Here is a 115343-nt window from a genome sequence, read left to right as displayed (position 1 = left end):
TGGACTTCGCCGAGCGGCCGAGTCCGTACGCGCCGCGCAGGGACTGCGTGAACAGGGAGCGCCTGGCGTAGGTACGGCCGAGCCGGGGTCCGTCGTAGTTGCGGTAGCCGATGTTGTGGATCTGAGTCGTGTCAGTGCTCATCGCTGACGCCTCCCTTCTGCAGTGCGTATGTCGGATCGGTGGCCGCCGTGGTGGTGGCCGGCTGTGTCTCGGCCGGTGCCGTCTCGGCGGGCGACGCCTCGGCCTGGCGGAACACCTCGGCGATGTGGTGACGCCGCTGTTCCATCCGGACGAGTCCGAGGCCGAGCCCGGCGACGGTGTCGCGGACGATGTCGTTCGTCTCCGTGCCGACGGCCTCGATCAGCAGGATGTGGCCGGCGCCGGGGAGCCCTTCCTCGGTGCTCGCGAGGAGCGTGACGCCGGCGGCCGTGAGGGATTCGCGCAGCGTCGCCGTGCCGTCCGGGTGGGTGTCCGTGTCGGTGACCTCGACGGCGATGGTCGTGGTCATTTGTGTGAAGTCGCTGGTGGAGCTGGAGCGCAGCAGCGTGCCGCCGTCGATGACGACGACGTGGTCACAGGTGCGTTCGAGTTCGCCCAGGAGGTGCGAGGTGACCAGGACGGAGATGCCGAAGTCGGAGTAGACGCGGCGGATGAGGCCGAGCATCTCGTCGCGGCCGACGGGGTCGAGCCCGTTGGTCGGCTCGTCGAGCAGGACCAGCTGCGGGTCGTGGACCAGCGCCTGGGCGAGCTTGACGCGCTGCTTCATGCCGGTGGAGTAGCCGCCGATGGGGCGGTAGCGCTCCTCGTAAAGACCGACGTGGCGCAGCGTGTCCGCCGTGCGTTCGCGGGCCGCCGACGGCGGTAGTCCGGACATGCGTGCCATATGGACGACGAACTCGGTGGCCGAGACGTCCGGCGGCAGACAGTCGTGCTCGGGCATGTACCCGACGCGCTCGCGGATGGCGGCGCCCTTGGTGGCGACGTCGAGGCCGAGCACCTCGGCCCGGCCTTCCGTGGCGGGGGACAGACCCAGCAGGATCTTGATCATGGTGGACTTGCCGGCTCCGTTGGCACCCACCAGACCGGTCACGCCGGGTCCGATGTCCAGGGATAGCCGGTCAAGCGCGGTTACCCGTGGAAACTTTTTGCTCAAGCCTTCTGTCAGGATCACAGTCACGGTTCGACCGTAGTGGCGCGGGCCACACCGGTCGTCAGACCTGACGGCTGTATCGGCGTCCCCCTGGAGATGTACGAACCCGTAAGGGCTACGTAAAGAGGTCGAGGGTCCAGGTCGGGGTGCCGTGGGTTATCCACAGGCCAGGGCCTGGTCTTGACGTAGCCGCCGGGCATTGTCACATTCATCAGTGGCAGGTTCACGTGGCCGGGTGGCAGGTTCACGGTTCACGCGGCTGCCGGCTTCTCGGGGTTGGGAGACGACCGCATGGGCGAGTTCAGTGAGCGCCGGGAGCGCCGGGTGCGCACCGGCGGTGTCGAGTTGAGTGTCGCCGAGCTGGGTGATCCGGCGGATCCGACGGTGCTGCTGGTGCACGGCTATCCGGACAGCAAGGAGGTCTGGTCGCAGGTCGCCGCCCGGCTCGCCGACCGGTTCCATGTCGTCCTGTACGACGTGCGGGGCCACGGCGGCTCGACGGCGCCCGAGCCGCTGCGCGGCGGCTTCACGCTGGAGAAGCTGACGGACGACTTCCTGGCGGTGGCCGAAGCGGTGAGCCCGGACCGGCCGGTGCATCTGGTCGGCCACGACTGGGGTTCGGTGCAGGCGTGGGAGTTCGTCACGGTCGCGCGGACGGAAGGCAGGATCGCCTCGTTCACGTCGCTTTCGGGGCCCTCCCTCGACCACCTGGGGCTCTGGATCAAGAAGCGGGCCGCGCGGCCGACACCGCGCGCGGTCGGGCAGTTGGTCGGTCAGGGCGCCAAGTCCTGGTACATCTACCTGCTGCACACGCCCCGGCTGCCCGAGCTGGCCTGGCGCGGACCGCTGGGCAGACGGTGGCCCGCGATCCTCCGCAAGGTGGAGAACGTGCCGGACGGCCCCGGCGCCCCCTATCCGACGGCGTCGCTGCCCGAGGACGCGGCGCACGGCGCGTGGCTCTACCGGGACAATGTGCGCGCCCGGTTGCGCAGGCCCCGTACGAACGCGTACGCGCACGCGCCGGTCCAGCTGATCGTGCCGACGGAGGACGCCTTCCTGTCGGAGCGGCTCTACGACGACCTCGCCGAGTGGGCGCCGCGGCTCACGCGTCGTACGGTCCCGGTCAAGCACTGGGTGCCGCGTACCCGCCCCGATCAACTCGCCATCTGGATAGCCGACTTCGCCGACCGCTACGCGGAGGACGGCGCAGGGAGCGGACCGGGCGGCGCCGCCGCGGCTGTCACGCCGGCGAGCGGGCGGTACGCGGAGCGGTTCGGCGGGCAGCTCGTCCTGGTCACGGGCGCGGCCAGCGGGATCGGCCGGGCCACGGCGCTGGGGTTCGCCGAGTCCGGTGCCCGGGTGATCGCGGTCGACGTGAACGGCGAGGGCGCGGCCAGGACGGCGGAGCTGGCGCGGCTGATCGGCTCCCCCGAAGCATGGAGCGAACAGGCCGACGTCGGTGACGAGCAGGCGATGGAGAAGCTGGCGGCCAAGGTCGCCGCCGACTACGGAATCGTCGATGTCCTCGTCAACAACGCGGGGATCGGTCTCTCCGGCTCGTTCCTCGACACCACGGCCGACGACTGGCGGAAGGTCCTGGACGTCAATCTGTGGGGGGTCATCCACGGCTGCCGGCTCTTCGGCAGGCAGATGGCCGAGCGCGGGCAGGGCGGCCATATCGTCAACACCGCCTCGGCCGCCGCGTATCAGCCGTCACGTGCGCTGCCCGCGTACAGCACGTCGAAGGCGGCGGTGCTGATGCTCAGCGAATGCCTGCGGGCCGAACTGGCCGGGCGGGGCGTCGGGGTGTCCGCCGTCTGTCCGGGCTTCGTCAACACGAACATCACGGCCACGGCCCGCTTCACCGGTGTCTCGGAGCAGGAGCAGGAGCGGCGCAGGAAGAAGACGTCCCGGCTCTACGGGCTGCGCAACTACCCGCCGGAGAAGGTCGCCGACGCCGTACTGCGCGCTGTCGTGCACAACCAGGCGGTGGTCCCCGTGACACCGGAGGCCCGGGTCGCCCGGCTGCTGTCGCGGATCTCGCCCGGCGCACTGCGGGCGATAGCCAGGGTGGAGCCCCCGCTGTGAGCGAGGGAGCCGCCGAGAGCAAGGATGTCGCCGAGGGCGGGGACGCCGCAGCGACCGGAGAGGAACGCCGTCCGATCGTGCCGCGCCGGGTCTCGTTCGACTGGCATGCGACACCGCTGCACTGGATACCGGACGAGCCCACCGCCACGCATGTCATCAACGTGCTGCATCTGCTGCTGCCGGCGGGCGAACGCTGGTTCGTCAAGGTGTTCAAGGAAGCCCTGCCGCTGGTCACCGATCCCGAACTGGCCAAGGACGTCAAGGGATTCATGGGCCAGGAGGCCACCCACAGCGTGCAGCACGCGTATGTGCTGGACCATCTGGCGGAGCAGCGGCTGGACACGGCGGAGTTCACCCGCCGTGTCGACTTCATCTTCGAGCGCCTGCTCGGCGACCGGCCGCCGTGGCGGATCCCGCTGCCCGCCGGCAGGTGGCTGCTCTACCGGCTGGCGTTCGTCGCGGCGATCGAGCAGTTCACCGCCGTCCTGGGCGACTGGGTGCTGCGCGCCGAAGCGCTGGACAGCGCGGCGGCGGACCCGGTCATGCTCGACCTGCTGCGCTGGCACGGCGCCGAGGAGGTCGAACACCGCGCGGTGGCCTTCGACATGTACCAGCACTGCGGGGGCGGCGAGCCGCTGCGCTACGTCCGCAGGGTGGGGACGATGTGTGTCACGGCGCCCGTGCTGCTGTGGATGTGGGTCTGGGGGACCCGCTACCTGATCCGGCACGACCCGCGGCTCGCCGGCTCGCTGCGCTACTCACGCCGGGCCCACAACGCGGCTGTGGCCAAGGGTCTGTTGCCGGCCTGGGGCGAGCTGGGAGCAGCCCTGCCCCGCTACTTCCGCCGCTCGTACCACCCCTCCCAGGAGGCTTCGCTGAGCAGGGCCGTCGGCTATCTCGCGGCCTCGCCCGCCGCGCGTGCGGCCCGGGAGGGGGAGCGGTGAGCGGCGCCGAGTACCGGATCGAGGCGTTGGCCCAGGCGAGCGGTGCCACCGTCCGGACGATCCGCGCGTACCAGGACCGCGGCCTGCTGCCGACGCCCGAGCGGCGCGGCCGGGCCAATGTGTACGGCGAGACCCATCTGGCCAGGCTCCGGCAGATCGCCGACCTGCTGGAGCGCGGCTACAGTCTGGCGTCCATCAAGGAGTTGCTGGAGGCGTGGGACGCGGGACGCGGCCTCGGCGGGGTGCTCGGCCTGGTCGCCGAGGTGCACGGACCGTGGACCGACGAGGAGGCCGCCCGGATCTCCCGTACGGAGCTGGACGAGCGGTTCGGCGCGATGCGCGACGACGCGGCGGTCGAAGAGGCGCTGGAGCTGGGCGTGCTGGAACGTGTCCCGGGCCGTGACGACACCTTCGTGGTGCCGAGCCCCCAGGAGCTGACCGTGGCAGTGGAGTTGTACGCGGCGGGCGTCCCACTGGCCGCGATCTCCGGCCATCTGCGGGAACTTCGCGGCCAGGTCGAACATATCGCCGCCCGATTCCTGGAGTTCACCGGCGAGCATGTCTTCGCCCGCTACCTCGGCCACCGCCCGCCGACGGACGCGGAAGCGGCCGAGGCCGCAGCGCTGGTACGCCGGCTCCGCCCGCTCGCCCAGCAGTCGGTCGACGCCGAACTGGCCCGCGCGATGCGCCTGTTCGCCACCCGCCAGCTGGAACAGCACCTGTCGGCCGGGCTCCCCCTGCCGACGGACGTCGAGGAACGCTCGGTGGCGGTGCCCGCCGGGACAATCCGGGCCGTCGAGGCACTGGTTGGCCTGGAGAACGTGGCGGCGTTCGTCGCTGCGGCCACGGAACGGGAAGTCCAGGCCAGGGCGTTGGACGCGCTGACCTCAACAGACCGACAAACAAGACATATCGATCAAGTGGACTAAATCATAAGGCTGTTATCCACAGCAGCGTCACATAGCCTGTGGATAAACCAAGTTGGCTGTGGATCAAACTTGTGGATCATGAACACTTGAAATCGGCTGGCGAAGCACCAGGTTCACCGGCACGCTGAACTGATGACAGGAAAACCCGACGAACAGCGCACCGTGAAGGTGTCGAAGTACCTCTCGAAACACCTGCGCCACCGGCCCGAACGGATCGGCCTCACCCTCGACGCCCACGGCTGGGTGGCGGTCGACGACCTGATCCGCGCGACGGCCGCACACAACTTCCCGATCACCCGCGCCGAACTCGACCATGTGGTCGCCGTCAACGACAAACAGCGCTTCACCATCGAGGGCGAGCGGATTCGCGCCAGCCAGGGCCACTCGGTGACCGTCGACCTGGACCTCCCCCCGGTCGAACCACCGCCGTACCTCTACCACGGCACGGCCCCGCACGCCCTGGCCGCGATCCGCGCCGAAGGCCTGCGCCGGATGAACCGCCACCACGTCCACCTCTCCGCCGACCGCGAGACAGCAACCCGCGTAGGCGCCCGCCGAGGCCGCCCCGTCGTCCTGTCGGTGGACGCGGGCACGATGCACACCGACGGCCACACCTTCCACGTGAGCGCGAACGGCGTCTGGCTCACCGACGCCGTACCGCAGCGCTACCTGCGCTTCCCGACGGCCTGACCCTCAACCGGCCGGGTGCGTACGGCCTGGTCGGTGCGGGGGGAGGCGGGACGTAGGGTCGGATCATGAGTCTGCGTCTGAGCACCGTGATCCTCCCCGTCGACCGCTGGCACGAGGGAGGCCGGGCGAAGTGGCAGCGCGCCGAGGAACTCGGTTTCCACACGGCGTACACCTACGACCACCTCTCCTGGCGCACCTTCCGTGACGGCCCGTGGTTCGGGGCCCTGCCCACGCTCACCGCCGCCGCCACAGCGACCGACCACCTCCGGCTGGGCACTCTCGTCACGTCACCGAACTTCCGTCACCCCGTGACGCTCGCCAAGGAGCTGATGTCGCTCGACGACATCGCGGGCGGCCGGATCACCCTCGGCATCGGCGCGGGCGGCAACGGCTTCGACGCGACGGCGCTGGGGCAGGAGCCGTGGACGCCGCGCGAACGGGCCGACCGCTTCGGCGAGTTCGTGCCGCTGCTCGACCGGCTGCTCACCGAGGGCGCGGTGACGCAGGAGGGGGACTTCTACTCGGCGGTCGAGGCGCGGAACATCCCCGGCTGTGTGCAGCGGCCCCGGCTCCCCTTCGCCGTCGCGGCGACCGGCCCGCGCGGGCTCAAGCTGGCCGCGCGGTACGGGCAGGGGTGGGTCACCACGGGCGACCCGAAGCTCTTCGAGGAGGGCACGCCCGAGCAGTCCCGGGCCGCGCTGCGCGACCAGATCGACCGGCTCGGCTCCGCGTGCGCGGAGATCGGACGTGACCCCGCCGAGCTGGACAAGATTCTGCTCCACGGCTTCACCCCGGACCGCAACCGACCGCTGGAGTCGGTCGACGCCTTCGTGGACTTCGCCGGGCACCACCGCGATCTCGGGATCACCGAGATCGCGGTCCACTGGCCGATCCCCGACTCCGACTTCGCCGCGGACCAAGCCGTCTTCGAGGCGATCGCCAACGAGGCCGTCGCGCAGCTCGGCTGACCCGGGCTCCGTGGTGCCCCGGGGCGGGGGCACCACGGGGCACCACGCAGTCGGGTGTCAGGCCAGGTGGCGCAGGGTGTCTTCCAGTTGCGAGACCGTTCGGCGGGCCCGGGTGTCGTCCTGAGTGCGGAGTTCGGCGGCCAGGGTGGTGAGGCGCGTGGTGGCTTCGTCGGCCCGGCCCATGGCGTGTTCGGACCAGGCGGCGCCCGTCAGGCATCTCGCTCGCTCTTCCAGGGCGTCGAGGCCCAGCGTCGCGTAGGCGTCGGCGGCCTGTTCCCAGAGGCGTATCGCCTCCAGCCGTACGGCCTTCTCGTCCACCGCGTCCGGGGCCGGTTCCGGCTTGTCCTGCTCGTCGTCGTCATCGTCGTCGTCGTCATCGTCGTCGTCGAAGTCGTCGTACTCGTCGTCGGGGATCCGGGACATGGTCAGGTTGGCGAGTTGGTGCCAGGTCTGGCCGCGTTCGTAGCGCGACTGGTCGTCGTCCGCGCCGTCCAGTACGGCCAGGGCCTGGTGCATCAGGTCGCGTGCGGCGTCGAAGTCCTCCTCGTTCCGGTATCCGGCCAGCCAGGCGAGTGAGCGCAGGATCCGTACCTCGGCCACGGGGTTGTCGCCCGACTCGCGCCACAGCTGCAGGGCTCTGCGGTACGCCGACCGCGCCTCGTCCGGCAGGCCCGCCCTCGACAGTGACTCGGCCGCGAGCTGGGCGAAGTGGGCCTGCGGGGCCGGGTCGTCCCAGCCCTTGGCGGTGTCAGCGGCGAGGAGGTACTGCTCCGCCGCACCGCGTGCGTCCCGCAGCTGTCCCAGCAGGTCGCCCAGCGTCTCGCGGGCGTGGACCCCGCGGTACTCGCCGTGGCCCAGCAGGTCCGGCAGCGCGGACTGGAGGACTTCCGCCGCCTCGGCCGTACGTTCAGCCGCCGCGTACGCCTTGGCCAGCACCAGCCGGGCCTGGGCCCCGCCGGCGGCGCCGAGGCCCGCCTGGTCGAACCAGTGCGCCGCGTCCAGCGCGTGATCGGCCGCCTCCGCCTGTCGGCCGCCCCGGCGCACCAGGATGTCGGCGAGCGTGAGCCGGACGATCGCCTGCTCCTCCGGGTCGGTCAGCTCCGTGCTCTGCTCGACGGCAGCGCGGGCTGCGGCCTCGGCCTCCTCCACGCCGCCGCGGGCGAACAGCAGCCCCGCGCGCCGGGCGAGCGGCTGCGCCGCCTCCCAGGGCTGGCCCGCCGCGATGTTCCGCTCGGCCGCCGAGCCGAACAGCGACTCCGCGCGCTCCTCGTCCCCGCTCCGCAGCGCGAACTCGGCCAGCATCAATTCGGCCTCGGCGACGAGGTGTCCCAGCCCCTCGGCCGACTCCCTGGCCGCGACGAACGCGGTCAGCTCCCGCTCCAGTCGGCCGTCCACGCCGTCGTGGTCATGGTCCGCTTCCCCGGCCCGGAGGAATGCCTCTATACGGATGCCGTTGATCTCGGCCGCCGCCACCCGGCGTGCCCGGCTCGGGTCGGTGTCGGCCAGGGCCTCGGCCGAGCCGAGCGCCGTCGCCAGCAGCTCCCGTATCTCGGCGGCCTCGGCGCCGGACTGCGCCGCGGCCGTGGCGAGCCGCAGCTCGGCGAGGGCGGCGCGGCCGTCCTGCCCGATCGCCCGGTGTGCGGCCAGGCTCTCGGCGAACAGCTCGCGGGCGTCCTGCGCCCCGGCGCGGGCGGCGCGCAGCGCGCGGTGTTCCAGCAGATCGGCGGCGAGCATCGGATCGGGAGTCTGGCCCGCTGCTTCCAGCCGGGCGGCGACCCGCTCCCACTGGGCGTCCGCACCGGGATGGCCCTGCTCCCGCAAGGACCGGGCCCGTGAGGCGAGTTCGGCGATGTCGTCCGTATCGGTATCCGCCCCTGTCGCGGTGTCGCGGCCCCGGCCGGCGTCGGCGGCGGTACGGGCGGGTGCGGCCAGCACCGGGCTGCGCACCCCCAGCGGCAGGAAGTCGACCAGCGGCTGCCGGGCCAGGCGCTCGGTGAGCCTGCTCGACATATGCGCCGTGCCGTTACGGGCGTCGAACCGGTCGACGATCGCCGTGGCGTCCGCGTACAGCTGGTCGTACAGCTCGCTCACCGTACGGGCGGTGCCCCGGTAGGGCACGGCCGGCCGGTCGCCGTGGCCGAGGTCGGTGAGGCGGCGCAGCAGGACGAGGATTCCGCCGTTGAACTCCAGCTGCGATTCAAGGTCGGTGAGCGGGCCGAGGTGCGCGGTGTGCTCGGAAAGGATCTCCAGACCCCGGGACTCGTTGCCGGTCAGCGCGCAGAACTCGATGTGCTCACCGATCTCACGCAGCAGCGATTCGTTGCCCCGGGCCATCCGGTAGCCGCGCAGATGGTGGGAGCGGGCGTCCGCGGGCCGGCCGAGGCGCATCAGCGGCAACAGCGAGTGGGCCAGCACCCGGTGGGGCTCCTCCAGGCAGGTGTCGTTGCCGGACAGCACCGGCTGCCAGACCTCGATCGCCTTGGCGTCCTCGCCCTTGCGGGACCAGTAGCCGCCCTGGGTGTTGATCTCGCAGGCCAGACAGTCGCTCATCCGGTCACGCTCGGTGTCGGCCCAGCCCGCGATGGCGCGGTCGGCCCGCGCCGCGTCGCCGACCGTGTCGGCCAGGTAGAACTCCGCCTTGCGCACGGCGCGCGCGCTGAATCCGGCGACCCGGTAGCGGCGCTCCATGTCGGCGAGCCAGCGCTCGACCACGTCGAGCGGGATGTCGGGGGACGACACGACGTTGCTGGTCACCCACTTGAAGTGCCAGAACAGCCGGTGCGTCTCGTAGCCGTCGAAGGCCGCCGCGTCAGTGTCGTACTCCTGGAGGAGCCGCGCGAAGGGCACCAGCATCTTCGTACGCTCCGAGCTGTACTCGTACGCGTCGATGAGGGAGCTGAGGGACCTGCGCAGCAGCGCGCGGTCACCGGTCCGCTCGGCTGCGGCGGACAGTTCCTCCGCGCGGGCGTTGCGTGCGGCGCCGTTGGGCGCGTTGTCGTTCTCGAAGAGGCCCCGCTGGATCTCGGCGGGCGTCAGCGTCGTCACTTCTGGTCATCCTCCGGGTCGGCCTGCTGCGCTGCGGAGTGGGTCGCCCATTCCAGGAGTCCGAGGAACGCGCGGTTGAGCAGGGTCGTGTCGGCGGGGCGCAGCGGCCGCTGGGACATCAGCAGCGCCTGGCCGTACAGCGACTCGACGGCCGTGCCGGTCAGCTCGGCGTCGGGGAGCGCCGATATCCGGCGGATCAGCGGGTTGTTGTGGTTGAGGACGAGCCGGGCGCGCGGCGCCGAGCCGCGCAGCGAGCCGAGGATGTCGCTCCACAGCGAGTCGGCGCCGTCCTGCGCGGTCGCCCTGTCCCGTTCGTGCCTGGCCTGCCGGTCGTCGAGGAAGAGCGCGGGTACGGAGACGGGCTGGAAGGCGCGCAGCGCGACATCGCAGCCGAGCGCGTCGAGGCGGGTCCGCGCGGTGGCGAGGAAGCCCGCCAGGGCCAGTTCGGCGCCGGTGTCCACCGGGTCGAGCCGGTCGGTCACAGCACCGGCGTCCAGCTCCGTGACCTTGATACCGGGCCGGACGGCCGGCAGCAGGGCCAGCAGATCGGCGTCGTACGTGTACCCGGCGTTGATCACGCCCAGGCCGTGCGCTGCGGCTATCGGCGCGATCTGCCGGAACTCCTCGACGGTGCGGGTGAAGTGGATGTCGTCGTGGGCGGCTGCGAACTCTTCGAGGCTGACCTGTCCGTCACTGGTCTCGAACGGCAGCCAGGGCAGCATCAGGTCGAGCAGCTCCGCGTCGTGCCGGGCGAGGGACTTCACCCCGAGGTGATGCACGCTCAGGAAGGCGGCGAGCCGCTCGGGTTCGCCCGCGGCGAGTTCGGTGAGCCAGTCGCGCACGCGGGCGCCGAGCGCGTCGCGTACGGCGGCGAGCGTCTCGTCGTCGTACAGATTCTCGCGGGATGCGGTGGGGCGCAGGGTGTCCGTGTCGAGGACGGCGCGCACGAAGAACGCCCAGTCGGGGAGGAGGTTGTCCGCGTGGTCGGTGAGCAGCATGCCCTTGAGGTAGACGCGGTGCCCGGCGCGGTGCGCGGGGCTGGTCGGCTCGGGCAGGACGTACGCGACGCCGCGCACCCCGGCCACCGGCAGGTCCAGGTCGATGGTGTCGAGCGGTGTGAAGCCGAAGACCCGGGCGCAGTGCCCGGCGAGCGCGACGCGGCGCGCGCCGGGGGTGGGGTGTTCGCGGTCCCAGACGGCGGGCCGGTCGGTGAGGGTGCGCTCGATGCCGTCACCTGCGCTGAACGTGATGTCGTACGGCAGGAGGGAGCCGAAGTCGCGGGCGAGCTCCTCGACGCGTCCGGGCTCGGTCCACTCCTCGGCGCCGGGCCTCGGTTCGAGGAAGACCGTGGTGCCGGGCTCCGGCCTGGCCTCGTCGGGCAGGGTCCGCACGGTGTACGAGCCGTCGTCGGTGGCCAGCCACTCCACGGGCGGGGCTTCGGGGGTGCGGGCGGAGCGCGTGACGACCCGGATCTGCCGGGCGACGACGAAGCAGGCGAGCAGGCCGATGCCGAACTGGCCGAGGAATTCCCTGCGCGCGTTCTCCAGGCCCTGCGCGTCGCCGCGCTTGGAACTGCGGCCGATCGTGGCGAGCAGGGTGTGCACCTCGTCGGCCGTCAGACCGATGCCGGTGTCCTCGATGGACACCTGGCCGCCGGCCGTCGACAGCCGGATTCGGATGACGGCCACCGGGTCGTGGGCACGGCGGGCCGTGACCGCGTCGACCGCGTTCTGCAGGAGTTCGCGGACGTAGACACGCGGGCTGGAGTAGAGATGGTGGGAGAGCAGATCCACGAGCCCGCGCAGATCGACCTGGAAGGTGTTGACGGCGGGATCAGTGGTCCCGGCCCTGGTGGAAGACGTCATGGGGCAGCACCTCGCGTGCTCGCATACGGAATTGACGACCGCGAGGTTCCCCCCTCACCGATCGTGAAGTGAGACACAGCGTAAGGCCCGGGACTGACATTCCGGCCGGAAATTTTTCGGGCGCGACGACGGTGCGACCAGGGTGCGACGGCGACGGGACAGCAACGGGACGACCGCGCGAAAGCGGCCGGGCCGCGCGCGTCCCCCACGCCCCCACGGCGCGTGCTCTCAGATGTGCGCCCCTGCGCACGCCCGTGCGGCTCCGTACGTGAGAATGGGGATGTGACCTCCGCTGACGACTCCCCGCTCCCCGCCCGCCCCCGGCTGATCGCCACGGATCTGGACGGCACCCTGCTGCGCGACGACAAGACCGTCTCCGCCCGTACGGTCGACGCCCTGGCCGCCGCCGAGAAGGCCGGCATCGCGGTCTTCTTCGTCACCGGCCGGCCCGCCCGCTGGATGGACGTCGTCAGCGCGCATGTGCACGGCCACGGCCTCGCGATCTGCGCGAACGGCGCCGTCGTCGCCGACCTGCACGCGGGCGGCGAACCGGTCGAGGTCCGGCCGCTGCCGCGCCCGACCGCGCTCGACGTCGTACGGATCCTGCGCGACGCCGCTCCCGGCACGTCCTTCGCCGTGGAACTGACGACCGGCATCCACTACGAGCCCGAGTACCCGCCCTTCCACCAGGACCCCGGCGCCACTGTCGCCGCCGCCGAGAAGCTGCTGCACGAGGAGGAGAAAGGTTCCTGCGCGCCCGTCGTCAAGCTGCTCGCCTACCACCCCACGCTCACTCCCGACGGCTTCCTCACGCTGGCCCGTACAGCCGCGAGCGACCGCGCCTCCTTCACCCGCTCCAGCCCCAGCGCGCTGCTGGAGATCAGCGATCTCGGGGTGAGCAAGGCGAGCACCCTCGCCCTCTGCTGCGCCGAGCGCGGTATCTCGTCGGACGAGGTCGTCGCCTTCGGCGACATGCCCAACGACCTGGAGATGCTGACCTGGGCCGGTACGTCGTTCGCGATGGGCAACGCGCATCCCGACGTCCTGGCCGCCGCTTCCGGCCGTACCGCCACCAACAACGAAGACGGTGTCGCGGTCGTCATCGAGCGGATCCTCGCCCGCCTCTGACGGCCGGGCGGGCAACCGACCGGGCGCCCGGTCAGCCCGCCGCTCTCACAACTCGGCCGCCACCTGCAACGGTGCCTCCCAGACCACCGTCGTACCGGCCCCTTCGGCGCCGATGCCCGGCGCGCCCGCGCTCGATCCGCCCAGCGCCTCGGCCCTGCGCGCCAGATTGCGCAGCCCGCTGCGCCGGCCGCCCTCCGGGATGCCCACCCCGTCGTCGGCGACCGAAAGCCGGACCGCGGGCGCGCCGTCGGGCAGCCGCGCCGTCGCGTCGACCGTCACCTCGATCCGGCTGGCGTGCGCGTGCCTGAAGGCGTTGGACAGCGCCTCGCGCAGTGCCGCGATCAGGTTCTTCCCCGACAGCTCACCGACAGTGGCGTCGACCGGGCCGACGAAACGGTGGACGGGGGTGAAGCCCAGCGGCACCGCCGCCATCTTGATCTCCCGCAGGACCCGGGTACGCAGCCCGGCCGGCGCCTCGGCCGGCCCCTGCTGCAAGGCGAAGATGGCCGTCCGGATCTCCTGGATGGTCACGTCCAGCTCGTCCACCGCCTTGCCGATCCCCTGGTGGACGGCGGGTGTGACCGTGCCGCGCTGGGCGCTCTCCAGCATCATGCCGGTGGCGAACAGCCGCTGGATGACGAGATCGTGCAGATCACGGGCGATCCGGTCGCGGTCCTCCAGGACGGCCAGCCGCTCCCGGTCGCGCTGCGCCTCGGCCATCATCAGCGCGACGGCGGCCTGCGAGGCGAACTGCGTCGCGAGGATGCGTTCGGTCTCGCTGAACCGGCGCGCCTCCCGCCCCCGGGGAGTGATGAGCGAGCCGAGCACCCGGCCGCCGCTCTGCAGCGGCAGGATCATCATCGGCCCGAACGGCTCGGAGTACTTGGTGACCATCCGCGGATCGGCGGCGGCGTCGTCGAGGAACAAGGACTCGCCGTTCATCATGGCCGCGACGACGAAGCTCTCCGGCGGGACGATGTCGCCCAGCTCGGCGGGGGTCGGCAGGTCGGTGCTGATGGCGGCGATCTGCAGACCGCCCTCGGCGGTCGGCAGCAGGACGACACCAGCGGCCGCGTCGGCGAGCCTGCGGGCCTGTTCGGCGACCACGGACAGCGCGTCGGTCGCCTCACCGCCGGAGAGCAGCGCCGTGGTAACGGCGACCGACCCGTCGATCCACCGCTCGCGCTGCCGGGCCGCCTCGTACAGCCGGGCGTTGCCGATGGCGATGCCCGCCTCGGTGGCGAGGACGCGCAGCATGTGCAGATCGTGCTCGTTGAACTCCTCGCCGTCGTGCTTCTCGGCGAGACAGAGATTGCCGAAGATCCGGCCCTGGACGCGGACGGGGACGCCGAGGAAGGTGCGCATCGGCGGATGCCCCGGCGGGAAGCCGGCGAAGCGGGCGTCGGCCGTCAGATCGGCGAGCCTGACCGGTGACGGATCGCGGATCAGCGCCCCGAGCAGCCCGCGGTGCCCGTCGGGGCGCCGGCCGATCACCTCGGCCACGTCGTCGTCCACGCCGTACGTCACGAACTCTTCGAGCCCGTCGCCCGTCTCGTCCACGACACCGATCGCCGCGTAGCGGGCGTCGCCCAGCTCGGCCGCCGTCTCACAGATCCGGTCGAGGGTGGACCGCAGTTCCAGCCCCATACCGATGGAGCGCATGGCCTCCAGCAGCCGCGGCACCCGCGCGGTCACCTCGGTCGACAGGCCCTGGAGGTCCCGGGCCGCGTTGGCTGCGGCGTCGGCCGGGTCCAGGTCCGGGTTCCGGTCCGGATCCGGGACTGCCGATTCGGACTGATTCATACAGTCGAGACTAGTAAGTGTTATTTGCTGGGGAAAGTCGGATGTCGACCGGATCCCCCGCCAGGTCTCCCACCGTGCCTCCCACCAGGTCTCCCGCACGCTCGCGCGCCAGCAGCCGTCGCAGCGGTCCTTCGACGAGGGCCAGCTCCTCGTAGGGACCACGCTGTACGGTCCTGCCCCCGTCGAGGACGATCACCTCGTCGACGCTGTCGAGACCGCGCAGCCGGTGGGTGATGAGCAGCGTCGTCCGGCCCTCGGTCGCCGCCAGCAGATCGGCGGTCAGCGCGTCGGCCGTCGCCAGGTCCAGATGCTCGGCGGGCTCGTCCAGCAGCAGTACGGGAAAGTCGGCGAGCAGCGCGCGGGCCAGCGCCAGGCGCTGGCGCTGGCCTCCGGAGAGCCGCGCGCCGTGCTCGCCCACGAGGGTGTCCAGGCCGTACGGCAGGGCGTCGACCCACTCCAGCAGCCGGGCCCGGCGCAGCGCGTCGCGCAGGTCGTCCTCGGTCGCCGTCGTACGGGCGAGCCTGAGGTTCTCGCGCACTGAGCTGTCGAAGAGATGCGCGTCCTGGGCGCACAGGCCGACGAAGCGGCGCACCGCGTCACCGTCGAGCGTGGCGGCGTCCGTACCGCCGAGCCGGTAGCCGCCCTCCCCTGCGTCGAGGAACCGGAGCAGCACCTGGGCGAGGGTGGTCTTACCCGAGCCCGAAGGGCCGACGACGGCCACCCGCTTGCCGGGGGTCAGGGTCAGGTCGAAGCCGCTGAGCGCGTCGCGCTCCTGACCCGCGTACCGCGCCGCCAGCCCGCGTACCTCCAGCGGGAACGGTGTGGCGGGCGCAGCGGCCGGGTGCTCCGGCTCCTGTACGGGGACGGGCGCGTCCAGCACCTCGTACACCCGCTCGGCGCTGCGCCGGGCCCGTCGGCGGTACTGGACGGCCAGCGGCAGTCCGGTGACGGCCTCGAACGCGGCCAGCGGGGTGAGGACGACAACGGCGAGCTGGACGCCGGCCAGGCGCCCTTCGCGTACCGCCTGCACCCCGACGACCGCGGCGGCGACGACGGTCAGTCCGCAGGCCAGCGCGGAGAGCCCGCCGCCGAGCGCTGCGGCGCTCGCGCCCCGCCGGGTGATCGCCGTCAGCGTGGCGTCGCTCTCCCGGGCCCCGCGCAGTCGGCGCTTGAGCGCGCCGGCGACGGTCAGTTCGGCGGTCCCCCTCAGCAGATCGGCGACATCGGTCGCCAGCGCGCCGCGTGCCGGGGCGAGTCGCCGCTCGGCGCCACGGGCACAGGCGCCGCTCAGCAGCGGTACGCCGACGCTCGCGACGAGCAGCCCCACGGCCAGGACGGCGCCCGCCTCGGGCAGCAGCCAGCCGGTGAAGCCGACGGTCGCGGCCGACACGACCACGGCCGTCCCCGCGGGCAGCAGCCAGCGCAGCCAGTAGTCCTGGAGGGCGTCCACATCGGCGACCAGCCGGGACAGCAGATCACCGCGCCTCGTCGCGCGCAGCCCCGCCGGAGCGATGCGCTCCAGCCGCCGGTAGACGGAGACCCGGAGGTCGGCGAGCATCCTGAGCACCGCGTCGTGCGACACGACGCGCTCCGCGTAGCGGAAGACCGCGCGCCCCATGCCGAAGGCGCGGGTCGCCGTCACCGCCACCATCAGATACAGGACGGGTGGTTCCTGCGAGGCGCGGGATATGAGCCATCCGGAGACGGCCATGAGGCCGACGGCGGAGCCGAGCGCCAGGCTGCCCAGCAGCAGCGCCAGGGCGAACCGGCCGCGCAGCGCTCCGGCCGCCGCCCGAACCCGGGCCAGAGGCGCAAGCGCCCCGCGCGACGCGGCATCGGAATCAGGAGCAGAAGGAGAAGGAGGAGCAGAAACGGAAACCGAGCCGGGAGCCGTGCCTGTGTCGGTGTCGGTGCCTGAAGCCTCGGACCGCGCCGAAGCCTGCGAAGCCGCCACCGACGCCGGGCGCGATGGTACGTCCACGGGCGGCGCCGCCAGCGTCACCACCCGGTCGGCGACCGCCAGCAGCGCCGGCCGGTGGACGACCAGCAGCACCGTCCGGCCGGCCGCCAGCCGCCGTACCGCGTCGACGACACCCGCCTCCGTCTCGCCGTCGAGCGCCGCCGTCGGCTCGTCGAGCAGCAGCAGCGGCCGGTCGGCGAGGAAGGCCCTGGCCAGGGCGAGCCGCTGGCGCTGGCCCGCCGAGAGCCCCGCACCGTCCTCACCGAGCACGGTGTCCACACCCTGGGGGAGCGCGGCCACGAACTCCTCGGCCCCGGCGTCACGCAGCGCGCGGGCCACCGCCGCTTCGTCCGCCTCGGGCCTGGCCAGCCGTACGTTCTCGGCGATCGTCCCCGCGAAGAGATACGGGCGCTGCGGCACCCACGCGATCCGCTCCCGCCACCGTTCCTGGTCCAGGGACGCCAGGTCGCGGCCGCCCACCCGGATCCGGCCGCTGTCAGGGGCGGTGAACCCGAGCACCACGTCGAGCAGCGTGGACTTGCCGACGCCGCTGGGGCCGACCAGGGCGACCGTCTCCCCCGGTTCGACCGTCAGCGTCGCCGCGTCCAACGAAGGCGCGCCGCGCCCTTCATGGCGGACCGTCACACCGTCCAGTTCCAGCCGTACCGCACCGGGTATCTCGCCCGTACCGCCGCGCCGCGGCTCGGTCTCCAGGACGGCGAAGATCTCCTCCGCCGCAGCCAGGCCCTCGGCCGCCGCGTGGTACTGCGCGCCCACCTGCCGGATCGGCAGATATGCCTCCGGCGCGAGGATCAGCACCAGCAGGCCCGTGTACAGATCGAGGTTCCCGTGGACGAGCCGCAGTCCTATGTCGACCGCGACCAGGGCCACGGACAGGGTCGACAGCAGCTCCAGCGCGAACGACGACAGGAAGGCGATCCGCAGGGTGCGCAGGGTCGCCTGCCGGTAGTCCGAGGTGATCCGGCGGACCGCCTCCGCCTGTGCCTTGGCCCGGCCGAAGACCTTCAGGGTGGGCAGCCCGGCGACCACGTCGAGGAAGTGGCCCGACAGCCGGGACAGCAGCCGCCACTGACGGTCCATCCTCGACTGGGTGGCCCGTCCGATCAGCACCATGAACAGCGGGATCAGCGGGAGCGTCACGACGATGATCGCGGCGGACAGCCAGTCCTCGGTGACGATGCGCGCGAGGACGGCGACGGGCACGACCACCGCGAGCCCCAGTTGCGGCAGATAGCGGGAGAAGTAGTCGTCCAGCGCGTCCACCCCGCGGGTCGCCAGCGCGACCAGCGAGCCGGTGCGCTGACCGCTCAGCCAGCCGGGGCCCAGCTCGGCCGCCCGCGCCAGCAGCCGCCCGCGCAGTTCGGACTTGACCGCCGCGCTCGCCCGGTGGGCGGCCAGTTCGGTGAGCCAGCCGATCAGCGCCCGTCCGACGGCGACAGCGCCGAGCAGCAGCAGGGGAGTGCGGAGTCCCGAGCCGTCGAGGCCGTGCTGGAACGCGCCGATCACCACTTCGGCGATCAGCATCGCCTGGGCGACGATCAGTCCGGCGCCCGCCAGCCCGAGGGCCACCACGGCGGCCAGGAAGAACCGGGTCGCCCGTGCGTAGCGCAGCAGTCGGGGGTCGATTGGTTTCACGTGAAACACCGCCCTCTCAGTGCGCGTCGGCGATGTGCTGGGTGCCGATCCGCTTGCGGAAGACCCAGTACGTCCAGCCCTGGTAGAGCATGACCAGCGGCGCGGAGATGCCGGCGCACCACGTCATGATCTTCAAGGTGTAGGGCGTGGAGGAGGCGTTGGTGACCGTCAGATTCCACTGCTCGTTCAGCGACGAGGGCATGACGTTCGGGAAGAGTGTCAGGAAGAACATCGCGATCACCGCCGCGATCGTCACCCCGGACAGGGCGAACGAGCGTCCTTCCCGTCCGGCGCCGATGGCCACGACTGCTCCGGCGAGCGCGACCACGGCGACGATCATCGCGATCAGGCTCTTGCCGTCGCCGCTGGCCGCCTGGGTCCAGCTCAGGAAGCCGACGGCGAGGGCCGCCGTGACGGCTCCCAGCACCAGGGCCAGCTTCCTGGCCCGTACCCGGATGTCCCCCACGGTCTTGAGCGCGGCGAACACCGCGCCGTGGAAGGTGAACAGCGCCAGCGTGACCAGGCCGCCGGTCAGGGCGTACGGGTTGAGCAGATCGCCGAGACCGCCGACGTACTCCATGTGCGCGTCGATCTTCACGCCGTGCACGATGTTGCCGAACGCGACACCCCACAGCACGGCGGGCAGCAGGGAGGTCCAGAAGATGGCGTGCTCCCAGTTGCGCTGCCAGCGCTCCTCCGGGCGCTTGGCCCGGTACTCGAAGGCGACACCGCGCACGATCAGACAGACCAGGATGAGCAGCAGCGGCAGGTAGAAGCCGGAGAAGAGGGTGGCGTACCAGTCGGGGAACGCGGCGAAGGTGGCGCCGCCCGCGCTCAGCAGCCACACCTCGTTGCCGTCCCAGACGGGTCCGATGGTGTTGATGAGGACCCGCCGCTCGTCGCGACCGCGCGCGAGCAGTTTGGTCAGCACCCCGATGCCGAAGTCGAACCCTTCGAGGAAGAAGTAGCCGGTCCACAGGACCGCGATCAGCACGAACCAGACGTCGTGGAGTTCCATGATCGGTCAGCTCCTCTCAAGCCTCAGTACGAGAAGGCCATCGGCCGGTCGGCGTCGGTGTGGTCGCCGCCGATCCGGGTGGGCGGGTTGAGGTCGGCCTCGCTGAGTTCGGGCGGTCCTGCCTTGATGTACTTCACGAGCAGCTTGACCTCGACGACGGCGAGGACGGCGTAGAGCAGGGTGAAGACGATCAGCGAGGTGAGCACTTCGCCCTGGGAGACGCTGGGGGAGACCGCGTCGGCGGTGCGCAGGACGCCGTACACGACCCAGGGCTGGCGGCCGGTCTCGGTGAAGATCCAGCCGAACGAGGTGGAGATCAGCGGGAAGCCGATCGTGCCGAGTGCGGTGATCCAGTACCAGCCGCTGAGCCGTGGACCGAGCGCCTTGTTCCGGAAGAGCACCAGATTCGGCACCTCGTCCTCGCCCGTCCGCAACCGGGCCGGCAGCAGGAACTTCCGCCGGGTCAGCCAGAGTCCCGCGGCCCCGACGGCGAACGACGTCATGCCGAAGCCGATCATCAGCCGGAAGCTCCAGTACTGGACCGGGATGTTGGGCCGGTAGTCGCCGGGGCCGAACTTCTGCTGCTCGGCCTTGTTCACGTCGTTGATGCCGGGCACGTACGAGGTGAAGTTGTCGTTGGCGAGGAAGGACAGCAGCCCCGGGATCTCGAACTCGACGGTGTTGTGGCCCTTCTCCACGTCGCCGTAGGCGAACAGGGAGAACGGCGCGGGCTTCTGGCCGTCCCACAGGGCCTCGGCCGCCGCCATCTTCATCGGCTGCTGCTTGAACATGACCTTGCCGAGGGCGTCGCCGCTGAGGGCGGTGAGCGCGCCCGCGATCACCAGCGTGACCAGCCCCACCCGCAGCGAGGTGCGCATCACCTGGATGTGCTTCTTGCGGCCGAGGTGGAAGGCGGCCGTACCGGCCATGAAGGCGCCGCCCACCAGGAAGGCCACCGTGATGATGTGGGCGAACTGGGTGAGCGCGGTTTCCTGGGTCAGTACGGCCCAGAAGTCGGTGAGTTCGGCGCGGCCGGCTTTTTCGTTGATCCGGTAGCCGACGGGGTGCTGCATCCAGGAGTTGGCCGCGAGGATGAAATACGCGGACAGGATCGTGCCGATCGACACCATCCAGATACAGGCGAGATGGATCTTCTTCGGCAGCTTGTCCCAGCCGAAGATCCACAGCCCGACGAAGGTCGATTCGAAGAAGAACGCGATGAGCGCTTCGAAGGCGAGCGGGGCGCCGAAGATGTCGCCGACGAACCGCGAATAGTCGGACCAGTTCATGCCGAACTGGAACTCCTGCACGATGCCGGTGACCACGCCCATCGCGATATTGATCAGGAAGAGCTTGCCCCAGAATTTCGTGGCCGTGAGGTACTTGGGGTTCTCCGTACGCACCCAGGCGGTCTGCAGCCCGGCGGTCAGGGCGCCGAGCGAGATCGTCAGGGGGACGAAGAGGAAATGGTAGACGGTGGTGATGCCGAACTGCCAGCGCGCCAGGGTCTCCGGTGCCAGAGCGAGGTCCACGTCGTCTCTCCTTACATCGCCGTGGTCGTCAGCGGCGGGTTGTCCCCTTCGTCCCGGAGGTAACGGCGGAAACCAGAGGAAACCTTGTGAATGCGTTCACATTCACAAGCATTATGTCGCACAGGCATCCGGATATTCACGGGGGGTCCCGTGACCCCGGTCACTCCTCGCGGAGCCACCGGATCACGGGGTCATCACACCGGCCACCAGGCCGTCACCAGCCGCCAGGACCGGTGGCTACAACAGGTGGCTACAGCTCCTTGCGGAAGGCCTCGGCCGCCTGCAGGAACAGGTCGTTGGCCGCGACCTCGCCGATGGTGACGCGTACGCCCTCGCCGCCGAACGGCCGGACCACCACACCGGCCCGCTCGCACGCCGCCGCGAACTCCTGGGTGCGCTCGCCGAGCCGCAGCCAGACGAAGTTGGCCTGCGTCTCGGGCACCGTCCAGCCCTGCTCCAGCAGCCCCCGGTGGACCCGGTCACGCTCGACCACCAGCGCGTCGACCCGCTCCAGCAGCGCGTCCTCGGCCCGCAGCGAGGCCACCGCGGCGTCCTGGGCGATCTGGCTCACCCCGAAGGGCACCGCCGTCTTGCGCAGCGCCGCCGCCACCGGCTCGTGGGCGATGGCGAAACCGACCCGCAGCCCCGCGAGCCCGTACGCCTTGGAGAAGGTCCGCAGGACAGCCACATTCGGTCGTTCGCGGTAGAGCTCGACACCGTCCGGGATCTCGGGGTCCCGGTTGAACTCGCGGTACGCCTCGTCCAGGACGACCAGCACATCGCTCGGCACCCGGTCCAGGAACCGCTCCAGCTCCGCCCTGCGGACCACCGTGCCGGTCGGATTGTTCGGGTTGCAGACCAGGATCATCCGGGTCCGGTCCGTGATCGCCCCGGCCATCGCGTCCAGGTCGTGCACATCCCCCGCCGTCAGCGGCACCTGTACCGACCGGGCGCCCGAGATCTGCACGATGATCGGATAGGCCTCGAAGGACCGCCAGGCGTAGACGACCTCGTCACCGGGGCCCGAGGTGGCCTGAATCAGCTGCTGGGCCACACCGACGGATCCGGTGCCGGTCGCCAGATGCGCGACGGGCACATCGAAACGGTCGGCCAGCTCGTTCATCAGACCGGTACAGGCCATGTCCGGGTAGCGGTTGAAGACCCCGGCGGCCGCCGTCACCCGCTCCATCACGCCCGGCAGCGGCAGGTAGGGGTTCTCGTTGGAGGAGAGCTTGTACGTGACGGGCCCGCCGACCGCCGCCGGCCTGCCCGGGACATAGCTCGGGATGCCGTCCAGTTCGGCGCGCAGTTTGGGGCTCGTCTCACTCACCGCAGGTCCTCCTCGGCCGTTCGCGGATCCGTACCGCGTTCAATACTCCTCACCATATGAGGATTCAGGGCCCCTGCGAATGGCGGGCCCGGCATTGGCCCGGATCGGGGCCACGGGCCCGCCCCCGGTGGGGGCGCACTCCCCGGCAGGCGCGCGCCCGTGGCTCGCGCCGTGGCGCGCGTCCCCCGTAGAGGTGAGTTGAGACCTCTTCGAAACATGGCCCCTTCGACAGGTCTACACCGCCCGATACATGGAAGACCATCGCAGAATCGCATAAGTCCCTTGCAATCCATACCCGTTGGCCATTGTTGATCATGCAGAAACGTGCCTGTCAATAGGTGCATATGCGACCGGCCTTACCACCCGCCAGCGCCCTACTATCGGCTCGCCATGACAGCAGCAGGGAAACACCAGGTGAGCCGGACGGACACAACGCGCCGGGGAAGCCGGCAAGGTCGGGCGGGCATCCGGGACGTAGCCGCCGCAGCCGGTGTCTCCATCACGACTGTCTCGGACGCGCTCAACGGCAAAGGCCGCTTACCCGACGCCACCCGGCGTCATGTCCGCGAGGTCGCGGAACGGCTCGGTTACCGGCCGTCCGCCGCCGCCAGAACCCTCCGTACCGGCAAGTCGGGCCTGATCGGCCTGACCGTGACCACGTACGGGGATGAACCTTTCACCTTCACCGAGTTCGCCTACTTCGCCGAGATGGCCAGAGCCGCCACATCGGCCGCGCTGGCCCGCGGCTACGCCCTCGTCATCCTGCCCGCCACCTCACGCCATGACGTCTGGTCCAACGTCGCGCTCGACGGCACCGTCGTCATCGACCCGTCCGACCACGACCCGGTCGTCGCCGAACTCGTCCGTCAGGGCCTGCCCGTCGTCTCCGACGGCCGCCCGGCCGGCACCCTCCCCGTCACCGCCTGGGTCGACAACGACCACGAGGCGGCCGTCCTCGATCTGCTCGACCATCTCGCCGACGCCGGCGCCCGCCGCATCGGACTGCTCACCGGCACCACGACGGACACGTACACCCGGCTCTCCACCACCGCCTACCTGCACTGGTGCGAGCGGGTCGGCCAGGACCCGGTCTACGAGTCGTACCCCGCACACGACCCCTGCGCGGGCGCCGTCGCCGCCGACCGGCTGCTGGCCCGTCCGGACCGCCCGGACGCCGTCTACGGCCTCTTCGACCCCAACGGCACCGATCTGCTCGCCGCGGCCCGCCGCTACGGCCTACGGGTGCCCGAGGACCTGCTGCTGGTCTGCTGCAGCGAATCCACCGTGTACGCGTCGACCGAGCCGCCGATCACGACGCTCTCGCTGAAGCCGCGCCGCATCGGCACCGCCGTGATCCAGCTCCTCATCGACGCGATCGAGGGGATCGACACCGAAGGCCCCGTCGAGCAGGTGATACCGACCGAACTCATCGTGCGGACCTCCTCGCAGCGCCGCCCGCCCCGCACCACCGTCAGCGCGCCACGCTCGCCCACCTCCCCGAAGAGGGACTGACCGAAGGTCTGTTCCTTTCGCAATTGGGGCGATCAGCGCGAAAACAGCCTGTGAACCGGGAGACCGATCGGATTCACCACCCCTGGTGCGTCACACAGGAGGAGCTGCATTCCTATGATGGGCGCACGACACCACGGACTTTCCCCGGCGACGGGTGGGCAGACCCCCACCCGACCGGGCAGGCCCGACAGGTGTACGGCGGCGCGACGGTGGTGGAGGGGTCGATGACACAGGGGGCCGGTCAGGAACCCGTGGTGCGGACGGCGACGTTGCGCGACTTCCGCGTACCGCCGTACGCGCAGGTTCCCGTGCAGTCGGGGCAGTCCGGTCAGCTCGCCGCGCCGGGCCCCGTGGCCCTCGGTCCGAGCGGGCACCCCGGCAACGCGGTGCCCGACGACGAACCGCCGGAGGGCTACACCCCGACCGAGCGCGACCTGCCGGTGATCGGCCACGAACCCACCGTCCAGGTGCGGGTCGAGGCCGACGACGCCCCGTCCCCCGACGGCCTCGGGCCGCTCTACGTCGTCGGCGACGTGCACGGCTACATCGACGAGCTGCTCGCCGCGCTCACCGAGCAGGGCCTCATCGACGCCGAAGGCCACTGGGCGGCCGGCACGGCCCGCCTCTGGTTCCTCGGCGACTTCACCGACCGCGGCCCCGACGGCATCGGCGTCATCGACCTCGTCATGCGGCTGTCCGCCGAGGCCGCGGCGGCCGGCGGCTACTGCAAGGCCCTGATGGGCAATCACGAGCTGCTGATCCTCGGCGCCCGGCGGTTCGCCGACACCCCCGTCAACTCGGGCGCGGGAACCGCCACCTTCCAGGCGGCCTGGCTGCTCAACGGCGGCCAGAAGAGCGACATGGAGCGCCTCCAGGACGTCCATCTGCAGTGGATGTCCCGGCTCGACGCGGTCGTCGAGGAGGACGGGCATCTGCTGATGCACTCCGACACGACCGCCTACCTCGACTACGGCTCGTCCATCGACGACGTCAACGACACCGTCCACCAGATCCTCACTCGCAACGACGCCGACGAATGCTGGGACCTGTTCCGCAAGCTCACCAAACGCTTCGCGTTCCGTGACGACGGCGGCCCGCAGGCCGTCCAGGAACTGCTCGACCAGTACGGCGGACACCGCATCGTGCACGGTCACAGCCCCATTCCGTATTTGCTCGGCGAAGTGGGCACGGAAGACGCGTCGGACGACAAGGACGACTCGGGACCCGTGGTGGAAGGGCCGCATGTATATGCCGACGGACTTGCCATCGCCATGGACGGCGGCGTGACCATGGCCGGAAAGCTACTGGTCGTCCAACTTCCGTTGCATAACTGAATCAACCCCGGGCAGGTCATTTCCGGAAAGCCACTGTCAACGGGTACCCGTACAGCTCTACCATCGGTTATCCGTAGCAGGCTCTCCTCCGTTTCCGCCGATCGTCCGCAGTGAGCGGACAAAGCGGCCCTACGGAGCATCGGGGGATGCACATGAAAAGCGCTCCGCACCTGCTGAGCGAGGATCGCGCGGATTTCGAGCGGCTCCTCGACGAAGCACTGCGCAACGCGCACGACCGTCCGGAACTCGCCGCTGTCGGGCAGCGGCTCAACGCCGAACAGCTGCGCACCATGGCTCTCAACGCCACGGCACTGATCACCGGTTCCGCCTCGGCGGAATACGAACACTTCGCGGCTCTCCGCGAGGAATTCCGTACGCCTGCCACGACGGCGCCCGTCGGCGGTTCCCTGCTGGCCCCGGCCATCGGGGACGCGGCCGAGACGGGCGCGGGACTCGCCGCCGTCGTCACGGTCCTGGTCCCGCTGCTCGCCGGGATATCCGCGGCGATCTTCCTGCTGGTCGGCTATGTGCTCAAGGCCCTCAGCCCACCGCCCGCCTTCGCCGACACCCTGCTCACCGCCGGCTGGTTCTTCGGAGCCGTCACCGCTGCGGGGATCCTGGCCGCCGCGATAGCGCTGCTCATGACGGCGCTGCGCAACGGCTCGACCCAGCTGTCCGCCGGTGAGCCGGGCTCGGGGCCCGAGCTGCCCGAGGAGGTGGCGGAGGCGAGAGAGGTGTGGCGCGAGGCGGTGCTGGAGCGCGGCATCCTGCCGTATCTGCGGGCCGCCCTCGCCGCGCCCGCGGTCGAGCCCACCCCGGCGCCGCCGCGACCGGCCAGTCATCTGCCGAAGATGGGGTACAGCCGCCCGGACTTCTCCAGCCCGGACGAGGGCGGATCGAGCGCCGCCCGGCCCACGTACAGCAGTCCTGACTTCTCCAGCCCCGACTTCGGCGGGCCCGAGCACCGCCCGGAGTAGGCCCCGGGCGGCGCTCAGCCGCAGGTTGAGGGCTTTGCGCTGTCAGTCCTGCGCGGTCAGTCCGCCAGCGGCAGATACACGCGGTTGCCGGCCGCGGCGAACTCCTTCGACTTCTCCAGCATCCCCGCCTCGATCTCCTCGTCCGAAGCCGAGGCGGCCAGATCAGGGGCGAACTGCTCGGCGATGCTGTGACTGATCTTCATCGAGCAGAACTTGGGCCCGCACATCGAGCAGAAATGCGCGGTCTTCGCCGGTTCCGCCGGCAGCGTCTCGTCGTGGAACTCCCTGGCCGTGTCCGGGTCGAGAGCCAGATTGAACTGGTCCTCCCAGCGGAATTCGAAACGGGCGTCGGACAGCGCGTCGTCCCAGTCCTGCGCCCCGGGATGGCCCTTGGCGAGGTCCGCCGCATGCGCGGCGATCTTGTAGGTGATGACACCGGTCTTGACGTCGTCCCGGTCCGGCAGGCCCAGATGCTCCTTGGGCGTGACGTAGCAGAGCATCGCCGTCCCCCACCAGGCGATCATCGCGGCGCCGATCCCGGAGGTGATGTGGTCGTACGCGGGGGCCACATCGGTGGTCAGCGGGCCGAGCGTGTAGAACGGCGCCTCCTCGCAGATCTCCTGCTGGAGGTCGATGTTCTCCTTGATCTTGTGCATCGGGACATGCCCGGGGCCCTCGATCATGGTCTGTACGTTGTGCCGCTTGGCGATCGTGTTCAGCTCCCCCAGCGTGCGCAGTTCGGCGAACTGCGCCTCGTCGTTGGCATCGGCGATGGAGCCCGGCCGCAGCCCGTCGCCGAGGGAGTACGTGACGTCGTACGAGGCGAGGATGGCGCACAGCTCCTCGAAGTTCTCGTACAGGAAAGACTCCTGATGGTGCGCCAGGCACCAGGCGGCCATGATGGAGCCGCCGCGCGAGACGATGCCGGTCTTGCGACGGGCCGTCAGCGGGACGTACCGCAGCAGCACACCGGCGTGCACGGTCATGTAGTCGACGCCCTGCTCGGCCTGTTCGATCACGGTGTCCCGGTAGATCTCCCAGGTCAGCTCCTCCGCCTTGCCGTCGACCTTTTCGAGCGCCTGGTAGAGCGGCACGGTGCCGATCGGCACGGGGGAGTTGCGCAGCACCCACTCGCGGGTGGTGTGGATGTTGCGCCCCGTGGAGAGGTCCATGACCGTGTCGGCGCCCCACTTGGTGGCCCAGGTCATCTTGTCCACCTCCTCCTCGATGGAGGAGGTGACGGCGGAGTTGCCGATGTTGGCGTTGACCTTCACCAGGAACCGCTTGCCGATGATCATCGGCTCGATCTCCGGGTGGTTGACGTTGGCGGGCAGTACGGCACGGCCGGCCGCGATCTCCTCGCGTACGACCTCGGGCGCGACGTTCTCCCGGATCGCGACGTACTCCATCTCCGGGGTGATGTCGCCGCGTCGCGCATACGCGAGCTGGGTGACGGCCTGCCCGTCCCGGCCCCTGCGCGGCTGGCGGGGACGGCCGGGGAAGACGGCGTCGAGGTTGCGCAGCCCGCCGCGCGGGGTGGTGTGCTTGAGCCCGTCGTCCTCGGGGCGTACCGGGCGGCCCGCGTACTCCGCCGTGTCGCCTCGGCTGATGATCCAGTTCTCCCGCAGCGCCGCCAGACCGCGACGGACATCGGTTTCGACTGCGGGATCGGTGTACGGCCCTGACGTGTCGTACAGCGTCACGTCGTTGCCGTTGGTGAGGTGGACCCTGCGGACCGGCACCTGGAGGTCGGGGCGCGAGCCCTGGAGATACCCCTTGTGCCAGCCGATGGACCTTGCGGCCTCGCTCGATTCACTCGAAGTGCCGGATCCGCCAGCGGAATCCGAGCCGTCCGAAGAGCCGGAGGCAGACGTGTGTGCGTCCTGAACGGTCATGAGACCTACTCCCTACGCCGGCATTACCCGGTAACAGGTTCGGCGGTCGGCGCAGCGTGGTGATCCGGGGATACGTCCCAGGGACCACACGGTCAGCGCCCTCTCAGCCCGGTGCTCCGAGCTCCCGCGTGTGCAAAGGCGTCACCACGCTAACCCCGGCACGGGCGTGCTGAACAGAGGGCCCCTCGCGTTCTTGCGATGATCGGGCGCGTGACCTCACCTCAGCAGACCCACGAGCCGGTCGGCCACTCGCACAGCCATGGGCCCGCGGCGCCTGTTTCCCGTCATCTCCGCAAGGTCATCGCGGCGGTACTGATCCCGTTCGCCGCCGCGGTGGTGGTCGGCCTCGCCGTGCTGTGGCCGGGCGGGGCTCCGGCGCACGAGCGGTCCGGTGTCGGCTTCGACCGGCAGACCGAGCAGGGCCGGGTGACACAGATCCATCCGGTCGACTGCAAGGACGTGAACGGCTCCCAGGTCCCCACGACGGACCCGACCGCGCCGGCGAGCGGTGCGCCGTCGACCGGCGAGTGCAAGAAGGCGACGGTCGAGGTCACCTCGGGCAAGGACAAGGGGCGGACCTTCGTGGAGGTCGTCCAGCCGGACGCACCGCGGCAGTTTCACGTGAAACAAGAGGTGGTGCTGGCGTACGCACCGGACGCTCCCCGCGATCTGCAGTATTCGGTGACGGATGTGAACCGCACGTTCCCGCTGGCGCTGCTGGCCGGGATCTTCGCGCTGGCGGTGGTCCTGGTCGGACGGCTGCGGGGGCTGATGGCGCTGGTGGCGCTGGCCGCCTCGTTCGCCGTGCTGACGCTGTTCATCCTGCCCGCGATCCTCCAGGGCTCGAACCCGCTGGTCGTGGCGGTGGTCGGGGCGAGCGCGATCATGCTGATCGCCCTCTACATCTGTCATGGACTGACGGCCCGTACGTCCGTGGCCGTGCTCGGCACGCTGATCTCACTGCTGCTGATCGGACTGCTCGGCTCGGTCTTCATCGACTGGTCGAGCCTGACGGGCAACACCGACGAGAACACCGGTCTGATCCACGGTCTCTATCCCGGGATCGACATGAGCGGTCTGCTGCTGGCAGGCGTGATCATCGGCTCGCTCGGTGTCCTGGACGATGTGACGGTGACGCAGACGTCGGCAGTGTGGGAGCTGCACCAGGCGGATCCGTCGATGGGGCCGCGCGCGCTGTACCGGGCGGCCATCCGGATCGGCAGGGACCACATCGCGTCCGTCGTCAACACGCTCGTGCTGGCGTACGCGGGTGCGGCGCTGCCGCTGCTGCTGCTCTTCTCCATCGCGCAGTCGGGCGTGGGGACCGTCGCCAACAGCGAGTTGGTGGCGGAGGAGATCGTCCGGACGCTGGTGGGCTCGATCGGTCTGGTCGCCTCCGTGCCGGTCACCACGGCGCTGGCGGCGCTGGTCGTCTCGGCGGACCGTACGGAGTCCGTGGACGCAGCGCCCGGATCCGTACCCGGGTCGACGCCTCCCGGGCAGCGGACGGCGCCTCCAGGGCCCCTGCCGGCTCCCTCGGGACACGGCGGCAGGGGACGGCGGCGCAAGAAGTAGCCGGGGCGGCAGCCAGCCGTCAGCGGTCGGCGGTCAGCCCGCGTTCTCCTCGGCCAGGATGCGGCCCAGCGCCTCTTCGAGGCACCCTTCGAAGTCCCCGAGGGCCCGCTCCTGACCGAGCGGGACGAGTCTGTCCGTACGGTCGAGGAAAGCGACCAGCGGCGGCGCGCTCACCCGGAACAGCGCGTGGTCCTCGGCGACCTGGAGCCGGATATGGACGTCGGACAGCTCCTCCGGGGTGGTCGGCGCGATCCGTACGTCGCCGTCCCCGCTGGGGATGTTGATGCCGTCGAGCAGCAGCTCGCGGCCAAAGGTCCAGGTGACGGGTTCGTCACCGGGGAGATGGAAGGTCATCCGTACCGCGTAGGGATCCCCCATCTCGTAATGGAGCTCCACCGGGATGCGGAACGACAGCTCCTCGGAGACGAGGAAGCTCATCAGAACCTCGGCCTGGACCGACTCGCGCATCATGCACCACTCCGGAGTAGATACGGCTGGGAATGATCCCCTTGACCCTCTTGACGCAATCGTGCTCCACGCGCTAGCAGATCACAAGGAGTAATTTTTCAGATACTGATAGAGAAGATTCCCGAGGTCAGCAGCGCGCCGATCTCTCTGCGTAACCGATCGACCGCCGGAAGCAGTTTTTCCTGCTGGCGCAGCGGTACAGATACAGCCACCGTCGCCGCGGTGGATCCGGCCGTGATCGGCACGGCGCCGCAGACCGTGCCGAGCGCGTACTCCTGCCGCTCCACGACGGGCTCCATCCGCTCCAGCGAACCCAGCCGCTCCAGCAGGGCGGCGCGGTCCGGCACGGAGTAGGGGGTGACCGGCGTGACGGGGTGGCGGTCGAGATGATCGAGGCAGGCCGGCTCGTCGAGCTGGCTCAGCAGACACTGTCCGATCGCGTGCGCGTGGCCGGTCTCCCGGAAGTCGGCCCATTCCTCGACCGCGGGGGCGGTGACGCTGTCGGCGACGGATACGAGGTCGATCTCACCCTCGTGGTAGACGGCGAAATACACCGGGGCGCCGATCACGTCGCGCCAGTGGCAGAGCGAGTCGATGATCTTGCTGCGACGATTCTGCACCGCTTCGGCGTGTGTCAGCCGCTGAACGGCGTCCCCGAGTACGAAGACGCCGTTCTCCCTGCGCAGATAGCCCTCGAAGGTGAGGGTGCGCAGCAGGTGGTAGGCGGTGGGCAGCGGAAGTCCGGTCTCGCGGGCCAGCTGCTTGGCGGGGGCTCCGTCCGGATGGGAGCCCACCGACTCCAGCAGACGCAGCGCGCGCTGCACCGACCCGATCAGGGTGGGAGCTGCGGTGGATTGGGCTGTGGCCAAAGGTCATCCCCAGGCGTACTGACTGATGAGAGCCCGCCCGCGGGGCGCGGCAGAGGATTGTCACTCTAGGGGCAGCCCATCCCCAGGAGTGGTTTCCTCCGCGCCATTCCCTCGCGCGGGCTAACGCCTACCAGTCGTCGCGCGAGGACGTGGACGAGGACATGAACTTGCGTACGACGTAGACGAGTCCGCCCACCAGCGCGACCACGATCAGCAGCTTGAACAGGAGCGCGATCACAAACCCGACAATGCTCGCGATCAGGCCACCGAACACGACGAGGACGATCACGGGGACCGCGATCCACTTCACCCACCAGGGCATTCCCGCGAAAATCTCCCGTACCGCCATCGTCCCTACCTCACTTGTCTCGCCGGTTCACGTGTCTCGAACATCTGCCTGACCTCTTCGATGCTAGAGCGGGGGAGGCGCGAACGGGCGTCCCGCGTCCCCGGCTCTCCCCTGATCCAACCCTGAGCCGGGAGTGAGGGTCCAGGTCAGCTCTCCGGCGGAGAGAAGACGACCATGACCCGCAGGTCCTCGGTGATGTGGTGGAACTTGTGCGCCGTCCCGGCCGGCACGTACACGACGCTGCCCCGGCCGACCACCGTCGTCTCCATCCCCACCGTGATCGACGCCCGGCCGCTCACGACCAGATACACCTCGTCCTGCCGGTGCGGCTGCTGCGGATCGCTCGTCCCCGCGTCGAGGGCGTACAGCCCCGCGGACATGTTGCGTTCCCGCAGAAACTGCAGATACGCGCCGTCGTTGGCGGCACGTTCCGCCTCCAGCTCATCAAGTCGGAATGCCTTCATGCCACGATCACACCATGAAGAATTTCGTAGTCAAGACGATCGCCAACGCGCTGGCCCTGGCGGTGGCGATCTGGCTGGTCGGCGACATCACGCTGAGCGGGGACAACACCGGCAAAAGGGTCCTGGCCCTGGTGCTGGTCGCCCTGGTCTTCGGACTGGTGAACTTCGTCGTCAAGCCGGTGGTGAAGCTGCTCACCCTGCCGCTGTTCATCCTGACGCTCGGCTTGATAACCCTCGTCGTCAACGCCTTGATGCTGCTGCTGACCTCTTGGCTCGCGGACCTGCTGAACCTGAGTTTCCACGTCGACGGCTTCTGGGCCGCCGTGCTCGGCGGCCTGATCATCTCGATCGTGTCGTGGGCACTGAACGTCGTCCTGCCCGACGACAACGACTGACCGCCCTCCGCGCCGCCCAGTGACGCGCGGCCGCCAGTGACAAACAGTTGAGGACACACCATGAGCATCGGGGACATCCGAGACATCGGTGACGGCACCCGCTCGGTACGGGCAGGACTGCCCGAGCCCGTCGCCTACGAACCGACCCTGCCGGGCCCGGTCTTCGCCGCCCATTTCCATCTGCCCGGTGAGCCGACGGGCCCGTACACCTACGGACGTTACGACAACCCCACCTGGACCCATCTGGAACAGGCGATCGGCGAGCTGGAAGCACCCGGGCGCCCCGCGCACACCATCACCTTCGCCTCGGGGATGGCCGCCGTCGCCGCGACCGCCTTCTCCCAGCTGCGCTCCGGTGACGCCGTCGTCTTTCCCGACGACGGGTACCAGGCGCTGCCCCTGCTGCACGAACGCCTCCGGGCGACCGGCGTGGAGGTACGGACAGCGCCCACGGGCGGCGACGCCCAGCTGCGGGTCCTCGACGGCGCCCGGCTCCTGTGGATCGAATCCCCCTCCAACCCCGGGCTCGACGTCTGCGACATCCGGCGCCTGGTGGCGGCCGCCCATGAGGCGGGCGCGCTGGTCGCCGTGGACAACACCCTCGCCACCCCGCTCGGCCAGCGCCCGCTCGAACTCGGCGCCGACTTCTCGGTGGCCAGCGACACCAAGGGCATGACCGGCCACGGCGACATCCTGCTCGGCCATGTGACCTGCACCGACCTCGAACTCGCCACCGCCGTACGCGACTGGCGCAAGACCGTCGGCGCCATTCCCGGCCCCATGGAGGCCTGGCTGGCGCACCGCTCGCTCGCCACCCTCCAGCTGCGCGTCGAGCGCCAGTGCGGCACCGCGCTCGTCCTGGCCGAGGCCCTGGCCGAACGCCCCGAGGTGACCGGGCTGCGCTACCCCGGACTGCCCGACGACCCCTCCCACCGCATCGCGTCCCAGCAGATGCGGCGCTTCGGCTCCGTGGTCTCGTTCGTACTGCCCGACGAGGAACGAGCCGAGCGCTTCCTGAACAGGCTCCGGCTGGTCGACAACGCCACCAGCTTCGGCGGCGTGCGCTCCACGGCCGAACGGCGCGGCAGGTGGGGCGGGGACGCCGTGCCGGACGGCTTCATCCGCTTCTCCGTCGGCGCCGAGGACCCGGAAGACCTCATCGCCGACGTACTGCGCTCACTGGACCAGCTGGACAAGCCCCAGGACTGACCCGGTACGCGTGCGCGCCGGTACGGAGCCTGCCGCACATGCCGGACGGTCCGAGCCTCCCCCCTCATGGCTCGGACCGTCCGGGGATCCCGCGCAGCGGCGCAGGGACCACCTGACCAAGGCTAGTTGACTCTGCGTCAGTGTCCAATCACCGTAGCGACAGGTGCCTATCGACATATTTATAGTGCTGGGCATGGACCTGGCACTGCTGCGCACCTTTCTCACCGTGCACCGGGCCGGCTCCTTCACCCGCGCCGCCGCGCTGCTCGGCCTCTCCCAACCGGCCGTGACCGGCCAGATCCGGACCCTCGAACGGCAACTGGGCCGCCCGCTCTTCCTGCGGCAGGCCCGTGGGGTGACGCCCACCACCATCGGCGACGAACTCGCCCACCGGGCGGCGCCCCATCTCGACGCCCTCATCGAGATCGCCGGATCAGGGCTCACCGGGGAGTCCGGCACCACCGGCACCCTGCATCTCGCGGGGCCGCCGGAGTTCACCTCGCTGCGCGCCCTGCCCGCGCTCACCCCGCTCACCACGCAGGGGCTCGCCCTGCGTGCCTCGTTCTTCGACAATGCCGAGCAGACGCTGGAGAGCCTCGCCGCCGGACATCATGATCTGGCCATCGCCACGGCCCGCCCGCACCGCGGACCGCTCACGGCGACTCCGCTCTGCGACGAGGAGCATGTGCTGATCGCCGCCCCGCGCTGGGCGGCCCGGCTCGGCCACAGCGTGCTGCGCGACGGCCATCTCGTCCTGGAACAGCTCCCGGTCGTCGAAGTGCACGAGTCGCTACCGCTCGTCTCCCGCTACTGGGCGGCGGTCTTCGACTCCAAGCCGGCCGCAGCGGGCGCCGTGATCGTCCCCGATCTGCGCGCCGTCCTGGAGTGCGCAGCCGCCGGGGCCGGACTCGCCGTCCTGCCCCGCTATCTGTGCCAAGGCGCCCTGGAACGCGGCGAAGTGGTCGCGCTCCTCGACCCGCCCGTACCGCCGCTGCGCACGTATTTCCTCGTCGCCCGCACCGGCACCCTCGCCCTGCCTCCGGTGGCGCAGGCCTACGAATGGCTGCTGCGCGCGGCGGTGGACTGGTGACGGCACGCCGTCAGGGAGTTTCAGAACCCGGATCTCGGGCCAATCTCTTCCCATGACCGAACGGCCCGTGGTCAAGCGCACCGCACGCGCCCTCCTGCTCGACGGCGACGACCTGATCCTGATCAAACGCACCAAGCCCGGCGTCACGCCGTACTGGATCACCCCAGGTGGCGGCGTCGAGGACTCGGACGCCACTGTCGTCGACGCGCTCCACCGCGAGGTCGACGAGGAACTGGGCGCCAAGATCACCGACGTGGTGCCCTGCTTCGTGGACACCGTGGAGCACATCGCGGCGGCGGGCGTCACCGGCGTCAAGGTGCAGCATTTCTTCGTCTGCCGGCTGGAGTCGATGGACCCCTCGCTGCGGCACGGCCCGGAAATCGACGAGCCGTGCGGCGAGTACGAGATCGTCCGCGTCCCGTTCAGCCGGGTCGGCATCGCCGGCGTCCACCTCGTACCGCTGTCGCTGCGTCACTATCTGGACGGCAACATCGAGGGCGTACGCGCCATGCACGCCCCCGACCTCGGCTGACGCGGCCCGCGCTACGCGCCTGCGGAGCGCACCAGCGCGTAGGCCTCGCGCAGATCACCGCCGGTGTAGGTGTGCGTGGCCAGCCCCGCCAGATGGTGATCCGCGTTCACCGCCACCGCCGTGTCCACCACACGGAAGACCTCGGCGTCCGACATGGAGTCCCCGAAAGCCACACAGTCGGCCAGCCCTACGCCGAACTCGGTGCACAGCCGTCCCGCGATCTCCACCTTGGCCGACGGGTTGAGGATGCCGGCCCGGTCGATCGGCTCGGTGAACGGCAGTCCTGGCCAGCGCGAGCCGTGCGCGGCGTGCGCGCCCCAGTCCAGCAGCCGCTCCACGAAGAAGCCGGGACCGAGCGAGATCACCGCGCAGTAGTCCCCCTGGGCCCGGATCTCCGCCCACACCTCACGGATCCCGGCCAGCCACGGCGCCCCCGCGAACGCGGCGTCCACCTGCTGCGTGGTCAGCTCCGACCACAGCTCCCTGGCCCGTACGGCGAACTCGTCGGGCGCCAGCCCCAGCTGGAGGAACTGGCGTTCCAGCTCGTCGATCTCCGCGCTGACCCCCAACTGCCGCGAGATCTCCACAGCGGCGGCCGAGCCCCGGATCAGCGTGCCATCGACGTCGAACAGATGCAGTCTTCGTTGGCTCCCCATGACTGCCGAGATTAGTACGCGCTGTTCGGCACGGTGTTTCACGTGAAACAGCACGTCGACGCGCGGCGGATCCTGGCCACTTCCGGTAAAGCGGTGGACGAACGATCACTGACTCCGTCAGCCTGAACCCCATGTCGACACCGCTTTCCGCGCTCCCGATCCGGCCGCTGACCATGGGCGATCTCCTGTCATGTGCCGATCTCGCCGAGAACCGGGGGTGGCCGCGCGAGGAACGCAAATGGGGGCTCCTGCTCGCTGCGGGGACGGGATACGGCATCGACGATCCCGATGGCAAGGGCCTCGCAGCCTGCTGCGTGCTGACGTCCTACGGACCGGATCTCGCCGCGATCGGCCTGCTGCTCGTCGCCGAACAGCACGCGCGTCAGGGGCTGGCACAGCGGCTGATGGCGCACGTACGGGAAGCGGCCGACGGGACCCCGCTCTCCCTGTACGCCACCAGTCTCGGTCTGCCGCTCTACGAGAAGCTTGGCTTCACCACTGTCGGCCGCACGGAGACGCTGCGGGGCCAGTGGCAGTCCCCTGAGGCGACCGGACAGGTCCAGCCCGTACGGACCCGCCGGGCCACCGGCGCCGACCTGCCGGCGCTCGTCCGGCTGGACACCGAGGTGTTCGGCGCCGACCGGACCCATCTCGTCACCCGGCTGCCCGCCTTCGCCGACCAGCTCCAGGTGGCGTTCGACGGCCCCAGGATCACCGGATACGCGGCCCGCTGGCCCACCTCGGCCACGGATGTCATCGGCCCGCTGATCGCCCCGGACACCGAAACAGCGAAGGCGCTCGTCGCCGCGCTCGCCGACGGTACGGGCCGCTCGCTCCGTCTGGACGTCGACGCCCGTCACCAGGAACTGCTGGGCTGGCTCAACGAGCGTGGCCTGGAGAGCGTCAAAGGCTGTACCGCCATGACCTACGGTGTCGCGGACCTGCCGGGCGACCGGAGCCGGCTGTTCGTGGTCCTGAACCTGGCCACGGGATAAGCGCGGCGATCCACCCCACCCGATCCGCCTCACCGAAGCCGACGGCGCTCGTCTTAGGCTGAGGATCATGAGCGATCTCGACATACGACCCGCGACCCCCGGCGACATCCCGGCCATCGTCGCCATGCTCGCCGACGACCCGCTCGGCGCACAGCGGGAGTCCCCCGACGACCTGACCCCGTACGCCGCGGCCTACGAGCGCCTCGCCGCCGACCCGAACCAGCATCTGGTCGTCGCCGAACGCCAGGGCAAGGTCATCGGCACCCTCCAGCTCACGGTCCTCCCCGGGCTGTCCCGGCGCGGCGCCGTCCGCTCCATCATCGAGGCGGTCCGTATCCACGCCGACGAACGCGGCAGCGGTCTCGGTACCCGGCTGATCGAGTGGGCGATCGAGGAGTCCCGCCGTCAGGGCTGCCAGCTGGTCCAGCTGACTTCCGACAGCAGCCGTACCGATGCCCACCGCTTCTACGAGCGGCTGGGCTTCACCGCCTCACACGTCGGATTCAAGATGAGTCTCGGCTAGGGACCGCCCCGCCCACCGGGGCGGTGGCCGGGGCGACGTTTCACGTGAAACAGCCCGTCCGTCTCAGCTTCGGAGCCCGCGCCAGCCCTCGGCGTCCATCCCGCCAGGAACCACGTCGGCCGGCTCGTACGGCTCCCGGGTGAAGACGAACGACCCGAGATCGAGATGGCTCACCGAACCGTCCGGTCGTCGGACGGCGCGCAGCGTCTCCCCCGTGTAGTAGCCGTCGAGCCCGGTCCAGCTACCGTCCGTCCCGGCGGCGAACCGGGAACCCCGGCCCGTACCGCGCAGCGGTTGCAGCTCCACGCCGCCGTCGGCCAGCAGCTTCAGCCCGTAGGAGTTCGTCCCCCAGTACCAGGGCCCGGTCAGCGCCAGCAGCTCAGGATCGAACTCCGGCATCGGGCGCCACGATTCGGGAAGCCGTGGCTCGGCGTTGGCGACGATCCCGACGAGGTCGGCGTTGACCGCCCCGATGGCCGGCCCTGAGGTCGCGTTGGAGAGCGTCACGGCGGCGACGTCGTCCTCGACGCTGATCCACAGACAGGCCAGGAAGCCCGGCAACGAACCGGTGTGTCCGAACAGGGACCGCCCGCCGCGCCGGGCGAGCTGTACGCCCAGCCCGTAGCCGCCGTCCCAGTCGCCGGCCTCCGGTGCCACGGCGGGTGTGCGCAGCTCCCGTACGGACGACTCGCTCAGCACCCGCTCGTCGCCCCGGGCGAGCAGACCGGCGAACCGGCAGAGGTCGGCCGCCGTCGACCAGAGCTGGCCGGCCGGTGCCATCAGCCCCAGATCCTCCGACGGTTCGGGCAGCATCACATCGGCCCAGGGGTGCACAGCCCAGCCGCCGGCGTGCGGCGCGACCGGCTGTCCGGTCGTACGGCCCATGCCCAGCGGCGCCAGCACCTCGTCACGCAGCACCTCCTCCCAGGAGGCGCCGCGAAGCCGCTCGACCAGTGAACCGAGCACGGTGAAGCCGGGGTTGGAGTAGTGATGCAGCCGCCCCGCCGGGTTCGTACGCGCACCCTCACCGAGCACATCGCCGAGCGCGGGACGCAGCGTGCCCGGCGTCCTCTCCCACCAGGGCGCGGGCGACTCGGCGCTCAGGCCTGCCTGATGGCTCAACAGTTGGGCGATGGTGACCTCACCCACCGGCGTGCCCGGCAGATGCCTCTCCAGCGGGTCGTTGAAATCGAGCAGCCCCTCGTCGCGCAGCCGCGCCACCAGCACGGCGGTGAACGTCTTGGTGATCGAACCGATCCGGAACTGGGTGTCGGCGTCCGGCGCGTGCCCGTCCACGCAGCTGCGCGCTCCGGTCCACACCAGGTGGCCCGACCGGGCCACCGCGGCGACCAGCGAGGGCGTGCGCCCCTCGGCCTGGGCGACGGCGACGCGGTGCAGCAGGGCTCGTCGGGTGGTGGGCAGCAGCTCTTCGAAAGGTGAGGTCATGGACAAGAACTATCCCGGGGAGCCGGTCCGGTCGACGTCTTTTAGCCCCGGCAGCTCCGTGTCCGGCTCCGTGTCCGGCTGTGTGTCCGCTTCGGTGGCCGGTGCTGCTGGGCTCGGCGTGCGGTAGGCGCGGAGGGAGGAGTTGGTCGCGGCCACGACGCCGACCGCCAGGACGGCTGACAGGCCGCCAACGACCAGAGAGAAGGAGGCCGAGGTGACCGAAGCGAGCAGGCCGCCACGGAAGTTGCCGAGGTCGGGGCCCGCGACGCCGATGACATGTTCCACGGAGGAGACCCGTCCCCGGTACGCGTCCGGGGTCTCCAACTGGACCAGGGCGCTGCGGGTGATCACGGACACGGTGTCGGCGGCGCCTGCGACCGCCAGAGAGCCGAGAGCCGCCCAGAGCGGCCCGGCCAGACCGAAGCCGGCCAGCGACAGGCCCCAGACGGCCGCCGCGGTCAGCTGGACCTGGCCGGCCCGGCGCAGGCGGGTCACCGTGCCGGAGAGCAGCCCTGCGGTGATCCCACCGACCGCGACGGCCGAGAGGAACAGGCCGAGGGTCTGCGGATTGCCGTCGAAGCGGTCCTCGTTGACCAGAGGGAAGAGCGCGATCGGCATGGAGAGCAGCGTGGCGGACAGGTCGGTGGCCATCGAGCCCCACAGCGTGGGCCGGTGCCGGATGATCCGCCACCCGCCGCGCTCCGCCCGCCGCCCGCGCACCGAGGCGCCGCCGTCGGGTCGCATGGCCGGGAGCCGGATCACGGCGAGCATCGCGACCGCTGCGGCGAGGGCCTGTGCGGCATAGGCGGCGGAGAAGTCCCAGCGGGCGATGATGACGCCTGCCAGCGCGGGCCCCGCGAGCATGGCCGCCTGGAAGGAGACGTTGGTCAGCGCGAGCCCGGACGCCACCTGGTCGGCCGGCAGCAGCCGGACCGGAAACGTACGCCGGGCGGGCGCCCCGAGCGCGCCGAAGGCGGTCTCCAGGGCCACCAGGACGAGCAGCAGCAGCACGCTCCGGTTGTCCGTCAGCGCCTGGGCACACAGCCCCGCGGCGGCAAGCAGCTGGCCCGCGCTGGTGGCGCGCACGATCGTACGGCGGTCGACCGCGTCGGCCAGCGAGCCGCCCACCAGCCCGAACAGCACCATCGGCACCCCGGTGGCGAGCCCGATGGCCCCGGTGCCCACCGGACTGCCGGTCAGCTCCCAGACCTGGGCCAGCACCGCCACGTTGGCTATCTGGCCGCCGAGTTGGGCGGCCGAGGTCCCGATCCACAGGTCCCGGAACGGCCGGCTGCTGTGCAGCGGCCGGGTGTCGAGGAACGCACCGCGTCCCCTCATCCCGGCGGCTCGTCGAGGTGGTCAAGAATCCGCTGCCGCATCGACCGCTGCTCCAGCGCCCGCCACAACTCACCGACAACGGCGGTCAGCGCGTACGACGCCTCACCGTCCAGCTCGGCCACAGTGGCGTGAGTGGCCCGCCACTCGGCCTCAAGGAAGGGCACCAACGACCGGCCCCGCTCGGTCAACTCGATCCGCCGCGTACGCGCGTCCGGCCCGGGGGCGGAGGTGACCAGATCCTCCTTGCGCATGGCGGCGACGGTCTGGCTGATCGCGGAGTGCGACCGGTCCAGGGACTCGGCGAGTTCACGAATGGTCAGCGGCCCGGTATGGGCAAGGCGAATCAACGGATACGCAAACCGCGGCCGCACCCCCTCGATGCCCCGCGAGACGTAGAACTGCTCGATCTCGGCATCCATCACGGCCAGCATCTTGTGCAACGCATGCCACGGATCGGGCACCGTCGTGGGATCAGAAGATGTCACAGCGCTAATATAACAGCGCTGCGATAATTATGAGGGCCACCAGGCGAGGCCGGATCGAGCACCGATGAGTTTGCCGCGCCGCGCTGGTCTATACGCCGGACACCCACGGACGGAAGGCTGGCGCCATGCGGAAACTGATCTACGGCATGAACGTGTCCCTGGACGGCTACATCGCCGGGGCCGGCGACGACATCGACTGGAGCGGACCGCCGAGCGACGAGCTGTTCCAGTGGTGGCTCGAACACGACCAGGCCAGTGGGCTGGCGCTGTACGGGCGCAAGCTGTGGGAGGCGATGAGCTCCTACTGGCCGACCGGCGACCAGCAGCCGGGCGCCACCCCGGCGCAGATCGAGTTCGCGCGGAACTGGCGGGACACGCCGAAGGTGGTGTTCTCCTCGACGGTCGACAAGGTCGACTGGAACACCCGCGTGGTCACCGGCGACGCCATCGCCGAGATCACCCGGCTCAAGGCCGAGGACGGCGGCCCGATGACCATCGGCGGTGCGACGCTCGCCGGGGCGGCCATGCGCGCCGGGCTGGTCGACGAGTACGCGGTCGTCACCCATCCGGTCCTGGTGGGCGGCGGCACGCCGTTCTTCACCGCGCTGGACGGCTGGGTGAGCCTGAACCTGCTGGAGACGCGGACCCTTCCCGGCGGCGTGGTCCTGACCAGGTACGAGACGAGGCGCTGAGCAGCAGCACCCACGCGCCGGTCAGGTCTGGGCCATGTCCACGAAGCGGGAGTAGTGGCCCTGGAAGGCCACCGTGATCGTGGCCGTCGGGCCGTTACGGTGCTTGGCGACGATCAGGTCCGCCTCGCCCGCGCGTGGGGATTCCTTCTCGTACGCGTCCTCGCGGTGCAGCAGGATCACCATGTCCGCGTCCTGCTCGATGGAGCCCGACTCTCGGAGGTCCGAGACCATCGGCTTCTTGTCCGTGCGCTGTTCCGGGCCACGGTTCAGCTGCGACAGCGCCACCACCGGCAGTTCCAGCTCCTTGGCCAGCAGCTTCAGGTTTCGCGACATGTCCGAGACCTCTTGCTGGCGGCTCTCCGCCCGCTTCGAGCCGCCCGACTGCATCAGCTGCAGGTAGTCGATGACCACCAGCTTCAGATCGTTCCGCTGCTTCAGCCGGCGGCACTTGGCGCGGATCTCCATCATCGACAGGTTCGGCGAATCGTCGATGTACAGCGGGGCCTGGGAGACGTCCGGCATGCGGCGCGCCAGTCTTGTCCAGTCCTCGTCCGTCATGGTTCCCGACCGCATGTGATGCAGCGCCACCCGGGCCTCGGCCGAGAGCAGACGCATCGCGATCTCGTTGCGCCCCATTTCCAGGGAGAAGATCACGCTCGGCAGGTTGTTCTTGATCGAGGCGGCCCGGGCGAAGTCCAGCGCGAGCGTGGACTTACCCATCGCGGGACGGGCCGCGATGACGATCATCTGGCCCGGGTGCAGACCGTTCGTCAGCGAGTCGAAGTCGGTGAAGCCGGTCGGTACGCCCGTCATCTCGCCGCTGCGGGAACCGATCGCCTCGATCTCGTCGAGGGCGCCTTCCATGATGTCGCCGAGCGGCAGATAGTCCTCGCTGGTCCGCTGCTCGGTGACGGCGTAGATCTCGGCCTGTGCGGAGTTGACGATCTCGTCCACGTCGCCGTCGGCCGCGTATCCCATCTGTGTGATCTTCGTGCCGGCCTCGACCAGGCGGCGGAGCACCGCGCGCTCGTGGACGATCTCCGCGTAGTACGACGCGTTGGCGGCCGTCGGCACGGACTGGACCAGCGTGTGCAGATACGACGCCCCGCCGACCCGGGTGATCTCGCCGCGCTTCACCAGCTCGGCGGCCACCGTGATCGGGTCGGCCGGCTCGCCCTTGGCGTACAGGTCGAGGATGGCCGTGAACACCGTCTCGTGCGCCGGCCGGTAGAAGTCGTGGCCCTTGATGATCTCCACGACATCGGCGATGGCGTCCTTGGACAGCAGCATGCCGCCGAGCACGGACTGTTCGGCGTCGAGATCCTGCGGGGGGACCCGCTCGAAGCCGGGAGATCCGCCGTCCCAGGAGGGACTGTCATGGCCGCGCTCGTGCTGCTCCTCGCGGCCTCGGCCGTCACCGCGCCGCTGTCGGGACACGGGCAGTCGGTCACTGGGACCGGCGTCGGTCCAGGGGTCGTCCAACGGCTCGGGAATGCTCACCGGCCACCTCCTCATGTCCGCTCAACGGACCTCGCCGTGCCACTCTTTCTACGGCACGACACTGACAAAACGAGAGGGTCGTCTCCGGTTCGGGCGCGTCGGACGCTCGCCTACGTTAGGCCCGTCTGCACCGTCAGCCAATCTGGTTATCCACAGGCCCTGTGGGCGAACGACCAGATGCTGTGGAGAACTCCCGAGAACCTGTGCACGGACCGGGGGACAGCACTGTGGACAAAGTCATAGCCATCCCACCGTAACCATGCTGACCTGGTGTTTTTCCGTCCACCGGCTGTGGGGGAGAAAAACTTTCCCGACTGGACCAAGATCAGAACAAACGACGCACAAGCGTGCTCACACACTGTCCATAAGTAAGGCTCGTAGCTGCATTGCGTCTCTTACCTGTGGAAGATTAGATTGAGTTCATGACACAGGCCCCCGCCCCGTCCCGAACCGGTCGGCGACGGCACGACCGCGAGATCGTCGCGCTCGCCCTGCCCGCCTTCGGCGCGCTGGTCGCCGAGCCTCTTTTCGTGATGGTCGACAGCGCCATCGTCGGCCATCTCGGGACACGCGAACTCGCCGGACTGGGCATCGCTGCGGCCCTGCTGACCACCGCGGTGAGCATCTTCGTCTTCCTCGCCTACGCCACGACGGCGGCGGTCGCCCGGCGCGTCGGCGCCGGCGACCTCCGGGCCGCCATCCGGCAGGGGATGGACGGCATCTGGCTGGCGCTGCTGCTCGGCGCCGTGGTCATCGCCGGCACCCTGCCGAGCGCGCCCTGGCTCGTGGAGGTGTTCGGCGCCTCCGACACCGCGGCGCCCTCCGCCATCACCTATCTGCGGATCTCCAGCCTCGGCATCCCCGCGATGCTGGTCGTACTGGCCGCCACCGGTGTGCTGCGCGGGCTGCAGGACACCAAGACCCCGCTCTACGTCGCGATCGGCGGCTTCGGCGCCAACGCGGTGCTCAATCTGGTGCTCGTCTACGGCGTCGGGCTCGGAATCGCGGGCTCCGCCTGGGGCACGGTCATCGCCCAGTGCGCGATGGCCGCGGTCTATCTGTTCGTGGTCGTCCGGGGAGCCCGCCGGCACGGCGCTTCCCTGCGCCCCGACGCCGCCGGTATCCGGGCCAGTGCCCAGGCCGGGGTGCCGCTGCTGGTCCGTACGCTCTCCCTGCGAGCGGTACTGATGATCGCCACCGCGGTCGCCGCCCGGCTGGGCGACATCGACATCGCCGCCCACCAGATCATCCTGTCGCTCTGGAGTCTGACTGCCTTCGCGCTCGACGCGATCGCCATCGCGGGACAGGCCATCATCGGCCGCTATCTGGGCGCAGGCGACAGCAAGGGCGCCCGCGAGGCCTGCCGGCGGATGGTGCAGTGGGGGCTGGTCTCCGGGATCCTGCTCGGCGTGCTGATCGTGGCGGCGCGGCCGCTGTTCATTCCGCTGTTCACCGGCGACCAGGGGGTTCGGGACACCCTGCTGCCCGCCCTGCTCGTGGTCGCGGTGGTACAGCCGGTCGCCGGGATCGTGTTCATCCTCGACGGCGTGCTGATGGGCGCGGGCGACGGACCGTATCTCGCACGGGCCATGCTGGTGACGCTGGCCGTGTTCGCGCCGGTGGCCCTGCTGGTCCCGACGGTCGGCGGCGGGCTCACCGCGCTCTGGTGGGCGATGGGGCTGATGATGGCCGTCCGGCTGGTCACGCTGTGGGTGCGCACCCGGTCCGGCCGCTGGCTGGTCACCGGCGCCAGCCGCTGACCGCCGGCCGCACACATGACTTTGGGCGCTGTTTCACGTGAAACAGCGCCCAAAGAACGAGAGCTCATCCCTGGCGGGGATGAGCTCTCATCGTGTGCGGCGTTACGCGGCGATGACCTCGATGCCGAGCTTCGCAGCGACCTCGGGGTGCAGACGCACGGACACCTGGTGCGAGCCCAGGGTCTTGATCGGCGCACCGAGCTCGATCCGACGCTTGTCGACCTCGGGGCCACCGGCGGTCTTGATCGCCGAGGCGAGGTCGGCCGGGGTGACGGAGCCGAAGAGGCGGCCGGCGTCGCCGGAGCGAACGGCCAGCCGGACCTTCACGCCTTCGAGGCGGGCCTTGATCTCGTTGGCCTGCTCGATGGTGGCGATCTCGTGGATCTTGCGGGCGCGGCGGATCTGCGCCACGTCCTGCTCGCCGCCCTTGGTCCAGCGGATGGCGAAGCCACGCGGGACGAGGTAGTTGCGGGCGTAGCCGTCCTTGACGTCGACGACGTCGCCTGCGCCTCCGAGGCCGGTGACCTCGTGGGTGAGGATGATCTTCATGATTCGGTCACCCTTCCCTTATCGCGCGGTGGACGTGTAGGGCAGCAGCGCCATCTCACGGCTGTTCTTGACTGCCGTGGCGACGTCACGCTGGTGCTGCGTGCAGTTACCGGTGACGCGACGGGCACGGATCTTGCCGCGGTCGGAAATGAACTTCCGCAGCATGTTCGTGTCCTTGTAGTCCACGTACACGGTCTTGTCCTTGCAGAATGCGCAGACCTTTTTCTTCGGCTTGCGCACAGGCGGTTTCGCCATGGTGTATCTCCTGTGTGATCAAGAAGTGGGGGTACGGGCCCCGCCCTTTAGAAGGGGGGCTCGTCCGAGTAGCCGCCGCCTGAGCCGCCGGAGCTTCCGCCCCAGCCGCCTCCGCCGCCGTTGCCCCCGCCGCCCTGCGGCGCCGGCTGGCCGCCGCCTGCCGGTGCGCTGGTGGCCCACGGGTCGTCGGCGGGTGCACCGCCGCCGCCCTGCTGACCGCCGCTGCTGGGACCGCCGCCCCAGCTGCCGCCGCCGCCCTGCTGGCCGCCCCGGCCGGTGGTCTTGGTGACCTTGGCCGTGGCGCTCTTGAGACTGGGGCCGACTTCCTCGACATCCAGCTCGTAGACCGTGCGCTTGACGCCCTCGCGGTCCTCGTAGGACCGCTGCTTCAGCCGGCCCTGCACGACGACGCGCATGCCTCGCTGGAGCGACTCGGCCACGTTCTCCGCTGCCTGACGCCAGACCGAGCAGGTGAGGAAGAGGCTTTCGCCGTCCTTCCACTCATTGGTCTGGCGGTCGAACATACGGGGAGTGGACGCGACGCGGAACTTCGCGACCGCCGCACCGGACGGGGTGAAGCGCAGCTCGGGGTCGTCGACGAGATTGCCGACGACCGTGATGACGGTCTCGCCTGCCATGGGTGAACCTCTCGGCGGGGATTGCTTCTGGCTGCTTGCTGCTGCTACTCGAACCCGATGACCGCTGAGCTAGACGCTCAGTGGGTCTCGGGACGGAGGACCTTGGTCCGGAGGACCGACTCGTTCAGGTTCATCTGTCGGTCGAGCTCCTTGACGATCGCGGGCTCGGCCTGCAGATCGATGACCGAGTAGATGCCCTCGGGCTTCTTGTTGATCTCGTAGGAGAGACGACGACGGCCCCAGGTGTCGACCTTCTCGACCTTTCCGTTGCCCTCGCGGACGACGGAGAGGAAGTTCTCGATCAGCGGGGAGACTGCTCGCTCCTCGAGATCGGGGTCGAGGATGACCATCACCTCGTAGTGACGCATGTAAAACCCACCTCCTTTGGACTCGGCGGCCACGGTCGTTCCGTGGCAGGAGGGTCGTGATGCGTAGCAACGGTATCCGCCGCCACTGACAATCAGGCTCGGGATTCGAGGGATGATCGTTTACTGGCTCGGGCAGACACCGCCGCAGACCGTACAGAGTACCTGTCGGGCGGCCCCCGGTTGAAATCCGGGCGCTACTGGACGCAATCTGGACGCATCGGGGTAGGTATGGGTGTGTGCGGCGCTAAGGTGCGCCGTCGTTCGGCAACGCCAGGAGGTGCCTCATGGCACAGGCAATGCGATCGAATTCCGCAGGCTCCCTCTTCGCCACCGACGGCAAGGTGCATCCGCTCCAGGACACCCTGGTGGCGGTCACGCTGGTGCTGGGTGTGCTCGCCTTCACCACGGCGTGGTTCCACAACCTGCATCTGCTGACGTCGGTGGTCGGCGTCATCGGGATCCTGACCGGCGCGTACGGCCAGTACGTGTCCGTGACGACCCGCGAGAGGTTCCTGGTCATCCTGGGTCTGGGCGCCTCCGCCATCGGGTTCTTCCTCGGTATGGCCCACGGCGGCTTCTTCCAGTAGGGCGTCACCGCCGCACGGCCAGTCTGGGCGCTCCGAGGGGGCAGTAGGCTTCGGCGCGAGAGCCGGAGCCCCTGTATCCATGGGGACACACCTGCCGAGGAGCGCCCCGCATGAGTCTGACCCTGAGGACCATCAGCCGAGAGCAGCATCTGGCGTACATCCAGAGCCTGCCCGCGGCGAGTCACTGCCAGGTCCCGGCATGGGCTGATGTCAAAACGGAATGGCGTTCCGAGAACCTTGGCTGGTTCGACCAGAACGGACAGCTGGTGGGCGCCGGCCTGGTGCTCTACCGCCAGCTGCCCAAGATCAAGCGCTATCTCGCGTACCTGCCCGAGGGCCCGGTGATCAACTGGTACGCCCCCCACCTCGACGAGTGGCTGCAGCCGATGCTGGCGCATCTGAAGGAGCAGGGTGCCTTCTCCGTGAAGATGGGCCCGCCCGTGGTGATCCGCCGCTGGGACTCCGTCGCGATCAAGTCGGGCATACAGGACCCGGACGTGAAGCGGCTGCGTGACGTCGAGGCGACGCACATCGAGCCGCGCGCGTTCGAGGTGTCGGAGCGGCTGCGGAAGATGGGCTGGCAGCAGGGCGAGGACGGCGGCGCCGGCTTCGGCGACGTCCAGCCGCGCTACGTCTTCCAGGTGCCGCTGGCCAACCGCTCGCTCGACGACGTCCTCAAGAGCTTCAACCAGCTGTGGCGGCGCAACATCAAGAAGGCCGAGAAGGCCGGCGTCGACGTCGTCCAGGGCGGCTTCGACGACCTCGGTGAGTGGCAGCGGCTGTACGAGATCACCGCCGAGCGCGACCACTTCCGGCCGCGGCCCCTGTCGTACTTCCAGCGCATGTGGACGGTCCTGAACACCGAGGACCCCAACCGCATGCGGCTCTACTTCGCCCGGCACGAGGGCGAGAACGTCGCCGCGGCGACGATGCTGATCGTCGGCGGCCACGTCTGGTACTCGTACGGCGCGTCCGCCAACCACAAGCGCGAGGTCCGGCCGTCGAACGCGATGCAGTGGCGCATGCTGCGCGACGCCTACGCGATGGGTGCGACCGTCTACGACCTGCGCGGTATCTCCGACTCGCTGGACGAGACCGACCACCTCTTCGGTCTGATCCAGTTCAAGGTGGGTACCGGCGGCGAGGCCGTCGAGTACATCGGGGAGTGGGACTTCCCCCTCAACAAACTGCTGCACAAAGCCCTGGACATCTACATGTCCAGGCGCTGATCCGTGGGAGTCTCCCGTTAAGACCCCAAGACCCTCACATCACTTCATATCCTTCATACACCGCAGCCACGAGAAAGGTTCCGGACCGGCATGGCGCTCTCCCTCTACGTCGACACCGCGCGCTGGCGGGCGCACCAGAAGTCGGTCATCGAGCAGTTCCCGGGGCTGGTCCCGGTCTGCAAGGGCAACGGCTACGGCTTCGGCCACGAGCGGCTCTCCGACGAGACGACCCGCTTCGAATCCGACATGCTCGCCGTCGGGACCATCTACGAGGCCGCCCGTATCAAGGACTGGTTCAGCGGCGACCTGCTGGTACTGACGCCGTTCCGGCGCGGCGAGGAACCGGTGCCGCTGCCCGACCGGGTCATCCGTTCCGTGTCCTCGGTGGACGGGGTGTTCGCCCTGGTGGGCGCCCGCGTCGTGATCGAGTGCATGTCCTCCATGAAGCGCCACGGCGTCAAGGAGGAGGAGCTCGGCCAGCTGCACGCCGCCATCGAGGACGTACGCCTGGAGGGCTTCGCCCTGCACCTGCCGCTGGACCGCACGGACGGCTCCGACGCGGTGGAGGAGGTCATCGGGTGGATGGACCGGCTGCGCGCCGCGCGGCTGCCCCTGCACACGATGTTCGTCAGCCATCTGCGCGCCGAGGAGCTGGCCCGGCTGCAGCAGCAGTTCCCGCAGACGCGGTTCCGCGCGCGTATCGGCACCCGGCTGTGGCTGGGCGACGACGAGGCGACGGAGTACCGCGGCGCCGTCCTCGACGTCACGAAGGTGGTCAAGGGCGACCGGTTCGGCTACCGCCAGCAGAAGGCGGCCGCGGACGGCTGGCTCGTGGTGGTGGCGGGCGGCACGTCGCACGGGGTCGGTCTGGAGGCCCCGAAGGCCCTGCACGGTGTGATGCCCCGTGCGAAGGGTGTGGCGCGGGCGGGTCTCGCGACGGTCAACCGCAATCTGTCGCCGTTCGTGTGGGCGGGCAAGCAGCGCTGGTTCGCCGAGCCGCCGCACATGCAGGTGTCCATCCTGTTCGTACCGGCCGACGCCGAGGAGCCCCGGGTGGGTGACGAGCTGGTGGCGCATCTGCGGCACACGACGACCCAGTTCGACCGGATCGTCGACCGCTGACCGCGAGGCCCTCAGACGGCCGCTCAGGCGTCTTCGGAGGGCCTTCCCCATTCGACCTCGGTCCATGGCCCGCTCCTGTCCTCCCGTGGACCGGGGCGGGCGGCGTCGCCCAGGACGAACACGTCGGGCGCTCCGTCGAGTACGCCGCCCGACGGGTCGTCGGAGCCGTCGGTGCGTACGCCGTCCCGCTCCGGCAGCAGCGCGTCGCGCACCACCAGCGCGCACAGGTAGAGCGTGCCGGCCAGATGGATGGCGATGGCGAGCTGGTAGCCCTCGGTGGGCAGTCCCTTGTGGGCGTCGCCGCTGCTGGTGTACGCGAGGTACATCCAGATGCCGAGGTAGTACATGACCTCGCACGCCTGCCAGATCAGGAAGTCGCGCCAGCGGGGCCTGGCCAGGGCCGCCAAGGGGACCAGCCACAGTACGTACTGCGGCGAGTAGACCTTGTTGGTGAGGATGAAGGCGGCGACGACCAGGAAGGCGAGCTGCCCGAAGCGGGGCCTGCGGGGCGCCATGAGGGCGAGCGCCCCGATGCCCGCGCAGGCGAGCAGCATCAGCAGCGTCGCGTACGTGTTGACGGTGCCGACCTCGAAGCCGCTGCCGGTGCGCTGGGTGATGATCAGCCAGAAGGAGCCGAAGTCGACCTGGCGTTCCTGGCTGAAGGCGTAGAACTTCTTCCACCCTTCGGGTGCCAGCAGCATCACCGGCAGGTTGACCACGAGCCAGGCGCCGGCGGCGCCGAGCACCGCCGCCCCGTACGCGCGGTACTTGCCGGCCCGCCAGCACAGCACGAGCAGCGGCCCCAGCAGCAGGACGGGGTAGAGCTTGGCCGCCGTGGCGAGCCCGATGAGGATGCCGAAGGCCAGGTTCCTGCCGCGTGACCACATGAGCATGGCCGCCGCTGTGAGGGCGACGGCCAGCAGGTCCCAGTTGATGGTGGCGGTGAGCACGAAGGCGGGCGCGAGCGCGACCAGGAGGGCGTCCCAGGGGCGGCGGCGGTGGGTGCGCGCGGTGCAGACGGCGATGACCGCCGCGCAGACCGTCAGCATGCCGGCGTTGACCAGCCAGTACACCTGCTCGCGGTGTATGAGCGTGCCGCCGCTCGGCGTGAACCAGGAGGCGACCTGCATGAACAGTCCTGTGAGTACGGGGTACTCCAGGTAGTCCATGTCGCCGCTGAGCTGGTCGAAGTACGGAATCCGGCCGTCCGCGAAGCCGCGCCCGAGGTAGAGGTGCGGGATGTCGGAGTAGCAGGCGTGGGTGTACTGCGAGCTGGTGCCGCGGAACCACGCCCAGTCGTAGCAGGGCATCTTCTGCGCCAGGCCGAGCGCGAACATGCCGAGCGCCACCAGCGCGACGACGCGTACGGGGGTGAGCCGGCTGCTGCCGAGCCAGGCCCAGCGGCCGGCCGGGCCGCCGATCAGTTCGCTGCCCGCAGCGGCGACGCTGTCACGCCGGGTGGGCGCTACGACCGATTGGTCCTGGTGCACGGTTGTCTCTTCTGCGCTCGGCATGCTGGACATCCTGCCGTACGCCGCTGTGCGCATGGCGAGGGCCGCCGCACCGAGGCGTACAAGGTCTGTACGCGCTTGGTGCGGCGGCCCTGGAGGAACACGGCGCCGAGCGGCCTGTCAGCCGCCGGGGCCGCCGAAGAAGCCTCCGTCGTCCTGGCCTCCGCCGTCCGGATTCCCGGTGTTCTCGCCGCCTCCCTGGTCCGTTCCGCCCTGGTCGCCGCCCGGCGGTGTGGTCGTCGGGGTTCCTTCGCCGCCGTTCCCGCCGTTGTCACCGCCCTGGTTCGCGCCACCCTGGTCGGCGCAGCCGAAGAACTTGTCACAGCTCGGGCTGGACGGCGGCGGGGCCTGGGACGACGAGGGGGGGGCCTGCGTCGTCTCCGAAGGTGTCTCGGAGGGCGTCTCGGACGGTGTCTCGGTGGGCGTGGGCTTCGGGCTGCTGGCACCGCCGCCGAAGACGGCCGAGCCGATCGGCTCGGGCTTCGGGAAGGTCAGGGCCTCTTCCCCCTTCAGCGCGGCTTCCATGTAGTCGTGGAAGATCTCCGAGGGGAACGAGGCACCGTGGATCTTCGCCTGGTTGCCTGTGCCGTACATCTCCAGGAACTTGCGGTCCTTGGCGTCGGCGTTGTCGTCGAGGCGGTACATGGAGATCGCGGTCGACAGCTGCGGGGTGTAGCCGACGAACCAGGCGGACTTGTTGCCGTCGGTCGTACCGGTCTTGCCGGCCACCTGGCGTCCCTTGAGCTGCGCGTTCGTACCGGTGCCCTTGTCGACCACGGTCCGCAGGACGTCGGTGACGTTGTCGGCGACCTGCGTCGAGTAGGCCCGCTTCGCCTTGTCCTCGTACTTGTAGACGACCTTGCCGGCGTGCTGCACCTCGGTCACCGAGTACGGGTCACGCTGCTCACCGTGCGCGGCGAAGGTGGAGTAGGCACCCGCCATGCGGATGGCACTGGGGTCGGAGATGCCGATGGAGAAGGACGGCGTTTCCACTTTGGTTTCAGCGCCCAGGGACGACTTCAGCAGCCCGGCGTCGATCGCGGACTGCCTGACCTGGGGGATGCCGATGTCCATGCCGAGCTGGACGTACGGGGAGTTGACCGATTCCCGCATGGCCTCACGCAGGCTGATCGGGCCGAAGCTGTCGTTGCCGTCGTTGGTCTGCAGCCACTCCTTGCCCTCCTCGTTGTGCCAGATCGAGCCGTCGTAGTTCTTGATCTTCAGCTTGTTCTTGCCGCTGTAGCGGCTCTTGTCGGGAGAGACGAGGGTGCGCGAGTCCACTCCCTGGTCGGGACCGAGTTTGGGATCCCTGACGCCGTCGGTCATCGCGGCCGCCAGCACGAACGGCTTGAAGGTCGAACCGACCTGGGCACCGGTCTGGTCGGCGTTGTCGGTGAAGTGCTTGGTGGCGTCCTGGCCGCCGTAGATCGCGACGATCTTGCCCGTCTCCGGGTCGACCGAGGCGCCGCCGAACTCGACATGGGTGTCGGTCTTGGGGCGCTTCTTCGGGTCGATGTTCTCGTCGTAGACCTTGGTGACGGCCTTGGTCAGTTCCTGGACCTTCTTCTTGTTGAAGGTCGTGTGGATCTCGTAGCCGCCGTGGGTGAGGTCCTTCTCCGTGATGCCCTGGGTGTTGTTGTTGACGAAGTTCGCCTTGGCCAGGTCCACCAGATAGCCGGTCTGACCGCCCAGCTGGGCGTTCTTCTTCGGCGGATCGGGCATCGGGAAGGTCGGGTACTTGGCCCGTTCGGCGGCGCTGAGGTGCTTGTCCTTGACCATCTCGCCGAGGATCCAGTTCCAGCGGTCCTTGGCGGCAGCGGTGTTCGCGTCGCTGGTCGCAGCCGGGTCGATCTCCGGGGCGCCGGCCGGGTCGAAGTAGGTCGCGCCCTTGAGGAGCGTGGCCAGGAAGGCGCACTGGCTCGGATTCAGGTTCTTGGCGTCGATGCCGTAGTACGTGCGGGCGGCGGCCTGGATGCCGTAGGCGCCGCGTCCGTAGTACGAGGTGTTCAGGTAGCCCGCGAGGATGTCGGGCTTCTCCATGTCGGTGCCGACCTTGATCGAGATGAAGAGTTCCTTCATCTTGCGGCTGATCGTCTGGCTCTGGTCACCGAGGCGGGCGTTCTTCACGTACTGCTGGGTGATGGTCGAGCCACCCTGGGTCTGGCCGCCCTTGGCCATGTTGACGAAGGCGCGGGCGATACCCATCGGGTCGACGCCCGAGTCGTCCCAGAAGGTCTTGTTCTCGGCGGAGACCACCGCGTTCTGCATCGCCTTCGGGATCTGGTCGATCCCGATGACCTGCCGGTTGACCTCACCGCCGGTGGAGACCATCGGCGTGTTGTCGTCCCAGTAGTAGACGTTGTTCTGCGCCTGGGAGGCGAGGCTGGGGTTCGGGACGCCGACCATGGCGTACGCGATGGTGCCCGCGGCCATGAGCGAGCCGACGAAGCCGATGACCAGACCGCTGGTGAGCTTCCACGACGGCATCCAGCGGCGCCACCCGTACTTGTCGTAGCGCGGGTAGTCGATCAGCCGCTTCTTCGAAGGACCGCGGCTGCGGCCGGCGCCGGCCGGACGTCCTGGACCGGTCTCGGCCGCACGCCTGCGGCCGCCACGCTGGGCGCGCCGGGCCTCGGCCCGGCCACCGTAGGTGCGGGCGTCCTCCTCGTGCGGAACAGAGGCCGAGGCGGCCGGTTCGGCTCCTCGGGACGGGGCTGCGCGGCGGCCGGAAGGCTGCGGTGCTGCACGCCTGGCCGCGGCACGTCCGCCACCCTGTGGCTGCTGTGGCGGTTTACGACGGTGCTCGCTCATCGAACGACTACTCCTCGGGCAGGCGCGAACGCCTGGAAGCGGCAGTTGAGTTCCGGTCCCCCCGAACTGAATACGGATGAGGCGTCCTGGGCGCTCATCCGCCATGCGTCCGGTAAGCCGACGCTCACGGGCGTCATGCGGTCTCCGGTGGTCTGCATGCCGCACAGACTACGCACGGTCAAAACCCGCCCAGTACTGAAGTTCACCCCAAACCACGCAAGTTGCTCGCTGTGAATTGACGATGTGACGGCCTTCACCGTGTCCCCTCTTGTCGCAACTGCAACTTCGTTCTATCGTCCTGATGTATCGAGTCGATACATCAGCGCGGCATAAGTGTCCCGGACGACGGAGGAGGCGAGGGGTGAGCAGACGCTCTGGCATCCTTGAGTTCGCCGTCCTGGGTCTGCTGCGTGAATCCCCGATGCACGGCTATGAGCTGCGCAAACGGCTCAACACGTCGCTGGGGATCTTCCGGGCGTTCAGCTACGGAACCCTATATCCGTGTCTCAAGACGCTGGTCGCCAGCGGCTGGTTGATCGAGGAACCGGGCAGTGCTCCGGAGGACGCGCTCGCCGCGTCACTCGCGGGGCGGCGCGCCAAGATCGTCTACCGATTGACGGCGGAAGGCAAGGAGCACTTCGAGGAACTGCTCTCGAGTGCCGGTCCCGACGCCTGGGAGGATGAGCACTTCGCCGCTCGTTTCGCCTTCTTCGGCCAGACGGAGCGTGAAGTACGGATGCGGGTGCTGGAAGGCCGTCGCAGCCGGCTGGAGGAGCGTCTGGAGAAGATGAGCGCCTCCCTGTCCCGGACGCGCGAGCGTCTGGACGACTACACGCTGGAGCTGCAGCGGCACGGCATGGAGTCCGTGGAGCGCGAGGTCCGCTGGCTGAACGAGCTCATCGAGAGCGAGCGGTCAGGACGGGATCAGCGACGATCCGACCCGGCCGGTGCCGCCCAGCACGAAGACACACCTGAGAACCACACACCGGGAGAAACGGATGGCCTGCCCCGGGGCCGGGATGCCGCATCTGCCGGGGGTACGCCCCCGCGGCATCCCGGACCGGATCCGTCCGCCGACACCGCCAAGTGAGGCCCGCATTTCCGTCGGGCCTCAGCAGAAACACCGAGAACACACAGGGAGCAACAGGAATGGGTTCGGTTCGCGTAGCCATCGTCGGCGTGGGGAACTGCGCCTCCTCGCTGGTTCAAGGCGTCGAGTACTACAAGGACGCTGACCCGGCGGGCAAGGTGCCGGGTCTGATGCACGTCCAGTTCGGCGACTACCACGTGCGGGACGTCGAGTTCGTGGCCGCCTTCGACGTCGACGCGAAGAAGGTCGGTCTCGACCTCGCTGACGCCATCGGTGCCAGTGAGAACAACACCATCAAGATCTGTGACGTGCCGTCGACGGGCCTCACCGTCCAGCGCGGCCACACCCTTGACGGTCTGGGCAAGTACTACCGCGAGACCATCGAGGAGTCCGACGAGGCTCCGGTCGACATCGTCCAGACCCTCAAGGACCGTCAGGTCGACGTGCTGGTCTGCTACCTGCCGGTCGGTTCGGAGTCCGCTGCGAAGTACTACGCGCAGTGCGCCATCGACGCCAAGGTCGCCTTCGTCAACGCCCTCCCGGTCTTCATCGCCGGCACGAAGGAGTGGGCGGACAAGTTCACCGAGGCCGGTGTCCCGATCGTCGGCGACGACATCAAGTCCCAGGTCGGCGCGACCATCACGCACCGCGTCATGGCGAAGCTCTTCGAGGACCGCGGCGTGGTCCTGGAGCGCACGATGCAGCTGAACGTCGGCGGCAACATGGACTTCAAGAACATGCTTGAGCGCGAGCGTCTCGAGTCCAAGAAGATCTCCAAGACGCAGGCCGTCACCTCGCAGATCCGTGACCGTGACCTGGGCGCCGACAACGTCCACATCGGTCCTTCGGACTACGTGGCCTGGCTGGACGACCGCAAGTGGGCGTACGTCCGCCTTGAGGGCCGCGCGTTCGGCGACGTTCCGCTGAACCTGGAGTACAAGCTGGAGGTCTGGGACTCCCCGAACTCCGCCGGTGTCATCATCGACGCCGTGCGCGCTGCGAAGATCGCCAAGGACCGCGGCATCGGCGGCCCGATCCTCTCCGCTTCCTCTTACTTCATGAAGTCCCCGCCGGTCCAGTACTACGACGACGAGGCCCGCGAGAACGTCGAGAAGTTCATCCGCGGCGACGTCGAGCGCTGAACCACCGCTCCACAGCGTCCATGAGAAGGGTCCCCGGGCTGCCCGCCCGGGGACCCTTCTCGTACGTGCCCCACGGATGTGTGTGACGCTGATCCACATGCCCGTCGTAGGTGATCTGCGCGTACTCCTGCGCCTGCCCGATTTCCGCCGCCTGCTGGCGGTCCGGCTGCTGTCGCAGGCCGCCGACGGGGTCTTCCAGGTGGCGCTGGCCACGTACGTCGTCTTCTCCCCCGAGAAACAGACCTCGCCCGCCGCCATCGCCTCGGCCATGGCGGTCCTGCTGCTGCCGTACTCACTGATCGGCCCGTTCGCCGGAGTCCTGCTGGACCGCTGGCAGCGCCGGCAGGTGTTCCTCTTCGGCAACCTCCTGCGGGCCGTGCTGGCCGGCTGCACAGCCGTCCTCGTCGTGGCCTCCGTCCCGGACTGGCTCTTCTACGTCTCCGCGCTGTCCGTAACCGCGGTCAACCGGTTCGTGCTCTCCGGGCTGTCGGCCGCCCTGCCGCATGTGACCGGCGCCGAGCAGCTCGTCGTCGCCAACTCGCTCTCCCCGACCGCCGGCACCCTCGCCGCGACGCTGGGCGGCGGGCTCGCCTTCGTCTTCCGGCTGACGGTCGTCGACTCCGACGCCGGCGTCGTCCTGCTGGGCTCTGTCCTCTATCTCTGTGCGGCACTCACCTCGCTCCTGATGGCCCGCGAACTGCTGGGTCCCGACCGGGTACCTGACCGGCCGCGGCTGACCGACGCACTCGCCTCCACGCTGCGCGGGCTCACCGCCGGGCTGCGCCATCTCGCCGAACGGCGGGACGCCGCCCGCTCGCTCGCCGCGATGACGGTCCTGCGCTTCTGCTACGGAGCACTGACCGTGACGGTGCTGATGCTCTGCCGCTACGCCTGGACGACACAGGAGTCCGAGGGGCTGGCGCTGCTCGGGGTGGCACTGGCCGTCTCCGGGGCGGGCTTCTTCGTCGCCGCCGTCATCACGCCGTGGGCGACCGGGCGGCTCGGCCCGTACGGCTGGATGGTGGTGTGCGCCGGTTCGGCCGCCGTGCTCGTACCGGCGCTGGGGCTCACCTTCACACCGGGGCCGGTGCTGGCCGCCGCGTTCGTTCTGGGTCTGGTCACCCAGGGCGCGAAGATCGCCACCGACACCGTGGTGCAGACCTCGGTCGACGACGCCTTCCGTGGCCGGGTGTTCTCGCTCTACGACGTGCTGTTCAATGTCGCCTTCGTCGGAGCGGCGGCCGTGGCCGCGCTGGTTCTGCCGCCGGACGGCCGCTCGGTGCCGCTGGTGGTGGCGGTCGCCTTCCTCTACGCGGCGGTGGCACTGTCAGTGGCGCGCGGCGCCAATGTTTCACGTGAAACACCGTCGGCCCCGATGACCGACGGGGGTCATGTTTCACGTGAAACATGACCCCCGTCGAAACTGACGGTTCCGCTGACCACGTCGCTCAGCTCTGCGCCGCCCACCATGACGTGAGCGCCGCGACAGCCGCTTCGCGTTCCATCGGCCCGTTCTCCAGCCGCAGCTCCAGCAGGAACGTGTAGGCCTTACCGATCACCGGACCAGGACCGACCCCCAGGATCCCCATGATCTCGTTGCCGTCCAGATCGGGCCTGATGGAGTCCAGCTCCTCCTGCTCCTGCAGCTGGGCGATGCGGTTCTCCAGCCCGTCGTAGGCGCGGGAGAGGGCTGCCGCCTTGCGCTTGTTGCGTGTGGTGCAGTCCGAGCGGGTCAGTTTGTGCAGCCGCGTCAGCAGCGGGCCCGCGTCGCGTACGTAGCGTCGTACCGCCGAGTCCGTCCACTCGCCGGTCCCGTAGCCGTGGAAGCGCAGATGCAGCTCCACCAGCCGTGAGACGTCGCGGACCATCTCGTTGGAGTACTTGAGCGCGGTCATCCGCTTCTTGGTGAGCTTGGCGCCGACCATCTCGTGGTGGTGGAAGGACACCCGGCCGTCCGACTCGAAACGCCGGGTCCTGGGCTTGCCGATGTCGTGGAGCAGCGCGGCCAGCCGCAGCACGAGGTCGGGACCGTCCTCCTCCAGGTCGATGGCCTGCTCCAGCACGGTCAGCGAGTGCTCGTAGACATCCTTGTGCCGGTGGTGCTCGTCGCTCTCCAGCCGCAGCGCCGGCAGCTCGGGCAGTACGCGGTCGGCGAGGCCGGTGTCGACGAGCAGCGCCAGGCCCTTGCGGGGCTGTGCGGAGAGCAGCAGCTTGTTCAGCTCGTCGCGGACCCGCTCGGCGGAGACGATCTCGATACGGTCGGACATCGCCTTCATGGCGGCGACCACCTCGGGGGCGACCTCGAAGTCCAGCTGCGCGGCGAAGCGTGCCGCCCTGAGCATGCGCAGCGGATCGTCGGAGAAGGACTCCTCCGGGGTGCCGGGCGTACGGAGCACCCGCGCGGAAAGGTCCTCAAGACCGCCGTGCGGGTCGATGAACTCCTTCTGCGGCAGCGCGACGGCCATCGCGTTCACGGTGAAGTCGCGGCGGACGAGGTCCTGCTCGATGGAGTCGCCGTAGGACACCTCGGGCTTGCGCGACGTGCGGTCGTACGCCTCGGACCGGTACGTCGTGACCTCGATCTGGTAGCCGTTCTTCTGGCAGCCGACCGTGCCGAAGGCGATCCCGACCTCCCACACCGAGTCCGCCCACGGTCTGACGATCTTCAGCACATCGTCGGGGCGGGCGTCGGTCGTGAAGTCCAGGTCGTTGCCGAGCCGGCCGAGAAGGGCATCCCTGACCGATCCGCCGACCAGGGCGAGGCTGAATCCGGCTTCCTGGAACCTGCGGGCGAGGTCGTCGGCGACGGGGGACACCCGCAGCAGTTCGCTGACCGCGCGGCGCTGCACCTGGCTCAGTGCACTGGGGCTGTCTTCGTTGGCTGTCGGCACAACAGAAAAGGGTACGTGCCGCGGCACTCGCCGTTGGCCGCGTTTTCGCTACCGTCGGCCTCCGGTGCAAGGGTTTGCCGCGGTCCATGAGATTCTTCCGATCATGTGGAGCAGTCCCCAGCACTTCGCCACAGCGCACATCGTTACCATGCGTGGACGCACCAATCGACAACCAGCGGCAGCAGACGATGACGAGGGACGGGCGAGCGCGTGGCCGAGGCGGCAGACTCTCAGGGGACGGGCCACACCGGTGCCCGCCGACGGCTGCGACGTACAGCTTCCCTGATCGCGGGAGCGCCCCTGCTGGCCGGTCTGCTGGTCGGCGCGATGGGTCCCCAGGCGCATGCCGCGGACGCCAGGAGTGCCACGGGTACGACGGAGAAGGCGAGCGGATCCAGCACGGTCGCTGTGGCGCTCGACACGCTGTCGCCCAGCGCCCCCGTGAAGGGCGACACCCTCACCGTCTCCGGCACGGTCACCAACAAGGGCAAGCGAGCCGTCACCGAAGCCGAGGTCGATCTGCGGGTCGGGCCGAGGCTGTCCGGCCGGACAGCGATCGACGACGCCGCGCAGCGCACGGGCGAAGCGGCGATCGACGTCGCCCCGCTGGGCGGCAAGTACACCGTCAAGCTCGGCAAGCTCACCTCGGGCACCCCCCAGGACTTCTCGCTGTCCGTGCCGGTCAGCCAGCTCGGCCTCGGCGAGGACGGCGTCTACCAGCTCGGTGTCTCGCTGTCCGGGCAGACCTCCGACGTGCCGTACGACACGGTGCTGGGCATTGAGCGCACGTTCCTGCCCTGGCAGCCGGAGACCACGGAGAAGAAGACCCAGCTGACCACCATGTGGCCGCTGATCGCCTCGACGCCGCTCTCCGCGCAGACCGGCTCGGACGAACAGCAGACGGCGGTCTTCGACAACGACGATCTCGCAGCCGAGCTGGCGCCGGGCGGCCGGCTCCAGGAGATGGTCTCTCTCGGCAATCAGCTTCCGGTGACCTGGGTCATCGACCCCGATCTGCTCGCGACCGTCGACTCGATGACCCGTAACTACCGAGTCAGGAGCGGCAACACCACGGTCGCCGGCAAGAACCAGACCGTGGCCAACCAGTGGCTCGACGCGCTGGAGAAGGCGGTGCAGGGCCACAAGGTGGTCGCGCTGCCGTTCGCCGACCCCGACCTTGCGTCGCTGGCCCACCGCGGCAAGAACGTCTCAGGCACCCTCAGCCATCTCCAGCCGGCCACCGAGGTGGCGACGGCCACCGTGGACACGATCCTCCATGTGACGCCGTCCACCGACTTCGCCTGGCCCGTGGACGGTGCGATCGATCCGTCGATCGTCGACGTCGCCACCTCGGCCGGAGCGCACAAGGTGATCACCCGGGGCGACAGCCTGGAGGACAACCTGCCGTATACGCCGTCGGCCGCGCGGCCGATCGGCGGGGGCACGACGGCGGTCGTCGCCGACACCCGGCTGTCCAAGGCGTTCGAGGGCAATATGACGAGCGCGAACAGCTCCACGCTCGCCGTACAGAAGTTCCTCGCCCAGACGCTCGCCCTGACGCTCCAGCAGCCGGAGAAGCAGCGCAGCGTCGTCGTCGCCCCGCAGCGCATGCCGAGCATCGCCCAGGCGGAGGCGCTGGCGAGCGCCCTGCGCGGGCTCGACCCCGAACGCTGGACCCAGCCGTCGGACCTGCTCGCGGCGGCAGCGGCCACCCCGGACACCGAGGCCAACACCAAGGTGCCCGGCGCGTCCCGGTACCCGAAGCGGCTGAGCAAGCAGGAGCTGCCGACCGAGGCGTTCCAGAAGCTCAAGGACACCCAGGACCAGCTCACCAAGTTCAAGGACATCCTCAGCTCGCCCGACCGGGTCGAGGCGCCGTTCGCCAACGCCATGCACCGGGCGATGTCGACGTCCTGGCGCGGCAACCCGATCGGGGCCCAGCGGTACCGTGACTCCACGCAGAGCTATCTGCAGGGGCTCACCAGCGAGGTCCGGCTCATCCAGAAGTCCGTGCTGACCCTCTCGGGGCGCAGCGCGACGATCCCGGTGACCGTCCAGAACCAGCTCCTGCAGGACGTCGAGCATCTGGTGCTGCGGCTCAGTTCGGCGCAGCCGACCCGTCTGAAGGTGGACGGTGACCACGCCGTCGCCGAACAGCCGATCACGGTCGAGGGCGGGCACAGCCAGTCGGTGAAGTTCACCGGGGCGGGGAACGCCAACGGGCCCGTCCAGGTCACGGCCCAGCTCTACACGGAGGACGGCAGGCCGTACGGCAATGCCATGCAGTTCCAGGTCAAGGTCTCCGAGATCACGCCTACCGTGATGCTGGTCATCGCGGGCGGTGTGCTGCTGCTCGTCCTCGCTGGCGTCAAGATGTACAGCCAGCGCAAGCGCGCGGCGGCCCGCAAGGCCGCCGCCGGGCAGGACGCGGAACCCGACGACGGCGGTGACGGCGGTGACGGCGAGGAAGCGGAACCCGGGCAGCCGAGTGACCCGGCAGGGGACACCGGACCGGAAAGCGCGGCACCGTCAGGCCCGGGTGAGAAAGTGGACCGTTGAGCGATGTCGTGGCCGGTCGGCCGGGGACGATGAGGTGGGGTAACCATGAACGCGCCGTACGACGGTGAACGCGGACAGGGCGCGGGTGGCGATCCGGCAGGGCAGGGCGCGCCTTCGCCGCCTGCCCAGGAGCCCTATGCCCCCCAGGACCCCCGGGGACGCGATCCCCGCGTTCAGGACCCCTACGTCCAGGATCCGTACGCCCAGGACCCGTACGTCCAGGGTGCCTACCAGGAGGATCCCTACTGGACGCAGGAGCTCGCCGCACAGGACCCGGTGAACGGAGCGCTGTACGACAGCGCCCCGCTCCCCCCGCCGCCGCCCGCGCCCACGTATCAGGACCCGCAGCAGCTCTACCAGCAGCCGCCGGCCCAGCAGTACGCCCCCGACCCGCGGATCTGGGCGCAGCCACCGCCGCCCGAACCTGCGGGGCCCTCCCGGCACCTGCCGTACGGGGACGATCCGCAGACCACCCAGTTCATGGGTGTCGACGAACTCGTCTCCCGGGCGGGCGACGAGGCACCGCAGCAGGACGCCTTCGCCCATCTCTACCGCGACCAGCAGGGTCTGGGGCAGCAGCCGCCCGCGGTGCCCGAGCCGGAACCCGCCCCCGTACCGGTGGCGGCGCCGCCGGCCGCCCGCTCCGGCGGCAAGGCGTCGGGTCTGCTGAAGTCGAGCGCCGTCATGGCGGCGGGCACCCTGGTGTCGCGGCTGACGGGGTTCGTCCGCAGCCTGGTGATCACCGCGGCGCTCGGCGCCGCACTGCTCGGTGACAGCTTCACCGTGGCGTACACCCTGCCGACGATGATCTACATCCTCACCGTCGGCGGCGGCCTCAACTCCGTCTTCGTCCCACAGCTCGTGCGGTCCATGAAGGAGGACGACGACGGCGGTGAGGCGTACGCGAACCGGCTGCTGACGCTGGTGATGGTGGCGCTCGGCGCCGTCGTCGTCATCGTCGTGCTCGGCGCTCCCGTGCTGATCCGGCTGATGTCGGACACGATCGCCGGCGATCCGACCGCCAACAACGTCGCCGTCACCTTCGCCCGGTACTGCCTGCCGACCATCTTCTTCATGGGCATCCATGTGGTGATGGGTCAGATCCTCAACGCGCGCGGGAAGTTCGGCGCGATGATGTGGACGCCGGTACTCAACAACATCGTCATGATCGCCACGTTCGGTCTGTTCATCTGGGTCTACGGCACGGCCGCCGACTCGAACATGAGCGTGCGGACCATCCCGCCGGACGGTGTGCGGCTGCTGGGTGTCGGCACCCTCCTGGGACTCACCGTGCAGGCGCTGGCGATGATTCCGTATCTGCGGGAGGCCGGTTTCCGGTTCCGTCCGCGGTTCGACTGGAAGGGCCACGGTCTCGGCAAGACGGTCAAGCTGGCCAAGTGGACCGTCCTGTTCGTGCTCGCCAACCAGGCCGGCGTGCTGATCGTCACCCAGCTCGCCACGGCGGCGGGCAAGGCGTCCGGCAAGGACGGCACGGGCATCCTGGCCTACAGCAACGCCCAGCTGATCTGGGGCATGCCGCAGGCCATAATCACGGTATCGGTCATGGCCGCGCTGCTCCCCCGTATCTCCCGCTCGGCGGCCGACGGCGACCCCGGGGCGGTGCGCGACGACATCTCGCAGGGCCTGCGCAACTCCGCCGTGGCCATCGTCCCCATCGCGTTCGCGTTCCTCGCGCTCGGTGTCCCGATGTCCACGCTGCTCTTCTCGTCCAGCGGCCTGGAGTCGGCGCGGTCCATGGGCTTCATCCTGATGGCGTTCGGCCTCGGACTGATCCCGTACTCCGTGCAGTACGTCGTGCTGCGCGGCTTCTACGCCTACGAGGACACCCGGACGCCCTTCTACAACACGGTCATCGTCGCGGCGGTCAACGCGGCCGCTTCGGCGATCAGTTACGTCGTGCTGCCGGCCCGCTGGGCCGTCGTGGGAATGGCCGCCTCGTACGGTCTCGCCTACGCCGTCGGCGTCGGTGTCGCCTGGCACCGGCTCGCCAAGCGCCTCGGCGGTGACCTCGACGGCGGTCGCGTCATGCGGACGTACGCCCGGCTCTGCCTGGCGTCCATCCCGGCGGCTCTCGCGGCTGGTGCCATTGGCTACGCCGTCCTCGGCGGCGTGGGTGAGGGCGCCCTCGGCTCTCTCGTGGCGCTCGTTCTCGGCGGCGTCGTCCTGTTGGGGGTCTTCTTCCTCGCCGCGAAGAAAATGCGGATCGAGGAGATGAACTCGATGGTCGGCATGGTGCGCGGACGCCTGGGACGCTAGTCCGGGACGGCCGAGCACAACCATCGTCGGCCCCTGTGTGTCGTGCATAGCGTTGGACTGTGGGCACAATTGGCTTGGCTGTTGAACAGCGCGCAACGGATGGGGAGGCAGGAGCGACGGTGGCGGAACGTAGCACGGCGTCCGTCGACGTGGCCGACAACGGCGGGAACGAACCGCCGGCCGCCAAGGCGGACAAGGCCACGACCGACGGTGTGGCGGAAGCCCAGGACACTGCTGAGGAGTCCGAGCAGTCCGAGGACAAGAGCGGGGACAAGGGCGGGCAGGACACCGAGCCGACCGTCGTCACCCCCGAACTGCACAGTGGCCACAAGCTCGCCAGACGCTACCGCCTGGAGGAGTGCGTCACCCGTCTGGACGGATTCAGCAGTTGGCGTGCGGTCGACGAGAAACTGCGCCGCGCCGTTGGCGTCCACCTTCTGCCGGCCGACCACCCGCGCGCCCGCTCCGTGCTCGCCGCAGCCCGCTCGGCTGCGCTCCTCGGTGACCCGCGCTTCGTCCAGGTCCTCGACGCCGTCGAGGAGAACGACCTCGTCTACGTCGTCCACGAGTGGCTGCCGGACGCCGTCGAACTCACCGCGCTCCTCGCCGCAGGGCCGATGGAGGCGCACGACGCCTATCAACTCGTCAGCCAGGTCTCCCAGGCCATGGCGGCCGCGCACCGCGAGGGCCTCGCCCATCTGCGGCTGACGCCGGGTGCGGTGCTGCGGACCTCCAGCGGCCAGTACCGGATCCGTGGTCTCGCCGTGAACGCGGCGCTGCGCGGCATCAGCGCCGACCGTCCGCAACGCACCGACACCGAGGCCATCGGAGCGATCCTCTACGCGGCGCTGACCCAGCGCTGGCCGTACGAGACGGACGCGTACGGGCTGGCCGGACTGCCCAAGGGCGTCGGGCTCATCGCCCCCGACCAGGTGCGGGCCGGCATCCACCGGGGCCTGTCGGAGCTGGCCATGCGGGCGCTGATCAACGACGGTGCCACGGCGTCCCGTCAGGAGCCGCCCTGCACCACGCCGGACGAACTGGCCAAGGCTGTGGCGGAGATGCCGCGCATCCGGCCGCCGGAGCCCACGTTCACCGCGCCGCCCGACTACCAGCGCACCACCTACCAGCAGGGCAACTACGGCCTCCCGCAGTCCGCCAACGGCGCCCCCGCGCCGGCGATCGTGGCCCCGCCGCCGCCGCTTCAGGGGCGTACCGGCAAGGCACTCAAGTGGATCGTCTCGGCGCTCCTGATCACCGCTCTGGGACTCGGCAGCTGGCAGGTCGCCGACCGGCTCCTCGACCACAACGAGTCCTCGGACAACGGTCCGGCCAAGACGAAGACCACCGACGAGCACGGAGACGACAAGGTCGTCGAGCACGGCAAGCCGATCGCCATCACCGGCGCCCACGACTTCGACCCGCTCAGCTCTGACCACTCCGAGAAGCCCGACCAGATACAGAACAGCTACGACCGCGACCCCGCCACCGCGTGGGAGACCGACCGCTACCTCAGCCACGACTTCGGACGCCTCAAGTCGGGCGTCGGCATCGTGCTGGACCTCGGCAAGGCGCAGAGCGTCGGCTCGGTGGACGTCTCCTTCCTGGGCGGCGACACCGCGGTGCAGCTGCGGGCAGCGCCCTCAGGAGCCGCGGAGGCACCGGGCGGGCTGGACGGTTTCACGAAGGTTGCCGAGGGATCCGGTGAGAAAGTGGCCCTCAAGCCCGGCAAGGCGGTCACGACGCGGTACGTTCTGGTCTGGCTGACCGATCTTCCGCCGATCGGAGACGGCGGCTACCGGGGCAAGGTCTCGGAGATCCAGGTCAGCAGCTGACCGGACCAGGGGAGGGGGCTCACCGTTGGACGACGCCGCACTCGCCGACGCGGGCGACCAGGAACTCCTGGACGCTCATGTCGCGGGCGACCCGGACGCCTTCGGTGAGCTGGTACGGCGCCACCGCGACCGGCTCTGGGCCGTGGCCGTACGCACACTCGGGGACCGTGAGGAAGCGGCGGACGCCGTCCAGGACGCACTGGTGTCGGCCTTCCGCGCCGCCCACACCTTCCGTGGCCAGTCGGCCGTGACCACCTGGCTGCACCGCATCACCGTCAACGCCTGCCTCGACCGGGTCCGCAAGGCGTCCTCCCGCAAGACATCCCCCATGGACGACACGGAGCGGCTGGAACAACTCCTCGAACCCCATGAATCCGCCGAGGCGCCCGCCGAGCGGCAGGATCTCCACCGTGAGCTGCTGGCGGCGCTGGCCAAACTCCCCGTGGACCAGCGGGCCGCCCTGGTGCTCGTGGACATGCAGGGCTACCCCGTCGCCGAAGCCGCCCTGGTGCTGGGCGTGCCTACGGGAACGGTCAAGAGCCGCTGCGCCCGGGGCCGGGCGAGACTTCAGCCCATGCTCAGCCATCTGCGGGCGGACGCCCCGGATAGCGGCGATCCCGGTGGGGGAAGGAACCGGACGCCAGGGACATCCGTCCCACCACCGGCGCCGGCACCCGACGGCACCAAAGGACCGAGTGACCCAGCAGCGGTGAAGGGAGGAGGTGGGCGCACATGACATCCACGGCCGACACAGAGCAGCACCCCGACGTCTCGGAGATCTCCGACCTCACCGACGGCCTGCTCTCACCGTCCCGCACCGCCGAGGTGCGCGAGCACCTCGACAGCTGTGCGCTCTGCGCCGATGTACATGCCTCCCTCGAAGAGATCAGAGGACTGCTGGGCACCCTCCCCGGACCGTCGCGGATGCCGGACGATGTCGCCGAGCGCATCGATGCCGCGCTCGCGGCCGAGGTACTCCGTCAGGCGGACCCGCCCGAGGCCGCCGCCGCTCATGTTTCACGTGAAACATCTCCCCCGGCACGCACACCCGCCGGCCATCCGCGGGCCGCGACCGGCCCCGGCCGCTCCGCCGGTGTACGCCGTCGGCGCCGCAACGCCGTCCTCGGAGCTGTCTTCGGCACCGCCGCCGTCGGAGTGAGCGTGTTGCTGCTGCGAGCGGCGGCGCAGGCGCCGAGCGACAACAGCGCCGCCGACGCACAGGTTTCGAAGAGCAGCGTGGCAGCCGCCAAGGATTTCTCCGATCCGTTCCTGCGTAGCCAGGTGGACGCACTTCTGGCCGGTAATCCCGCCGCCAAACACACGGACAGCACGCATCGCAACGGTGCGGCGAGCGACAACTCGCCCCTGCTCGGGCAGGTACCGGTGGTGCCGGCCTGTGTGGAGCAGGGCACCGGCCGCAACGCTGCCGTCCTCGCCGTCGAACAGGGCACCTACGAGGGCCGGAAGGCCTATCTCCTGGTCCTGCCGCACCCGACCGACAGCGCTCAGGTGCAGGCGTATGTGATTGACGCGTCCTGCGTCAGTGCCACCCCGCCGGCCAAGGGGAAACTGCTGCTGACCCATGTCTATCCACGCGGCTGACGACACTTCCGCGCAGCCGTGGCACCACGGGAATGTAAGACCCGTAGGATCCGTTCCCTGGGGTGACAGTCGTGGAACTGACCCCGATAGGCAGTAGGCAGTCTGCAGAGACGAGGAAAAAACCCGTGAGCGACGTCCGTAATGTGATCATCATCGGCTCCGGGCCCGCCGGGTACACGGCCGCGCTGTACACCGCGCGCGCGTCGCTGAAGCCGCTGGTCTTCGAGGGTGCTGTCACCGCCGGTGGTGCGCTGATGAACACCACCGACGTGGAGAACTTCCCGGGCTTCCGGGACGGCATCATGGGCCCCGATCTCATGGACAACATGCGCGCGCAGGCCGAGCGCTTCGGCGCGGAGCTGGTTCCGGACGACATCAACGCCGTCGACCTCACCGGAGAGATCAAGACGGTGACCGACACGGCCGGCACCGTGCACCGCGCGAAGGCCGTCATCGTGACGACCGGCTCTCAGCACCGCAAGCTCGGGCTGCCCAACGAGGACGCTCTCTCCGGACGCGGCGTCTCCTGGTGTGCCACCTGTGACGGCTTCTTCTTCAAGGACCAGGACATCGCCGTGGTCGGCGGTGGCGACACGGCCATGGAGGAGGCAACCTTCCTCTCCCGGTTCGCCAAGTCGGTCACGATCGTCCACCGCCGTGACACCCTGCGGGCCTCCAAGACCATGCAGGACCGCGCCTTCGCCGACCCGAAGATCAAGTTCGCCTGGGACAGCGAGGTCGCGGAGATCCACGGCGACCCGAAGCTGACAGGTCTGACGCTGCGCAGCACCGTGACCGGCGAGCCTTACTCGCTCCCGGTGACCGGCCTGTTCATCGCGGTGGGCCACGACCCGAGGACAGAACTGTTCAAGGGCCAGCTCGACCTCGACAACGACGGCTACCTGAAGGTGGACGCTCCGTCGACCCGGACCAATATCACCGGCGTCTTCGGCGCCGGCGATGTCGTCGACCACACCTATCGCCAGGCGATCACCGCTGCGGGCACTGGTTGCTCCGCCGCTCTCGACGCCGAACGCTTCCTTGCCGCGCTCAGCGACACCGAGAAGACCGCCGAGCCGGAGAAGACCGCTTCGGTCTGACCGGCTGTACCCATCACCCCTCGAAAGTGAAGGAGGCCGCCGTGGCCGGCGACCTGAAGCATGTGACCGACGACTCGTTCGAAGAGGACGTCCTCAAGAGCGACAAGCCCGTACTGGTGGACTTCTGGGCCGCGTGGTGCGGACCGTGCCGCCAGATCGCGCCCTCCCTCGAAGCCATCGCGGCTGAGCACGGCGACAAGATCCAGATCGTCAAGCTCAACATCGACGAGAACCCGGCCACCGCAGCCAAGTACGGCGTCATGTCCATCCCGACGCTGAACGTCTACCAGAACGGCGAGGTCGCCAAGACCATCGTCGGCGCCAAGCCGAAGGCCGCTCTCGTGCGCGACCTGGAGAGCTTCATCGGTGAGTAAGTAGGTTCACCGCCGACGCTCGATGTTTCACGTGAAACGGGCCCGCCCCTCCATCAGGGGGCGGGCCCGTTTCTCATGTATCGCAGCCGGGTTGTCTCACAGCGGCCTCAGTACCGGTTCCTTCTGTACGGCGCCCAGCAGCCGGTCCAACGCCAGCTCCACGTCTTCCTTCCAGGAGAGCGTGGTCCGCAGCTCCAGCCTCAGCCGGGGGTACGTCGGGTGCGGGCGAACCGTCTTGAAGCCCACGGCCAGCAGATGATCGGCGGGCAGCACACAGGCCGGCTCCGTCCACCGCGCGTCACCGAACGCCTCGATGGCCTTGAAGTCCCTGCGCAGCAGATCCTTGGCCACGGTCTGCACCATGACCCGCCCGAGCCCCTGGCCCTGATACTCGGGCATGATCCAGGCGGTCATCAGCTGGACCGCGTCGGGTGAGAGCGGACTGGTCGGAAACGCCGTGGCGCGGGGGACATAGGCGGGTGGCGCGTAGAGCACGAACCCGACCGGCACGTCGTCCACGTAGACGACCCGGCCGCAGGAGCCCCACTCCAGCAGCACGGCGGAGATCCAGGCTTCCTTCTCCACCTCGGGACGGCCCGCTTTGACGGCCGCCTCTCCACTGACCGGATCGAGCTCCCAGAAGACGCATGAACGGCAGCGGTTGGGCAGGTCCGGGAGATTGTCCAACGTGAGCGGTGCGAGCCGACGCCCCATGAAGGCTGTTCCTCACTTCCTTCGTCCGACGGCGCCACAGGCGCGGGCGCATCCGTATCAAGGTGGATGCGTCCTACCAGAACGCATCGTATCCACCCAGAGATGTCCAGCACACCGAGAGACAGCAAAGGGCGGGCTGCCTTCCGGTAAGCCCGGAACACAGCCCGCCCTTCGGCCGAGCGCGCTGGTCAGCTCTCGTCTTCCTCCGGGCTCTCCTCCGCAAGTCCCTTGTCCAGGACCCGTCCCTCACCAGGGGCGAGGGTGCCGAGGATCCGGTCCAGATCGTCTATCGAAGCGAACTCGACGACGATCTTTCCCTTCTTCTGCCCCAGATCCACCTTCACCCGCGTCTCGAAGCGGTCGGACAGCCGCGAGGCGAGATCCGTCAGCGCCGGCGACAGCCGGGCACCGGCCCGTGGCCCCTTCGTCTTGGGCGCCGACTGCGGGCGCGACCCCATCAGCGTCACGATCTCCTCGACCGCCCGCACCGAAAGACCCTCGGCGACGATGCGGTGCGCCAGCCGGTCCTGCTCCTCGGAGTCGTCCACCGACAGCAGCGCCCGCGCATGACCCGCCGACAGGACTCCGGCGGCCACCCGGCGTTGCACCGGGGGAGAGAGCCGCAGCAGCCGCAGCGTGTTGGAGACCTGAGGACGCGAGCGCCCGATCCGGTCGGCCAGCTGGTCATGGGTGCAGTTGAAGTCCTTGAGCAACTGGTCGTAGGCGGCTGCCTCTTCCAGCGGATTCAACTGGGCACGGTGCAGGTTCTCCAGCAGCGCGTCCAGCAGCAGCTTCTCGTCGTCCGTGGCACGGACGATCGCCGGGATACGCTCCAGCCCCGCCTCCCGGCAGGCCCGCCAGCGCCGCTCACCCATGATGAGTTCGTAGCGCTCGGCCGCCACTTGCCGGACGACGACCGGCTGGAGGAGCCCGACCTCCTTGATGGAGGTGACCAGCTCGTGGAGCGCGTCCTCGTCGAACACCTCCCGCGGCTGACGCGGGTTGGGCGTGATCGAGTCGATCGGCACCTCGGCGAAGAAGGCTCCCGCCGCCACCTCGGGCTCAGGGGCCGCTTCCGGCTCCGGCGCGCTCGACTCCAGGTCCGGTGCCTTGGCGGCCTGCGGCAGTGAGGTCACCTTCGCGGCGGCCACCCCGCGCTCCGCCGTCAGCACCGGGGACGCTCCGGAGGAAGCACCGCCCGATCCGGGGGAGGGCACCTGCTCCTGCGGAGCGGCGGGAATCAGCGCACCGAGCCCACGCCCCAATCCTCTACGTCGCTCACTCACTGGATCCCCTCCGACATACTCTGCTGGCTGGTCTGGCGGCCTGTGTGGGCTTGCTGGACGTCATAGTGCACCCCGACACCGCGCAGGGCGATCTCACGGGCGGCTTCGAGATACGACAGCGACCCGCTCGATCCCGGATCGTAGGTGAGCACCGTCTGACCGTAGCTCGGCGCCTCCGAGATCCGCACGGAGCGAGGGATGCTCGTGCGCAGCACCTCTTTGCCGAAGTGGCTGCGCACCTCGTCCGCCACCTGCGAGGCGAGCCGGGTCCTGCCGTCGTACATGGTGAGCAGGATGGTGGAGACATGCAGCGCGGGGTTGAGATGCCCGCGCACCAGGTCGACGTTGCGCAGGAGCTGACCCAGCCCCTCCAGCGCGTAGTACTCGCACTGGATGGGGATCAGCACCTCCGCACCGGCGACCATCGCATTGACCGTCAGCAGGCCGAGCGACGGTGGGCAGTCGATGAGGATGTAGTCCAACGGCTGCTCATACGCTTCGATGGCCCGCTGCAGTCGACTCTCCCGCGCCACCAGCGAGACCAGTTCGATCTCCGCACCGGCGAGATCGATGGTTGCCGGGGCGCAGAAGAGGCCTTCGACGTCCGGGACGGGCTGGACCACTTCGGAAAGTGGCTGGCTCTCCACCAGGACGTCATAGATCGAGGGGACTTCGGAATGGTGGTCGATTCCGAGTGCCGTGGAGGCGTTGCCCTGTGGATCGAGGTCGATCACCAGGACGCGCGCGCCGTGCAGCGCGAGCGAAGCGGCGAGGTTGACCGTGGTGGTGGTCTTCCCTACGCCGCCCTTCTGATTGGCAACGACCATGACCCGCGTCTGTTCGGGACGTGGAAGCCCCTCGCCGGCGCGGCCGAGTGCCTCCACGGCCAGTTGGGCAGCACGGCCAATGGGGGTGTCGTCCATCGGGGGCGGTGTTTCACGTGAAACATCCTCCCCCACCGACTCGGTGCGGGGACCGGGGACCGGATCGGCCATCGGTCCCGCGATGTTGGCGTCGGACCGCAAGGATTCACTCTCCTCGACTTCAGACTCGCAATGAACAGAGCCTGCCATGCTTTCGGGGTCGTGAACCAGCGAGGCCCGTGGTTCTGTGGAGGAATCCACCTCTGTGGACAACCTCGCACCTCTTACGAGGGACTTTCGGTCGCGCGGTGTGGCAGCGCGACCACGGCCGATGATGCCCTGCAGCAGTGAGCGACGTTTCACGTGAAACACGATGCACGGGCCGCTGGGTCAGATCGTCACGACACTCCGCAATGCGTAGGTATGGCAGCTTGTATGGAGCATCACTGATAGGCACTACGGACTGTACGGCTCAACGGCGGCGTCGCGCACGCCCGACCCGGGCGGCCTTGGCTCTTTTCGCGGCGAACCGCACTCCGCCAGGGCTCTCCCCGACCTCCGCCCGTACCACGGTGGCCAATGGATCGACGATGCCCTCACCGACGCGCAGTACGGAACTCTCCACCACACCGAGCTTGCTCAGCGCGGAACGCGCTCCCTTGAGCTCTTCCTCGGCCGTGTCGCCCTTGAGCGCCAGCATCTGCCCGTAGGGCCGCAGCAGTGGCACTCCCCAGCCCGCCAGCCGGTCCAGCGGAGCCACCGCGCGCGCCGTCACCACATGGACCGGGGGCAGCTTCCCCAGGACCTCCTCGGCCCGTCCACGCACCACCGTGACATGGTCCAGGCCCAGCAGCTCCACCACCTCCTGGAGGAAGTTCGTCCGCCGCAGCAGCGGTTCCAGCAGGGTGATCTTGAGGTCCCGCCGGACCAGCGCCAGTGGAATGCCGGGCAGGCCCGCGCCCGAGCCGACATCACAGACCATGACATCGTCCGGCACGATCTCGGAGAGCACCGCGCAGTTCAGCAGATGCCGCTCCCACAGCCGCGGCACCTCACGCGGGCCGATCAGCCCCCGCTTGACCCCGGCCTCCGCGAGCAGTTCCGCGTACCGCACAGCCTCCGGGAAGAACTCGCCGAAAACAGTCCGTGCCTCGTCCGGAGCAGGGGGAAGCTCTGCTGCCTCCGTCACGGGAACCGTCCTTCCATACCGAACCACCGCTCGGTGGCTGCCTATCAGGGCCGACTATCAGGCTGACAAAGTTCGGCCCCGCCTGCGAAACAGACGGGGCCGAAACGGATGGACCGGTCAGGCCGGCAGCACCACGACGAAACGCTGCGGTTCTTCGCCCTCGGACTCGCTGCGCAGCCCTGCGGCCGCGACCGCGTCATGCACGACCTTGCGCTCGAAGGGCGTCATCGGGTCCAGCTTCACCGGCTCACCGGTGGACTTGACCTCGTCGGCCGCCTTCGCGCCCAGCTCGGCGAGTTCCGTGCGCTTCTTCGCCCGGAACCCGGCGATGTCCAGCATCAGCCGACTCCGGTCCCCGGTCTCCCGGTGCACGGCGAGCCGGGTCAGTTCCTGGAGCGCCTCCAGCACCTCGCCGTCACGTCCTACGAGCTTCTGCAGATCCCGGCCGCCCGAGTCACTGATGATCGAGACCGCAGCCCGGTCCGCCTCGACGTCCATGTCGATGTCGCCGTCGAGATCGGCGATATCGAGCAGGCCCTCAAGGTAATCAGCCGCGATTTCCCCCTCCTGCTCCAGTCGAGTCAGGGTGTCGGCCCCCTCGGCGGCGGCGGAGATGGTGCCTTCCGTCACGGATGGACTCCTTCGTTACTTCTTGGACGGGTGCTTGGACCGTGGCTGGCCCTTGCGCTGTCCCGACTTGGCTTGGCGTGCGGATCCGGATCCGGCGGCCGGCTTGCCCGCTGCCTTGGACCTGGTGGCTTGTGACTGGTTCTTCTGCGACTGGCCCTGGCCCTGCTTGGCCGGCTCGTCCTGCTTGGTCAGCGAGGTCTTGGAGGCGCCACCTGAGGGCTTGGCGTCCTCGGGAGCCGGGGTCGCCGTGTCGTCGGACGCCTTGTCGTCCGCCGCCTTGGCCGTGCCCGCCGGCTGAGCGGCGGCTGCCTGCCGCTTGGCCTTCGTCTGACGCTTCGGCTGCTGGCGCCTGGCCGCGGCCGCACTGGCCTCGGCCTCGGCCGCCACGGTGTCGCTCTTGACGACGCTGCCGTCGGGCTGAGCCGCGAAACCGGCCTTCGCGAGGCTCGTGACGAACTTGCGCTCGATGTCGTTGCGGTCCGGACCCTTGGCCACGATCGCCTTGACCATCGTGCGCTTTCGGCGCGAGCGAACCTCACCGTGGGCGGTGACGCCCTTGAGGAGCCGCTCGAGGAACGCGTCCTGGGCCTTGCTGCCGGGAGTCGGGTTCTGACTGATCACGTACATCTGCTGGCCCATGGTCCACACGTTGGTGGTCAGCCAGTAGACGAGGACACCGACGGGGAAGTTGACACCCATGACCATGAAGATCACGGGGAAGACATACATGAGCATCTTCTGCTGCTGCATGTACGGCGTCTTCACCGAGAGGTCGACGTTCTTCGTCATCAGCTGGCGCTGTGTGTAGAACTGGGAGGCCGACATCAGAATGATCATGACGGCGGTGACGATCCGCACATCCGTCTGCGAAGCGCCGAGCGACGCGACCTTGTCGGCGCCGTCGGTGAACTTCACGGCCAGCGGAGCACCGAAGATGTGGGCCTCACGGGCGCTGTTGAGCTGCGACTGGTTGATCGCGCCCATCTGCTTGCCGTTGGCGATGGACGAAAGCACGTGATACAGGGCGAAGAAGAACGGTGACTGCGCCAGGATGGGCAAGCACGAGGAGAGCGGGTTGGTACCCGTCTCCTTGTACAGCTTCATCATCTCTTCGGACTGACGCTGTTTGTCGTTCTTGTAGCGCTCCTGGATCGCCTTCATCTTTGGCTGGAGCACCTGCATGTTCCGGGTCGACTTGATCTGCTTCACGAAAAGCGGGACCAGACAGATCCGGATCAGGACCACCAGGGACACGATGGACAGCCCCCAGGCCCACCCGGTGTCGGGGCCGAAGATCGCCCCGTACAGCGTGTGGAACTGGACGATGACCCATGACACAGGTGTGGTGATGAAACTGAAGAGACCGGCGATCGAGTCGAACATTCAGGCTCCTTGAGCATTGGACGAGGTCTCAGCGGCTGGACTGGGGGTTTCGGGGGTGGTCGATCCCCCGGAAGGCACGCCAGCGGCGGAGTGCCCGCCCTTACTGCCGCGCCACGCATTGCGCAGCAGTTCGTGCCAACGCGGTCGGCTGCGCGGCGGGACATGGTCCACGCCGCCCGGCGACCACGGGTTGCACCGCAGGATGCGCCAAGCGGTGAGTGCCGTGCCTTTCACCGCGCCATGCCGATCGATGGCGGTGTACCCGTAGTGCGAGCACGACGGGTAATACCGGCAGACGGGACCCAGCAAAGGGCTGATCGTCCACTGGTACAGCTTGATAAGAGCCAGCAGCGGGTACTTCATCGCGCGCCCCCTCCCAGCAACCGCTGGAGAGCGGCGTCCAGGTCTCGGGCCAGCTGTGCATATTCGGCGTCACCCGCTCCGGGTAGCGCCCGTACGACAACCAGGCTACCGGGGGCAAGCTCGGACAGTCGTTCGCGTATCAGATGGCGAAGCCTTCGCTTCACCCGCGTCCGGACGACCGCGCCTCCCACAGCCTTGCTTACGACGAAACCCGCACGCGTCGGGGAAGCACTCTCCCCCGGCACGTGCGGGTCCCGTGAACCGCTGCGTAGGTGGACGACCAGGAGCGGTCGTCCGGCTCTGCGTCCTCGGCGTACCGCGGCCGCGAAGTCCTCGCGCCGCCTCAGCCGATTCTCGGTAGGCAGCACGTCATAACCTGTAGACGATCAGGCGGACAGACGGGCGCGACCCTTGCCACGGCGGGTGGCGAGAATCGCGCGGCCGGCACGGGTACGCATCCGCAGCCGGAACCCGTGGGTCTTGGCGCGACGGCGGTTGTTCGGCTGGAAGGTGCGCTTGCTCACTCGGGGGCTCCAGAAAATGATGTGTGATGGCGTGGCATCGCCTGGCTGTCACCGTGCGCCCACGAGTAGCAGCTCGCGTTTACGCCCGAGTGCACCGCTTCATAACCACAGATCGTGGCCTTTGCCCATCGGAGGCAGGCGGCAGCAGCCATCGACAACTCGACCTGGTCACGGTACGCGCGGCTACGCCATCCGGTCAAACCAGCCCGACACCGGCCCCCACTATGCACAGCCTGTGGACAACAACTTGAACCACGTGAGTGCCCTGACTACCGTGGCTGAACTCCGGTCTCGTTTCCTGCCGGTCTTCCCATCACGTCCCGAGAAGCACACATTCGTGGGACCAGCGAGAGAGCGTGCCCTGTGGCTGACGTACCTGCCGATCTTGCCGCAGTGTGGCCACGAGTGCTGGAGCAACTCCTCAGAGAGGGCCAGCAGGGCGTCGAGCCCAAGGACAAGCAGTGGATCGAACGCTGCCAGCCGCTCGCACTGGTCGCCGACACCGCGTTGCTCGCCGTCCCCAACGAATGGGGCAAGCGGGTGCTCGAAGGCCGGCTGGCCCCGCTGATCAGCGAGACCCTGAGCCATGAGTGCGGCCGGCCCATCCGGATCGCGATCACGGTCGACGACTCGGCGGGCGAGCCGTCCCCGCCGGCGCCGCCCCCGCCCCGCCGCTACCAGGGCCCCCAGCACGACGAGTCCCGGCAGAGTGACGGATACGACACCTACGGACACCGGCCGTCCGACGACGGCATGCCGTCCGTGCGTCCCGCCTACCCGGACTACCAGCAGCAGCAGCGCCCCGATCCCGGCGCCTGGCCGCGCACCCAGGACGACCTCTCCTGGCAGCAGCAGCGGCTCGGCGGCTACCAGGACCGCGATCCGTACGCCACCGCGCACCAGCAGCAGCCGCAGCACGACTACCGCCAGCCGCAGGGGCCCGACCGCTCCCCGTACGAGCAGCAGCGCCCCGAGCAGCACGACCTGCAGGACCCCCAGGGGCCGCGGCACGGCGGCCACCAGGGCGGCAGGCACCGCGGCGCGCCGGGACCGCTGGGCGCGCAGCCCGCCCCGGCGCCGGGACCCGGCGAGCCGCACGCCCGGCTCAATCCGAAGTACCTCTTCGACACCTTCGTCATCGGCGCTTCCAACCGGTTCGCGCACGCGGCGGCCGTCGCCGTCGCCGAGGCGCCGGCCAAGGCGTACAACCCGCTCTTCATCTACGGGGAGTCCGGCCTCGGCAAGACGCATCTGCTGCACGCCATCGGGCACTACGCGCGCAGCCTCTACCCCGGCACCCGGGTGCGGTACGTGAGCTCGGAGGAGTTCACCAACGAGTTCATCAACTCCATCCGTGACGGCAAGGGCGACACCTTCCGCAAGCGCTACCGCGATGTCGACATCCTGCTCGTCGACGACATCCAGTTCCTGGCGAGCAAGGAGTCGACGCAGGAGGAGTTCTTCCACACGTTCAACACCCTGCACAACGCGAACAAGCAGATCGTGCTCTCCTCGGACCGGCCGCCCAAGCAGCTGATCACGCTGGAGGACCGGCTGCGCAACCGCTTCGAGTGGGGGCTGACCACCGATGTGCAGCCGCCCGAGCTGGAGACGCGGATCGCGATCCTCCGTAAGAAGGCCGTGCAGGAGCAGCTGAACGCGCCGCCCGAGGTGCTGGAGTTCATCGCCTCCCGTATCTCACGCAACATCCGTGAGCTGGAGGGCGCGCTGATCCGGGTGACGGCGTTCGCCTCGCTCAACCGGCAGCCGGTGGATCTCGGTCTGACCGAGATCGTGCTCAAGGACCTGATCCCGGGCGGCGAGGACGCGGCTCCCGAGATCACCGCGCCGGCGATCATGGCGGCGACCGCCGACTACTTCGGTCTGTCGGTGGACGACCTGTGCGGCTCGTCACGCAGCCGGGTGCTGGTGACGGCCCGGCAGATCGCGATGTATCTGTGCCGGGAGCTGACGGACCTCTCGCTGCCGAAGATCGGCGCGCAGTTCGGCGGCCGTGACCATACGACGGTGATGCACGCCGACCGGAAGATCCGGGCGCTGATGGCCGAGCGGCGCTCCATCTACAACCAGGTGACGGAACTCACCAACCGCATCAAGAACGGCTGAGACGAAGCGCTGAGACATCGTTGAACGGACCGCGCGAAGGGCGCCCGGGGACCTCGTCCCCGGGCGCCCTTCGTCGTCCGGTGCGGCCGCTGTTCGAACAGATCCCGGCGGAACGGGCTTCTCCACAGATTTGGCGCCGATCTGCCGTCCACAGCCTGGGGACCGCGAAGTTGTCCAGTTCGTCTCCACAGGCGGACCGGCCGCAATACCATCAGGCCAGGTCAACCGCCTGTGGAATTGTGGGCGACCGTCCTCCACAGCCTGTGGACAGATTTTTCGTCCACAGGGCGTGATCGATGTTGTCCACGGGCGGCCCACAGGCGCGGGTGTCTTTCCCACAGCTTCTCCACAGCCCTGTCCACTGTTCGGCAACGAAACGTGGACCGTAGCTGAGTCGAGTGAAAGGCGTCACACCAAGGGGGTCGGTTGGGCTGTGGGGAACCTGGGTAAAGCTGGGGACGCACCTGGGGAGAAGTCGGGGTGTCCTGTGTATCGGGTGTGCAGAACTTTCCGCCGTCCACAGAGCAGCCAAGTTGTCCACGGGTGGCGCCCACAGGACCGGTGGACAAAAAAGCGGGTCTGACCTGCGAAGACGACGTTATCCACGGTTTCCACAGCCCCTACTACTACTCCCACTCATAGTTATCGAGGGATCTGCTTCGAAGTGGGTGCTGTGCACAACTCGCTCCCGGAGGCCCCGACACCCGCAGCGGTGACTTGACCCGGACCCGCACCGACTGTCGGCGCCGTAGGACAGACTGGTCCCCGGCAACACAGCCGACGAAGGCCAGCAGGGCGAGCGAGCAACAGCAGGAGGCGGTTCCGGTGAAGATCCGGGTGGAGCGCGATGTACTCGCGGAGGCGGTGGCCTGGGTGGCCCGCAGCCTCCCGGCCCGTCCGCCGGCGCCCGTACTTGCGGGCCTTCTGCTGAAGGCGGAGGACGGCGCCCTCAGCTTCTCCAGCTTCGACTACGAGGTCTCGGCTCGGGTCTCGGTGGAGGCGGAGGTCGAGGAGGACGGCACGGTGCTCGTCTCCGGCCGGCTGCTCGCCGACATCTGCCGCTCGTTGCCGAACCGGCCTGTGGAGATCTCGACCGACGGGGTGCGGGCGACCGTGACCTGCGGCTCGTCGCGGTTCACGCTGCACACACTGCCTGTGGACGAATACCCGGCGCTGCCGCAGATGCCGACCGCGACCGGCACCGTGCCCGGCGAGGTCTTCGCCTCCGCCGCCGCCCAGGTCGCCATCGCCGCGGGCCGCGACGACACGCTTCCGGTGCTGACCGGCGTACGGATCGAGATCGAGGGCGACACGGTCACCCTGGCCTCGACCGACCGCTACCGCTTCGCCGTCCGCGAGTTCCTGTGGAAGCCCGAGGTCCCCGACATCTCGGCGGTCGCCCTGGTGCCCGCCAAGACGCTGCTGGACACCGCCAAGGCGCTGACCAGCGGGGACACCGTCACGCTCGCGCTGTCGGGCTCCGGTGCCGGCGAGGGGCTGATCGGCTTCGAGGGCGCCGGACGGCGGACCACGACCCGGCTGCTCGAAGGCGATCTGCCGAAGTACCGCACGCTGTTCCCGACCGAGTTCAACTCCGTCGCCGTGATCGAGACGCCGCCGTTCGTCGAGGCCGTCAAGCGCGTGGCCCTGGTGGCCGAGCGCAACACCCCGGTGCGGCTCAGCTTCGAGCAGGGCGTGCTGATCCTGGAGGCGGGCTCCAGCGACGACGCACAGGCTGTGGAGCGCGTGGACGCGCAGCTCGAAGGGGACGACATCTCGATCGCCTTCAACCCGACGTTCCTGCTCGACGGCCTGAGCGCGATCGATTCGCCGGTCGCGCAGCTCTCGTTCACGACGTCGACGAAGCCGGCGCTGCTCAGCGGCCGGCCCGCCGTGGACGCCGGGGCGGACGACGCGTACAAGTACCTGATCATGCCGGTGCGCCTGAGCGGCTGACCCCGCAGGTGAGTACCCGGGCCCCGGCGTAGGCTCGGGCGCGGGTACGAATCGCCTCGACGCTTAAGGATCCCCTGATGGAGCTCGGTCTCATCGGTCTCGGCAAGATGGGCGGCAATATGCGTGAGCGTATCCGCCACGCAGGCCACACCGTCGTCGGATATGACCGCAACCCGGACGTTTCCGATGTGCACAGCCTGCAGGAGCTGGTGGGCAAGCTCAAGGGGCCGCGTGTGGTGTGGGTGATGGTCCCGGCCGGGGCCGCCACCCAGGCCACGATCGACGAGCTGTCCGGGCTGCTGGAGCCCGGCGACGTCGTGGTGGACGGCGGGAACTCCCGCTGGACGGACGACGAGAAGCACGCGGTCGAGCTGGGCATCAAGGGGATCGGCTTCGTCGACTGCGGTGTCTCCGGCGGCGTCTGGGGCCTGGAGAACGGCTACGCGCTGATGTACGGCGGCACGCCGGAGAACGTGGCGAAGGTCGAGCCGATCTTCGACGCGCTGAAGCCCGAGGGCGACTTCGGCTCCGTGCACGCGGGCAAGGTCGGCGCCGGGCACTTCGCGAAGATGGTCCACAACGGCATCGAGTACGCGATGATGCAGGCGTACGCCGAGGGCTGGGAGCTGCTGGAGAAGGCCGGCTCCGTCACCGACGTGCGCGAGGTGTTCCGCTCCTGGCAGGAGGGGACGGTCATCCGTTCCTGGCTGCTGGACCTCGCGGTCAACGCCCTGGACGACGACGAGCACCTGGAGCAGCTGCGGGGCTACGCGGAGGACTCGGGCGAGGGCCGGTGGACGGTCGAGGCGGCCATCGACCACGCGGTGCCGCTGCCCGCGATCACCGCGTCGCTGTTCGCGCGGTTCGCCTCCCGGCAGGACGACTCGCCGCAGATGAAGATGGTCGCCGCGCTGCGCAACCAGTTCGGCGGGCATTCGGTGACGTCCAAGGAGTCGACCGGCGCCCCCAAGGGGTCGAAGCCGGGTTCGGCGAAGAAGAAGTAGCTCAGACCGGGGAGGCCGGCGCACATCCATGCACGTCACGCATCTGTCGCTGGCCGACTTCCGGTCGTACGCCCGGATCGAGGTGCCCCTCGATCCGGGCGTCACCGCGTTCGTGGGGGCGAACGGGCAGGGCAAGACCAATCTCGTCGAGGCGGTCGGCTATCTGGCGTCCCTCGGCAGCCACCGGGTGTCGTCGGACGCGCCGCTGGTGCGCGCGGGCGCCGAGCGCGCGGTGATCAGGGCCTCGGTCACCCAGGGGGAGCGGTCCCAGCTGGTCGAGATCGAGCTGAATCCCGGCCGGGCCAACCGGGCCAGGATCAACAGGTCCTCGCAGGTCAGGCCGCGCGATGTGCTGGGGATCGTCCGGAGCGTGCTGTTCGCCCCGGAGGATCTCGCGCTGGTGAAGGGCGACCCGGGTGAGCGCCGCAAATTCCTCGACGAGCTGATCACCGCCAGGTCGCCCCGGATGGCCGGGGTGCGCTCCGACTACGACCGGGTGCTGCGCCAGCGCAACACGCTGCTGAAGTCGGCCGCCATGGCCCGGCGGCACGGCGGGCGCGGGGCCGACCTCTCGACGCTGGACGTGTGGGACCAGCATCTGGCCCGGGTCGGCGCCGAACTGCTGGCGCAGCGTGCCGATCTGATCGCCGTGCTCCAGCCGCTGACGGACAAGGCGTACGAGCAGGTGGCGCCCGGGGGCGGCCCGGTGGCGCTGGAGTACCGCTCGTCGGCCGTCGGGGACGGCGAGGGCCTGGGCGACGGACCGCAGGGGCGCGACGAGCTGTACGAGCGGCTGCTGGTGGCGCTGGCGGAGGTGCGCAAGCAGGAGATCGAGCGGGGTGTGACGCTGATCGGCCCGCACCGTGACGATCTCGTGCTGAAGCTGGGGCGGCTGCCGGCCAAGGGGTACGCCAGCCACGGTGAGTCCTGGTCGTACGCGCTGGCACTGCGGCTGGCCTCGTACGACCTGCTGCGCGCCGAGGGGAACGAGCCGGTGCTGGTGCTGGACGACGTGTTCGCCGAGCTGGACAGCAAACGGCGCGAGCGGCTGGCCGAGCTGGTGGTCCCGGGCGAGCAGGTGCTGGTGACGGCCGCAGTGGACGACGACGTGCCGGGAGTGCTCAAGGGCACCCGGTTCCTGGTCGCCGACGGGACCGTGGAGCGCGCGTGAGCGGCCGCAGGAGCGAGCCCGAGCTGCCCGAGCCGGGCAGCGGACCGGCCGCAGGACCCGGCCCCGGAGGGGCCGCGACCCCCGCACCCGCCGAGTCGTCCGGCGTCGACCTGGCGCGGGTGGCGCTGCGCGCGGCGAAGGAGCAGGCACGCGCCCGTGGGGCGGCGGCCCAGCAGAAGAAGGATTCGCGCAGGGGCGGCGGGCTGCGCTCCGGGGCCCGTGCGGACGGGCGTGACCCGCTGCCGCTGGGCGCGGCGATCAACCGGCTGATCACGGAGCGCGGCTGGGAGACCCCGGCCGCGGTCGGCGGCGTGATGGGCCGGTGGCCGCAGATCGTCGGGGACGACGTGGCCAACCACTGTGTGCCGGAGCGCTACGACGAGGACGAGCGGATCCTGACCGTGCAGTGCGACTCGACGGCCTGGGCGACGCAGCTGCGGCTGCTGACGCCCCGGCTGGTGGCCCGGCTGAACGAGGACCTGGGGCACGGAACCGTACGCGTGATCAAGGTGCTCGGCCCGCAGGGACCGCCGCAGCGCTACGGCCGGCTCCGCGCGCCGGGCAGCAAGGGCCCCGGCGACACGTACGGCTGAGCCGGCCGCCGGCCCTGCCGCCCCGCCGACCTCCGACCGCCGTCGGCTTCGCCCGGCGACCCCTGTGTGACCTGGGAAGACGCCCGGGAAGATTGAGGCGTCCCTCACCGTGGCGAGAGGTTGACAGTGCGAAGCGCTCAATGCCCGTGTGAGCCTCTTGGAGCCCCTTCCCGAATGTGGGGAGTCGGAGGGCGCTGATTCAGGGCGGCACATGCGGACTCAGGTACCCGCAAACCCCCATTCGGGTCGGCGCTACCGGTAGACTGATGGTAAATCCCGCTGTGCTTGCGGGAACCGTCAACAGATGCTGACACAAGCCGAACGACGCAGCCGCTCCCGCTTGCACGGAGAACGGCCTGCGCTGTGCCAGAAAGGGCGCTTCGTGGCCGATTCCGGCAACCCCCATGAGAAGACACCGTCCGCTGCGACCGGCGAGCACGGCGAGGTGACTGCCTCGTACAACGCCAGTGCGATCACCGTGCTGGAAGGGCTGGACGCGGTCCGCAAGCGGCCCGGTATGTACATCGGCTCGACCGGTGAGCGTGGCCTTCATCACCTGGTGTACGAGGTCGTCGACAACTCCGTCGACGAAGCGCTCGCCGGGCACGCGGACACCATCGACGTGACGATCCTCGCCGACGGCGGGGTGCGCGTGATCGACAACGGCCGCGGTATCCCCGTCGGCATCGTGCCGTCCGAAGGCAAGCCGGCCGTCGAGGTCGTGCTGACGGTGCTGCACGCGGGCGGCAAGTTCGGCGGCGGCGGCTACGCCGTCTCCGGTGGTCTGCACGGCGTCGGTGTCTCGGTCGTCAACGCGCTGTCCTCGCGGGTGTCCGTCGAGGTCAAGACCGAGGGACACCGCTGGACGCAGGACTACAAGCTCGGCGTTCCGACGGCTCCGCTGGCGCAGAACGAGGAGACGGACGAGACGGGCACGACCGTCACGTTCTGGGCCGACCCCGACGTCTTCGAGACGACCGAGTACTCGTTCGAGACGCTGTCGCGCCGCTTCCAGGAGATGGCCTTCCTCAACAAGGGCCTGACGCTGACGCTGACGGACGAGCGCGAGTCGGCGAAGGCGGCGGTGGCCGCGGACGTCGCGGGCGCCGACGCGGCGGCCGAGGAGGCCGCTGCCGAGCAGCAGGCCCGTACGGTGACGTACTTCTACGAGGGCGGCATCGTCGACTTCGTGAAGTACCTGAACTCCCGCAAGGGCGAGCTGATCCACCCGACGGTCATCGACATCGAGGCCGAGGACAAGGACCGGCTGCTCTCGGTCGAGATCGCGATGCAGTGGAACGCGCAGTACAGCGAGGGTGTGTACTCCTTCGCCAACACGATCCACACGCACGAGGGCGGTACGCACGAAGAGGGCTTCCGCGCGGCGATGACCGGTCTGGTCAACCGCTACGCGCGCGAGAAGAAGTTCCTGCGCGAGAAGGACGACAACCTCGCCGGCGAGGACATCCGCGAGGGTCTGACGGCGATCATCTCGGTGAAGCTGGGCGAGCCGCAGTTCGAGGGCCAGACGAAGACCAAGCTCGGCAACACCGAGGCGAAGACGTTCGTGCAGAAGATCGTGCACGAGCATCTGACGGACTGGTTCGACCGCAACCCGAACGAGGCGGCGGACATCATCCGCAAGTCGATCCAGGCCGCCACGGCCCGGGTCGCCGCCCGTAAGGCGCGGGACCTGACCCGTCGTAAGGGGCTGCTGGAGAGCGCCTCGCTGCCCGGCAAGCTGAGCGACTGTCAGTCCAACGACCCGTCGAAGTGCGAGATCTTCATCGTCGAGGGTGACTCCGCCGGCGGCTCGGCGAAGTCCGGCCGTAACCCGATGTACCAGGCGATCCTGCCCATCCGCGGCAAGATCCTGAACGTCGAGAAGGCGCGGATCGACAAGATCCTGCAGAACACCGAGGTGCAGGCGCTGATCTCGGCCTTCGGCACGGGTGTGCACGAGGACTTCGACATCGAGAAGCTCCGCTATCACAAGATCATCCTGATGGCGGACGCCGACGTCGACGGACAGCACATCAACACGCTGCTGCTGACGTTCCTGTTCCGCTTCATGCGCCCGCTGGTCGAGGCCGGCCATGTGTATCTCTCCCGGCCGCCGCTCTACAAGATCGGCTGGGGCAGGGACGACTTCGAGTACGCCTACTCCGACCGGGAGCGCGACGCCCTGATCGAGCTGGGCAAGCAGAACGGCAAGCGGGTCCGCGAGAACTCGATCCAGCGCTTCAAGGGTCTGGGCGAGATGAACGCAGAGGAACTGCGGATCACCACGATGGACATCGACCACCGGGTGCTCGGCCAGGTCACCCTGGACGACGCGGCCCAGGCCGACGACCTGTTCTCGGTGCTGATGGGCGAGGACGTCGAGGCCCGGCGCTCCTTCATCCAGCGCAACGCCAAGGACGTCCGCTTCCTCGACATCTGAGTCGGCCTCAGCTGACGGATTCGACAAGGCCGAAAGGAACATTGACCAGCAATGGCCGACGACAACGCCCCCCACAACGCTGACAACGCCGACGAGGCGGGTACGCCTGACTCGTCGGCGAGCCCGACCCCCGGTATGCCCGGCTCCCCTGTCGTCTCGGAGACGGTGCAGGTGGAGGGTCTGGCCCTGCGCGTCGAGCCGGTCGGGCTCGAGACGGAGATGCAGCGCTCGTACCTCGACTACGCGATGTCCGTCATCGTCTCGCGAGCGCTGCCGGACGTACGGGACGGTCTCAAGCCCGTGCACCGCCGCGTGCTGTACGCGATGTACGACGGCGGCTACCGGCCCGAGAAGGGCTTCTACAAGTGCGCCCGCGTCGTCGGTGACGTCATGGGTACGTACCACCCGCACGGTGACTCGTCGATCTACGACGCACTGGTGCGCCTGGCCCAGCCGTGGTCGATGCGGATGCCGCTGGTGGACTCCAACGGCAACTTCGGCTCTCCCGGCAACGACCCCGCCGCCGCCATGCGGTACACCGAGTGCAAGATGATGCCGCTGTCCATGGAGATGGTCAGGGACATCGACGAGGAGACCGTCGACCTCACCGACAACTACGACGGCCGTAACAAAGAGCCGGTCGTGCTGCCGGCCCGTTTCCCGAACCTGCTGGTCAACGGCTCCGCCGGGATCGCGGTCGGGATGGCGACCAACATCCCGCCGCACAATCTGCGCGAGGTAGCGGCCGGTGCGCAGTGGGCGCTGGAGCACCCCGAGGCCAGTCACGAGGAGCTGCTCGACGCGCTGATCGAGCGCATCAAGGGCCCCGACTTCCCCTCGGGCGCGCTGGTCGTGGGGCGCAACGGCATCGAGGACGCGTACCGCACGGGCCGCGGCTCGATCACGATGCGCGCGGTTGTCGCCGTCGAGGAGATCCAGAACCGGCAGTGTCTCGTCGTCACCGAACTGCCGTACCAGACCAACCCGGACAATCTCGCCCAGAAGATTGCCGACCTGGTCAAGGACGGCAAGGTCGGCGGGATCGCCGACGTCCGTGACGAGACGTCGTCGCGCACCGGCCAGCGGCTGGTCATCGTCCTGAAGCGGGACGCGGTCGCCAAGGTCGTCCTGAACAACCTGTACAAGCACACCGATCTGCAGAGCAACTTCAGCGCGAACATGCTGGCGCTGGTGGACGGCGTGCCGCGCACCCTGTCGCTGGACGCGTTCATCCGGCACTGGGTGACGCACCAGATCGAGGTCATCGTCCGCCGTACGCGCTTCCGGCTGCGCAAGGCCGAGGAGCGGGCGCACATCCTGCGTGGACTGCTCAAGGCGCTCGACGCGATCGACGAGGTCATCGCGCTGATCCGGCGCAGCGACACGGTCGAGACCGCGCGCGAGGGCCTGATGGGCCTGCTGGAGATCGACGAGATCCAGGCCAACGCGATCCTGGAGATGCAGCTGCGCCGGCTCGCCGCGCTGGAGCGGCAGAAGATCGTCGCCGAGCACGACGAACTTCAGGCCAAGATCAACGAGTACAACGCGATCCTGGCATCGCCGGAGAAGCAGCGGCAGATCGTCAGCGAGGAGCTGGCCGTCATCGTCGACAAGTTCGGCGACGACCGGCGCTCCAAGCTGGTGCCCTTCGACGGTGACATGTCCATCGAGGACCTGATCGCCGAGGAGGACATCGTCGTCACGATCAGCCGTGGCGGCTATGTGAAGCGTACGAAGACCGACGACTACCGCTCGCAGAAGCGCGGCGGCAAGGGCGTGCGGGGCACGAAGCTGAAGGAGGACGACATCGTCGACCACTTCTTCGTGTCGACGACCCACCACTGGCTGCTGTTCTTCACCAACAAGGGCCGCGTCTACCGGGCGAAGGCGTACGAACTGCCCGACGCGGGACGCGAGGCGCGCGGCCAGCACGTGGCCAATCTGCTCGCTTTCCAGCCGGACGAGCAGATCGCGGAGATCCTCGCGATCCGGGATTACGAGGCCGCCCCGTATCTCGTTCTGGCCACCAAGGCGGGACTGGTCAAGAAGACCTCGCTCAAGGACTACGATTCACCGCGGTCGGGGGGTGTCATCGCGATCAACCTCCGGGAGACGGAGGCGGGTGGCGACGACGAGCTGATCGGCGCCGAGCTGGTGTCCGCCGAGGACGATCTGCTGCTCATCAGCCGTAAGGCGCAGTCGATCAGGTTCACCGCGACGGACGACGCCCTGCGGCCGATGGGCCGTGCCACCTCAGGTGTCAAGGGCATGAGTTTCCGTGAGGGAGACGAACTGCTCTCGATGAATGTGGTCAGGCCCGGTACCTTCGTCTTCACGGCGACGGACGGCGGGTACGCGAAGCGGACCCCCATCCGGGAGTACCGCGTCCAGGGCCGTGGCGGCCTGGGCATCAAGGCTGCGAAGATTGTGGAGGACCGCGGGTCTCTCGTCGGAGCGCTGGTGACCGAGGAAACGGATGAGATCCTCGCCATCACGCTGAGCGGCGGTGTGATTCGCACGCGAGTCAACGAAGTCAGGGAGACGGGCCGTGACACCATGGGCGTCCAACTGATCAACCTGGGCAAGCGTGATGCCGTCGTCGGTATCGCTCGTAACGCCGAGGCAGGCCGAGAGGCCGAAGAGGTCGACGGGACCGATGACCCGGGGACCGAAGAGGCCACAGCGGCCGATGCCGTCGAGGGCACGGAGCCTTCGGCCGGGGAGCACGAGGAGTAAAGCGTGAGTGGAGCCACGGGCGCCGGGTCGGCCGCTTCCGGAGCGAACGGTGCCCGTGGCCCTGCCACGGACTCCCAGGGGGTTACGGTGACGGACAGTCGGGGGCAGCAGCCCCCGTACGAGACGTACGGCGCTGAGCAGTCGCAGCAGGCGGGACCTCAGCCGTACCACCCGCCGCAGGCGTACGCAGCGCCGCAGGGCGGGACTCAGGGCGGGACCCCGACGTCGGGCGGTCAGTCCGGCAGGCACGGCGGCGCCCAGCCGGCGCCGGCGGGGCCCGCCGCGGCCGCCGGTCCGGTGGGCTCGGTCGGATCGGCCGGTCCTGTCACCGCGCCGCCGGCCGCGGTACGCAGGCCGCGTACGGGAGCGCGTACGACACCGCGCACCCGCAAGGCGCGGCTGCGGGTGGCCAAGGCCGACCCGTGGTCGGTGATGAAGGTCAGCTTCCTGCTCTCCATCGCCCTCGGCGTGTGCACGGTCATCGCCGCCGCCGTGCTGTGGATGGTCATGGACGCGATGGGCGTCTTCTCGACCGTCGGCGGCACGATCAGTGAGGCGACCGGTTCCAACGAGGGCAACGGGTTCGACCTCCAGTCGTTCCTCTCGCTGCCGCGCGTGCTCATCTTCACCGGCGTCATCGCCGTGATCGATGTCGTGCTCGCGACGGCTCTGGCCACGCTGGGATCGTTCATCTACAACCTCTCGGCGGGCTTTGTGGGCGGCGTGGAGCTGACCCTCGCCGAGGACGAGTGAGGACCGGATACCGATTTTGGGGCTGGCCGTGAAGTGCGCTAATCTTCAGGGGCAGCGCGGGGCTATAGCTCAGTTGGTTAGAGCGCATCCCTGATAAGGATGAGGCCCCAGGTTCAAATCCTGGTAGCCCCACCGCGACATTCGGCCCGCACGGTATCCGTACCGTGCGGGCCGATTGCATTCCGTGTTCTTATGACCGGCTGTTCTTTCTCCTCGTTGCGGCGCGAGTTGAGGCCCGGGTTGAGGGCCGGGTTGAGGGCCGGGAGTCGGCGGGCGGCCAGGTCACTGATCGGTATCGGTCGGTGTGTATAGTCGGGCGCCAGAAGACTCCTACGTCAAGGAAAGACGAGGTCGCGCGGTGAAGAAGCTTCTCCTGGTCGCACTGGCCGCCATCGGCGGGCTCCTCGTGTACCGCCAGATCCAGGCGGACCGCGCCGAGCAGGATCTGTGGACGGAGGCCACCGACTCCGTGCCCGCAGGTTCGGGTGTGTGAGACGCGGCAGTCCCGATAGTCGAATGCGAGCCCCGGTCGCCGAGCGGCCGGGGCTTCGTGCTGCCTTGCCGGGGCCGGGTGCCTTGCGGTCTGCCCTTGCGCGCGCAAACCCGTGCCAGGTGACGTGCGGGCGGTGCAGGATGGACCGGCACCGTGACCGGTGCGCGGGGCGATGAACGGGGGAGGCGCGTGAGGCGCGTGCAGCGCTTGAAGAGGCGGCGGCCGGCGGGGCGTCCGCGCGGCCGGGTGGGTGCGACAGCGGCCAGCGCCGGGGCCTGCGCCGTACTGTTCCTGGCGGCGCTGCCGGGTCAGTCCGCGGCTGCGGCCGACGGGCCGGGCTCGTACGCCTTCCAGCCCGGGGCGCAGCGGATCGCGGGGGCGGCCACGACGAGCGACGCGAAGGCGATCCGGGCGGGGTCCACGTACCGCGACACGATCAGGCTGGACGGCAAGCTCATCTACCGCGTCGACCTGGACGCGAAGACCAACGCGTACGTCTCCGCCGTGGCGGTGCCGGGGGCCGGTGCGAAGGTCGCGTACGGGGACAAGATCGAGGTGTCGCTGCAGAATCGTGACGGCATCAACTGCAGTTCCAACAATGCCCAGTTCGGGCCGTCCACGGAATACCCCAGACCGCTGGCCGCCTATGCCTACCGGACGGTCGACCCGACCTCGCCGCTGTGCCAGGAGGCCGGCACGTACTACGTCGTGATCGAGCGGACCGGCGGGGACGACGCGGCCGACGATCCGTGGGAGCTGGAGATACGCGACGTCGCTGAGCCGGGGCTCAGCGCGGCGGGACCGACCAGGCCGCCGGAGAACTGGCCCAGCGCTTCCCCGGCGCCGCTTGTCGCCGAACCGAGGCAGCGCGCCGGCGGGGCCGGCTTCTCCGACGCGACGTCGCTGACGCGGGGCGAGTGGGCGACGAAGATCGAGCCGGGGCAGTCGCTGTTCTACCGGGTGCCGGTCGACTGGGGGCAGCAGCTCTTCACCAGCGTGGACCTGGGCAGTTCGGGCGGGACGGGGTACGTCGGCGGGGCGCTGTCCGTGGCGCTGTACAACCCGGCGCGCGGTCTCGTCGACAGCAGCGACTCGCTCTCGTACGACGGCAAGCAGAAGACGACGTCGCTGCCGCCGCTGCCGCCGGTGGCGTACGAGAACCGCTTCGACCCGTCTTCGGGCGACAAGGACATGCGGTTCGCCGGCTGGTACTACCTGCGGGTCAGTCTCAGCCCCGAGGTGGGCAAGACCTTCGGCGACAAGGCGTACGGGCTGACGCTGGAGACGAACGTGAAGGGCAACGCCACCAGCGGGCCTGGATACGCGGGTCCCGCGGGCGACTTCGCGGTGACTGACGACGACCGTGAGGCGGCGACGGACGGGCGGAGCGCGGCGGGGGCGGCGGGTCCCGACGGGACGATGCGGCTGGTCGGGTTCGCCGGGATCGGCGCGGGCACCGTGCTTGTACTGATGCTCGGGATCTGGACGCTGCTGGCCAGGCGGCGGGCGGCGGGTGCGGCTGGTCCGGCGGGTCCGGCGGGTTCAGCGGGTCAGGAACCGGGCGCCGGGCAGGGGTTCGGGCCGCCGCCGGCCTGGTGAGGAAGGCCGGTCAGGCCTGGGTCAGTGCCCAGATGCCCACGGCGAAGCAGACAAGAGCGAGCAGCAGGACCGGGACCGTCACCTTCGGGGGCGGTCCCGGTCGTGTGCTGGGGGCCCGGTGGGAGGGCGCGGAGGCCTGCGGGCGCTCGGCGGTGTAGGGACGGGTGGCGGCCGCGTGCATGGCTGTGGAGGGCGTGGGCGACTGCTGCGGGAAGTGTTGGCGTCGGGGCGACGGAGAGGGCGGCGGCGGGAGGTGGAAGCTGCCGGTGTCCGACATGGCGGAGGCGTGGGCGGCGGGTGTGACCGGTGTCGCCGGTGTGTCGGCCACGGTCGGCGGGTGCGCGGGCGGCGGCGGGGTGGGGGTCGGCGTGGGGGTGGGCGTGGGGTCGGCCTGGATCACCTGCTGCCGACCCGACCGCGGGTCCGGCTGAGCGTCACCCGGCTGAGGACCACCTGGCTGAGGACCCGGCCGGGGACCCGTCGGGGGACCGGACGGGCCGAAGGGGGCGGGCAGCGGACCGATCTGGTCGAAGACCTCGACCGGCTCGTCGTCGGGGCCGGGTTCGGGGAGCAGCTGTACGGCCGTCGACAGGGCCTTGAGCGTGCCGGTGGCCGTCCGGAACCGGAGGTTCGGGTCCGGCTGCAGCAGGCCCGCCAGCACGTGCCACAGCGGCTCGGGGATGCCCTGCGGCGCTCCGGGGGTGCCGTGCGCGGCGAAGTACTCGATCAGGGCCTTCGCGTCGGGTTTCTGACCCTGCAACAGGTAGAGCGCGACCAGGCCGACGGCGAAGAGGTCGGCGGGGAAGTCGGGCTCGGCGCCCATCATCTGCTCGGGCGCGAAGTAACCGGGCGTGCCCACCACGTAGTTGGTTTCGGTCAGGCGCGGTTCGCCCTTGCGCATGGAGATGCCGAAGTCCGACAGGCGCAGATGCGGCCGGGCCGTGCCGGTGGCCTCCAGCAGGATGTTCGCCGGTTTGATGTCGCGGTGCACGACGCCCTCGGCGTGCACGGCGGTGAGTCCGGACAGCAGCTGTTCGAGGAGCGTGCAGACGAAGCGGGGCGGCAGCGGTCCGTAGTCGCCTATGAGATGCGCCAGCGAGCCGCCGCTCACCAGGTCCATGGTGAACAGCACCTTGTCGTCGTCGGCCGCCCAGCTGGCCGGCGCGAGGACATGGGGATGATCGATCCGCAGGGCCTGTTCCCTGACGAAGCGCAGCAGGGTGTGCGCGTCGCTCTGCTGGAGGACCTTGGCCGCGACGTACCGCCTGCGCCGCTGGTCCCAGGCCCGCCAGACCGCGCCGACACCGCCGCGCCCGATCGGGTCGATCAGTTCGTACCGTCCCGCGAAGACCTCACCCATTGCGCCGCGCCCGCCCCCCGTCGTCCTCGGTCAGCCCTGGTGCGCCTCGTAGTGGGCCACCGCGTCGGCGGTGCGCCCGGCGCCGTACACCCTGAGGAACTCTGCCAGTTCGGGCTGGCTGAGGGCGAGGGAGTCGGCGGCGTCGATGATGTCGCCCGCAGCGGCGACGGACCGCAGCAGGGACTGGATCTCCCGCACCACCCGGCGGACCGTCGGCGCGCCCGAGCTGTTCGTCGTCTGGCTGGTCCCGGTGAGGACGGAACCACCCTGCGACTTCTTGATCGCTTCCATCCGGTCCGTGGCCTCCACGGCGCCGACGCTGCCGTCGGCGACCTGTCCCGCCAGGTCCTGCAGGGCCTGGACGCGCTGGACGACGGCGGGGTTGCCGATCTTCGCCCGCTGACCGCTCATGAGCTGGGAGAGCATCGGCGCCGAGAGCCCGAGCACCGCGGCCAGCCGGGCCTGGTTGAGACCCAGGTCGTCGATGAGCCTGCGGAAGAGAGCGCCCAGCGGCTCTCCGTACCAGCTTCTCTGCAGCTCTCTCGCTCTGGCTGTGGATTCCTGCTGTGCGGCGTCCATCGCGTCTCCCCATCGCATCCCCTTCGCGGCAGCTTCGCTGCTGCGAACCTCGTGGGGCATCCTACGGAGCGTGGTCGCGGACGGGGAGTCCCAATCCTTTTGCGGGATCCCCCGTGGGACCCGGTACTCTGGTCCCCGGTACCGGCCGCGCCGCTCTGCGCAGCTCAGCCGTACCCGACCCGTTCCGGGGGCCTTAGCTCAGTTGGTAGAGCGCTGTCTTTGCATGGCAGATGTCAGGGGTTCGACTCCCCTAGGCTCCACTTTTCGAGAGGCCTCCTGACCCGCGGTAACGCGAGTCAGGAGGCCTCTTTGTGTTCGTGGGCTCCGGATGCCTCTCCACCGCCGGTCCACACCCCCTGGCATGCGTCGATACACCGTGCGAATCGCTGTGATGGCGAGAGCATATTCGACATGTGCGTCATGGGCGGGTTTGACTTCCGGACGACTCGGAAACGGAGAGCACCTTGACGCACACCGGCAGCCGGAACAGCCACGGCCCGCACACCACGCACGGACGGTGGAGACGCCAGGGGCGACTGCTCGCCGTCCTCGTGGCCCTCGGCCTGCTCGCGGGAGGCGGGTACGCCGTCTTCAGCCTCCTGGGCGGCGACGCCCAGGACGACGAGCAGGTCACGTCCGCCCGCAAGCCCTTGGCGGCCTTCCTCGCCGGGTGGGCCGGGCACGACGCGCGGAAGGCGGCGCGCTACACCGACACACCCGACAGCGCCGCCTCGCTCCTCACCTCGGTGCTGACGAACCTCAAGCCGTCGAAGACCACCATCGACGCGGCAGGGGGCCGGAAGAAGGACGACGGGGAGGTGGACTTCCCCTTCACCGTGTCCATGACGGTCCCCGGCGCCGGCGACCTCACCTGGCGCTCCCGGGCGCGGGTGGTCGACACGTCGGGCAGCTGGAAGGTCGCCTTCACCTCTCCGACGGTCCACCCGGAGCTGACGTCCGGGCAGACCCTCGCCCTCAAGAGCACCGGCAACCGGGCGCGGGTGCTGGACGCCGAGGGTGACCCGCTCCAGGCCGACAGCCTCGTCGGAACCGTCGACCCGGCGACCGGCAAAGGCGCCTCAGGACTTGAGGCCCGCTACGACAAGGTCCTGTCCGGGGGCGGGAAGGCGGGCAAGTCACTGGTGGCCGCCGACCGGGAGAGCGGACGCGCCGTCAAGAACCTCGGTACGGAGGCGAAGGCAGCGGGCCGCCCGGTGCGCACCACCATCGACCCGCGGGTCCAGCGGGCGGCGGCCGACGCGCTGGCGGACTTCGACGGCAACGCAGCCATCGTCGCCGTCAACCCGGACAACGGCCGCATACTGGCCGCCGCCAACCGGCCGGGCGGTCTCAACCGCGCGCTCGAAGGGCGCTACCCGCCCGGTTCCACCTTCAAGGTCGTCACCGCGGCCGCCCTGCTGAAGGGCGGTCTGCGGCCGGGGGACCCGGCGGCCTGCCCCAAGTTCGCCGACGTCGACGGGCAACGGTTCGAGAACCAGGACCAGTTCGACCTTCCCCCCGGCTCGACGTTCCGGGACGTCTTCGCCCGGTCCTGCAACACCTACTTCGTCAACGCGCGCGGCCGGCTCTCCGACACCGCCCTGCGCGACGCGGCCCAGGCGTTCGGCGTCGGCGGCAGCTGGGACGTGGGCGCGAGCACCTACGACGGCAGCGTCCCCGTCAACACGGGCGACAACGACAAGGCAGCGGCCACCATCGGCCAGGCACGTGTCCTGGCCTCACCCCTGGTGATGGCCTCCATGGCCGCCACGGTCAAGAACGGCGGCTTCGACCAGCCGGTGCTGGTGCCGGACGAGGTACGGAAGAAGTACCGGGCCCCGGCGCGACTGGACACCGAGGTCGCGGGCCGGCTCCGCGAGCTGATGCGGGCCACCGTGACGTCCGGTTCCGCCCACGCGCTGAAGGGACTGCCGGGCGAGCCGCACGCCAAGACCGGAACCGCCGAGTTCGGCGGCGACAACCCGCCGCGCACCCACGCCTGGATGATCGGCTACCAGGGCGGATCCGACCTCGCGTGGTCGGTGCTCCTGGAGGACGGCGGCTCGGGCGGCGCCGACGCGGGGCCCGTCGCCGCGCGGTTCCTGCGCGCCCTGGCCCGCTGAGCAGCGCCCTGGCGCGCCGAACGGCCCGCTGAACGGCGCCCGGCCCGCCCCAACGACCCCATCGGAACGGAGAGTCGGCACACGGTGCGCACCCCAATCCCTTTCTCCCGGCGCGCCGCGCTCGCCACGCTGGCCGGGGCCGCGACCCTGCCGCTGGTCGGCTGCGGTGACGGTGACACCCGCGGCGAGCAGCCGGCCGCCGCCAAGCCCCCGGCCCCGCCGCCCGCCGCTCCTCGTACGGAGGGCGCGTTCGGCGGCCTTGAGCGGGAGTTCGACGCGCGGCTCGGCGTGTACGCCCTCGACACCGGCAGCGGCCGGACCGTCACGCACCGGCCCGACGAACGGTTCGCCTACGCCTCCACCTGCAAGGCGCTGCTCGCCGGCGCCGTACTGGACCGGTACTCGCTCCGGCAGCTGGAGCGGCTGGTGCGCTACGACCGCGACGATCTCGTGTCCGATTCGCCGGTCACGGAGAAGCACGCCGGCACCGGACTGACCCTGCGTGAGCTGTGCGACGCCGCGATCCGCTACAGCGACAACACCGCGGCCAACCTTCTCTTCCGCCAACTCGGCGGCCCCCGGGGCCTGCAGACAGCGCTGCGCGGGCTCGGGGACAAGGTCACGCGATGTGACCGCTACGAAGTCGCGCTCAGCGACGCGGTCCCCGGTGACGTACGCGACACCAGCACGCCCCGCGCGCTCGCCGGCGGTCTGCGGGCGTACGTACTCGGCGCCACGCTCCCCGCGGACCGGCGTGCCGTGCTGACCGACTGGCTCAAGCGCAACACCACCGGCGCCACCACGATCCGGGCCGGCGCCCCGGACGGCTGGCAGGTCGGCGACAAGACCGGCACGGGCGGCTACGGGACCCGTAACGACATCGCCGTCCTGTGGCCGCCCACCGCCGCTCCCGTGGTCCTCGCCGTCATGTCCCGCCGGGACACCAAGAACGCCGAGCGCGACGACGCGCTCATCGCGCGGGCAGCGAAGGTCGCGCTCGGCGCGATCGTCTGAGGACCGCGTCGGCGCGACATTAAGCTGTGGGGCATGGCTCAGTCGTCGCTCTCCGTGGTCGCGGGTCGGTGGCGGCCGGGCGGCCGGTCCACCGCCCGCTTCGGGCGCCGCACGCTCGTGGAATCGCTGTACCTCCTCACCGCGCCGGTCAGCGCCGTGGCCGGTCTGCTGCTGGTGACCGGCGCTCTGTGCGCCGGAGCGGCCGCCTCGCTGCTGCCGCGCGGGGCGCGCCTCGCGGCCCACGCACTGGCGACGGCGCGGTGGCCGGGCGATCTGGAGTGGTGGCGGATCGGCGCCGCCCGGTCCCAGGCGGCCAGGACGGGGACGACGACAGCGGCCCGGCGGCCGGGGCCGAAGGGGACGCCCGAAGCGGCCGACCCGGGGCTGTGGCTCGACCTGGCGCACGCCGTACTGGTGCTGCCCGTCGTGCTGGTGACCTCGGCGGTCACCGCGCTGTGGTGGTTCGCGGGCGTCGCGACCGCCACGTACCCCCTGCGCAGCCAGGTCACGCCGGGATCGCTGCGGCCCATGACGCTGTACGCGGGCAGCGAGCGCTCCCACGTCGCCCTGAGCCTGGGGCTGACGTCGCCGGGCGGGCGGCTCGCCTTCGCGCTCACGCTCGCCGTCCTGCTGCTGTCCACCCTGCCGCTGGTGACCCGGATGTGCGTGGCCGCGCAGGCCGGTCTGGGCCAGGCGCTGCTGTCCGACATGTCCGCGCTGCACCGCAGGATCAGCGGTCTTGAGCGGGAGCGGGACACCGCACGCGCGCAGGCCGTCGCAGCGGTGACGGCCGAGGCGGCGGCCCTGCGCCGGCTCGAACGCGACATCCACGACGGGCCCCAACAGCAGCTCGTCCGGCTCGCGATGGAACTGGGCCGCGCCCAGCACCACTTCGACCGTGATCCGGAACTGGTACGGGCGGCACTGGCCGACGCCGTCGTGCAGACCCAGGAGGCGCTGGACGAGCTACGGGCCCTGTCACGCGGCATCGCCCCGCCGATCCTCGCCGACCGGGGGCTGCGGGAGGCGCTGTCCGCGCTGGCGGCGCGCTGTGTCGTACCCGCCGCACTCGACGCCGGTCCGACGGACGGCCGGCTGGACCCCGCCGTGGAGACGGCCGCCTACTTCGTGGTCGCGGAGGCGCTGACGAACGTGGCCAAGCACAGTTGTGCCGGCAGCTGCACCGTCGGCATGCGGCACGCGGAGGGCACCCTGCGGGTCTGGGTGACGGACGACGGGGTGGGCGGCGCGGCTCTGGCCAAGGGCCACGGGCTGCGCGGGCTGGCCGACCGGGTGCAGGCGGTCGGCGGCCAACTCCGGGTGGACAGCCCCGAGGACGGCCCTACGACGGTCAGCGCGGCGCTGCCATGTCGCTGACCTCCGTCCCGGCCGCCCGGGACCCGCTGCGGATCGTCGTCGCCGACGACGCCGTGCTGCTGCGCGAGGGGCTGGTCCGGCTGCTCGCCGAGGACGGTCACGAGGTGGTGGCCGCCGTCGGTGACGGCCCCGCCTTGGTCGAAGCGGTGCTCGCACACCGCCCGGACGTCTCGGTCGTCGACGTACGGATGCCGCCGACGCACACCGACGAGGGGCTGCGGGCGGCGATCACCGCGCGCGGACAGCTGCCGGGCTCCCCCATGCTCGTGCTCAGTCAGTACGTGGAGGTGTCCTACGCCGCCGAGCTGCTCGCCGACGGGTCCGGCGCCGTCGGCTATCTGCTGAAGGACCGGGTCGCCAAGGTCGAGGAGTTCCTGGACGCCCTGGCGCGCGTCGCCCGTGGTGCGACGGTGCTCGATCCGCAGGTGGTCGCCCAGGTGCTGACCGGCCGTCGCCGGGACGACCCGCTGGCCGCGCTGACCCCGCGGGAGCGGCAGCTGCTGGGGCTGATGGCCGAGGGGCATTCCAACACGGCCATCGCCCGCCGGCTCGCGCTGTCCAACAGCGCGGTGGAGAAGCACATCGGCAATGTCTTCGCGAAGCTCGGGCTGCCGCCCGACGACGCCCAGCACCGCCGGGTGCTCGCCGTCCTCGCCTATCTCAACCTCAGCGCCTGACCGCCTGTCACCAGCCGCCCGTCACCAGCCGCCTTCGAAGAAGGCCAGCAGGGCGGGCGCCGGATCGGCCGTGACGGTCACATTCGCCACGGCGATGACGACGAAGGGGACGGCGACCACGGCCCAGCCGAGGCCGAACGACCTGAACAGCCGCCGCGCCCGCCGGTCGGAGGCGTCCGTCCGGACAAACCGCTTCCACGCCACCACGCTCAGCGCGACAAGGACGGCCACCACCGTCGTCGCGGCGACGGCTATCACTACGTGATAGCGGGCGAAGTCGTCGACCATCACCCTGAGGGCGGGGGGAGTTCCGGCGCCGGTCTCCGGATAGTCGGCCAGCCGCCGGCGTATGTCGTGGACGGCGTCGGCGAGTGCTCCGTGCGGCGGATGGTCCAGCAGCGAAAGGAGTGAGGAGAAGGGGGCAATCGCGCCCTGGACATTGGCCATGAGCAGCACGACGGAGAAAAGCGCGAGCGCCGTGACGACCGCCCCGGCCGACGCGACAGCGGTTCTTCTCCCCTTTCCCGCAGTCCGCTGTCCCGTAGTCCGCGGAAACGCCTTCCGGAGGAGAATTCCGAGCGCGACGAGCACACCCAGCAGCAGTGCGGCGGCCACCGCCTTCACCACGTGATAGGCGGACCAGTAGTCGACGACCCTCGCCAGGTCCGGGGTGTATCGCCGGTCGCCGGAATTCCAGTAACCGACGAACGTCTCGGAGAAGCTGTCGGTGAGATCGCCCTGACTGCCGTAGTCGTGGCCGGAGACGGCGGCGGCCAGCGGGCGGGGAGCGTAGACGAACGCGGGGACGAGGGCCACAGCGAGGGCGGTGAGCACGCCGAACGTGCTGGTGGGACGGGATGGTGATCGCATACGGACGACCATGTCGCAGCGCCGCAGCCGGGTCATTGCAGTGCGCCATCCACTTGGGGTGTGGCCAGCCACACCCCGACTGCCTCAGCGGTCCTGCCTGCGTACCGCGTCGGCGGTGACGGGCGTGAAGAGATTCAGCAGATTTCCGTCCGGGTCCCTGAGCAGCAGCGAACGGTTGCCCCACGGCATGGTCGTCGGGGTCTGTACGACCTCGCAGTCGAGGGCGGTCAGCCGCCGGTATTCCGCGTCCACGTCGGCGACCCGGAATTCGATGATCACCGTACGGTTGGCGGCCGGCTCCGCGCTACCGGCGCCGAACAGGGCCACGGTGCGGGTGCCGGCGATGGCCAGCGTGCATGAGGGCGTGACGAGTTCGGCAAATTCCGGGGTCGACCACGCGGCCGGAACGGCGATGACCTTTTCGTAGAACGTGACGAGACGAGCGACGTCGTCGGTGATGACCCGGACCGAAACGAAATTCATGAGGGGGCTCCTGTCAGTAAGGGCGGTAAAGGTGCGGACACCTCGAACGCTACGACCGATACCGGACAGAATCCGCCCGGTATCTGCGGCAGACTTCGTGCCGTGACCACATCGACCGCCCGAGTCCTCGCCCTGCTGGAGATCCTGCAGAGTGGCGGCCTGCGTACGGTGCCCGACCTGGCCGCCCGGCTGGACGTGGACGAGCGCACCGTGCGCCGCTACGTCGGCCACCTCCTGGAGCTGGGGGTGCCCGTCGACTCGGTGCGTGGCCGCTACGGCGGCTACCGGCTCGCGCCCGGTTACCGGATGCCGCCGCTGATGCTCACCGACGAAGAGGCCCTGGCCGTGCTGCTCGGTCTGCTGGCCGGTCAGCGGGCCGGTCTTGTCACCACGTCCGCGGCGGCGGGCGAGAGCGCGGCGGCGAAGCTGCGGCGGGTGCTGCCCCGGGCTCTGGGGCAGCGGCTTGAGGCGCTGCTGGCGACGGCCGACTTCACCGCGCGTCCACGGCCGGGCGTCGCGCCCGGGACGGATGTGCTGCTGGAGCTGGCCGAGGCCGCACGCGCGCGGCGGCCGGTGGCGATCAGCTACACCGACCGCAAGGGCCACGACAGCGAACGCACCGTGCTGCCGTACGGACTCGTGGCGCATTCCGGGCGCTGGTACCTGACCGGCGCCGATCCGGACAGCGGTGAGGTGCGCACCTTCCGTCTCGACCGGATCTCCGCCCTGCGCGTACTGCCCGGGTCGTTCGCCGTTCCGGCCGGCTTCGACCCGGCGGCCACCGTGGTGGACAGCCTCGCCCGCACCCCGTGGGCCCACGACGTGTCCCTGCGGATCAAGGCCGGTCCCGAGCACATCCGCCGCCACCTCCCGCCCGGCGTCGCCACCCTGTCCCCGGCCACGGCGGGGCCCGACGGGGACACCGGCTGGATCCAGGTCCGGATCCGGGCCGAGCGGCTGGACTGGATCCCACCCGTGATCGCCGCTCTCGACAGCCCGTTCGTGATCGAGCACCCGGCCGCGCTGCGTGATCTCGTACGCGCGCTGGCCCGCAGGCTGGACGAGAACGCCGGCAACGATTACGATCCGGACCGGTCCGGATCGTAATGAGTCCGGCAGCAGCCACCAAGGGGGAGCCATGCGCGTCAAGGACTTCGATCATCTGGTGCTCAACGTGGGGGACGTGGAGCGCGCCCTTGAGTTCTACTGCGGGCCGCTCGGCCTGGAACCCGTCCGGGTGGCGGAATGGCGGGCGGGGAAAGTGCCCTTCCCCTCCGTACGGGTCAGCCCGGTGACGATCATCGACCTGGTCGACCGGCCGCGCGGCGAGTCGAACGTGGACCATCTCTGCCTGGTCGTCGAGCCGTTGGACTGGCAGGAGGTCATCGACTCCGGGGTCTTCACCGTCCTGGAAGGACCCGTTGGACGGTACGGGGCGCGCGGCGAAGCGCGCTCCGTATACGTGGCGGACCCGGACGGCAACACGGTCGAGCTGCGCTGGTACCCGCAGGACGCCGGGCGATGACCCCTTCGGCGCCCGGCCGCCCGCGCGATCCGGCCATCGACGCCGCCGTCCTGGCGGCCACGCTCGACGTGCTGGGCGAGAGCGGATACGCCGGGTTCGCGCTGGAGAAGGTGGCCGCCCGTGCGGCGACGACGAAGGCGGCGATCCGCAGGCGCTGGCCCGTACGACAGAACCTGCTCATCGACGCGCTCGCCTCGGTCCTCGTCGTCCCGCCGGTGCCCGACAACGGCTGCACCCGCTGCGATCTGATCGAGAGTGTCGAACTGCTCGCCGACGCGCTGCACGAACGGCTGCCGTCCGGGGTGCTGGCCGCGCTGATCGCGGACTGCGCCCCCGACGCCGACCTGCACCGCAGGCTGCTCGACGAGCTGCTGCGGCCCAGCCGCAGGGCCGCCACGACAGCGGTCGCCCGCGCGGTCGACCGGGGTGATCTGCTGCCCGACGTGGATCCGGAGCTGCTGGTCGACCTGCTCGCGTCGACGGTGTATCAGCGGGCCCTGTTCGGCGACGTATCGCCCGCCAAGGGCGCGGCGGGCCGGCTGGTGGACCTGCTGCTGCGCGGCGTCGCCGTCGACTTCGACCGGCTCGTACGGATCAGCCGGCAGCCCGCGCACCTGCGGCACCGGGCCTGACGCACACACAGATCAGGATTTCCGCACGGTGATTGGACCGTAAGAGTGGTGTTCATCCTAAGAGCTGCGCACGGGCGGCGTCGCTCCGTGGATTCCCGAAATGCGTACTCATCATAAGGAAGGTAAGTAGATCGCCCAACCCGAAAGCGAGGGGTCATGGCCGCCTTCAAGGTCAAGAGTCTGTGGACCGTCTTCCTCACCGCGTTCTTCGCGGTGCTCACCTCACTGGGCCTCACCGCCCCCGCCACCGCGGCCGGTGCCGCTGTTCAGCAGCCCGCCGAGCAGCCGGCCGACCAGCCGGTTCCCGCGCCCTTCGGCACGACCCACCGAGAGGAAGGTGCGGCCCAGTCGGGCTGGGCACTACTGCCCGCCCCGCTGCCGCGTGACCGCTCGCTGCCGCCCACGATCAAGCAGCGCATCCGCGCCGAGGCGCACGGTTCCTCGCCCTCGGTCCGGCACCTGCCTGTAGGGATCGACGACGCCGACGGTTCGTCCGAGACGTCTGCCGCCGCCGACGAGAACGCGTACGCCGCCCAAGCCGCGCTCGTCGCAGCGTGAGGCGCCGGGATACCCGCGGTCTCCCGGCGCCATGCGAACGCGCTGTCACCGCGGCGTGTACCACCGCGGCGCACGATCAGGAACGATCCTCCCCATCAGCCTTCCGAGCCGCTGCCTCAGCCTCCGCCTCGGCCTGCTTGGCCTCGACCTCGGGGTCGAGCGGATCCACGACCGTGGCACCGGTACTGCCGTCGACGGACGTCAGCGGAGCGCGGTCGGAGACCTCGGTAGCGGCGGGCGGCTCGACCAGCCAGTCCGGATTGGCCTGCTTGTCCCACCACTTCCACGCGGCGAAGGCACCACCGGCCAGTACACCGACGACGGCAAGGCCCTTGGCCAGCCGGCCGGCCCTGGCCCGGCGCTCGTGCTTGCGCACCAGCTTGTGGATCTCCTTCGCCGTCACCTGTCCGCGCAGCGCGGCCAGGGCGGCAGCGGAACGTGCCGCGGCCTCCTCCGCGACCGGCTGGGCCGTGGCCACGGCCTGCTCGACCCGCGGGACCGTGTAATCAGCGGCCTGACGCGTGTACTCGGCAGCCTGACGGGCCGCCTTACGGGTGCTGACCGCGGCCCGGTGCGCGGCGACATCGACCTTTGGGGGCACATGAGGCGCCACCCTGGCGTCGTACTGAATACGGGCCTGTTTAGCCTGAATACGGGCCTGCTTGGCGGCCTTTGACATTGTCGGGGCGAGCCGTACGCGCGCCTCGTGCGCGTACTGAGCGGCCTGCTCCTTGGCCGTGTCGGCGTAAGGGGCCACCGCTTCCGCGGCGTGCTGCACGCTCTCCTTCGCCGAACCGGTAGCGGCGCGCACGCTGTCCATGCGGGTCACAGGATCATCCTCCTCGGTGGCGTTCGTTATGTCGCCTGTCCACCCTTTTCGAAATCATGCCTGCTGGGCTCGGCCTCGGCATGCCATACGGGCATCCGGGTCATGCCCGTGTTTCCGGCGCGACCTCGGTCACCTCTTCTCCACACCTGTCCGCCGACGGCGGACTCACACACGTCGGTGACCCCGGAATCGCCCGCCGGCCGCGCCCGCGCGTCGCTTCGGCGACCCCTCAGCGCCGTTCCGGCGCCTCTTCGGCGACCCTTCCCGGCCATGCCCGGCCGACCGCCGCACCTTCCGTGCGAGGATCGTGAGAGTCAGTGACGACTCATGGAAGGCACATCGTGGCCGAGCAGCTTTACGCCACCCTGAAGACCAATCAAGGCGACATCGAGATCCGGCTCCTGCCGAACCACGCGCCCAAGACGGTCAAGAACTTCGTGGAGCTCGCCCAGGGCGAGCGCGAGTGGGTCCACCCCGAGACCGGCAAGAAGACCACGGACCGGCTCTACGACGGCACGGTCTTCCACCGCGTGATCAGCGGATTCATGATCCAGGGCGGCGACCCGCTGGGCAACGGCACCGGCGGCCCCGGCTACGAGTTCGGCGACGAGTTCCACCCCGACCTCGCCTTCGACAAGCCGTACCTGCTGGCCATGGCGAATGCCGGCCCGGGCACCAACGGCTCGCAGTTCTTCATCACCGTCTCGCCGACCACCTGGCTGACCCGCAAGCACACCATCTTCGGTGAGGTCAGCACGGACGAGGGCAAGAAGGTCGTGGACGCCATCATCGCCACGGAGACCAACCCGCGCACCGACCGTCCGGTGCAGGACGTCGTGATCGAGTCGGTCGAGGTTGAGACCCGCTGACCGGGCGCTGACGTCCGGTTCTCCGCTTCGGGGAACCATCCCGCCCCGCCCGTCCGTACTGCTTACGTACCGGACGGGCGGGCACGCGGTGCGTGCTGCCCGGCGGGCCGGTACGCAGCGCACGCAGCACCGAGGACCGAGGGGAGCAAGAGGGACCGATGGAGCAGCCGCCCGACGGCCATGGAGGCCAGGACCAGCCCGCCGTCAGCGACGCACCGCCCCGCTGTTACCGGCATCCCGACCGCGAGACCGGCATACGGTGCACCCGCTGCGACCGGCCCATCTGCCCCGAGTGCATGGTCAGCGCCTCGGTCGGCTTCCAGTGCCCGAACTGCGTGCGGGAGGGCTCGGGTACGGGACAGCCGGCGGCCGCGACCCGACCGCGCACCCTGGTCGGCGGGTCCGTCACGGCCGACCCCCGGCTGGTCACGAAGCTGCTGGTCGCGATCAATCTCGTGGTGTTCATCCTGATCCAGGTCGTGGGCACGCGGCTGGCCGACGATCTCGGTCTCGTCGGCTACGCGGCCGACGGGCGCGGCGGGCTCATCGGGGTGGCGGACGGCGAGTACTACCGGCTGTTCACCTCGGTCTTCACCCACGAGGCGTTCCTGCACATCGGCTTCAACATGCTCAGCCTGTGGATGATCGGCGGTCCGCTGGAGGCCGCGCTCGGCCGGGCGCGCTATCTCACGCTCTACCTGGTCTCGGGCCTCGCGGGCAGCGCGCTGACGTATCTGCTCGCCAGCCAGTACCAGCTCACGGTCGGCGCGTCCGGCGCGATCTTCGGCCTGTTCGGCGCGACGGTCGTGCTGGTGCGCAAGCTCAACTACGACATGCGGCCGGTCGTCGCCCTGCTGGTGATCAACCTGATCATCACCTTCGGCTGGGCCGGGATCGCCTGGCAGGCGCATATCGGCGGACTCGTCGCCGGCACGGTCATCGGTGTCGCGATGGTCTACGCGCCGCGCGCCCACCGGGCCCTGCTGCAGTACGGGGCGAGCGGGCTGATGCTGCTGGTGACCGTCGCGATCGTCATCTACAGAACTGCCGCGCTCACCTGATGTGACCGTCAGGGCCGAGCTGAGGCCAGAGTTGTCCACAGAGTGTGCCGGATCTTGTGCAAACTGTGGGGAACATCTGTACCCCTTGTCGCCGATGTGGGTCTGACCAGCGGCGACAAGGGGCGACTGGATCGGCGCGAGGGCCGACGCAGTCACACCGGCGTCAACAAACCGTGGAGTTATCCACAGATCGTCTGACCTTTTCCCCTGCTTGTGGACAGTGCTGTGGATAACTCCACGTCACGCCGGAGAGGCGCGCTACTTCCACTGGGTGGAGAAGCCGAACCCGGCCGCGATGAAGCCGAAACCGACCACGATGTTCCAGTTGCCGAAGGGCTTCAGCGGCAGATCGCCCTCGGTCACGTAGAACAACACGATCCACGCGAGTCCCACGAGGAACATCGCGAGCATGAGCGGTGCCACCCAGCTGCGGTTGGACAGCTTTATGGCGGCCGGCTGCGTCGCCGACGGCGGCGGCGTGAAGTCGGCCTTCTTGCGGATACGTGACTTCGGCACGAGGAACTCTCCTGTCGATGCGCTGCGTGACCGCGCAGGGAATGGAACGGGGTGCCGGGGGCGGAGAACAGGGGGAACACCGGCTCCCCCGGGCGTCCGTTAGCGTAGTGCTTCCGTGGCGCCTAGGGAGATAAGGGTACGTTGACCAATTCCGCCGACTTCCCCGAAGGTCCGGACAAGGCGCGGGACCGCGGCCAGGACCACACCCCGGCGCAGGCCCCCGACCCCGCCCCGGGCCCCTCTCCGGCCCGGCGCGGGCTGCGGCCGGTGCGGCTGCTCACGATCGCCGTCTTCGCGCTGGCCGGGCTGATCTTCGTCACGAGCTTCAACACGGCCAAGGGCACCAACATCCGTACCGACACCTCCCTGCTGAAGCTCTCCGACCTCATCCAGGAGCGCAGCCGCAAGAACGGCGAGCTGGACAGGTCGACCGCCACCGTACGCACGGACGTCGACACCCTCGCCGGACGGGACGACGGCTCCACCGCCGCCGAGGACGCCAAGCTGCGCGGGCTGGAGAACGCCGCCGGTACCCGCAAGCTCACCGGCCGGGCCGTCACCGTCACCCTCAACGACGCCCCGCCGGACGCCACGGCCAACCCCGGCTACCCCGACCCGCAGCCCAACGACCTCGTCATCCACCAGCAGGATCTGCAGGCCGTCGTCAACGCCCTCTGGGAGGGCGGCGCCCAGGGCATCCGGGTCATGGACCAGCGGCTGATCTCCACCAGCGCCGTACGGTGCGTCGGCAACACGCTCATCCTCCAGGGCCGGGTCTACTCACCGCCGTACAAGATCACCGCGGTCGGCGACCCGGACAAGCTCCACAAGGCGATCAACGCGTCACCGCCGATCCAGAACTACCTGCTGTACGTCCAGGCGTACGGCCTCGGCTGGAAGGTCGAGGACGACGGCACGACGACGCTCCCCGGCTACTCGGGCCCGGTCGATCTCCACTACGCGAAGCCCGCGCTGTGACGAACGGCGAACCCCGACGGCTCCCTAGGGCCTCTCGTTCGGATCTTGCCGGGCTCGCGGGGGCTGGTGCCGCGCCTCGCGGCGTTGTCGTCGGTCGGCGACGCTCCGCGTCGCCTCCCTCCTCCGCCTTGCGATCCACGACACCAGCCCCCGCTCCCTGATCCGGCCTGATCCAAACGAAAGGCCCTAGCTGACCCATCGCCGCCCACGTGTCCGTGGCGACCTTTAGTCTGGTGCGGTGCCGCCTGGTGCGGTACCGAACGGAAGGGACAGCATGTACGGCTGGTTCTGGCGACATCTGCCGGGCAACGTGTGGGTGCGGGCGGTCATCTCGCTCGTCCTCGCGCTCGGCGTCGTGTATCTGCTGTTCCAGTACGTCTTCCCGTGGGCCGAGCCACTGCTGCCCTTCAACGACGTGACGGTCGACGGCGGATCGGGGGCCGCAGGATGAGCCCCGCCCGCATCCTCGTCGTCGACAACTACGACAGCTTCGTCTTCAACCTCGTCCAGTACCTCTACCAGCTCGGCGCCGAGTGCGAGGTGCTGCGCAACGACGAGGTGGCGACCTCCCACGCGCAGGACGGCTTCGACGGCGTGCTGCTCTCGCCAGGGCCCGGCACCCCCGAACAGGCCGGTGTCTGCGTCGAGATGGTGCGGCACTGCGCGGCGACCGGCGTGCCCGTCTTCGGCGTCTGTCTCGGCATGCAGTCGATGGCCGTCGCGTACGGCGGGGTCGTCGGCCGGGCCCCCGAGCTGCTGCACGGCAAGACGTCGCCGGTGACGCACGCGGGCGGGGGCGTCTTCGCCGGACTGCCCTCGCCGTTCACCGCGACGCGCTACCACTCGCTGGCGGCGGACCCCGCCGAGCTGCCGGCCGAGCTGGAAGTCACCGCGTGGACGGCCGACGGCATCGTCATGGGCGTACGCCACCGTGAACTGGCCGTCGAGGGCGTGCAGTTCCATCCCGAGTCGGTGCTCACCGAGCACGGCCATCTGATGCTGGCCAACTGGCTGGCGCAGTGCGGGGATCCGGAAGCGGTGGCGCGGTCGGCCGGACTCGCGCCGGTGGTGGGCAAGGCAGTCGTCGCGTGACCGCCCTCCGCCCCGAACACGAAGCCGGGATCGGCGCCGGCGGCCCGTACGAGCCGCAGCAGCCGTACGGGGACGACAACGCGTTCGAGGCGGCCGTCGACGGCCTGGTGGACCCGCTGACCGACCCGCTCCCCGGACAGCGCCCGGCCGCGCGCGCCGCGCAGCCGGGCGGTGGTGGCGGTGGCGGTGGCAAGCACGCCCGTAAGCCGGAGGCCGAGCCGATACCCGCGGCGCCCGCCCAGCCGGCGACACCTGTGCAGCCGGAAGTCCCCGCGCAGCCGGGAGTTCCTGTGCGGCCGGCCGCTCCCGTCCCGCCCGCCGAGCCCGCACCGCCCACTCGCGTCCAGCCCGCCGTGCCCGCCCAACCCGCGCCGCCTGCCCAACCCGCCCCTCCCGTACGGCCCGTGGCGCCCGTGCTGGACGACGAGACCGTCGGGCTGCGTACGGCCGATCTGCGCCGCGCCGTCGAGGCGCAGGAGGCGGCGGACGCCGAGAGCGCCTCCGTGGACGCCGAGCCGCGCCCTGGAGGCCGCGCCGAGCGCCGGAAGGCGGCGAAGGGCGGCCGGGGCCGTCCGCGCCCCCAACAGGCGGCGACAGCAGCCGCCACGGCCGCGGGCGGCGCGCCCGCCCGTCCGCTGTCCCGGGTCGAGGCGCGGCGCGCGGCGAAGGCGCTGAAGGACAGCCCGGGGGTCATCGCCAGCCGCGCCGTCGGTGAACTGTTCATCACCTTCGGCGTCCTGATGCTGCTCTTCGTCACGTACCAGCTCTGGTGGACGAACGTGGCGGCCGACCAGTACGCGGGCAAAGAGGCGAACAAGATCCAGGACACCTGGAAGAACAACAAGGGCCATCCGGCGGGCGTCTTCGAGCCGGGACAGGGCTTCGCCATCATGCACATCCCGAAGCTGGACGTCGTCGTGCCGATCGCCGAGGGCACCAGCAAGTCGAAGGTCCTCGACCACGGGATGGTCGGCCACTACTCCGAGGGCAGCCTCAAGACGGCGATGCCGTCCGACAAGACGGGCAACTTCGCGGTGGCGGGCCACCGCAACACCCACGGCGAACCGTTCCGCTACATCAACCGGCTGAAGCCGGGCGACGAAGTGGTCGTCGAGACGCAGGACACGTACTACACGTACGACGTGACAAACACGCTCCCGCAGACGCCTCCGTCGAACGTCAGCGTGATCCAGCCGGTGCCGCAGGGCTCCGGTTTCACCAAACCCGGGCGGTACATCACGCTCACGACCTGTACCCCGGAATTCACCAGTACCTATCGAATGATCGTGTGGGGCAAGATGGTCGGCGAACAGCCACGCAGCAAGGGCATGCCCGACGCTCTCGTGGACTGACCGCCCGTCGACCGGGCGGACGGACGAATGGGACGGGGACGGTTGCGGTGGCAGCGACGACCGAGAGCGGCGAACAGCCCGACACCGAAGCCGACACCGGTACCGACACCGTCCGCAGGACCCGCGGCCCTGTCGCGACGGTGGTCAGCGTCTTCGGTGAACTGCTCATCACAGCGGGCCTGGTGCTCGCGCTCTTCGTCGTCTACTCGCTGTGGTGGACGAACGTCCTCGCCGACCGCGAGGCCGCCAAGCAGGGCAACCAGGTGCGCCACAACTGGGAGGCGGGCGGCGGCGGGGCCGGCGACAACGGGCCGCCGCCGTTCAACACCAAGGACGGCATCGGCTTCCTGCACGTCCCCTCGATGAAGAACGGCGAAGTCCTCGTCAAGAAGGGCACCGACACCAAGACCCTGAACGAGGGCGTCGCCGGCTACTACGACGCCCCGGTCAAGTCGGCGCTGCCCTGGGACAAGACGGGCAACTTCACGCTGGCCGCGCACCGCGACGGCCACGGCGCGAAGTTCCACAACATCCACCAGGTGGACGTGGGCGATCCGGTCGTCTTCGAGACGAAGGACACCTGGTACGTCTACAAGGTCTACAAGGAGCTGGAGAAGACCTCGAAGTACAACGTCAACGTGCTCGCGCAGGTCCCCGAGGAGTCCGGCAAGACCAAGCCGGGCCGCTATCTCACGCTCACGACCTGCACGCCGATCTACACGTCGGACTACCGCTTCGTCGTCTGGGCCGAGCTGGTGCGCACGCAGAAGGTCGACGCGGACCGCACCCCGCCGCCCGAACTGCGCTGAGCCGCCCGAGTCCAGGTACGACAAAGCCCCGCCGCCCGTCAGGGCGCCGGGGCTTTGTCGTTGCGGTCCGCCGCAGAGGCGCTAGTCCTCGGTGCGGTAGGCGACACCGTTCGGGCCGCCGAAGAAGCCTCCGCCGCCTCCGCCGTTGTCGTCACCGCCATTGCCGCCGTTGTCGCCTCCGCCGCCCGGGGCACCCACGGTGTTCAGCGTCACCTTGGAGCCCTTGGGGGCCTGCTGGCCGGGGCCCGGGGTGCTGTTGATCACAATGGCGTTGTCGTCGCCCGGCTGGCCGGGAGCGACCTCGGCGGTCAGTCCGAGGCTTCCCAGCAGCGCCTTGACCTCGCCCAGCGGCCTGCCCTGGATCTGCTGGTTGGCCGGCAGCGTGACCATTTCCTGCTTCGGGCCCTTGGAGACGTCCAGGGTGACCTTGCTGCCCTTGTCCGCCTTGCTGTTGCCCGCCGGGTCCTGCTTGACGACCTGGCCCGCCGGCTGGTCGCTGTCCACGTCGTTCCTGGCGACCTCGAAGCCGGTCCCCTGGAGCTGGGCCGTCGCGGCGTCGATCTGCTTGCCGACGACCGGGGCCACATTGACCTGGGCCTTCTTCGCGATCTTCAGCGTGATCTCGGAGTTCTTCTCGGCCTGCGCGCCGCCCGCCGGGTCCTGCGAGATGACCGTGCCCGGGTCCTGGTCGTCCGACTCGACCTGCTTCGTGTCGACCTTGAAGCCCTTGTCCTCCAGGATCGAGGTGGCGTTCTCCTCGGTCTTCTCCGTGACGTCGGGCACCTCGATCTTGGGGGCGCCCTCGGAGACGACGACGTTGATCGTGTCACCGGTGTTCATCTTGCCGCTCGCGGGATCCTGGCTGCAGATCGCGCCCTTGGGCTGGTCGCAGCGCTCGGAGCCGGACTGGGCGACCTTCACGTCGGCGTTGGTCGCGAGCGTCTGCGCCTCGCTGAGCGGCTTCCCGACCAGGACCGGCACCGGCACCTGCGCGGTGTCGTCCCCGTCGCCGCTGAAGACGGACTTGCCGATCAGGATCGCGCCGACGAGCACGAGGATGCCCGCGGCCACGAGCAGGATCGTGGAGGTGTTGGACTTCTTCTGGCGGCGCCGGTCGGGCCGGTCGTCGTAGCCCTGGTACCCGCCGTCGTCCGGGTTGGCCGGCGGCAGCATCGACGTCTGGCCCGCCGGGTCGGTGGGCCGCAGCGCCGTCGTCGGCTGGTCCTGCCCGCCGTAGCCGTAGCCGACGGAGCCCATGGCCGCGGTGGCGGCGACGGGCTGGCCGTCGAGGCACGCCTCGATGTCGGCGCGCATCTCGTCGGCCGACTGGTAGCGGTAGTTCGGGTCCTTGACGAGGGCCTTCAGCACGATCGCGTCCATCTCGGGCGTGATCTCGGGGTCGTAGACGCTCGGGGGCTGCGGCTCCTCCCGTACGTGCTGGTAGGCGACGGCGACCGGGGAGTCGCCGACGAACGGCGGTCTGACCGTGAGCAGCTCGTAGAGCAGGCAGCCGGTCGAGTACAGGTCGGAGCGCGCGTCGACCTGCTCGCCCTTGGCCTGCTCGGGGGAGAGGTACTGGGCGGTGCCGATGACGGCGGCCGTCTGCGTCATGGTCATGCCGGAGTCGCCCATGGCGCGCGCGATGCCGAAGTCCATGACCTTGACCTGGCCGGTGCGCGTCAGCATGACGTTGGCCGGCTTGATGTCACGGTGGACGATCTGCGCGCGGTGCGAGTACTCCAGCGCCTGGAGGATGCCGACGGTCATCTCCAGGGTGCGCTCGGGCAGCAGCTTGCGGCCGGAGTGCAGCAGTTCCCTGAGCGTCGACCCGTCGACGTACTCCATGACGATGTACGGGATGGAGACCCCGTCGACGTAGTCCTCACCGGTGTCGTAGACCGCGACGATCGCCGGGTGGTTGAGCGAGGCGGCGGACTGGGCCTCACGGCGGAACCGGGCCTGGAAGGACGGATCGCGGGCCAGGTCGGCCCGCAGCGTCTTCACGGCGACGGTGCGGCCGAGCCGGGTGTCATGGGCGATGTAGACCTCCGCCATGCCACCACGGCCGAGCACCGAGCCCAGCTCGTACCGGCCGCCGAGGCGACGCGGCTCTTCCATAACGTTCCGGCCCTCTCCGTCAGTCCCGACCGCACCGGTGTGTGGTCCGGCGGTGTGCTGTTCGCGCATACGCTACCGGGCACGCCGTGTCCGTTCCGCCGGTGGCGGTGACCCGATATACGACCGGTATCGCAATGTGCAGATATGGGCGTGAGCAGTGACTCGCGTCACTTCTCGCTGTCGATGACCGCCTTCATGACGTCCGTCGCGATGGGGGCCGCGAGACCGCCACCCGAGATGTCGTCCCGGCTGGCGTCGCTGTCCTCGACCACGACGGCCACGGCGACGGGCGATCCCGAACCGGTCTTGGCGTACGAGATGAACCAGGCGTACGGGTTCTGGTCGTTGTTCTCGCCGTGCTGAGCGGTACCGGTCTTGCCGCCCACTGTGACGCCCGGGATCTGTGCGTTGGTTCCCGTGCCCTGCTTGACGACGGTCTCCATGATCGACTGGAGCTTCTGCGCGTTCTCCTGGCTGAGCGGACGGCTCAGCTCCTCGGGCTCGGTCTTGCTGATGAGGTCGAGGTTGGGGGCGCGCAGCTCGTCGACCATGTACGGCTTCATGAGCTTGCCGTCGTTGGCGACGGCCGAGGCGACCATCGCCATCTGCAGCGGGGTGGCGCGGGTGTCGAACTGGCCGATGGAGGACAGCGCCGTCTGGGACGCGTTCGGGTCCTCGGGGAAGACCGAGGCGTCGGCGCGTACCGGCGTGAACTGCTCGGCGTTGAAGCCGAACTTCTTCGCCGTCTCCAGCATCTTGTCCTTGCCGAGCTGCTCGCCGAGGTGGCCGAAGACGCTGTTGCAGGAGACCTCCAGCGCCTTGCGCAGCGTGGCGTTCTTGCAGGGCAGGTTGCCCTCGTTCTTCAGCTCCGTGGTGGTGCCCGGCATGATGTACGGCAGCGGTGAGTCGGTCGGCTTGTCCACGTCGGTGACCATGCCGTGCTCCAGGCCGGCCGCCGCCGTGACCACCTTGAAGGTGGAGCCCGGCGGGTAGGTCTGGCGCAGCGCCCGGTTCAGCATCGGGTCGTCGGGGTTGTTCTTCTTGTCGAGCCCGACCCAGGCCTTCTCGTCGCTGCTGCCCGCGATGGTGGACGGGTCGTAGCTGGGCGTGGAGGCGAGGGCGAGGATCTTGCCGGTCGCCGGGTCGATCGCCGCGACGGCGCCCTTCTTCTTGCCGAGCCCCTCGAAGGCCGCCTTCTGGGCGTCCGCGTTGAGGGTGGTGACGACGTTGCCGCCCTTCTTCTCCTTGCCCGTGAACATGGACATGGTGCGGTCGAAGAAGAGCCGGTCGTCGTTGCCGCTCAGGATGCCGTCGTCGATCTGTTCGAGCTGGTTGGCGCCGTAGACCTGGGAGGCGAAGCCGGTGACGGGCGCCCACATGGCGCCGTCCTTGTAGGTCCGCTTGTACTTGAAGTCGGTGCCGCTCGTCGCGACGGAGCCGGTGATCGGCTTGCCGTCCACGATGATGTTGCCGCGCGGGTGGCTGTACCGCTCGATGCCGGTACGGCGGTTGAGCGCGTTCGTGTTGAGGCTGTCGGCCTGGACGTACTGCACCCAGTTGTCCCGCACGAGCAGAGCCAGCACGAGCAGGGCGCAGAAGATCGCGATCCGGCGGAGGGGCTTGTTCACGGGCGGACCACCTGGGTCATCTCGGCGTCGGAGGTCGGCGCTGGGGCCGGTGCGGGCCTGCGCGCCGTGTCGCTGATACGGATCAGGATGCCGATCAGGCCCCAGTTGGCGATCACCGACGAACCGCCGGCCGCCATGAACGGCATGGTCATACCGGTCAGCGGGATGAGTCCCATCACACCGCCGGTCACCACGAAGACCTGGATGGCGAAGCCTCCGGAGAGGCCGATGGCGAGCAGCTTGCCGAACGGGTCGCGGGCGGCGAGGGCCGTTCTGACGCCGCGCTCCACGATCAGGCCGTAGAGCAGCAGGATCGCCATCGTCCCCGCCAGGCCCAGCTCCTCGCCGACGGTGGAGAGGATGAAGTCGGCGTTGGCGGCGAAGCCGATGAGGTCGGAGTTACCCTGGCCGAGCCCGGTGCCGATGGTGCCGCCGGCGCCGAAGGACATCAGCGACTGGGCGATCTGGTCGCTCTGGGCCAGGGTCTTGTCGGCGAAGGGGTGCAGCCAGGCCTGGACGCGCTGCTCGACGTGCGGTTCGAACGAGGCGACGCTGACGGCGCCGACGGCGGACATCAGCAGACCGAAGACGATCCAGCTGGTGCGCTCCGTCGCGACGTACAGCATGACGACGAAGACGCCGAAGAACAGCAGCGACGAACCGAGGTCGGTCTCGAAGACCAGGATGAGGATCGACAGGGCCCAGACCACGAGGATCGGGCCGAGGTCACGTCCGCGGGGCAGGTACAGGCCCATGAAGCGGCGGCTGGCGAGCGCCAGCGCGTCCCGTTTCACCATCAGGTAGCCGGCGAAGAAGATCGAGATGATGATCTTCGCGAACTCTCCTGGCTGGATGCTGCCGACCCCGGGGATACGGATCCAGATCCGGGCGCCGAACTGGGCGGGGAAGAAGACCGGCAGGATCAGCAGCACCATGGCCACGACCATGGAGATGTACGTGTAGCGCTGCAGGATGCGGTGGTCCTTGAGCAGGATCAGCACGCCGACGAAGAGCGCGACGCCGATCGCGGAGAACAGCATCTGCTTCGGCGCCGAAGGTGAGAACGCCCCGTAGATGTTCTTGGCCCGGTCGATCAGCCGCTGGGACTGGTCGAGCCGCCAGATGAGCACGAGACCGATGCCGTTGAGGAGCGTCGCCAGCGGGAGCAGCAGCGGGTCGGCGTAGCGCGCGAACTTCCGTACGACGAGGTGCGCGACACCGGCGAGGGCGGCGAGACCGAGCGCGTACCCGAGCACCCCCGCCGGCACCTCGCCGTCGAGCGCGAGCCCGACGTTCAGGTACGCGAAGACGGCGATGGCGACGGCGAAGGCGAGCAGGGCGAGTTCCGTGTTGCGCCTGCTCGGAGCTTCGATCGCACCGATGGTGGTGGTGTTGGTGACAACGCTCATGGTGGTGAAAAGGCCCCCTACGGCCGGCTACTGCTTCGAGCAGTTCGAGACCAGCTTCTGCTCTTCCCCGGTGAGGCTGGGGCCTGGAGAGGGAGCTGCTTTCGGCGTGGTGTCGGTGGTGTGGGTGGCGGTATTCGCGCCGGTCGTGCCGGGTTTGGTGGTCGGCTTGGTCGCGCCGGGCTTGGTCGCCCCCGCGGCCACGCCGGCCTCCTGGTCGGCCTTGCGCCGCAGCTCGTCCTTCCGGCAGGCGGAGGCCTGGGTGGCGAGTTCGGCGATCTTCTCGTGCGCGTTGCCGAGGCTGCCCTCGGCGATGGTGTCCTCGACCTGCTTGCGCTGGTACGGCGGCAGGTACTTGAGTTCGATCTCGTCGTGGTCGCTCTCCACCTTCGAGAGCGAGACCCAGGCGAGATCCTGGCTGATGCCCCGGTACAGCGCGACATGCTGCCCGTTGGAGCCGACGAAGTACTGGGTCTGCGTCCAGCGGTAGCCGCCGTACAGACCGCCGCCGACGACGGCGAGGACGAGCACCGTGTACAGCGACCTCTTGAGCCACTTGTGGCCCTGCCGCGGCTTGGTCAGGTCGCCCGCGTACTCGTCGCTGTACGCCCCGAAACCGTCGCCGGACGCCTCGCCGTAGCCGCTGTGCTGGCCGCCGCTTCCGGGCGGGCCGAAGCCGCCTGACGGCTGCGGCGGTACGGCCCTGCCGAGGCCCGCCGCGCGGCCGGCCGGCGTCTGCATCGACGGGTCGTCCTGGCCGGCGTTCAGCTGCTGGTTCTCCGCCACGGCCCCGACGACGACCGGGGTGTCGTTGAGCTGGGCGGCGAGGGTGTCGTTGGAGTCGACGTCGAAGACGTCCGCGACGATGCAGGTGATGTTGTCGGGACCGCCGCCGCGCAGGGCGAGCTGGATGAGGTCCTGGACGGTCTCCTGCGGACCCTGGTAGTCGGCGAGCGTCTCCTCGATCGTCTGGTGGGAGACGACGGCCGACAGACCGTCGGAGCAGATCAGATAGCGGTCACCGGCGCGGACCTCACGGATCGACAGGTCCGGCTCGACGTGGTCGCCGCTGCCGAGCGCGCGCATCAGCAGCGAGCGCTGCGGGTGGGTGGTGGCCTCTTCCTCGGTGATCCGGCCCTCGTCTACGAGCCGCTGGACCCAGGTGTGGTCCTGGGTGATCTGGGTGAGGACGCCGTCCCGCAGCAGATAGGCGCGGGAGTCGCCGACATGGACCAGGCCGAGGCGCTGGCCGGTCCACAGGAGGGCGGTGAGCGTGGTGCCCATGCCCTCCAGCTGCGGGTCCTCCTCGACCATGAGGCGCAACTGGTCGTTGGCGCGCTGCACGGTCGTGCCGAGCGAGGTGAGGATGTCCGAACCGGGGACGTCGTCGTCGAGCTGGACGAGGGTGGAGATCACCTCCGACGAGGCGACCTCGCCCGCGGCCTGCCCGCCCATGCCGTCGGCGATGGCCAGCAGCCGGGGACCGGCGTAGCCGGAGTCCTCGTTGCCTTCCCGGATCATGCCCTTGTGCGATCCGGCGGCGAAACGC

At 69.7% G+C, this 115343-nt stretch carries 101 protein-coding genes and 2 tRNA genes (2 of these 103 cut by a window edge); 58 read left to right on the top strand and 45 right to left on the bottom strand.

Annotation, left to right across the window (positions count from 1 at the left end; genetic code table 11):
• Both OHS57_RS19580 and OHS57_RS19575 read right to left on the bottom strand, forming a co-directional pair.
• Window positions 1-142: the beginning of an ABC transporter permease subunit gene (locus tag OHS57_RS19580; RefSeq protein WP_041987252.1), read on the bottom strand. It extends 740 nt beyond the left edge of the window; 142 of the gene's 882 nt are visible here — the first part of the coding sequence; its start codon is at window positions 140-142; the stop codon falls past the left edge of the window.
• Window positions 132-1172, bottom strand: coding sequence for an ABC transporter ATP-binding protein (locus OHS57_RS19575; protein ID WP_041987253.1), 1041 nt, complete (start codon window positions 1170-1172; stop codon window positions 132-134). Before OHS57_RS19575 ends, OHS57_RS19580 begins: the two co-directional genes overlap by 11 nt.
• Before the next feature lie 270 nt (window positions 1173-1442).
• Here OHS57_RS19575 and OHS57_RS19570 point away from each other — a divergent pair, with 270 nt between their 5' ends.
• The 5 genes from OHS57_RS19570 to OHS57_RS19550 all read left to right on the top strand — a co-directional run bounded on the left by OHS57_RS19570 (window position 1443) and on the right by OHS57_RS19550 (window position 6770).
• Window positions 1443-3239: an SDR family oxidoreductase gene (locus OHS57_RS19570; RefSeq protein ID WP_328582828.1), complete on the top strand. Its 1797-nt coding sequence runs from the start codon at window positions 1443-1445 to the stop codon at window positions 3237-3239.
• A 74-nt stretch (window positions 3240-3313) separates the two neighbouring features.
• Window positions 3314-4183 (top strand): metal-dependent hydrolase, encoded by an 870-nt coding sequence (locus tag OHS57_RS19565; RefSeq protein ID WP_328585110.1) that lies wholly within the window; start codon window positions 3314-3316, stop codon window positions 4181-4183.
• Entirely contained in the window at window positions 4180-5112 is a 933-nt protein-coding gene (locus OHS57_RS19560) for a MerR family transcriptional regulator (RefSeq protein WP_328582827.1), read from the top strand. Before OHS57_RS19565 ends, OHS57_RS19560 begins: the two co-directional genes overlap by 4 nt.
• A 132-nt stretch (window positions 5113-5244) precedes the next feature.
• On the top strand, window positions 5245-5802 hold the full coding sequence (locus OHS57_RS19555; protein ID WP_328582826.1) for an RNA 2'-phosphotransferase: 558 nt from the start codon (window positions 5245-5247) through the stop codon (window positions 5800-5802).
• A gap of 65 nt (window positions 5803-5867) precedes the next feature.
• The gene (locus tag OHS57_RS19550; RefSeq protein ID WP_328582825.1) at window positions 5868-6770 is read left to right on the top strand and encodes an LLM class flavin-dependent oxidoreductase; all 903 of its coding nucleotides are present in this window, start codon (window positions 5868-5870) and stop codon (window positions 6768-6770) included.
• A gap of 57 nt (window positions 6771-6827) precedes the next feature.
• Here the strand turns inward: OHS57_RS19550 and OHS57_RS19545 are convergent, their stop codons facing one another.
• Both OHS57_RS19545 and OHS57_RS19540 read right to left on the bottom strand, forming a co-directional pair.
• A complete protein-coding gene (locus OHS57_RS19545) occupies window positions 6828-9815 on the bottom strand; it encodes a tetratricopeptide repeat protein (protein ID WP_328582824.1) in 2988 nt (995 codons plus the stop codon).
• Window positions 9812-11680, bottom strand: a complete 1869-nt coding sequence (locus OHS57_RS19540; RefSeq protein WP_328582823.1) for an HSP90 family protein — start codon at window positions 11678-11680, stop codon at window positions 9812-9814. The genes OHS57_RS19545 and OHS57_RS19540 overlap by 4 nt, the downstream gene beginning before the upstream one ends.
• 282 nt (window positions 11681-11962) lie before the next feature.
• On the opposite strand from OHS57_RS19540, the gene OHS57_RS19535 reads away from it, so the two are divergent.
• Window positions 11963-12808, top strand: a complete 846-nt coding sequence (locus OHS57_RS19535; RefSeq protein ID WP_328582822.1) for a Cof-type HAD-IIB family hydrolase — start codon at window positions 11963-11965, stop codon at window positions 12806-12808.
• 45 nt (window positions 12809-12853) lie between these two features.
• Here the strand turns inward: OHS57_RS19535 and OHS57_RS19530 are convergent, their stop codons facing one another.
• From OHS57_RS19530 to hisC, 5 genes are all read right to left on the bottom strand, one after another.
• Complete coding sequence (locus OHS57_RS19530) at window positions 12854-14611, bottom strand: GAF domain-containing sensor histidine kinase (protein WP_328582821.1); 1758 nt, start codon at window positions 14609-14611, stop codon at window positions 12854-12856.
• Window positions 14612-14621: 10 nt separating this feature from the next.
• A complete protein-coding gene (gene cydD / locus OHS57_RS19525; RefSeq protein ID WP_328582820.1) occupies window positions 14622-18227 on the bottom strand; it encodes a thiol reductant ABC exporter subunit CydD in 3606 nt (1201 codons plus the stop codon).
• Between the two features lie 16 nt (window positions 18228-18243).
• Window positions 18244-19245 carry a cytochrome d ubiquinol oxidase subunit II gene (gene cydB, locus OHS57_RS19520; protein WP_041987275.1) on the bottom strand — a complete coding sequence of 334 codons (1002 nt, stop codon included), beginning with the start codon at window positions 19243-19245 and terminating at the stop codon, window positions 18244-18246.
• Window positions 19246-19268: 23 nt separating this feature from the next.
• Complete coding sequence (locus OHS57_RS19515) at window positions 19269-20777, bottom strand: cytochrome ubiquinol oxidase subunit I (RefSeq protein ID WP_328582819.1); 1509 nt, start codon at window positions 20775-20777, stop codon at window positions 19269-19271.
• 250 nt (window positions 20778-21027) lie between these two features.
• Window positions 21028-22107 carry a histidinol-phosphate transaminase gene (gene hisC, locus OHS57_RS19510; protein WP_328582818.1) on the bottom strand — a complete coding sequence of 360 codons (1080 nt, stop codon included), beginning with the start codon at window positions 22105-22107 and terminating at the stop codon, window positions 21028-21030.
• Window positions 22108-22497: 390 nt separating this feature from the next.
• On the opposite strand from hisC, the gene OHS57_RS19505 reads away from it, so the two are divergent.
• From OHS57_RS19505 to OHS57_RS19495, 3 genes are all read left to right on the top strand, one after another.
• Window positions 22498-23619, top strand: coding sequence for a LacI family DNA-binding transcriptional regulator (locus OHS57_RS19505; protein ID WP_041987284.1), 1122 nt, complete (start codon window positions 22498-22500; stop codon window positions 23617-23619).
• Window positions 23620-23843: 224 nt separating this feature from the next.
• The gene (locus OHS57_RS19500; RefSeq protein ID WP_041995627.1) at window positions 23844-24953 is read left to right on the top strand and encodes a metallophosphoesterase; all 1110 of its coding nucleotides are present in this window, start codon (window positions 23844-23846) and stop codon (window positions 24951-24953) included.
• A 146-nt stretch (window positions 24954-25099) separates the two neighbouring features.
• Complete coding sequence (locus tag OHS57_RS19495) at window positions 25100-25930, top strand: hypothetical protein (RefSeq protein ID WP_328582817.1); 831 nt, start codon at window positions 25100-25102, stop codon at window positions 25928-25930.
• A gap of 56 nt (window positions 25931-25986) precedes the next feature.
• Here the strand turns inward: OHS57_RS19495 and thiC are convergent, their stop codons facing one another.
• Window positions 25987-27825: a phosphomethylpyrimidine synthase ThiC gene (gene thiC / locus OHS57_RS19490; RefSeq protein ID WP_328582816.1), complete on the bottom strand. Its 1839-nt coding sequence runs from the start codon at window positions 27823-27825 to the stop codon at window positions 25987-25989.
• Window positions 27826-28035: 210 nt separating this feature from the next.
• Between thiC and OHS57_RS19485 the strand changes: the two genes are divergently transcribed.
• Window positions 28036-29400, top strand: a complete 1365-nt coding sequence (locus tag OHS57_RS19485) for a YibE/F family protein (RefSeq protein ID WP_328582815.1) — start codon at window positions 28036-28038, stop codon at window positions 29398-29400.
• Window positions 29401-29433: 33 nt separating this feature from the next.
• On the opposite strand, the gene OHS57_RS19480 is transcribed toward OHS57_RS19485, so the two are convergent.
• From OHS57_RS19480 to OHS57_RS19465, 4 genes are all read right to left on the bottom strand, one after another.
• Window positions 29434-29868 (bottom strand): SsgA family sporulation/cell division regulator, encoded by a 435-nt coding sequence (locus OHS57_RS19480; RefSeq protein WP_328585109.1) that lies wholly within the window; start codon window positions 29866-29868, stop codon window positions 29434-29436.
• A 98-nt stretch (window positions 29869-29966) separates the two neighbouring features.
• On the bottom strand, window positions 29967-30737 hold the full coding sequence (locus OHS57_RS19475) for a helix-turn-helix domain-containing protein (RefSeq protein ID WP_078863529.1): 771 nt from the start codon (window positions 30735-30737) through the stop codon (window positions 29967-29969).
• A 127-nt stretch (window positions 30738-30864) separates the two neighbouring features.
• Entirely contained in the window at window positions 30865-31086 is a 222-nt protein-coding gene (locus OHS57_RS19470) for a DUF5326 family protein (protein WP_041987290.1), read from the bottom strand.
• Between the two features lie 146 nt (window positions 31087-31232).
• On the bottom strand, window positions 31233-31550 hold the full coding sequence (locus OHS57_RS19465; RefSeq protein ID WP_041987293.1) for a cupin domain-containing protein: 318 nt from the start codon (window positions 31548-31550) through the stop codon (window positions 31233-31235).
• A gap of 14 nt (window positions 31551-31564) precedes the next feature.
• Here OHS57_RS19465 and OHS57_RS19460 point away from each other — a divergent pair, with 14 nt between their 5' ends.
• The 4 genes from OHS57_RS19460 (at window position 31565) to OHS57_RS19445 (ending at window position 34776) form a co-directional block, all read left to right on the top strand.
• Window positions 31565-31945, top strand: a complete 381-nt coding sequence (locus OHS57_RS19460; RefSeq protein ID WP_041987296.1) for a phage holin family protein — start codon at window positions 31565-31567, stop codon at window positions 31943-31945.
• Between the two features lie 60 nt (window positions 31946-32005).
• On the top strand, window positions 32006-33154 hold the full coding sequence (locus tag OHS57_RS19455) for a cystathionine gamma-lyase (RefSeq protein WP_328582814.1): 1149 nt from the start codon (window positions 32006-32008) through the stop codon (window positions 33152-33154).
• Between the two features lie 193 nt (window positions 33155-33347).
• A complete protein-coding gene (locus OHS57_RS19450) occupies window positions 33348-34244 on the top strand; it encodes a LysR family transcriptional regulator (protein WP_328582813.1) in 897 nt (298 codons plus the stop codon).
• 52 nt (window positions 34245-34296) lie between these two features.
• Window positions 34297-34776, top strand: a complete 480-nt coding sequence (locus OHS57_RS19445) for an NUDIX domain-containing protein (protein ID WP_041987303.1) — start codon at window positions 34297-34299, stop codon at window positions 34774-34776.
• 11 nt (window positions 34777-34787) lie between these two features.
• Here OHS57_RS19445 and OHS57_RS19440 read toward each other — a convergent pair whose 3' ends face one another.
• The gene (locus OHS57_RS19440; protein ID WP_328582812.1) at window positions 34788-35432 is read right to left on the bottom strand and encodes an HAD family hydrolase; all 645 of its coding nucleotides are present in this window, start codon (window positions 35430-35432) and stop codon (window positions 34788-34790) included.
• Between the two features lie 131 nt (window positions 35433-35563).
• On the opposite strand from OHS57_RS19440, the gene OHS57_RS19435 reads away from it, so the two are divergent.
• Complete coding sequence (locus OHS57_RS19435; RefSeq protein WP_328582811.1) at window positions 35564-36427, top strand: GNAT family N-acetyltransferase; 864 nt, start codon at window positions 35564-35566, stop codon at window positions 36425-36427.
• A 67-nt stretch (window positions 36428-36494) separates the two neighbouring features.
• Window positions 36495-36950: a GNAT family N-acetyltransferase gene (locus OHS57_RS19430; protein ID WP_328582810.1), complete on the top strand. Its 456-nt coding sequence runs from the start codon at window positions 36495-36497 to the stop codon at window positions 36948-36950.
• A gap of 63 nt (window positions 36951-37013) precedes the next feature.
• Here OHS57_RS19430 and OHS57_RS19425 read toward each other — a convergent pair whose 3' ends face one another.
• Genes OHS57_RS19425 through OHS57_RS19415 form a run of 3 tightly spaced genes read right to left on the bottom strand, consistent with a single transcriptional unit; the run spans window position 37014 to window position 40219 of the window.
• On the bottom strand, window positions 37014-38396 hold the full coding sequence (locus OHS57_RS19425) for a serine hydrolase domain-containing protein (protein ID WP_328582809.1): 1383 nt from the start codon (window positions 38394-38396) through the stop codon (window positions 37014-37016).
• A 9-nt stretch (window positions 38397-38405) separates the two neighbouring features.
• Complete coding sequence (locus OHS57_RS19420; protein WP_328582808.1) at window positions 38406-39734, bottom strand: MFS transporter; 1329 nt, start codon at window positions 39732-39734, stop codon at window positions 38406-38408.
• Window positions 39731-40219: a MarR family winged helix-turn-helix transcriptional regulator gene (locus tag OHS57_RS19415; RefSeq protein WP_041987316.1), complete on the bottom strand. Its 489-nt coding sequence runs from the start codon at window positions 40217-40219 to the stop codon at window positions 39731-39733. Before OHS57_RS19415 ends, OHS57_RS19420 begins: the two co-directional genes overlap by 4 nt.
• 125 nt (window positions 40220-40344) lie before the next feature.
• Between OHS57_RS19415 and OHS57_RS19410 the strand changes: the two genes are divergently transcribed.
• Window positions 40345-40911, top strand: coding sequence for a dihydrofolate reductase family protein (locus OHS57_RS19410; protein ID WP_328582807.1), 567 nt, complete (start codon window positions 40345-40347; stop codon window positions 40909-40911).
• A gap of 21 nt (window positions 40912-40932) precedes the next feature.
• Here the strand turns inward: OHS57_RS19410 and dnaB are convergent, their stop codons facing one another.
• Entirely contained in the window at window positions 40933-42393 is a 1461-nt protein-coding gene (dnaB, locus tag OHS57_RS19405; protein ID WP_443043081.1) for a replicative DNA helicase, read from the bottom strand.
• Between the two features lie 440 nt (window positions 42394-42833).
• Here dnaB and OHS57_RS19400 point away from each other — a divergent pair, with 440 nt between their 5' ends.
• On the top strand, window positions 42834-44171 hold the full coding sequence (locus tag OHS57_RS19400; RefSeq protein ID WP_328582806.1) for an MATE family efflux transporter: 1338 nt from the start codon (window positions 42834-42836) through the stop codon (window positions 44169-44171).
• A 102-nt stretch (window positions 44172-44273) separates the two neighbouring features.
• On the opposite strand, the gene rplI is transcribed toward OHS57_RS19400, so the two are convergent.
• The 4 genes from rplI to rpsF all read right to left on the bottom strand — a co-directional run bounded on the left by rplI (window position 44274) and on the right by rpsF (window position 45981).
• Window positions 44274-44720: a 50S ribosomal protein L9 gene (rplI, locus tag OHS57_RS19395; protein ID WP_041987329.1), complete on the bottom strand. Its 447-nt coding sequence runs from the start codon at window positions 44718-44720 to the stop codon at window positions 44274-44276.
• An 18-nt stretch (window positions 44721-44738) separates the two neighbouring features.
• Window positions 44739-44975: a 30S ribosomal protein S18 gene (gene rpsR, locus OHS57_RS19390; protein ID WP_003956534.1), complete on the bottom strand. Its 237-nt coding sequence runs from the start codon at window positions 44973-44975 to the stop codon at window positions 44739-44741.
• A gap of 47 nt (window positions 44976-45022) precedes the next feature.
• Window positions 45023-45613: a single-stranded DNA-binding protein gene (locus OHS57_RS19385; RefSeq protein ID WP_328582805.1), complete on the bottom strand. Its 591-nt coding sequence runs from the start codon at window positions 45611-45613 to the stop codon at window positions 45023-45025.
• Window positions 45614-45690: 77 nt separating this feature from the next.
• On the bottom strand, window positions 45691-45981 hold the full coding sequence (gene rpsF / locus OHS57_RS19380; RefSeq protein ID WP_040023256.1) for a 30S ribosomal protein S6: 291 nt from the start codon (window positions 45979-45981) through the stop codon (window positions 45691-45693).
• Between the two features lie 284 nt (window positions 45982-46265).
• Here rpsF and OHS57_RS19375 point away from each other — a divergent pair, with 284 nt between their 5' ends.
• The 3 genes from OHS57_RS19375 to OHS57_RS19365 all read left to right on the top strand — a co-directional run bounded on the left by OHS57_RS19375 (window position 46266) and on the right by OHS57_RS19365 (window position 48919).
• Window positions 46266-46568, top strand: a complete 303-nt coding sequence (locus tag OHS57_RS19375) for a hypothetical protein (protein ID WP_041987338.1) — start codon at window positions 46266-46268, stop codon at window positions 46566-46568.
• A 110-nt stretch (window positions 46569-46678) separates the two neighbouring features.
• Window positions 46679-47797, top strand: coding sequence for a lipid II:glycine glycyltransferase FemX (locus OHS57_RS19370; RefSeq protein WP_328582804.1), 1119 nt, complete (start codon window positions 46679-46681; stop codon window positions 47795-47797).
• 90 nt (window positions 47798-47887) lie between these two features.
• Window positions 47888-48919, top strand: a complete 1032-nt coding sequence (locus OHS57_RS19365; protein WP_041987342.1) for an alanine racemase — start codon at window positions 47888-47890, stop codon at window positions 48917-48919.
• A gap of 23 nt (window positions 48920-48942) precedes the next feature.
• On the opposite strand, the gene OHS57_RS19360 is transcribed toward OHS57_RS19365, so the two are convergent.
• Both OHS57_RS19360 and OHS57_RS19355 read right to left on the bottom strand, forming a co-directional pair.
• A complete protein-coding gene (locus OHS57_RS19360) occupies window positions 48943-50433 on the bottom strand; it encodes a glycosyltransferase family 87 protein (RefSeq protein ID WP_328582803.1) in 1491 nt (496 codons plus the stop codon).
• 117 nt (window positions 50434-50550) lie between these two features.
• On the bottom strand, window positions 50551-53241 hold the full coding sequence (locus OHS57_RS19355; RefSeq protein WP_328582802.1) for a transglycosylase domain-containing protein: 2691 nt from the start codon (window positions 53239-53241) through the stop codon (window positions 50551-50553).
• Between the two features lie 361 nt (window positions 53242-53602).
• Here OHS57_RS19355 and OHS57_RS19350 point away from each other — a divergent pair, with 361 nt between their 5' ends.
• The 3 genes from OHS57_RS19350 (at window position 53603) to OHS57_RS19340 (ending at window position 56884) form a co-directional block, all read left to right on the top strand.
• A complete protein-coding gene (locus OHS57_RS19350; RefSeq protein ID WP_328582801.1) occupies window positions 53603-54331 on the top strand; it encodes a PadR family transcriptional regulator in 729 nt (242 codons plus the stop codon).
• Between the two features lie 59 nt (window positions 54332-54390).
• Window positions 54391-55473 carry an inositol-3-phosphate synthase gene (locus OHS57_RS19345; RefSeq protein WP_041987354.1) on the top strand — a complete coding sequence of 361 codons (1083 nt, stop codon included), beginning with the start codon at window positions 54391-54393 and terminating at the stop codon, window positions 55471-55473.
• Window positions 55474-55570: 97 nt separating this feature from the next.
• On the top strand, window positions 55571-56884 hold the full coding sequence (locus tag OHS57_RS19340) for an MFS transporter (protein ID WP_328582800.1): 1314 nt from the start codon (window positions 55571-55573) through the stop codon (window positions 56882-56884).
• A gap of 37 nt (window positions 56885-56921) precedes the next feature.
• Here the strand turns inward: OHS57_RS19340 and OHS57_RS19335 are convergent, their stop codons facing one another.
• The gene (locus tag OHS57_RS19335; protein WP_328582799.1) at window positions 56922-58364 is read right to left on the bottom strand and encodes a CCA tRNA nucleotidyltransferase; all 1443 of its coding nucleotides are present in this window, start codon (window positions 58362-58364) and stop codon (window positions 56922-56924) included.
• Window positions 58365-58574: 210 nt separating this feature from the next.
• Between OHS57_RS19335 and OHS57_RS19330 the strand changes: the two genes are divergently transcribed.
• The 7 genes from OHS57_RS19330 (at window position 58575) to trxA (ending at window position 68111) form a co-directional block, all read left to right on the top strand.
• Window positions 58575-60923, top strand: coding sequence for a DUF6049 family protein (locus OHS57_RS19330; RefSeq protein WP_328582798.1), 2349 nt, complete (start codon window positions 58575-58577; stop codon window positions 60921-60923).
• A 45-nt stretch (window positions 60924-60968) separates the two neighbouring features.
• Window positions 60969-63200, top strand: a complete 2232-nt coding sequence (murJ, locus tag OHS57_RS19325) for a murein biosynthesis integral membrane protein MurJ (protein WP_328582797.1) — start codon at window positions 60969-60971, stop codon at window positions 63198-63200.
• A 119-nt stretch (window positions 63201-63319) separates the two neighbouring features.
• On the top strand, window positions 63320-65035 hold the full coding sequence (locus tag OHS57_RS19320; protein WP_328582796.1) for a protein kinase family protein: 1716 nt from the start codon (window positions 63320-63322) through the stop codon (window positions 65033-65035).
• Window positions 65036-65060: 25 nt separating this feature from the next.
• Complete coding sequence (gene sigM, locus OHS57_RS19315) at window positions 65061-65771, top strand: RNA polymerase sigma factor SigM (protein WP_041987373.1); 711 nt, start codon at window positions 65061-65063, stop codon at window positions 65769-65771.
• Window positions 65768-66637, top strand: coding sequence for an anti-sigma factor family protein (locus tag OHS57_RS19310; protein ID WP_328582795.1), 870 nt, complete (start codon window positions 65768-65770; stop codon window positions 66635-66637). The genes sigM and OHS57_RS19310 overlap by 4 nt, the downstream gene beginning before the upstream one ends.
• 125 nt (window positions 66638-66762) lie before the next feature.
• The gene (gene trxB / locus OHS57_RS19305; protein WP_328582794.1) at window positions 66763-67737 is read left to right on the top strand and encodes a thioredoxin-disulfide reductase; all 975 of its coding nucleotides are present in this window, start codon (window positions 66763-66765) and stop codon (window positions 67735-67737) included.
• A gap of 41 nt (window positions 67738-67778) precedes the next feature.
• Window positions 67779-68111, top strand: a complete 333-nt coding sequence (trxA, locus tag OHS57_RS19300; RefSeq protein ID WP_041987383.1) for a thioredoxin — start codon at window positions 67779-67781, stop codon at window positions 68109-68111.
• A gap of 96 nt (window positions 68112-68207) precedes the next feature.
• On the opposite strand, the gene OHS57_RS19295 is transcribed toward trxA, so the two are convergent.
• From OHS57_RS19295 to rpmH, 9 genes are all read right to left on the bottom strand, one after another.
• Window positions 68208-68825: a GNAT family N-acetyltransferase gene (locus OHS57_RS19295; protein WP_041987385.1), complete on the bottom strand. Its 618-nt coding sequence runs from the start codon at window positions 68823-68825 to the stop codon at window positions 68208-68210.
• Between the two features lie 188 nt (window positions 68826-69013).
• A complete protein-coding gene (locus OHS57_RS19290) occupies window positions 69014-70111 on the bottom strand; it encodes a ParB/RepB/Spo0J family partition protein (protein ID WP_078863532.1) in 1098 nt (365 codons plus the stop codon).
• Window positions 70108-71184 (bottom strand): AAA family ATPase, encoded by a 1077-nt coding sequence (locus tag OHS57_RS19285; protein ID WP_078863533.1) that lies wholly within the window; start codon window positions 71182-71184, stop codon window positions 70108-70110. Before OHS57_RS19285 ends, OHS57_RS19290 begins: the two co-directional genes overlap by 4 nt.
• A gap of 262 nt (window positions 71185-71446) precedes the next feature.
• Window positions 71447-72163: a 16S rRNA (guanine(527)-N(7))-methyltransferase RsmG gene (rsmG, locus tag OHS57_RS19280; protein ID WP_041987390.1), complete on the bottom strand. Its 717-nt coding sequence runs from the start codon at window positions 72161-72163 to the stop codon at window positions 71447-71449.
• A 117-nt stretch (window positions 72164-72280) separates the two neighbouring features.
• On the bottom strand, window positions 72281-72793 hold the full coding sequence (locus tag OHS57_RS19275; protein WP_041987393.1) for a Jag family protein: 513 nt from the start codon (window positions 72791-72793) through the stop codon (window positions 72281-72283).
• A 15-nt stretch (window positions 72794-72808) separates the two neighbouring features.
• Window positions 72809-74176 (bottom strand): membrane protein insertase YidC, encoded by a 1368-nt coding sequence (yidC, locus tag OHS57_RS19270; protein WP_041987395.1) that lies wholly within the window; start codon window positions 74174-74176, stop codon window positions 72809-72811.
• The gene (gene yidD / locus OHS57_RS19265; protein WP_078863535.1) at window positions 74177-74539 is read right to left on the bottom strand and encodes a membrane protein insertion efficiency factor YidD; all 363 of its coding nucleotides are present in this window, start codon (window positions 74537-74539) and stop codon (window positions 74177-74179) included. It lies immediately after the preceding gene.
• Window positions 74536-74907, bottom strand: a complete 372-nt coding sequence (gene rnpA, locus OHS57_RS19260) for a ribonuclease P protein component (protein WP_078863536.1) — start codon at window positions 74905-74907, stop codon at window positions 74536-74538. The genes yidD and rnpA overlap by 4 nt, the downstream gene beginning before the upstream one ends.
• A gap of 18 nt (window positions 74908-74925) precedes the next feature.
• A complete protein-coding gene (rpmH, locus tag OHS57_RS19255) occupies window positions 74926-75063 on the bottom strand; it encodes a 50S ribosomal protein L34 (RefSeq protein WP_030354375.1) in 138 nt (45 codons plus the stop codon).
• Between the two features lie 363 nt (window positions 75064-75426).
• On the opposite strand from rpmH, the gene dnaA reads away from it, so the two are divergent.
• The 11 genes from dnaA (at window position 75427) to OHS57_RS19200 (ending at window position 89938) form a co-directional block, all read left to right on the top strand.
• Window positions 75427-77190 (top strand): chromosomal replication initiator protein DnaA, encoded by a 1764-nt coding sequence (gene dnaA / locus OHS57_RS19250; protein ID WP_078863537.1) that lies wholly within the window; start codon window positions 75427-75429, stop codon window positions 77188-77190.
• Between the two features lie 825 nt (window positions 77191-78015).
• A complete protein-coding gene (gene dnaN, locus OHS57_RS19245; RefSeq protein ID WP_328582793.1) occupies window positions 78016-79146 on the top strand; it encodes a DNA polymerase III subunit beta in 1131 nt (376 codons plus the stop codon).
• A 77-nt stretch (window positions 79147-79223) separates the two neighbouring features.
• Window positions 79224-80150 (top strand): phosphogluconate dehydrogenase (NAD(+)-dependent, decarboxylating), encoded by a 927-nt coding sequence (gene gnd / locus OHS57_RS19240; RefSeq protein ID WP_041987403.1) that lies wholly within the window; start codon window positions 79224-79226, stop codon window positions 80148-80150.
• 28 nt (window positions 80151-80178) lie between these two features.
• The gene (recF, locus tag OHS57_RS19235) at window positions 80179-81321 is read left to right on the top strand and encodes a DNA replication/repair protein RecF (RefSeq protein ID WP_041987405.1); all 1143 of its coding nucleotides are present in this window, start codon (window positions 80179-80181) and stop codon (window positions 81319-81321) included.
• A gap of 23 nt (window positions 81322-81344) precedes the next feature.
• Window positions 81345-81914, top strand: a complete 570-nt coding sequence (locus OHS57_RS19230; protein ID WP_328585108.1) for a DUF721 domain-containing protein — start codon at window positions 81345-81347, stop codon at window positions 81912-81914.
• A gap of 304 nt (window positions 81915-82218) precedes the next feature.
• Complete coding sequence (gene gyrB, locus OHS57_RS19225; RefSeq protein WP_041987409.1) at window positions 82219-84357, top strand: DNA topoisomerase (ATP-hydrolyzing) subunit B; 2139 nt, start codon at window positions 82219-82221, stop codon at window positions 84355-84357.
• A 135-nt stretch (window positions 84358-84492) separates the two neighbouring features.
• Window positions 84493-87093 carry a DNA gyrase subunit A gene (gene gyrA, locus OHS57_RS19220; RefSeq protein ID WP_328585107.1) on the top strand — a complete coding sequence of 867 codons (2601 nt, stop codon included), beginning with the start codon at window positions 84493-84495 and terminating at the stop codon, window positions 87091-87093.
• Between the two features lie 87 nt (window positions 87094-87180).
• Window positions 87181-87846, top strand: coding sequence for a DUF3566 domain-containing protein (locus OHS57_RS19215; RefSeq protein ID WP_328582792.1), 666 nt, complete (start codon window positions 87181-87183; stop codon window positions 87844-87846).
• 58 nt (window positions 87847-87904) lie between these two features.
• A tRNA-Ile gene (locus OHS57_RS19210) sits at window positions 87905-87978 on the top strand.
• 226 nt (window positions 87979-88204) lie between these two features.
• The gene (locus OHS57_RS19205; RefSeq protein WP_003958712.1) at window positions 88205-88339 is read left to right on the top strand and encodes a DLW-39 family protein; all 135 of its coding nucleotides are present in this window, start codon (window positions 88205-88207) and stop codon (window positions 88337-88339) included.
• Between the two features lie 207 nt (window positions 88340-88546).
• Window positions 88547-89938 (top strand): hypothetical protein, encoded by a 1392-nt coding sequence (locus tag OHS57_RS19200; protein ID WP_443043080.1) that lies wholly within the window; start codon window positions 88547-88549, stop codon window positions 89936-89938.
• A gap of 10 nt (window positions 89939-89948) precedes the next feature.
• Here OHS57_RS19200 and OHS57_RS19195 read toward each other — a convergent pair whose 3' ends face one another.
• Both OHS57_RS19195 and OHS57_RS19190 read right to left on the bottom strand, forming a co-directional pair.
• Entirely contained in the window at window positions 89949-91298 is a 1350-nt protein-coding gene (locus OHS57_RS19195; RefSeq protein WP_328582790.1) for a serine/threonine-protein kinase, read from the bottom strand.
• 30 nt (window positions 91299-91328) lie between these two features.
• On the bottom strand, window positions 91329-91877 hold the full coding sequence (locus tag OHS57_RS19190) for a helix-turn-helix domain-containing protein (RefSeq protein WP_328582789.1): 549 nt from the start codon (window positions 91875-91877) through the stop codon (window positions 91329-91331).
• Between the two features lie 187 nt (window positions 91878-92064).
• Between OHS57_RS19190 and OHS57_RS19185 the strand changes: the two genes are divergently transcribed.
• The 5 genes from OHS57_RS19185 to OHS57_RS19165 all read left to right on the top strand — a co-directional run bounded on the left by OHS57_RS19185 (window position 92065) and on the right by OHS57_RS19165 (window position 97068).
• A tRNA-Ala gene (locus OHS57_RS19185) sits at window positions 92065-92137 on the top strand.
• A gap of 204 nt (window positions 92138-92341) precedes the next feature.
• Complete coding sequence (locus tag OHS57_RS19180; protein ID WP_443042922.1) at window positions 92342-94000, top strand: penicillin-binding transpeptidase domain-containing protein; 1659 nt, start codon at window positions 92342-92344, stop codon at window positions 93998-94000.
• Between the two features lie 96 nt (window positions 94001-94096).
• Complete coding sequence (gene bla, locus OHS57_RS19175) at window positions 94097-95014, top strand: class A beta-lactamase (protein ID WP_443043079.1); 918 nt, start codon at window positions 94097-94099, stop codon at window positions 95012-95014.
• A gap of 33 nt (window positions 95015-95047) precedes the next feature.
• The gene (locus OHS57_RS19170; RefSeq protein WP_328582787.1) at window positions 95048-96391 is read left to right on the top strand and encodes a sensor histidine kinase; all 1344 of its coding nucleotides are present in this window, start codon (window positions 95048-95050) and stop codon (window positions 96389-96391) included.
• Window positions 96392-96417: 26 nt separating this feature from the next.
• Window positions 96418-97068 (top strand): LuxR C-terminal-related transcriptional regulator, encoded by a 651-nt coding sequence (locus OHS57_RS19165; RefSeq protein WP_041995653.1) that lies wholly within the window; start codon window positions 96418-96420, stop codon window positions 97066-97068.
• Between the two features lie 21 nt (window positions 97069-97089).
• On the opposite strand, the gene OHS57_RS19160 is transcribed toward OHS57_RS19165, so the two are convergent.
• Both OHS57_RS19160 and OHS57_RS19155 read right to left on the bottom strand, forming a co-directional pair.
• The gene (locus tag OHS57_RS19160) at window positions 97090-97938 is read right to left on the bottom strand and encodes a hypothetical protein (protein WP_052457244.1); all 849 of its coding nucleotides are present in this window, start codon (window positions 97936-97938) and stop codon (window positions 97090-97092) included.
• Between the two features lie 84 nt (window positions 97939-98022).
• Window positions 98023-98421, bottom strand: coding sequence for a VOC family protein (locus OHS57_RS19155; RefSeq protein WP_041987424.1), 399 nt, complete (start codon window positions 98419-98421; stop codon window positions 98023-98025).
• 102 nt (window positions 98422-98523) lie between these two features.
• Here OHS57_RS19155 and OHS57_RS19150 point away from each other — a divergent pair, with 102 nt between their 5' ends.
• The 4 genes from OHS57_RS19150 to OHS57_RS19135 all read left to right on the top strand — a co-directional run bounded on the left by OHS57_RS19150 (window position 98524) and on the right by OHS57_RS19135 (window position 101136).
• Window positions 98524-99528, top strand: coding sequence for a helix-turn-helix transcriptional regulator (locus tag OHS57_RS19150; RefSeq protein ID WP_328582786.1), 1005 nt, complete (start codon window positions 98524-98526; stop codon window positions 99526-99528).
• 31 nt (window positions 99529-99559) lie between these two features.
• Complete coding sequence (locus OHS57_RS19145) at window positions 99560-99946, top strand: VOC family protein (protein ID WP_041987430.1); 387 nt, start codon at window positions 99560-99562, stop codon at window positions 99944-99946.
• The gene (locus OHS57_RS19140) at window positions 99943-100578 is read left to right on the top strand and encodes a TetR-like C-terminal domain-containing protein (RefSeq protein ID WP_328582785.1); all 636 of its coding nucleotides are present in this window, start codon (window positions 99943-99945) and stop codon (window positions 100576-100578) included. Before OHS57_RS19145 ends, OHS57_RS19140 begins: the two co-directional genes overlap by 4 nt.
• 156 nt (window positions 100579-100734) lie before the next feature.
• Complete coding sequence (locus tag OHS57_RS19135) at window positions 100735-101136, top strand: DUF6344 domain-containing protein (protein WP_041987436.1); 402 nt, start codon at window positions 100735-100737, stop codon at window positions 101134-101136.
• Window positions 101137-101212: 76 nt separating this feature from the next.
• Here OHS57_RS19135 and OHS57_RS19130 read toward each other — a convergent pair whose 3' ends face one another.
• On the bottom strand, window positions 101213-101965 hold the full coding sequence (locus tag OHS57_RS19130) for a DUF5324 family protein (protein ID WP_328582784.1): 753 nt from the start codon (window positions 101963-101965) through the stop codon (window positions 101213-101215).
• Window positions 101966-102306: 341 nt separating this feature from the next.
• Between OHS57_RS19130 and OHS57_RS19125 the strand changes: the two genes are divergently transcribed.
• Together OHS57_RS19125 and OHS57_RS19120 are read left to right on the top strand one after the other, a co-directional pair.
• Complete coding sequence (locus OHS57_RS19125) at window positions 102307-102834, top strand: peptidylprolyl isomerase (RefSeq protein ID WP_041987443.1); 528 nt, start codon at window positions 102307-102309, stop codon at window positions 102832-102834.
• Between the two features lie 158 nt (window positions 102835-102992).
• Entirely contained in the window at window positions 102993-103895 is a 903-nt protein-coding gene (locus OHS57_RS19120) for a rhomboid family intramembrane serine protease (RefSeq protein ID WP_328582783.1), read from the top strand.
• A gap of 258 nt (window positions 103896-104153) precedes the next feature.
• Here OHS57_RS19120 and crgA read toward each other — a convergent pair whose 3' ends face one another.
• Window positions 104154-104411, bottom strand: coding sequence for a cell division protein CrgA (gene crgA / locus OHS57_RS19115; RefSeq protein ID WP_041987448.1), 258 nt, complete (start codon window positions 104409-104411; stop codon window positions 104154-104156).
• Window positions 104412-104552: 141 nt separating this feature from the next.
• Between crgA and OHS57_RS19110 the strand changes: the two genes are divergently transcribed.
• The 5 genes from OHS57_RS19110 to OHS57_RS19090 all read left to right on the top strand — a co-directional run bounded on the left by OHS57_RS19110 (window position 104553) and on the right by OHS57_RS19090 (window position 108642).
• The gene (locus OHS57_RS19110; protein WP_443042921.1) at window positions 104553-105389 is read left to right on the top strand and encodes a DUF881 domain-containing protein; all 837 of its coding nucleotides are present in this window, start codon (window positions 104553-104555) and stop codon (window positions 105387-105389) included.
• A 274-nt stretch (window positions 105390-105663) separates the two neighbouring features.
• A complete protein-coding gene (locus OHS57_RS19105; protein ID WP_041987450.1) occupies window positions 105664-105840 on the top strand; it encodes a hypothetical protein in 177 nt (58 codons plus the stop codon).
• The gene (locus tag OHS57_RS19100) at window positions 105837-106481 is read left to right on the top strand and encodes an aminodeoxychorismate/anthranilate synthase component II (RefSeq protein ID WP_041987452.1); all 645 of its coding nucleotides are present in this window, start codon (window positions 105837-105839) and stop codon (window positions 106479-106481) included. Before OHS57_RS19105 ends, OHS57_RS19100 begins: the two co-directional genes overlap by 4 nt.
• Entirely contained in the window at window positions 106478-107833 is a 1356-nt protein-coding gene (locus OHS57_RS19095; protein ID WP_328582782.1) for a class E sortase, read from the top strand. The genes OHS57_RS19100 and OHS57_RS19095 overlap by 4 nt, the downstream gene beginning before the upstream one ends.
• A 47-nt stretch (window positions 107834-107880) precedes the next feature.
• On the top strand, window positions 107881-108642 hold the full coding sequence (locus OHS57_RS19090) for a class E sortase (RefSeq protein ID WP_041987454.1): 762 nt from the start codon (window positions 107881-107883) through the stop codon (window positions 108640-108642).
• 81 nt (window positions 108643-108723) lie between these two features.
• Here the strand turns inward: OHS57_RS19090 and pknB are convergent, their stop codons facing one another.
• The 4 genes from pknB to OHS57_RS19070 form a co-directional block, all read right to left on the bottom strand.
• Window positions 108724-110760, bottom strand: coding sequence for a Stk1 family PASTA domain-containing Ser/Thr kinase (gene pknB, locus OHS57_RS19085; protein ID WP_328582781.1), 2037 nt, complete (start codon window positions 110758-110760; stop codon window positions 108724-108726).
• Between the two features lie 167 nt (window positions 110761-110927).
• Window positions 110928-112388 carry a peptidoglycan D,D-transpeptidase FtsI family protein gene (locus OHS57_RS19080; protein ID WP_328582780.1) on the bottom strand — a complete coding sequence of 487 codons (1461 nt, stop codon included), beginning with the start codon at window positions 112386-112388 and terminating at the stop codon, window positions 110928-110930.
• Window positions 112385-113797, bottom strand: a complete 1413-nt coding sequence (locus OHS57_RS19075; protein ID WP_041987459.1) for an FtsW/RodA/SpoVE family cell cycle protein — start codon at window positions 113795-113797, stop codon at window positions 112385-112387. The genes OHS57_RS19080 and OHS57_RS19075 overlap by 4 nt, the downstream gene beginning before the upstream one ends.
• Window positions 113798-113824: 27 nt before the next feature.
• Window positions 113825-115343, bottom strand: the 3' portion of a protein-coding gene (locus tag OHS57_RS19070; protein WP_041987462.1) for a Stp1/IreP family PP2C-type Ser/Thr phosphatase. 14 nt of this gene lie beyond the right edge of the window; only the last 1519 of its 1533 coding nucleotides appear in the window; its start codon lies off the right edge, out of view; its stop codon occupies window positions 113825-113827.

The sequence above is a fragment of the Streptomyces sp. NBC_00370 genome, from assembly GCF_036084755.1.
Lineage (GTDB): Bacteria > Actinomycetota > Actinomycetes > Streptomycetales > Streptomycetaceae > Streptomyces.
This window is presented reverse-complemented; position numbering and strand designations above follow the sequence as displayed.

What these genes read in the sequence shown, in the direction of transcription:
- OHS57_RS19570 (WP_328582828.1), top strand. Translation starts at nt 1,443, where the DNA reads ATGGGCGAGTTCAGTGAGCGCCGGGAGCGCCGGGTGCGCACCGGCGGT.
- OHS57_RS19555 (WP_328582826.1), top strand. Translation starts at nt 5,245, where the DNA reads ATGACAGGAAAACCCGACGAACAGCGCACCGTGAAGGTGTCGAAGTAC.
- OHS57_RS19550 (WP_328582825.1), top strand. Translation starts at nt 5,868, where the DNA reads ATGAGTCTGCGTCTGAGCACCGTGATCCTCCCCGTCGACCGCTGGCAC.
- OHS57_RS19540 (WP_328582823.1), bottom strand. Translation starts at nt 11,680, where the DNA reads ATGACGTCTTCCACCAGGGCCGGGACCACTGATCCCGCCGTCAACACC.
- OHS57_RS19530 (WP_328582821.1), bottom strand. Translation starts at nt 14,611, where the DNA reads ATGAATCAGTCCGAATCGGCAGTCCCGGATCCGGACCGGAACCCGGAC.
- cydB (WP_041987275.1), bottom strand. Translation starts at nt 19,245, where the DNA reads ATGGAACTCCACGACGTCTGGTTCGTGCTGATCGCGGTCCTGTGGACC.
- OHS57_RS19505 (WP_041987284.1), top strand. Translation starts at nt 22,498, where the DNA reads ATGACAGCAGCAGGGAAACACCAGGTGAGCCGGACGGACACAACGCGC.
- OHS57_RS19500 (WP_041995627.1), top strand. Translation starts at nt 23,844, where the DNA reads ATGACACAGGGGGCCGGTCAGGAACCCGTGGTGCGGACGGCGACGTTG.
- OHS57_RS19495 (WP_328582817.1), top strand. Translation starts at nt 25,100, where the DNA reads ATGCACATGAAAAGCGCTCCGCACCTGCTGAGCGAGGATCGCGCGGAT.
- thiC (WP_328582816.1), bottom strand. Translation starts at nt 27,825, where the DNA reads ATGACCGTTCAGGACGCACACACGTCTGCCTCCGGCTCTTCGGACGGC.
- OHS57_RS19480 (WP_328585109.1), bottom strand. Translation starts at nt 29,868, where the DNA reads ATGCGCGAGTCGGTCCAGGCCGAGGTTCTGATGAGCTTCCTCGTCTCC.
- OHS57_RS19470 (WP_041987290.1), bottom strand. Translation starts at nt 31,086, where the DNA reads ATGGCGGTACGGGAGATTTTCGCGGGAATGCCCTGGTGGGTGAAGTGG.
- OHS57_RS19465 (WP_041987293.1), bottom strand. Translation starts at nt 31,550, where the DNA reads ATGAAGGCATTCCGACTTGATGAGCTGGAGGCGGAACGTGCCGCCAAC.
- OHS57_RS19460 (WP_041987296.1), top strand. Translation starts at nt 31,565, where the DNA reads ATGAAGAATTTCGTAGTCAAGACGATCGCCAACGCGCTGGCCCTGGCG.
- OHS57_RS19455 (WP_328582814.1), top strand. Translation starts at nt 32,006, where the DNA reads ATGAGCATCGGGGACATCCGAGACATCGGTGACGGCACCCGCTCGGTA.
- OHS57_RS19450 (WP_328582813.1), top strand. Translation starts at nt 33,348, where the DNA reads ATGGACCTGGCACTGCTGCGCACCTTTCTCACCGTGCACCGGGCCGGC.
- OHS57_RS19445 (WP_041987303.1), top strand. Translation starts at nt 34,297, where the DNA reads ATGACCGAACGGCCCGTGGTCAAGCGCACCGCACGCGCCCTCCTGCTC.
- OHS57_RS19440 (WP_328582812.1), bottom strand. Translation starts at nt 35,432, where the DNA reads ATGGGGAGCCAACGAAGACTGCATCTGTTCGACGTCGATGGCACGCTG.
- OHS57_RS19435 (WP_328582811.1), top strand. Translation starts at nt 35,564, where the DNA reads ATGTCGACACCGCTTTCCGCGCTCCCGATCCGGCCGCTGACCATGGGC.
- OHS57_RS19430 (WP_328582810.1), top strand. Translation starts at nt 36,495, where the DNA reads ATGAGCGATCTCGACATACGACCCGCGACCCCCGGCGACATCCCGGCC.
- OHS57_RS19425 (WP_328582809.1), bottom strand. Translation starts at nt 38,396, where the DNA reads ATGACCTCACCTTTCGAAGAGCTGCTGCCCACCACCCGACGAGCCCTG.
- OHS57_RS19420 (WP_328582808.1), bottom strand. Translation starts at nt 39,734, where the DNA reads ATGAGGGGACGCGGTGCGTTCCTCGACACCCGGCCGCTGCACAGCAGC.
- OHS57_RS19410 (WP_328582807.1), top strand. Translation starts at nt 40,345, where the DNA reads ATGCGGAAACTGATCTACGGCATGAACGTGTCCCTGGACGGCTACATC.
- OHS57_RS19400 (WP_328582806.1), top strand. Translation starts at nt 42,834, where the DNA reads ATGACACAGGCCCCCGCCCCGTCCCGAACCGGTCGGCGACGGCACGAC.
- rplI (WP_041987329.1), bottom strand. Translation starts at nt 44,720, where the DNA reads ATGAAGATCATCCTCACCCACGAGGTCACCGGCCTCGGAGGCGCAGGC.
- rpsR (WP_003956534.1), bottom strand. Translation starts at nt 44,975, where the DNA reads ATGGCGAAACCGCCTGTGCGCAAGCCGAAGAAAAAGGTCTGCGCATTC.
- OHS57_RS19385 (WP_328582805.1), bottom strand. Translation starts at nt 45,613, where the DNA reads ATGGCAGGCGAGACCGTCATCACGGTCGTCGGCAATCTCGTCGACGAC.
- rpsF (WP_040023256.1), bottom strand. Translation starts at nt 45,981, where the DNA reads ATGCGTCACTACGAGGTGATGGTCATCCTCGACCCCGATCTCGAGGAG.
- OHS57_RS19375 (WP_041987338.1), top strand. Translation starts at nt 46,266, where the DNA reads ATGGCACAGGCAATGCGATCGAATTCCGCAGGCTCCCTCTTCGCCACC.
- OHS57_RS19370 (WP_328582804.1), top strand. Translation starts at nt 46,679, where the DNA reads ATGAGTCTGACCCTGAGGACCATCAGCCGAGAGCAGCATCTGGCGTAC.
- OHS57_RS19365 (WP_041987342.1), top strand. Translation starts at nt 47,888, where the DNA reads ATGGCGCTCTCCCTCTACGTCGACACCGCGCGCTGGCGGGCGCACCAG.
- OHS57_RS19360 (WP_328582803.1), bottom strand. Translation starts at nt 50,433, where the DNA reads ATGCCGAGCGCAGAAGAGACAACCGTGCACCAGGACCAATCGGTCGTA.
- OHS57_RS19355 (WP_328582802.1), bottom strand. Translation starts at nt 53,241, where the DNA reads ATGAGCGAGCACCGTCGTAAACCGCCACAGCAGCCACAGGGTGGCGGA.
- OHS57_RS19345 (WP_041987354.1), top strand. Translation starts at nt 54,391, where the DNA reads ATGGGTTCGGTTCGCGTAGCCATCGTCGGCGTGGGGAACTGCGCCTCC.
- OHS57_RS19340 (WP_328582800.1), top strand. Translation starts at nt 55,571, where the DNA reads ATGCCCGTCGTAGGTGATCTGCGCGTACTCCTGCGCCTGCCCGATTTC.
- murJ (WP_328582797.1), top strand. Translation starts at nt 60,969, where the DNA reads ATGAACGCGCCGTACGACGGTGAACGCGGACAGGGCGCGGGTGGCGAT.
- OHS57_RS19310 (WP_328582795.1), top strand. Translation starts at nt 65,768, where the DNA reads ATGACATCCACGGCCGACACAGAGCAGCACCCCGACGTCTCGGAGATC.
- OHS57_RS19295 (WP_041987385.1), bottom strand. Translation starts at nt 68,825, where the DNA reads ATGGGGCGTCGGCTCGCACCGCTCACGTTGGACAATCTCCCGGACCTG.
- OHS57_RS19285 (WP_078863533.1), bottom strand. Translation starts at nt 71,184, where the DNA reads ATGGCAGGCTCTGTTCATTGCGAGTCTGAAGTCGAGGAGAGTGAATCC.
- yidC (WP_041987395.1), bottom strand. Translation starts at nt 74,176, where the DNA reads ATGTTCGACTCGATCGCCGGTCTCTTCAGTTTCATCACCACACCTGTG.
- yidD (WP_078863535.1), bottom strand. Translation starts at nt 74,539, where the DNA reads ATGAAGTACCCGCTGCTGGCTCTTATCAAGCTGTACCAGTGGACGATC.
- gnd (WP_041987403.1), top strand. Translation starts at nt 79,224, where the DNA reads ATGGAGCTCGGTCTCATCGGTCTCGGCAAGATGGGCGGCAATATGCGT.
- recF (WP_041987405.1), top strand. Translation starts at nt 80,179, where the DNA reads ATGCACGTCACGCATCTGTCGCTGGCCGACTTCCGGTCGTACGCCCGG.
- gyrB (WP_041987409.1), top strand. Translation starts at nt 82,219, where the DNA reads ATGCTGACACAAGCCGAACGACGCAGCCGCTCCCGCTTGCACGGAGAA.
- gyrA (WP_328585107.1), top strand. Translation starts at nt 84,493, where the DNA reads ATGCCCGGCTCCCCTGTCGTCTCGGAGACGGTGCAGGTGGAGGGTCTG.
- OHS57_RS19195 (WP_328582790.1), bottom strand. Translation starts at nt 91,298, where the DNA reads ATGGGTGAGGTCTTCGCGGGACGGTACGAACTGATCGACCCGATCGGG.
- OHS57_RS19190 (WP_328582789.1), bottom strand. Translation starts at nt 91,877, where the DNA reads ATGGACGCCGCACAGCAGGAATCCACAGCCAGAGCGAGAGAGCTGCAG.
- OHS57_RS19170 (WP_328582787.1), top strand. Translation starts at nt 95,048, where the DNA reads ATGGCTCAGTCGTCGCTCTCCGTGGTCGCGGGTCGGTGGCGGCCGGGC.
- OHS57_RS19160 (WP_052457244.1), bottom strand. Translation starts at nt 97,938, where the DNA reads ATGCGATCACCATCCCGTCCCACCAGCACGTTCGGCGTGCTCACCGCC.
- OHS57_RS19155 (WP_041987424.1), bottom strand. Translation starts at nt 98,421, where the DNA reads ATGAATTTCGTTTCGGTCCGGGTCATCACCGACGACGTCGCTCGTCTC.
- OHS57_RS19145 (WP_041987430.1), top strand. Translation starts at nt 99,560, where the DNA reads ATGCGCGTCAAGGACTTCGATCATCTGGTGCTCAACGTGGGGGACGTG.
- OHS57_RS19140 (WP_328582785.1), top strand. Translation starts at nt 99,943, where the DNA reads ATGACCCCTTCGGCGCCCGGCCGCCCGCGCGATCCGGCCATCGACGCC.
- OHS57_RS19135 (WP_041987436.1), top strand. Translation starts at nt 100,735, where the DNA reads ATGGCCGCCTTCAAGGTCAAGAGTCTGTGGACCGTCTTCCTCACCGCG.
- OHS57_RS19120 (WP_328582783.1), top strand. Translation starts at nt 102,993, where the DNA reads ATGGAGCAGCCGCCCGACGGCCATGGAGGCCAGGACCAGCCCGCCGTC.
- OHS57_RS19105 (WP_041987450.1), top strand. Translation starts at nt 105,664, where the DNA reads ATGTACGGCTGGTTCTGGCGACATCTGCCGGGCAACGTGTGGGTGCGG.
- OHS57_RS19100 (WP_041987452.1), top strand. Translation starts at nt 105,837, where the DNA reads ATGAGCCCCGCCCGCATCCTCGTCGTCGACAACTACGACAGCTTCGTC.
- pknB (WP_328582781.1), bottom strand. Translation starts at nt 110,760, where the DNA reads ATGGAAGAGCCGCGTCGCCTCGGCGGCCGGTACGAGCTGGGCTCGGTG.
- OHS57_RS19075 (WP_041987459.1), bottom strand. Translation starts at nt 113,797, where the DNA reads ATGAGCGTTGTCACCAACACCACCACCATCGGTGCGATCGAAGCTCCG.